The organism is Akkermansiaceae bacterium, assembly GCA_024233115.1.
Lineage (GTDB): Bacteria > Verrucomicrobiota > Verrucomicrobiia > Verrucomicrobiales > Akkermansiaceae > Oceaniferula.
Genome location: JACKQB010000002.1, coordinates 461373 through 576715 on the forward strand (window position 1 = coordinate 461373; position 115343 = coordinate 576715).

A 115343-nucleotide genomic window follows, 5' to 3' on the forward strand; every position below is an offset into this window, starting at 1 on the left:
GCGCTAAACACCTGAAATCAACAACTCAAAACCCTAACATTATCTGTTTTGGACAGTAGTGTCACGCCTCCGGAGAGGGGTCAGGCCGTGGATTGTGGATTTTACAATTGTTAGATTGGAATGTTAACCTCCCAAATATCAACCTTCCCAACTCTAGAGTAAGCGGTCGGTGAAGAGCCCATAGGATGGGCTGGATGTTGAAGATGAAAGTGTGGTATGTGTAACACTTTCAATTTTTGCCGACGGTCGCTGTCAGTGTTAACGGCCGAATTCTCATCGTACTAGATTTTCAAATTGTCATCGGGTGACTTGTGTCAAGTTATAGCCATGTTTCCACATTGTCATCGTAATTTATGGAGGCACGAACTGTGGAACATCTGGCCTGAGCGGTCGTAATTTTGTGACGGTGTGACACGGTTGGGGAGAGTTTTGTAATGGCGCGGTGTTTGGTAGGATTTTTTGAGGCATGCCGAGCCGCTCCGGATGTTGTGTCCGGTTTTTTGTTAGGACACAGCTGGAGGGTGGTGTTCAGGGCGGGCTGGCCGATGAGGATGAGGTTGTGATTCTTGCTCTCCCTTGCACCGTGCTACACCAGCGGTGTCACCACCTGGAGAACACAGCGACTGTTGTTTTTCCCGGCAGAGATTGTTTTTGGCGTGCGATCAGTTGGACGGCTGGCCACGACCTGCCCCCTGGCCCTGGCCGCGTCCCCTTCCCTGCCCCTTACCTGCGGCAGGTCCCTGGCCGTTTCCTGCGCCCGGGCCACATCCCTTGGGCATGGCAAACTCGGTTTTGGCAATGTAGCTGGCAATAGCCTGCAAATCGGCGTCAGGCAGCGGCAGCGGCGGCATCAGGCCAAAATTATTGATCGCACCGGGCATCCTCGAGTGCTTGGCATCGGGCTTTTTCGCCCATGCGACAATGGCAGCCACCATCTCGTCCTTCTTCAAGGTCTGGTAGCGCTGTTTAACCATCATCATCGGCGGCGCCAGACGTTTCTGTCCGGCCTGGGTGTCTCCATGGCATGCCATGCAGAGTGCTTTGGTCATTGTTTCCCCTTTGTCGGGTTCGGCCATGGACAGTCCTGTCAGGGTGCCGATGACACAGCATACCCCCATCAGGGGCGATGCGATACGGGTCGTTTTCATTGATTGAGTAAGTTTGATTTTGAACTCTGCACGGATGTTGACCATGCTCTGTTAAGTGAACGTTGTATCATGCTGCTTTTTTGTTAAGCTTGTGTAAAATTATCACCATTCCCTCCATTTATTGCTAAACTCGCGCACCCATGCAGGAAAACACATCCATCCCCGTTCTTGTTGTCGACGACGACCAGAAGTATTGCAGGCTACTCAAGGAGTATCTAACACCTTTCGGCTATGAGGTGGATGTCCGGCACAGCGGCCCGGCGGGGCTGGAAACCGCGATCGCCGGCAACTACCACGCCGTCATCCTCGATGTGATGCTCCCGGGTATGGACGGTTTTGAAATCCTGCGCCAGCTTCGCAAACATTCCCAGGTGCCCGTCCTCATGCTCACCGCGCGGGGAGAGGAAACGGACCGTATCGTCGGATTGGAAATAGGTGCCGACGACTACCTCCCCAAGACCTTCTCAACCCGCGAGCTGTTAGCCCGGCTGCGGGCCGTCACCCGCCGCACCCACAGCCCTGCTGCAAGTGATGGCACCGACATCACCCGGGACATTGTCGTCGGGGATCTCCGGCTCAACGAGTCGACCCATGTGGCGTTACAGAACGAATCCCCTCTCGATCTGACTGCGCTCGAATTCTCCATCCTCACCAGCCTGATGAGGGCCCGGGGCAGGGTAAAAAGCAGGGAACAGATCCTCGATGATATCTCTGATCGAAACTACGATGTCTTTGACCGCTCGATCGATGTGCACATTTCCTCACTGCGTAAAAAACTGAGTGATCCCGCCCAGTCGCCGCGCTATATCCGGACCATTCGAGCCGTCGGTTACCAATTGATCGACCCTGATGCATAAGCAAGGTCGCCCCCCTATGAGACTCCCTCTTCCATTGTATGCCCGGATCTCCGGCTGGTTCCTGCTCAACCTGCTGTTAGTGGGGGTGATTGTGTTCTTTTTTTCCCGACAATACTTCAGTTTGGAGAGCCTTGTTGCGGGGCCGGCGGGTGACAGGATCACCACCCTGGCGACACTCGCGGGTGAGAATCTGCGTAGCCACAGCGAGGATGAGTGGCCGGAATTACTTCAATCATTGGAAACACTGCACAAGCTGGAGTTCTATGCCCTGTATAACAATGGCAAACCCATTGCTGACCAGATCATCAAGCTGCCGGAAGAGCTTCTGGTCAGGCTTCACGAACTCAACGTGCCGCCTGGAAATGGAGAACCGGATGCCCCTAGGGGAGGCCGGGGTCCGGGGCTGGGTCCGGGGCCTGGAAGGGGCCCGGGAAGAGGTGACGGCCTAGGGCTTGGGCCGGGTCGAGGACCCGACAATGAAGGAGCACCTGACGACTTCGGCGATTTACTGGAATCTTCCACGCCAACCACCCAACCGGTCCGTTCCCACCTGCTCTTTGCCTTGCGGGACGAGCATGGCGATTACTGGTTTGCCAACCATGTTGGCCTGGGACCGCCCAGCGGCAATCTGCACCACCCCCACGCGATGGTGTTATTGATAAAGTCACCGTCCCTCGACGCCAATGGTCTCATTCTCGATACCCGCCCATGGTGGAAGATGGGGATCGCGATCATCGCCATTTCCATTTTACTCTGGATCCCGTTTGCCTGGAATCTCACACGCTACATCCAACGCCTCACCCGGCGTACCATCTCCATTGCCCGGGGTAATTTCGAAGCCAACGAAATCAACCATCGCGGTGATGAACTGGGACGGCTGGGCATGGCGATCGACCGGCTCCGGCAGCGACTCAGCGGTTACGTCGACGGACAAAAACGCTTCACCAGCGACATCGCCCACGAGCTATGCACCCCGCTGGCCCGCATGCAATTATCACTGGGTGTGTTAGAACAACAACCGAAAGCCAGCCCGGAAACCATCGCCGACCTCCGTGATGAAGTGAAACAAATGAGCAGCATGGTCGATGAGCTGCTCGATTTCTCCCGCGCACAGATCAGCCCGGACAAGGTGTCCCTGGAAACGGTCGACCTGGCAGAGCTCATCCAGGAGGTTGTGGAGCGCGAGGGTGCCAGTATGGTGACGGTCGATATCAGCGGCAAGACACGCGCCAAGGCCAGCCCCCACCTGTTGCGCAGGGCCGTGGGAAATGTCGTCCGCAATGCCATGCGCCACGCGCCGGGCAAAGCCATTCTCATCCATACCGCACATTCCGGCGATAACGTGGAGCTTTTCATCGATGACGGTGGCCCCGGCATCCCCGAACATCACCTGTCGCGTATATTCGAGCCATTTTACCGGGTTGACAGTGCCCGCACGCGTGAGCAAGGCGGCACCGGCCTTGGCCTCGCCATCGTCAGCACCTGCATGGAGGGATGTGGTGGCACTGCGAGTTGCGAAAACCTCTCCAAACAACATGGCGGTGGCCTCCGGGTGATCCTCACCCTTCCCGCAGCCTGATCGCGGCCACGTCGCAGGATGACATTTTTTCCTCTTTTTCCCTATCGCATCTGCACGCCATCCCCTCTAGTATGCCGACTATGGACGAGGCCCATACCACCGAGGAACGCCCCATGCGCAACATTGTGCTGGTTGGCTTCATGGGCTCTGGCAAATCCACCATCGGACGCGAATTGAACAAAAACCTCGGCTATGACCTCATCGACACCGATCATGTCATCGAGCGGCAAACGGGGAAAAGCATCCCTGAAATATTCGCCGAGCAAGGAGAGGACGCCTTCCGCTCGCTGGAAACCAGTTTGCTGGAACATCTGATTATCCAGGAAACCAACCACCACATCATTTCCACGGGCGGCGGGATGGTGTGCAGACCCGGCAACCTGCCACTGCTCAGACGCTTAGGCTTTGTCGTCTGGCTCTCGTGCTCGCCCGAGGACATTTTCGAAAGAACATCACGCCACTCCAACCGTCCGCTGCTCCAATGCGACGATCCGATGCAAGCCATCGTCGACCTCCTCGAACAACGCTCGCCATGTTACGCCCAGGCGTCGCATCTGAAAATCTGCACCAGCGGACTCAATTTCCATGAAATCTCCTGCGGTATCCTCGAAAGCGCACGCTACTATTTCGGATCGGCTTAACCTCGGGGCATATCAGCCCCCACAGAAACCGCCGGAGAGCTGCCGAGGATAACTATTGCCAAATCACCCCATCTATGACCAGTATTGCCACCCCCCGTTTTTCCAAGACATGTCACTGACAAAATCAAGCTCGAATCCTAAAATACCATTCAAACTGGTCAAAAAGGAACTCAAGGAGGTGGAAGCCCAGATCCGCGACCAGGTGCGTGCGTTTGACCCAACCGTGGAGCCATACGTCGACTACATCTGTAACACCAGCGGCAAACGTATCCGTCCCATCCTGGCCATTCTTGCAGGCGGAGCCACGGGCGAGGTCCATGCCAACCACATCAAGATCGGTGTCATCCTCGAGCTTATCCACATGTCCACGCTGGTGCATGACGATATCATCGACGGGGCGGACACCCGTCGCCAGGTGCCGACCGCCAACGCCAAGTGGGGCAATGGCATGGCGGTCCTGCTCGGCGACGCCCTGTTCTCGCACTCCCTGCTGCTCGCCACCGAGTTCGGCAGCATCGACATCTGCCGCAAGGTCGGCAAGGCATCCCGCGAGGTCTGCGAAGGTGAGGTCATGCAAACACAAAGACGTTTCGACCTTACCCTTACCAAAAAAGACTACTTCCACATCATCGAGATGAAAACGGGCGCCCTCTTCGCCGCAGCCACCGGTATTGCCGCATCACTTTCCGGCGCCCCCCAGGAAGTCGAGGACATGCTCTACGATTACGGCCTCAAGCTCGGCACCGCCTACCAGATTTACGACGACTGCCTGGACCTTGTGGGCAGCGAAGCCCAGGTTGGCAAAACGCTCCGCACCGATCTCGAAAAAGGGAAACTCACCCTGCCTCTGCTGAACTTGTTGGAAAAAGCCGATGATGCCCAGCGTGAGAAACTCAATAAACGCATCATTGAACAGCAGCCGCTCGACCTTCCCGTCCTCATTGGTATTGCCCAGTACGAAGGCTCGGTTGAATCATCGCTCGATACGGCGGCGCAGATGCTCGAGGAAGCCCGGGATAACCTCAGCCTGCTCAAGCCCAGCGATTGGCGCAACGGCCTTGAGCAAATCACCTACTTTCTGGACGACATGCTCAACAAGTGCCGTCGGTGATCACTACCAAGTTTCATCTCCCCCCCGCGCTGCGTAAGCCACGGCGACGGGGAAATACCACCGAAGCCGTCCGCAGTCCGCCCATCCCCGGCTGTTTTTTTACCTCGTGCCCCGCCATTCTGAAAAATGGGCGGCACCATCGACCGCTTTCTAAAAAAGTATCTTACCGTAAACTTAAAAATCATCACACCTGACTAAATATAGTATGATTTTGGCTTTGATGGTGCCATATATTGATCTACACTCTCGCGCATCCAGCCCCATCAGGCTTCCCCTCCTATGCGTTGTATACAGTGCGGATCACTTAAGGACAAAGTCATCGACTCCCGTATGTCGAAGGATGGCACCACCACGCGCCGTCGCCGCGTCTGCCTCGCCTGCGACTACCGCTACACCACCTACGAGCAGATAGAACGCACCGAGCTTCAGGTTGTCAAACGTGACGGCACCCGCGAATCACTGAACCGGGAAAAGATTTTTCGCGGCCTTGTCAAAGCGTGTGAAAAGCGGCCCGTACCAATGGACCGGCTGGACCGCGCCGTTGAGGAAATTCTAGCAGAACTGCACAAGGACCACCTCTCCGAGGTTCCCTCTAGCAGTATCGGCCCACGGGTCATGGCCAAGCTCCACGAGATCGATCCCGTTGCCTACGTCCGTTACGTATCCGTTTACCGCCAGTTCGAAGATGTCGGCGAGTTCATCCGTGAAATCCAGGCACTGGAACGTCGGACCGCCCGCGATCCCTACCAGCGTAAACTGTTCAAAGAATAACCCGTCCCCGTATCGACTCCTCCCTCTTTCACTCGCTGCATGATCTGCATTGTCGGAAATCGCCCTGTTCTTCAAATTGGCCGTCACCAAGTCACCGGTTATGGCACCCAGTGGCTGCGCGATGCCATCATGCGGGGAGCACAGGCCGCCGAGCGTGAAGACTTCCCGTTTATCGATGACCTGCTGGAAGGCATCCTCCACTACCTGGAAAACAAATGCCCGCTCCGGGTCCTCACCATCGAGGAACTCCACTCCCGTGTCCGTAGGATGCTCGAACGCATCGGCTGCGAGGCCATCGCCAGAACCCTCCCCCTGCTCGCGCCGCCGGTGACACTCTCGCTGATCCGGGCGGCAAAGGAAGCTGGCAACGGCTTCGAACTGGCCTTTTTCAACAAGATCCACAGCGAGATCGAGGACCTCCGCATGCACGGGGTCGAGGTCCTGCGCTTCACCGGAACCCGCGATTGTGTGAAGCTGCTCCGAGGCGTTGATCGCTGGACCACCCCCTGCGAACAACTCCACGAGGAAATCTTGACCTTCCTCAAGACCCACGGTAACTCCACCCTGCCTAACCAACGGGAAATCAGACTCGACCTCATCTAACAAACACAACCATGGCCGACAAAACCCTCTTCCAGAAAATAGCGGATCGTGAGATCCCCGCTGATATCGTCTACGAGGACAAGCTCTGTCTCTGCTTCCGGGACATCCACCCACAGGCACCGATCCACCTGCTTATCGTGCCCAAAAAACCGATCATCCGCATCGCAAAAGCCGCCCCGGAGGATCAAAACACCCTGGGCCATCTCCTACTAACAGCTCAAACCGTCGCGCACCAGGAAGGCTTCGCGGAAGCCGGATTCCGCACCGTCATCAACAACGGCCCCGACGGTGGCGAAGAAGTCCCCCACCTCCACCTCCACATCCTCGCCGGCCGCCAGATGAAATGGCCGCCAGGCTAACCCCGACTCCCGAAATGAAACTCATCTCCTGGAACGTCAACGGTATCCGTGCCGTCATCAACAAAAACTTCGCTGAATTCCTCACCGGGCACCAACCGGACATCCTCTGCCTGCAAGAAACCAAAGCCCGCGCCGAGCAGGTGGATCTGCCGCTGGAAATGTCCGGTTACCACACCTTCTGGAACTCCGCTGAAAAACCCGGTTACTCGGGCACGGCCATTTTTTCCAAACACGAGCCACTCGGTGTAACAAACGGCATGGGCATCGACGAACACGATACCGAAGGCCGGGTGATCACCGCTGAGTTTGACGACTTTTTTCTGGTCACGGTTTATACGCCCAACTCAAAAAACGAACTGCTGCGCCTCCCCTACCGCCAGCGCTGGGACGCCGACTTCCTCGCCTACTGCAAAAACCTGGAAAAAACAAAACCTGTCATATTCTGCGGGGATCTCAACGTCGCCCACCAGGAGATCGACCTCGCTCGTCCCCAACAAAACCGCCGCAGCGCGGGCTTCTCCGACGAGGAACGCGCCGGCTTCGATAACATCGTCGCGCATGGGTTCATCGATAGTTTCCGTCACTTCTACCCCGACACCACCGAGGCCTACTCCTGGTGGAGCTACCGGGCCGGCGCAAGGGGAAAGAACATCGGCTGGAGAATCGACTATTTTTGCGTCTCGGCGCCCTTCATGGACCGTGTCACCAAAGCTGAAATCCTCTCTGACGTGTTAGGATCCGACCACTGCCCGGTCTTGCTCGAAATCGTGTAACCCGCGTCACGACAGCTGAAAAATGATTACAAAAAAATCCCGGCTGCCGGACACTTTGGCAACCGGGATGCTCGGGGTTTGCCGGGGTTTTAATCGACTTTGGGCAGCGTAATCCTCAGCTTGCCATTAAGCACCTCGTAACGCATCGCGGCAGCGTTTACATCCGCTGGAATCGTGAACTTCCGGCTAAAGCTGCTCACCGAGCGCGAGCGGCCCACTACTTGCTCCATGTCATTGAGCTGTTCACTCATCTTATCCTGCCGACCGCTGACGCTGAGCACGCCATCCTCAAAACGGATATCAAGCGAGTCCTCGTCGATATCCGGCAAATCAAGGGTGACCACCACGGCGTGATCCTCATCCCGGATTTCACTACCGAGGGAAAACATATCCTTGCCACCGTTGTTGAGGGACCACGCATGGTTCAGTGACCACCAGTCATCAAGCTTGGGCAGTGCCGGAGATGGTGTTAGACCATTGTAACGGTGCTCAAACAGTTTGTTCATCCTTTCCTGCAAGTCGGACATTTCCTTGAACGGGTCCCATTGGTTGGAAAACAAGCTTTGCCAGGGCTTGTCCGGCTCTATCAGCCCTTCCCCGGCCTTGGGGATATCCTCGGTCTCCGCCGCGGCCTCACCTTTGGCCATGGGCTTCTCAGAGGGTTTGAGTAACTTCTCAGGAAGTGTGAGGCTTGCCACCTTCCTTTCAGCATCGCCAGTGTCCAGGTACATCGTCGTCAAAAAGAATCCCTGCACACCGACGGCAAGCGTCAGCAGGCATATCGCCGCCACGACAAAGGGGGATGTCTTTGCGCGCTCTTTTACATGGTTGGATTCCGGAGTTATAGCTCCCCCGGGGGTATTGTCAGGTTGGGTTTTCTGGTTCGTTGTTTTCATAGCAATATACGGGGTTGTTTCACACCGGCATGATCGCAACACAACTTTACCCACCCCTTTCCTGCGGATTACACCTTTGTAATGTTCAGGAAATAGACCTGTAACAACACCGTGGCATAGTGTCCCCGAACAAAGGATGAAGCGGACCGCCCCCCGGGCAGACCAACTCCTAAAGTTCACATCATTCATTCCAACCATAGAAAGGAAATACCACCATGCAACTCATCAGACATACAAACCCAAGAACCAGTATCCCGAATGATATCGACCATTGGTTCCTGAACTTTCTCCGCGACTTCGGAAGCCTTGGCAATGGGACCGGCACCACCAACCTGAGTGTGGACCTGCACGAGAGTAAGGACGCCTACCATGCCACCTTCGCCATGCCTGGCATCGCCAAGGATGACGTGGAGATTGAACTTGATAATTCCGTGCTCACGGTGAACGGCAAAGTCACCAGGAAATCGGACAACGAACACTACGAATCCACATTCAACCGCTCGATCACCGTGCCGGACGGCGTCAAGACAGACGGCATCTCCGCAAGCATGCAAGACGGCCTGCTCACCGTGACCATGCCGAAGTCAGAGGACAAGAAACCCGTCGCGATCAGCGTGAACTAACAACCCGACAAACCATCAGAAAGGAGACCAGCATACCATGAAACTCACAGAAAAAAACAACAAGGCAGCAGACAAGGAAAACCACATTTCCGACAAGCCAAAGAATCAAGTCACCCGGATGAACAACGAGATGGACCACCAGCAGAACCGCTCCAGTGAGCAGGTCTGGCTGCGTCCATACTATGAGACTGAGTCACTCGAATCCGGGGACTACACACTGAGAGTGTGGATGCCCGGGGTACCCAAGGAGGACGTCGCTGTCGCTCTCGATGACGATGTGCTGACCATCAGCGGCCATCGCAGGGAGCGGCACCCGGACGATTGGAAACCCGTCTTCACGGAGCTACCCTTCGGCGACTACCGCCTGAGGCTGAACCTCAACATCAAGGTGGATGAGGACCGGATCAAAGCCCGTGTCGAGAACGGCATCCTCACTCTGGATCTGCCGATTTCCGAGGCCGCCAAACCACGGAAAATCACGATCAAGTAATCATGGAGGTTGCCCCACACCGGGGCTTCGGCAGAATGGACCGCACCCGGCACGCCACCAGGTGCGGTCCTTGTTTCCCACCATTGCACTCTCCAAGGGATGTGCTATAAAAAATCCATCCAATGAGGGTTCTGATCATAGAAGATGATGTGAAGACAGCTTCCTTCATAGCCAAGGGCTTCAAGGAAGCGGGGATGGTCGTGGACACAGCCCACGACGGTATCGACGGACTCGACCTCCTCATGACAAGGAAGTATGACGCGGCCGTTCTCGATCTTATGCTGCCCGAGCTCGATGGCCTCTCCCTGCTCGGCAGGGCTCGCGCGGCGAGGGTGAAAACCCCCGTCATCATCCTCAGCGCCAAACGCAGTGTAAACGAGCGCATCGAGGGGCTGAAACGTGGTGGTGATGATTACCTGGTCAAGCCCTTCGCCTTCAGCGAGCTGCTTGCACGGGTGCAGGCGATCACCAGAAGATCCGGCGACACCCAGACAGATCACGCTGAAAAACTCCGCGTAGCGGATCTGGAGCTCGACCCGTGGAAACGGGAGGCATCCAGGGCCGGTGAAACCATCCCCCTTCATGCGCGGGAGTTCGTTTTGTTAGAACACCTCATGCGCAACCAGGGTCGGGTCGTCTCCAAGACATCGATTCTGGAAAACGTGTACGAGTATCACTTTGACCCGCAGACCAACGTCGTGGATGTGCTGATGTGCAGGCTGCGGGCCAAGATTGACAAGGATTACTCTCCCAAACTCATTCATACCGTCCGCGGCATGGGTTATGTCCTCAGACCAGAGTCATAAGGCAGCCGGAAACGGCTCGCAAGCCAGCAAGATCGGCTGGGCATCAGGTGTCAGCCTGGCCCTGGCTTACACGCTCTTTTTTTCCGCAATCACTGCGTTGATACTCGGGATCGCTTACCACTACATGGCGGAAACCATCCGCGACAACGAGCTGCAGATAGTCCGCAACCGCGCTGCCGAATACCGCGCATGGCTTCAACGCGGCAATATCAAGGAACTCGAGGCGCGGATGAATGAGCAGAGTATGCAGTCGGGTGACATTATCTTTGCCCGGGTCACCGGCCCCAACCATAACTACGTGAAGTCGCTCGCACCCGGCGGCGATCCGATCTACCCGCATGCACTCAACGACCTGGACTCCCGGATGGAAGGCTACGGCATCGAACTTGGCAACGACACCTGGGTGGTGGTTTCCATTCCCGTGGACGATTCGGGAACCATTCTCCAGGCAGGAAAAAACACCCGCTCCAGCAGTGCCACCCTCGGCAGACTACGGCGCATTTTCACTCTGGCGTTCATTCCCGCTATCGTGGTGGCCGCCACCGGTGGAGCCTTCCTCACTTACCGTAGGCTGGCACCGATACGCACGCTGATCGCCGTCATGCAGGACATCATCCGCAGCGGCGACATGAACCGCAGGGTGGATCCGGTTGGCCGCGGCAACGAACTCAACGCGCTGATCAAGCTGTTTAACAAACTGCTGAAAAAAAACACCTCGCTGGTCAGCTCGATGCGCCACTCGCTCGACAGCATTGCCCACGACTTCCGCACACCGCTGAGCCGTATCAATATCATTGTCCAAGAGGCGCTCGACAATGAACCCGATCCTGAAGCACTGCGCGACGCACTGGCGGATTGTATCGAGGAAAGCGAGCGTATGAACCACCTGCTCAACTCACTCATGGATGTTGCCGAGGCGGAGTCCGGTGTGCTCCAGCTCGACCTGGCTCCATGCTCGGTTTCCGATCTGATCGACTCCGTGGTTGATCTCTATGAGTTCGTGGCGGAAGACAAGGGCATCCAGCTCACTGTCGAGACACCCGAGGAAATCCGCTTACTGGTCGACCAAACCCGCATCAAGCAGGCATTGGCCAATCTCGTGGACAACGCCATCAAGTTCAGCCCGCCTAACACAACGGTAAGAATCGCATCCGCCAGCGAAAACAACATTTGCAAAATCACCGTGCAAGACGAGGGTCAGGGCATCAGTAAAAACGACCTTTCACGGATCTGGGAACGGCTCTACCGCGCCGAACGCAGCCGCAGCACCCGCGGTATCGGCATCGGTCTGAGCCTGGTCAAGGCCATCGTCGAGGCACACGGTGGTGATGTGTCTGTCTCAAGCCAGCCCGACCATGGGTCGCTCTTTACCATGCAATTGCCCCACCCTAACATCATTACGTAACCATCATGCAGAGTCCCGATTATTATGCCGCTTTGGAAGTCGACAAGGATGCATCACAGGATGACATCCGCAAGAGCTTCCGCAAACTCGCCAAGAAATACCACCCCGACGTCGCAAAAGACAAGGAGACGGCAGAAACGAAATTCAAAGAGATCAACGAGGCCTACGAGGTGCTCGGCGATCCGGAGAAACGGAAAAAATATGACCTCTACGGCAGCCAGCCGGAAGGGTTTGGCAGCGCTGGGGCAGCTCCGGCGGGCGCTGGCTGGAGCGGCTTCGGCGATCCGGAGGGCGGCACCTATCATTACACCTATGAGGGCACCGGATTCAGTGATTTTTTCGAACAGATGTTCGGGGCACGCTCACATCCGGGAACATCAGGCGCTGACTTCAGGCAAACCCGGGGGTTCGGTACCGGCAAGCGACGGGGCCAGGACACCCACGCCGACATCCTGGTGACCCTGCACGAGGTCCTGAAGGGCGCCGAACGCAGAATCCAGCTACAGCAAGTCAACCGCGAAACCGGAGCCGCGGAAACCAAGACCCACCGCATCCGTATCCCGAAAGGTATTTCCGAGGATCAGCTGATCCGCTGCGCCGGCCTTGGCCAGCCCGGCGTGCATGGAGGTGCCGACGGTGATCTCTTTCTCCATGTACGTTTTGAAAAACACCCGGACTTCCGTGTCATCGGCTCAGATCTCCACACCGAGCTGCGCGTGGCTCCATGGGAGGCGGTACTGGGCGCCGAGATCTCCGTGCACACGCTCGAAGGCCGGGTCCGGATCAAGATTCCGCCCCACACGGAGGACGGCACCGAACTCCGCATCAAGGGGCACGGTCTACCGACCGGAACCACCGGGGAAAAGGCCAACTTGTTCGCAAAAATCCGCGTCGTCACCCCGGACAGCACGACGGATGCCGAGAAAACACTCTGGCAGCAGCTCGCCGACTCATCCTCGTTCAACCCACGCAAATTCTAACAATTTCCCACCATGTCCAGTCATTACCCAATCACCCCCATCACAGGCATCGCAGACGATGATGACGCACTCATCGAGCTCACTGACGCCGCAGACATCTGCGGACTGCACCCGGAAATGGTCGAGGAGTTCCTGCGCGGAGGCCTGGTCAGCGCATTTCGCAGTGAGGAGGAAATCATCTACTTTGACCCCAGCGGCCTGACCAGGTTGCGGCAGATCTCCCACTTCCGCCACTACGAGCACGCCAACCTGCGCACCATCCGCTACATCCTCAACCTGCTCGACACCCTGGACTCCCGCGAACAGGAACTCCGCGAGCTGCGTGAACGGCTTCGGTGAATCAGCCCGACGGCTGCCCGGCACATCTAACAACCCATCACACTTGTCATATTGCGCTATACTCTTACCCTGTCGCGCTAGAATCACAATCTTGGGTTGACCATACCCATCCACTCCTGTCAGGGATGTCCCCTGTAAAGCAAAACCCCATTTGGTTGATCACCGCTTGGAGACATTGCGGAAACACACCCAATAACACCAACCAAATACACTATGAAACTAAAACAGCTAACACTTGGATTCGGCACACTCGCAGCTTCCACCTCTCTACTCAGTGCCGCCACAGTCTATCAGATCGACCTCGAGAAAGACACCAGCAGCACCACACAGTCCGGCTGGACATCCGTTACCGCACCAAACAGCTCTGGTCCCTCCTCACTCACCAGTGGAAGCGTCACGTTTACAGCCGGTGGCGCGGGCGGCTACTTTGCCGGACGTGCTGGCGGCACATGGGGGGCTGTCAACGTCACGGACGCTGACTGGAATGACCTTGTAGGCGACACCGTGGCAGCAAGAAGCGGCGATGGCACCATTAGCATCTCCTTTACCGGTCTTGCTCTCGGAGTAGAACACCAGTTCACAGCCTGGCACAACGTGTCGGCCACGGATAGCGCGAGTTTTTCCGCTGGCCTCTACACGATTACCCCCAGCATCACCACCGGAACCCTGGTCGGCTCCGCCACCAGCGGTGCGGCTTCCAACATCAATAAAAACGCCGTCGGAGTGGTAGCTGCTGATTTCAACAACTCAGTGATCAACTTCACTCCGGACGGATCGGGTAATGCCACCGTGTTGCTGACCAGTGCAGACGCCACCAACCACTTCCTTACCTTCAGCGGCATGCAGCTCGAATCTGTCCCTGAGCCATCCTCCGCAGCCCTGCTCGGCGTCGGCGGTCTAGCCCTGGTGTTCCGTCGCAGAAAATAACCACTTAACCAGAAATACGCCGATTTCACATCGGCTACCTCAAGGGTTGCAGACTCCGTTCTGCAGCCCTTTATTGGGGAAAAGCCCCCTGTTCAACATCCGAAATGCTGACCCGCTCCACCCCCCTCCTCCTTGCCTCGCTCGCGGCCGCGGCTGCGGGCGTGCGGGCTGACATTGTCATCAACGAGGTGCATTACGATGCCGAGCCGAAAACGGAATACGTCGAGTTCATCGAGCTTCTCAACACGGGGCCGGGGCCGGTCGATCTCAGCGGGTGGTCGTTTTCCGCCGGTATTACACGGGTTTTTCCCTCCGGCACCACGCTCAACGCCGGCGCCTATCTGCTGGTCGCGGAGAACCCCGGCGCGCTGACCGCCAAATACCCCGGCGTCACCGCCCAGGTGCTGGAATACTCCGGCTCCCTGTCCAACGACGGTGAGAAACTGGAATTGCGCGACTCGCTGGGCGTGGTGATCGACAGCGTCGATTACCGGGCGGAGTTCCCCTGGCCGGTCAGCCCGAACGGAGAGGGCGCCTCGATGCAGCTGCTCAACCCATCGCTCGACAACGACCTGGGCGGTGCCTGGCGCGGGGCGGCACCCACCCCGGGGGCGGCCAATGCGGTCCTGACCGGCAATGCGCCGCCGATCATCCGCCAGGTGGACCACAGCCCGCAGGTTCCCACCGCAGCCACCCCGACCACCGTCACCGCCAAGGTGAGTGATCCGGACGGCGTGGCGACCGTCAACCTGCTCTACCAGGTGGTGGCGCCCGGCGCCTACATCCCCGCCTACCTACCACACAACTACAGCACCCTCACAGGCTCGCCGAACTCCCCGCTGCAAGCGAACCCGGAATTTGAAAATCCGGCGAACTGGACCACCATCGCCATGACCGACGACGGCAGCGGTGCGGACCTGGTTGCCGCCGACGGAATCTACACCGCCCAAATCCCCGCCCAGACCCACCGCACGCTGGTGCGTTACCGGATCTCGGCCACCGACGCGCAGTCCGCGACCATCCGTGTGCCCTACGCCGATGACGCATCCCTGAACTTCGCCTTTTTCGTTTACAATGGAGTGCCCGACTGGACCGCCTCCAACTCGGTTTACCCCGGTGAACCCACCCACACCTACAGCTCCGCCGCGCTGAGCACGCTGCCGGTTTACACCATGATCACAAGAAACCAGGACCGTGCCTACGCCTATGCCTACAGCTCGACGGGTGACAGCGGACTGCAGATCCCGAAGGCCAACGTCGCCGCCAGCCAGGCCTTCAACTGGGAGTGCGCCTTCGTCTACGACGGTGTGGTTTACGACCACGTCAAATGGAGGCTGCGCCAAAGAAACGACCGCTACTCCGGTGACGGCAAACGCTCGATGCGCTTTCGTTTTAACCGGGGACACCATTTCCAGGCCCGTGACGAGGACGGCAACCTGCTCGCCGTGAAATGGAGGAGTCTCAACACGGGAAAAATGTCCCGGTTCGACGGCGTCAACAACTACGGCCTGCCCGAGACCATGAACTCCAAACTCTGGCGTATGGTCGGCGTGGAGTGCCCGCTGTTCTTCCCGGTGCACTTCCGCATGATCGACGGTGCCGATGAGTCGCCGGACCAGTACAATGGTGACTTTTTCGGACTCGCCACCGTGGTGCAGGACATCGACGGAAACTTGTTAGACGATCGCGGGCTGCCTAACGGAAATATGTACAAACTCAAGGACGGCGTCACCGACCCCCTCGAGTTACAGCGCAACCAGGCGCGCCAGAGCGTGAGCGACGGCAGTGATTTCCAAAACGTCCGCAACAACCTCAACTCCTCGCAAACCGACACCTGGCTGAGCCAGCACGTCGATTGGGACCAGTGGTCGCGCTACCACGCGGTGGTCGAGGCCGTCCGTCACTACGACTTCGGCACCACGTCCAGCCACCTGAAAAACCGGGCGTGGTACTTCCAACCCGCGACGGACGCCCCCTACGGACTGCTCCGGATCATCCCGCACGACCATGACGCCACCTGGCTGAAAGGCTATCACGACAGCTTTAACTCGCAGGGCATCGCCGTGGGAACCGGCTACCCGTGGGCGGCGATTTTCGATGACATCCGCCGGCCGCCGTCGGGCACGGAGAAATCCGCCTTCACCCGAGGCTATCGCAATTTCCTCCGCGAGTTCCGCGATCTCCTCTGGCAGGAGGAAACCGTCAACAACATGATCAACCAGCACGTGGCGCTGCTCGCGGAGTTCAGTATGGCCGACCGCGACCGCTGGACCGGTGGCCCCGCCGCCGCCGGAACGGAGACGATGCAGTCCCTGGAGGAGATCGCCGAGCCGATGCGCAATGTCGCCTTCGTCAGCGACACCATGTTCGGCGCTAATCTCGTCGGTGGACGGGGCGCCTACCTCGACCAGCTTGCGACTGACAACCTCATCCCCGACACCCCGAGCATCAGCTACGACGGCACGCCCGGATTTCCCACCGACAGCCTCGTTTTCACCTCGTCGGATTTCTCCAGCACAGCAGGTGGAGCCGGCTTTGGGAAAATGGAGTGGCGCATCGCCGAGGTCGCCGGGCTGACCATCAACGTGGCGCAGCAACTCATCAGCAGTGGTGACCCGTGGAAGTTCCTCGATGACGGCACCGACCCCGGCGCCACATGGAAACTAACAGGATACGACGACAGTACCTGGGGAGAGGGCGCCACCCAGATCGGCTACGGTGAATCCGACGAGGCGACCGTCATCAGCAGCGGCCATCCGGCCATCCTGTTCCGGAAAACGGTCAACATCACCGACATTAGCACGATCGAGAGCTTTGAGGCCGACATCATCCGGGACGACGGCGCGGTGGTCTATGTCAACGGTGTCGAGGTCTGGCGCAACCAGATGCCCGAGGGCGAGATCACCCACCAGACCCTCGCCAGCACCACCGCGTCGGGCAGCAACGAATCGAGCTTCCACGCATTCACCATCCCCGCCGACAAGTTTGTCACCGGCGTCAACACCATCGCCGTTTCCGTGCATCAGTATGCCGCCAATAGCGGCGATATGAGTTTTGATTTCAAACTCCGGACCGTCCCCGCGCTGGTACCGGCCTCGGTCGAAAGAATCTACGAGTGGAACAACCCGTGGGAATCGGGCGAACTGCCCACGTTCCAAGCCACGCTCACCCCTCCCGCGGTCGCCACCCGCGCCGGGCGCAGCTACCGCGCCCGGGTCAGGCACCAGGATGACACCGGCCGCTGGAGCCACTGGTCGGCTCCGCTTGAATTCACCGCCAGCACCTCCAACCTGGAGATTTTCAAAGCCTCCCTGGTCATCAGTGAAGTGATGTATCACCCAGCGTCGCCGACCGCCGCCGAACTGGCCGCCGGATATGATGACGACGACTATTTTGAATACATCGAAATACGCAACATCGGCACCCAGGTCATCGACCTCGCCAATGTGCGGTTGACCAAGGGGGTCGATTTTGATTTTGCGGGCAGCAGCGTCACCTCACTCGCGCCGGGGGGGTATGTGCTGGTGGTCAACAACCTCGCCGCGTTCACCATGCGCTACGGCGCCGGGCTTCCGGTGGCGGGCGCATGGAGTGGTAAACTCGACAACGGCGGCGAACGGCTCAAGCTCTCCTACGGCGCCGGCGAGGCGATCATCGATTTTGATTACGACGATGAGGCGGGCTGGCCGCTCAGCGCGGACGGTGACGGTTTCTCCCTGGTGCTCATCGACCCGCTCGGCACCCCGAATCCGGCTGAGCCGCTCAACTGGCGCGCCAGCACCGCCGTCCACGGCACGCCGGGTGGCACCGACGGCTCCATCTTCGCAGGCGGCAACGCGGATGATTTTCTGGCCTACGCCACGCGGGAACACAACACCCTGGTCCATCCGGACGGACACGTCGATTTCAGCATCGAGTTCAACCAGCTTGCGGAGGATGTCGATGGGGAGTTGCAGGTTTCCACCGACCTCGTCCACTGGCAGGCGGCGGACAGCCTGATGCAGAAAACATCGGTCCAGACAACAAGCGGACCCTACGCACGCGTGACATTCTCCACCCTGTCGCCCCCCGCGGCCCCCCGCTGGTTCCTGCGCTACCAGGTCAAACAGCGATAAAAATGGTACCGCATGTCGGATTTGAACCAGACAAACAGCTGTCCAATAATCCGTCAAATACTGAACCTTTGGTCCCCTCGCCATAATATGGCTCTTGAAGTTTTTTGTTGGACACCCTATCGAAGAAACCGCAAATTGTTAGGAAATTATTCTACTATCCCATGACCACCTTCATCCACACCGCCGACTGGCAAGTCGGCAAGCCCTTTCAGTCGATCAAAGACCACGCCAAACGCGAAGCCCTCCGGGCCCAGCGCATCACCACCGTGCAATCCTTGCAGCAGGCCGTCAAAACCCACAAGGCGGACTTCGTCGTCGTCGCCGGTGACCTCTTCGATTCCTTCACCCCGGACAAATCCACCGTCGCCGCGTTTTGCTCCGCGGTCGGCTCGCTCGGCGTCCCGGTGTACGCCATCCCCGGCAACCACGACTACGCAGGACCGGGCTGCATCTGGGACCAGGAGTTTTTTCTCCGCGAACAAAAAGCCAGCGCCCCGAACTTCCACCTGCTCCGCCTAGCAGAACCCGTCATCACAGACCATGCCGTCCTCCTCCCCTGCCCCTTGCTGCGCCGACACGAAACCGCCGATCCCTTCGCCTGGCTCTACCAGCTCGACACCGCCGACCTCCCGACCGACCGCCCCTGGCTCGTGCTCGCCCACGGCAGCACCCAGGGCTTCTCGTCTGCCTCCGAGGAGGACACGGATGCCGCCATCAACGATCTCAACATCGACCGCCTGCCCGACACCATCTACGACTACATCGCCCTCGGCGACTGGCACGGCATGAAGGAAATCACCGCAAAAGCGTGGTATTCCGGAACCCCCGAACAGGACCGCTTCGCAAAAGGCGACAACAACCAGCCCGGCCACGCCCTGGTGGTGGAAATCCCGTCCCGCCATGCCGCCCCGGCGGTGACCCCGCTGGACACCGGATGCATCCGATGGCACGAGCTCAGCTTTGACTTGCAGTCGGATGACGCCCTCGAGAGTTTCCAACAGAGCCTCGCCCAGCAGCTCGGCACCCGCGCCAACGAGGACCTGCTCAAGCTGCACCTCACCGGCAGCCTCAGCCTCGACGGCGAACGCCGCCTGGAGGATCTGTTGGAAAGCCTGGAAGCCCGCCTGCTCAACCTGAGGCTCAAGCGCTCCATCGCCGTGGAACCCTCGGAGGATGAGCTCAACGCCCTCACCGAGCGCGACGATCCACTCATCGCCGCCATCGCCGCGGAATTGAAATCCGCGTCGGACAACGCTCACGACCCCGAATCCGCCGCACAGGCACGCCTCGCCCTGCGCGAGCTGCACCTCCAGCTCCAGTCCATTTCCTGATTTCCCACCCACGTATTCTCCCCATGAAACTTCTCAAAGCCCGCGTCCAGAACTACCGCGTCCACCGTGATCTCGAAGCCCGCCTGGATGCTCCCCTGTCCCTGATCCAGGGCCCTAACGAATCCGGTAAAAGCACCCTCGTCGAGGCCATCCACCGCGCCCTTTTCCTCAATGCCAAGGGCACCAGTGAGTCGCACAAGGAAATGGTGTCCACCAGCCACGACGGCACACCCACCGTGGAGCTGGAATTTTCCAGCCATGGAAAATGCTACACCCTGCGCAAGGAGTTCGCCGGCACCAAGGGCAAGACCGAGCTGAGCGCCGAGGGCGAGGCCCCTCTGACCGGCGAAGCCGCGGAGTCGAAACTCGCCGAGCTGCTCGGTGTGGACGGCGGCCTCGGTGGCGGTGCCGCCAAAAAAGGCCTGCCCCAGCGCTGGGCCCACCTCTGGGTGCGCCAGGGCAGCAGCGAGCTGTCCCCACTTTCATCCGATGAAGTACACTCGCCCCTGCGCCGCGAATTGCAGAAGCACACCGGCATGGGTATTCTTGTTAGCCAGGCCGACGCCGCCCTGATCGAGCGGCTCCAGTCACTCGTCGATGAGTCGTTTACCTCGGGTGGCAAAGTCAAGGCGGGGTCAAAACTCAAGGAGCTGGAGGACGCCCTCGACCAGGCGAACAGCTCCCTTGCCGGCAAACAGCAGCAACTCGCCGAACTCGAGAACGCCGCCCGCCAATACACCCAGGGAAAGGAGGAGAGCGCCCGCCACTCGGAGACACTGCAGGCGGCAGACCATGCCCTCAAGCAAGTCGTGGAGAATCTCGAGAAGGCCACCCTGATCGCCAAACAACACGACGACGCCAGCACCAAACTGGGGCAATCACGCAGTGCCCTCACCCAGCTCAAACAAGTCGATCAGGACATCCGCGAAACCTCCCGCCGACTCGAGGAGGCACAGCAGAATCTCAAACCCCAACAGGACCAGGCCGATGCCACCGCGAAAGAGCTCGCTACACTCCGCAGCCAGCTCTCCGACGCCGAAAGCTCCCGGGTGTCTCTAACCACGGAGTCCCGCCTCGCATCCCAGAAACTCGATGCCTGGAAAACCCAGCAGTCGATCCTGCGCAGCCGCTCGGATCTCGGGCAGCGGCAGAAGGCGCTGAAAACCATCGCCAGCCTGCAATCCGACATCCAACAAAAAGCACGCGAGGCCGCCAAGATCGACGCTTTCGACAAGGCATGCCTCGCCAATCTGCAAAAGCTCAGCCGCGAGGCCGACTCCGCCCAGGCGCGCCTCGATGCCTACGCCCTGAAGGTCGAGCTGCTGGAGTCCAACACTCCGGTCAGCCTCGATGGCACCCCGCTCAAGGACGGCGAGGCGAGGACGCTGGCGCAAACCGCCGAACTCAGCATCGGCGGCAACAAAACACGCATCCGCCTCACCCCCGGCGGCCACCAGAACCTCGACCAGGCACGCCAGTGCGCCGGGGAGGCCGCCGCCGCGCTGGCAAAGGCATTCGACCAGCTCGGCATCACCCGGCTGGAACAAGCCGACGAACAGCACCTCAGGTTCCAACAGCTCAAGCAGGACCTCGACCGGTGCAAAAAAGATCTCGCCTCCCTCGACCCCGATGAGGTCGCCGGGGCATGCGACCAGCTCAGCGTCGAGCTGGAGCGCCAGCAGGCCACCTTGGAACGCCTCAACGAGCCCCTCCAGCTCAGCTTCTCCGACCAGCCTGACGCCATCCGCGACGCCTTGGAGGAGGCCGAGCAGGCATGCCGGAAATCGGACACCGCCCTCAAGGCCGCCGACGCCAGGGAAGGCGCGCTTCGCAAAAAACGCGACCAGCTCGAGGCCGACCTCGCCCAGGCCACGGAAGCGCTCGGCAGCCAGAAAACCGAGGTCACTCGCCTCGAATCCCGCATCAAGACGCTCACCGAGCAGGCGGGCGACCCCACCGACCGCGCCACGAAAATCAGCACCCTGGAACTCGGCGTCGAGCAAGCTGAACAAGAACTCAAAAAACTCCAGACTCGCCTCGACGAGCTCGGCCACACCCAGCTCAAGAGCGACCACGAACGCCTTACCGCCACCATCGAGAACTCCAAAAAGCTGCTCCGCGAGGCCGAAAACAAAATGCTCGTCGCCGGGCAATCCCTGCGCAGCGAAGGCTCGTCGGACCCCCAGCGCGAGGTGCTCGAGGCGCAGGCCAGGTGCACAGAAATCGCCGAGTCGCTCGACCGCGTCCGCCGGCAGGCGGAGGTGCGCCGGGAACTGCTGGACCGACTCCAATCCGCCCAGGCCGACAAAGCCCAGACGCTCGCCAAGCCGCTCGAGGAGGCCGCCGCGCCCTACCTCCAGGCGATCTTCGGCAGCCAGACCCGCGCCCGCCTCCAGTGGTCCGACGACGGCACCCGCCTCGAGGGCCTCGCCATCGACCGCACCCACCACCAGGCCGGCCTCTTCGACTTCGAGCACCTCAGCCACGGCGCCCGCGAACAAGCCGCCCTCGCCATTCGCCTCGCCATGGCCGAAGTCCTCGCCAGCGCCCACGACAACTGCCTGCCCATCGTCCTCGACGACGCCTTCACCCACGCCGACCGCTCCCGCGTCGAAAAACTCAAGCGCGTCCTCTACCAAGGCACTCAGAACGGCCTGCAAATCATCCTCCTCACCTGCCACCCCGAAAACTACTCCGGCCTCACCCCCAACGAAATCACCCTCGGCTAACACCCCCCAAAATGCCCCCGCCCACCCACGCGCTGCAAGCCCATAGCCGCCATAGCCGCCATCGCGTGTGGCAAAGCCACTATACGCGACCCACCCCCAACGGAATCACCCTCGGCTAATGCCTCCAGTGCAACATTTTCAGCCAGATAACATCACTCTTCGCTTGTAGCCTCTTTCAGTTTGCCTAACATTCAGCAAACTCAGCACCTCTCCCATGTCCTCTAGCCATCACCATTCCACATCCAATCTACGTGACAATCACTCAAAACGTGGGGCGGTCGGCGATTTTCTAAAACACACCATCCAGCCTGACAGCAAACTCTCCTTCGTATCCGCCTACTTCACCGTTCACGCCTACCAAGCTCTCTCCCAGCAGCTAGACTCTTGTGATTCACTTCGTTTTTTGTTCGGCGAACCTTCCTTCATCACCCAGATCAATTCCAAGGATCAGCAATCCGCCAACTTTACCCTCACGGATACTGGTCTCGCGCTCACCAAGTCACTCAACCAAAGCGCAGCGGCAAAAGCCTGCGCTACCTGGATCAAAGACAAAGCCGAAATCCGTTCCATTCGCCACAGAAATTTTCTCCACGGCAAAGCCTACCATGTGGAAAATGGCGGCGCATCAAGCGCCATCCTCGGCAGCTCGAACTTCACTGTCCCAGGCCTAGGCCTTGGCTCTCAGAATAACAATGTCGAGCTCAATCTCGTGGTCGATTCCGATCGCGACCGCCGCGACCTCAAGGCCTGGTTCGATGAGACTTGGAATGACGACTCTCTCACCAAAGACGTCAAAGACGAGGTCCTCACCTACCTTAACCGTCTGGCCCAGCCGAACTCTCCCGAGTTTATCTACTACCTCACCCTCTACCACCTCTTCTATGAACAACTGCTTCGTGACGAAGGTGAGGATGACAGCCTGCAACGCAGCTCCCTTTACGAGTCCACCATTTGGAAAAAACTCTTCTCATTCCAGAAGGACGGGGTCAAGGGTGCCATCAACAAAATCCGCGAACTCAACGGCTGCATCCTGGCCGATAGCGTCGGCCTCGGAAAAACTTTCTCAGCTCTCGCAGTCATCAAGTTCTTCGAGCTCCGCCACGAGCGCGTCCTGGTCCTCTGCCCCAAAAAACTCCGCCAGAACTGGGCCATCTATCGCCCTCAGAGCAAGCTCTGCCCGTTCCCCGAAGATAAATTTGGCTTCGACCTCCTCTCCCACACCGATCTCTCAAGGGACTCCGGCGAAGTCGATGGCCACCAGCTCAGAGACTTCCGCTGGGACGACTACGATCTCATCGTCATCGACGAATCCCACAACTTCCGTAACAATGCCGTAGGTAAAGCCGAGGACGACGACACACCCAGACGCACCCGCTACGAGCGACTCATCGAGGACATCATTCAGGCAGGCAGAAACACCAAAGTCCTCCTCCTCTCCGCCACCCCCGTCAACAACCAGATTTCCGACCTGCGCAATCAAATTTCCTTCATCGCAGGGGGCGACGTTGCCCGCTCAGCCGACCCCCGCTACGACGCTGCCTTTTCTAACAAACTAAAAATTCTCAGCATCAAGGAAACCTGCCGCAAAGCTCAGCAGAAGTTCACCACCTGGACCAAAAAATCACCCGATGAGCGCAGCACCAAAGATCTGATCAATCAACTGGGAAGCGATTTCTTCCAACTGCTCGACGGCCTCACCATCGCCCGCTCACGATCCCAAATCAAACGCCACTACGCCAAGGAACTTGCCATACTAGGTGGCTTCCCCACCCGCATGCCGCCACAGTCCGAATACCCGGACATCGACACCAAAGGCCAATTCTTTGACTTCAAACAGCTCGATGAGGAAATCAGCAAGCTCACCCTCAGCCTCTATCACCCGTCGCACCACCTTCAGGACAACTTGCCCGCCAAGACCCGCGCGCATTACGACCAAAAAATCGGCAACTTCAACCAGGAGGGCCGCGAGAAAATCCTCATCTCTATGATGAAGGTCAACTTCCTCAAGCGCCTGGAGAGTTCCGTCGACTCTTTCCGCTCCACCCTGGAACGGACCATTGATAAAATCGACACGCTGACAAAGAAAATCGACGCCTTCCAGCAACGGGAAATCGATAACCCGGACATCGACTTCGCCAACCTCTCCGAAGAAGATATCGATGATCTGGAGGTCGACATCGAGGACATCCAGATCGGTGCCAAACACAAGATCAACCTCGCCCACCTCAAGCTTCCCGAATGGCAGCGCGCGGTGGAGAACGACCGTACCCAGCTAAAATTCCTGCTCGATAAATCCGCACCCATCACCCCAGCCCGCGATGCCAAGCTCATCCGCCTGCGCCAGCTCATCGCGCAAAAGCACGCCCACCCGTCCACCAACCGCGACGGCCAGGCGATCCGCAAGGTCATCGTGTTCACCGCCTTCGCAGACACCGCCAGATACCTCTGGGAAAATGTCGCCAAGCCCTTCCACCAGGACACCGGCGTTCACGCTGCCCTCGTCGCCGGCGGCGGCAAATGCGAGACCACACTCGGTGGCTATGACTTCGAGCACATCCTCACCAATTTCGCTCCGCGCTCAAAAAACCGCAACGCCCAGCAGGATCTTCCGCAGGATGAAGAAATCGACCTCCTAATCGCTACCGACTGCATCTCCGAGGGCCAGAACCTTCAGGACGCCGACCTACTCATCAACTACGACATCCACTGGAACCCTGTGCGCATCATCCAGCGCTTCGGCCGGATCGATCGTATCGGCTCGCTCCACTCCCACATCTCACTGATCAACTTCTGGCCCACCCGTGACCTCGATGCCTACATCGGCGTCAAGCATCGCGTCGAGGCCCGCATGGCACTCGTCGATCTCACCGCCACCGGCGAAGACAACTTGCTCAACACAGAGCAAATCGAAGACCTCATCGACTCAGATCTCCACTACCGCAACAAGCAGCTGAAGAAACTGCAAAAGGAAATCCTCGACCTCGAAGACCTCGATACCGAAACCATCTCGCTGGCCGATTTCTCCCTCGCAGATTTCCGTATGGATCTGCTCAACTACCTCGATGCCAACCGCGCAGCACTCGAGTCCGCCGAGAACGGTCTCTTTGCCGTCGTGCCGACCAATCCGGACATTCCCATGGCACAGCCCGGCATCCTTTTCTGCCTGCGCCAGCGCAGCGATGTGCAGAGCACCGAGGTCAACCCACTCTCACCGCACTACCTCGTTTACGTGCACGATGATGGCAACGTTCGCCTCACTTTTGCCCAGCCGAAGCAGTGCCTTAACCTGTTCAAAGAACTTGCCGCCAAGGAGCCCAACGCCTTCACCAAGCTGCACGATCTCTTCGACCAGCGCACCCGCAACGGTCAAGACATGAAGCACGAGAGCAAGCTCATCGAAGCCGCCGCCAACTCCGTCAAGCGCACCTTCCAACGCCGCGCCGCCGCCGGGCTGTTCTCCGGCCGCGATGGCACCCTACCCACCAAAAGCGCCACCCCCACCACCACCGAAGACCTGGAACTCATCACCTGGCTCATTATTGCCGATCCAGCGTCATGAAATTTCTCCTTTCCATTCTCCCAGTCTCAACTAAATTAAATGCGTGATCGATGCACAGAAAATCAGGGAATCCCGCTCCCGTCACTTGTTGCGCAGCTCAGAGCAGGCTGCGAAACAGTTGCGCGCCTTCAGGGAGGTTCTGCCCATTACCACGAACAGTGCGCCATCTTCCGCGACTTTGCGCGAACCGAGGGCTTCTTACTCAGCCAAGCGCCCAGCGAACTAAGCACCGCGCCAGACGAAGAGGGCAATGAACACCAGGTATGGTTTCGCCCCGCCGATGCTTCATTTCTCAAAGCAACCTGGCCAGGCTTCTTTGGCCTGCTCGTCGTTCACCGCCACGATGAAGAGCCCGCGGCCTCACCAGCACAGGCTGGCACCCCTTCCGCATCGACGGAAATCTCGCCTACTTTGATCCGCAGAGGAAACTCGTCGCCTCAGATACCCATCGGGGCAATATCATCGTCATGCCGGATGGACTGCTCGCCCCCATCGATCTCCGCGTCCAACCCCTCACCGACACCCTCCTCGCCATCGTCAAAAATTTAATCTAAAACATCACCTACGCGCGTGACAAAGCCACAATCCGCGCCCCAATCCCTCCCCCCCCAGGCTCCCCAGAGCCGCCCCACCCAATTTCCCATTTCCCATTTCCCATTTCCCATTTCCCAATTTCAAATTTTCTCATCCACCATGCCAGAGCTACCAGCCGCATCACCCGACCATTTCTTCACCGCTGTCCGCGACATCCTGCAGCAGGCACGCGGTCAGGCTGCGCGTGCCGTCAACATCGCCATGGTGGAGGCTTACTGGCTGATTGGCAAACGCATCGTCGAAGAAGAACAAGGTGGCTCTGCTCAAGCAAAATATGGAGCCGGCCTGCTCAAGCAGCTCTCCAAAGAACTCAGCCAAGAATTTGGCAAAGGCTTCTCGCTCGCCAACCTCAAAAATTTCCGCAAATTCTACCTCACCTACCCTGAAAAAGGAAAAAGCTACACACTGTGTAGCCTTTTGAGCTGGAGCCATAATCGCTTGATCATGCGAGAGAAAAGCGAAGCAGCAAGGGACTACTACCTCACCGAATCTAAAAAACAAAACTGGAGCGTGCGCGTCCTCAAGCGTCAGCTCGAAACCCAAACCTACCAACGCCTGCTCTCTACCCAAAAGGACAGCAAATCACTGCCCGGCCAAAACCAACTCAGCACCCAAACCTCAGCACTCGGTATCCTCAAAGACCCCTACGTGCTCGAATTTCTCGGCCTCCCCGAAGACCCCAGCCTCCAAGAAAAAGAACTGGAAACCGCACTCATCAACGACCTCCAAAAATTCCTCCTCGAGCTCGGAGGCGGCTTCTCCTTCGTCGCCCGACAGATGCGCATCAGCACCGAGACCTCACACTTCTACCTCGACCTCGTCTTCTACAACTATCTGCTCAAGTGCTTCGTCGTCATCGACCTGAAAACCACCAAACTCACCCACCAGGACATCGGCCAGATGGACATGTATGTCCGCATGTTCGATGACCTCAAACGCGGCGACGACGACAACCCAACCATCGGCATCATCCTCTGTGCCGACAAGGACGAGACGATGGTCCAATACTCCGTCCTCAAGGGCAACGAACAACTCTTCGCCTCCAAATACCGCACCATCCTCCCCAGCGAGGAACAGCTCGCCGCAGAACTCGAGCGCGAACGCAGTTTACACGAATAACCAGCCCCCCCATTTCCCATTTCCCATTTCCCATTTCCCATTTCCCATTTCCCATTTCCCATTTCCCATTTCCCATTTCCTAATTCCCACCCACCATGCCCGACTTCCGCCACCAGATCTCCACCGCCATCCAGTCCCTCCCCGGCCAGCCGCTCAAGCAGGCCGCTACCTCCCTGCTGGACACCCTCGGCTACACCTCGGACAAGACGCTCGACCTCGGCGACTCCTCACCCCCGGCATTCCTCAACTTCATCCAGCAGCACAACCCAGACGCCTCCTTCGATCAGAAGAAAGCCCTCTTCTCTGACTGGGTCTCCGCCGATCTCCTGTTCCAGCTCACCGATGAAGACCTCTCGCCCGAGTCCACCCTGTTCCAGGAAACCGAGGTCAAGCCCGGCCTGCTGCGCTCCTACCTCTTCTTCGCTATCCAGCTCAATGGCGACTCCGCTGTCAATGGCTCCTACGCCCGTGGTAAGCTCACCGCCATCGCCCGCCAGATCAACCGCGCCTTCCCCATGCCCGTCATGCTCCTCATCCGCCACCCAGAGCAGGGCACCGATGTGCTCTCTATCGCCGTCATCAACCGCCGTGTCAACAGACGCGAAGCCCACATAGACGTGCTCGGAAAAGTCACCATCATCCGCGACATCTCACTCACCGAGCCCCACCGCGGCCACCTCGATATCCTCGATTCCTTCGCCCTGCAAAATCTCGTCCATCCGGAAAAAAAGCCGATTCACGACTTCGACACCCTGCACGCCGCCTGGGAGGAAATTTTCAACGTCGAGCTCCTCAACAAACGCTTCTACAAGGAACTCGCCAACTGGTATTTCTGGGCACTCCCCCAGGTCGACTTCCCCGCAGACTCAGAACCCGAGGACGAGAAACGCCGCGCCACCGGACTCATCCGCCTGCTCACCCGCCTCATCTTCTGCTGGTTCATCAAGGAAAAAGGCCTCGTCCCCGAGAAACTCTTCCACCCCATCGATCTGGAAAACATCCTCAAGGACTTCGACCCCACCAGCGACTCCGACTCCAGCTACTACCACGCCATCCTCCAGAATCTCTTCTTCGCCACCCTCAACCAGCGCATGGGAAAACCCAACGTCAAGGATGCCAAACCCTACCGCCAGTTCGCGCTCGATGAAGGATTCCTCAAAAACAAATCCACCTACGACGTCAACAACCTCTACCGCTACGAGTCCGCCTTCGCCGACGATCCCGACACCGCTCTCACCCACTTCGCCGACATCCCCTTCCTCAACGGTGGACTCTTCGAGTGCCTCGACCGCTCCGAGGAAGGCAGCAACAAGAAACTCTACATCGATGGCTTCTCCCGTAATGCCAACAAACGCCCCCACATCCCCAACTACCTCTTCTTCTCCGACGAGATCAAGGGCGTCGACCTCTCCGACACCTATGGCGACAAAAAACGCAAAAAGGAATCCGTCTCCGGCCTCATCCGCATCCTCAACCGCTACAAGTTCACCATCGTCGAGAACACCCCCATCGATCAGGAAATCGCCCTCGACCCCGAGCTCTTAGGCAAAGTCTTCGAGAACCTGCTCGCCTCCTATAACGAGGAAACCAAAACCACCGCCCGCAAGCAGACTGGCTCCTTCTACACCCCGCGCCCCATCGTCGACTACATGGTCGATGAATCCCTCAAGGCCCACCTCGCCCAGGCACTGGTCGAAAAAGCTGGCATGAAACGCGAAGATGCCGAGGTTGGGTTGGAGCTGCTGTTCCAATATCGCGACGCAGATGAGAAGCTCTTCTCTGACAGTCAGCTCGACACTCTCATCCACGCCATCGATGAAGTCAAAATCCTCGACCCCGCCTGTGGCTCCGGTGCCTTCCCCATGGGTGTCCTCCACAAGCTCGTCTTCATCCTCACCAAGCTCGACCCCGGCAACACCCGCTGGAAACAACGCCAGCTCGATGCCGCCGCCACCATCCCGGACTCTACCGCCCGCGAGGTCGCCACCGCCGCCATCGAGGACGCCTTCGACAACAACGAGGACGACTATGGCCGCAAGCTCTACCTCATCGAGAACTGCCTCTACGGAGTCGACATCCAGCCCATCGCCATCCAGATCTCCAAGCTCCGCTTCTTCATCTCCCTCATCTGCGACCAGAAAACCAACCGCAGCAAAAAAGACAACCACGGCGTCCGCCCCCTCCCCAACCTCGAAACCAAATTCGTCGCCGCCGACACCCTCATCGGCCTGCCGGAAATGGACGAGTCCCTGCTCATCGATCCCCGCGTCAACCGCATCGAGCGCGAAATTGAATCCCTCTACCATCGTCACTTCTCGGTCCAACGTCGCGACCAGAAACTCGCCATTCAGAACAAAGTCCGCAGCCTGCGCAAGGAACTCGGCGACATCCTCTCCGAGAGCCTCATGGCACCCGCCAAGGCCCAGCATGTCGCTCAGTGGGACCCCTTCGACCCCCAGGCCAGCTCCGACTTCTTCGATCCCTTCTGGATGTTCGGCATCTTCTCCGGCAAGAAAACCACCAGGGACTTCGGCACCGTCAATGACAACCTCAGCGGTATCATCGACGACGAACTCACTGCCTCCAAAGTCGAGAACGAAGGCTTCGACATCGTCATCGGCAATCCGCCCTACGTCCAGATCCAAAAATTCCCAGCCAAACAAAAAGCCATCTGGCAGGCTCAGGGATTCCAAACCTACGCCGCCACCGCAGACATCTACTGCCTCTTCTATGAACGCGGTGCCCAGCTTCTCAAACAAGGCGGTTCCCTCGTTTACATCACCTCGAACAAATGGATGCGCGCTGGCTACGGCGAAAAACTTCGCCGTTACCTTTCCACCACTGTCGATACCGAATCCGTTCTCGACTTCGGTATGGCACAAAACTTCGGTGCCGCCACTACCTACACCTGCATCACCCGCTTTTACAACCAGCAGCCCGACGACCGCATCCTCTCCTGCTACGCCAGTGACGACCGCGCTGCCATGGCTGACCCAGCCAGCTACTTCACGGAAAATGCCGTCGTTCAGCCGAATCTCAGCGCCGAACCTTGGGTCGTGCTCACCAAGCAGCGGCAGAAAATCAAATCCCTGGTCGAAGCCCAAGGCACCCCGCTCAAAGACTGGGACATTCAGATCAACTACGGCATCAAAACCGGATTCAACGATGCATTCTACCTCACCACCGAACAGCGCAATGCCCTCATCGACGAGGAACCCAATGCCCGTAAACTGCTTTTTCCAAGGTTACGTGGACGTAACATCAAGCGTTACGCTCCAGATTGGGACAATCAATGGTTATTATTTATTCCGTGGCACTTTCCGTTACACGAAGACTCAACTATTAGTGGAAACTCTCAAACTGCTGAGACCGAATTCAAAAAACAGTACCCCGTGACATACAAACATCTTGAGGGACACAAGAAAAAACTAACTATGAGGAATCGTGCAGAAACAAATATCCGATATGAGTGGTATGCATTGCAGCGCTGGGCATCAAGCTATTGGAGGGAATTCAATCAACCCAAAATTATATATCCAGAATCAACGCAACAGCTGCCATTTTTCTTCGATTCAAAAGGAAAATATTTCATTGATAAGACATGTTTTATAATTCGGGCAAAATTATATCTCATGCCGTTTTTGACAGGCACACTTAATTCAACAATATTTCGTTATTGCTTCAGAGATAACTTTCCTGAAATTTTGGGAAACAGTTGCGGTTTGGCTAAAATATTTCTGGAAAAAATCCACATCAAAAAACCCACTCCGCAACAAGCCGACCTCTTCGCCGCACTCGTCCCCCTCATCCAGTTCGCCAAGGCCGACGGGCAAAGCGCCGCCTACGCCTTCCTCGAAGACCTCATCGACGCCTGCGTGATGGAGTGTTACTTCCGCGACCACATGGCCGAGCACGACCTCCTCTTCCTCGACCAGCTCGCCCCCACCCTGCAAGCCTACGACCCCGACGCCGACGCAGCCACCCAACGCCAATTCCTAGAATCCTTCCTCACCACCCACAACGCCCCCACCGCCAAAATCCGCAACCAGCTCCTCCGCCTAACCGCCGACTCCCCCAACCTCCTCGCCATCATCAAACAGGAAGGGAAAGTATGAGTGAAGCCAACATACCACACAAACAGGGCTACGATGCCGTTTGCCATACTCGTGATGAAGACCACCTCAACCGTTGGCCATTGGCTAAGGAGATCTACCGTATTGCTGTCGATGGACCTGAAGACTGGTCAGTAAGGATTGGAATCTACGGCGAATGGGGATCTGGCAAATCCTCAGTTCTCTCCTTCATCGAATCAATGGCAAAAGCCGATGACCACATCGTCTTTCACTTCAACCCATGGCAATACCATTCCAAAGACGAACTATGGAAAGCTTTTGTTAGCGGACTCTTCAAGCAGATCGAGACAGAATTAGGAGAAACGGTAAAAGGCCAAACAAAGCGCTCAGCAAAAAAGATCGGCGCAGTTGCGGCAGGAGCCATCCCCTCGTTTATTGGAGCGTGGAACAAAGGGGCCGGCGATGCTACCAAAACAGGACTAGGACTACTCCAACATTATCTTGTATTTTCAGCAAAAGACCTCGCCGAATTGAAGTCTGCCCTCAATGGCAAACGTCTCCTAATCTCGATTGATGATCTTGACCGAACCGATGGGGTTCTCGTTCCCGAAATACTATACGCCCTCAAAGAGATCATGGATGTCCCTGGGTTAGCATTCATCTGCGCCTTCGATCCTGTAGTTGTGGGTAAAGTCTTGGGTAAAGCTCATCCTGGGCACGAAGACGGACTCAAATTTCTCGAAAAAATCATCGATTATCCCCGCTGGCTTCCAGCTCCAACCGATGCGCAACTGCTGAAGCTAGCTCAAGTAGAAGCATCGAAAGTCTGCCCATTCGTCCCGCCAGAGCAACTCGCCGAGAGCATACCCACACTGCCGAGGAACCCACGCTCTATCCGGCAATTCATCCGTATCCTTGCCCTACTCAAGCCACAAATTGAACGTCACCACCCATGGGAACTTCAGTGGCCAATCATCCTCGCCGCGAATGTCTTCAAAGTAAGATTCCCGCAACTCGCACAATCGACTTTTAGCAATCACGCATTCTGGGAAAGCATTTACCAAGCAACGCTCTTCACTGAGAAGGAGGAAGAGCAAACGAAGCAGGCACTCGCAGAGTTCATCGAAACCTTAGATGGAACGGTTAGGAAAGAACATGAAGACGACATCAGGAGATGCATCGAAGCCATCGTGAGTAAAGTGGATGCTTGGACAGGCATCTATGGTGAAAGCCTGCAATATCAATTTCACCTCGCTGAATCACCTCATGCAATTACTTGGAAGGAATTCGATGCTTTCTTCGAAGCCTGTTCAATTCCCGATGAGAACCAGATCAATCAATGGGGCGATCAGCACATTCAAGCCATTGAGGAGCAAAAACATCGCGTCATTAACGAACTGTTAGCATCTAGCATCTCTCGCCGCAAACAACACCTCGACAAAGCGGCCAACACCACGACCAAAAAGGAACTCAACGCCCAGATGATGGAGGCATCGAAATCGCTCAAGATAATCCAGGTGCTAATAGCCAAGACCAACGGCGCCTTTTTAAAGAATCATTTCGACGCTATTCTTGATCAAATCGCGGAATACTTCAGTTGGGAAAATGAACCCAAATACCGTGTGGCACGTCGTGAAGAGAAGAAATTCCTCTTCATTATCTTCGACATGAATTCGCCAGACTGGCAGATATGGATTGAGATCATCGGCTTACACCCCTGGCATAGAGACAGGGGGCTGGATCGGCCTGAATGGAAGAAGTTTGAAGCAGAGCTTCGTGAAGCCCTCCGCGATCGCACCTCACTCTGGTTGATCGAAAGCTTTTTCACCATACCCAACTTCCTCAGATCAATATTTTCTAGTGAAGAAAACGGCAACCAGCTCAAGAGTCTATTTCTCGATCCGAAAGCTCCAATCTGGACAACGCACAAAAAGAAATTTCTCAAGCAACTCAAAGGGAGAAATCCCGACCTTCAGCACAATTGCTACAGGCTACTCTCCAGCCTTCTTGGTATTGCTGATGGTGGGTTGGAAAGCAGCCAAGCAAAAGAACTTCTAGCAGACAAAGAACTCATCACCTCTCTTTGGAAACAATGCCTATCCAATCCTCTCAATCCACGAATGGTCGGCAGCCTACGCATCTCCCGAGACAAACTTACAACCGAATACAAAATCGAATGCCCAGTTCCCAAGTGGTGGGATCGCACATGTGCAGAACTGGATTGCAAATAATCGTCATGATTACCCTTCTCTTTCTGATTTAAAACAAAACACAAACACAATGACTCCAGATCCCGACACCGACGACGTCTCCACCGCTCTCTCACTACTCCGTGACTCGCTCTCGGAGGAAGAGCAGCGCATCCGTGCCGAGGGTGCCCAAGCGATGCAGAGCGGCGAATACGACACCGCAACCTCGGTGATCGACTTCGCCAAACGCCTGCTGTCCTTCCGCGATAAAGTCGAAGGACTCGTCAGCGAGTGGGACGAACTGGCAGACCTACGCGACAAAGCCAGCCCCGAGGTGCAGGAAATCGTCAGCAAACGCTTCTTCGGCAAAAGCAAAAAAGGCGAAATCACCCCGCACGAAGATTACTGCCGATACATTCTCGAAGTCTTAGTAGAGATGGGAGGACAAGGTAAAACCAGGCAAGTAATCGACGCCGTTGGAGAACAAATGAAACACGTTCTCAAACCGAAGGACTACGAGCATCACCAATCATCAGGCAACCAACTCCGCTGGCGCAATACCAGCCAGTGGGCCCGCAACATGATGGTCAATGAAGACGGCCGCATGAAATCAGACTCCCCCCGCGGCCTCTGGGAAATCTCCGCCAAAGGCCGCCACTGGTTAAAGGCCCGGTAAGGAGCGGAATCATCAAAGCGACTTCAAGCGTTTGATCATCTCCTGTTAAATACCTTCATTCAGCCTCTGTCATGTCCGACTACCAACATCTCGAAGACGCCCTCTCTGGTTTTACCGATGCCCGGGCGGTGATTAAGGCGGATGGGGATTCCTTGTTTTCGCTGCAGTACAAGGGCAGCAAGTTTGATTTCTATCGCTTTGTGAATCGCTACCGGATGGCGAGGCAGTTTCGCGGTGTGGTGTTGGAGGGGTTTGATACGCCTACCGAGGATGGCTACTCGGCCTTGACCCGGGTGTTCCTTGTCTGGTCGGTCTTCGAGCGTTACACCGAACTTGCCGGCGACTCACCACCCTACAAACAGCTTCTTTCCCTGGTTCCCAAACTGGAGTTCAACAAACTGGCTGATCACATCGAATGCCACGACCGCGAGCACAAACTTTACGATTTCCTCCACGGGCAGTCGCTCGAACATAATCATCACTACCTGGAGCGCTATCGCAATGGGGACAGGCGGGGTATTGTTTTCTATGCTGCGGCCATCCGCCACATCTACGTCCACGGCCACCTCACCGCCCACCCTAACGGCTGCCATGCCGATGACATCAAGTCCATCTGTGACAGCCTCTCGGATTTCCTCCTCATCCTGATGCAGCGCGACTTCTCACGCCGACTGGCAATTGCTTTGGCAAGGAAGTGACCGGCCACAAAAAAAGCCCTCCTGGTGGAGGGTTTTTTTGAAAATGGAGCCGCTTGTCGGATTCGAACCGACGACCTACTGATTACAAATCAGTTGCTCTACCAACTGAGCTAAAGCGGCGTCTACTGTTTATTCTATTGATGGGGGAACCCCCGCAAGGGCTTACCCCGAAAGCGGGGTCACTATTTCCATTTTAGACCCCGTTGCAAGGATTTTTTGACCTCCTTTGACAAATTAATTCACTTGGATTAAGTCTCCGGAAGTCCTAATGAGTAGCCATGATTATTGGCATACCTTCTGAAATCAAAGCCCAAGAGCACCGCGTGTCCATGATTCCTTCATCCGTCGGTGAGCTGACACGACGGGGGCACCGCGTATTGGTCCAAAAAGGGGCTGGAGTCGGCGCCAGCTACCCGGACGAACTCTACTCAGCGCTCGGAGCCGTCATGGTTGATCGTGCGGAAACCATTTTTGCGGACAGTGAGCTGATTGTCAAAGTCAAGGAGCCCCAGGCCCAGGAGGTGGCGATGCTGAATGAACAACACACGCTGTTTACCTACCTCCACCTTGCGGCAGACAAGCACCTGACAGAGACCCTCACCGCCACGGGCTGCACCGCCATTGCTTACGAAACAATCGAGGTCAACAAGCGGCTCCCCTTGCTCGAACCGATGAGTGAGATTGCTGGTCGTATGTCATCGATTGTGGGAGCTTACCAGCTGGCCAAGCACAATGGAGGTCGCGGCACGCTCCTAGGCGGTGTTCCCGGCGTGGCGCCTGGCAGGGTGGTGGTGATCGGCGGTGGCACTGCGGGGGTGAATGCGGCACGCGTCGCCACGGGAATTGGTGCCGATGTAAGTATTCTGGAAGTGGACTTCGAGCGGATGCGCTTTCTCGATATCACCATGGAGGGCACGCACACGATCTATTCCAACGAGGCGAATCTAGCAGAACTGTTACCACGTGTCGACCTGGTGATTGGTGCCGTCCTGGTTCCCGGTGCAGCTGCGCCTAAATTGATCACACGTGAGATGTTGAAAATCATGCAGCCGGGCTCGGTATTTGTCGACATCGCGGTCGACCAGGGTGGTTGTGCTGAAACGACCCGACCGACGACCCATGACGACCCGACATATTATGAGGAGGAGGTCCTGCACTACTGCGTGGCCAACATGCCGGGTGCCTATGCCCGCACATCCACCCAGGCACTCAACAACTGCACCCAGAAGTGGACGATGATGATTGCTGAAAACGGAGTGTCCAAGGCCTGCGAGATACAGAGAGACCTGATAGGCGGTATTAACTGCATGAAAGGCAAACTCACCTGTCGGCCTGTGGGTGAGGCACATGGCATTGAGGTTGTTGACCCGCTCAGCTTGCTGTAGGGGCCGATGGGCTGGCACGGTTTCCCAGGCACAGGGAGTGGCAGAGGAACACCGTGCCACCAAAAAGCACCAGTGCCCCGAACTGGTGCAAGACCCCGAGTAATACCGGCACGTGAAACAGCAGGGTAAACACCCCGAGGGTGAATTGGATCAAGACCGCCAGCAGGATAAAATCGAAGCCGTTCCGTTGTCTGGCCGACAGCACCGAGTTACGGGATTTCCACCAGAGCAGAACCACGGCTATCAGAACCAGATACGCCGTCATCCGGTGGCAAAACTGGATTGCCACGCCGTTCATCAAAAAGTGATACCCCATGCCCGGGGGAACCCAGTGCTCACCCATTTTAGGGAAGGTGTTAAACATATAGCCGGCTTTCAAACCGGCCACCATGGCACCCAGCGCGACTTGCAGCATCACCAGCGCCATCAAGGCCACGGAAATGCGCCATAGCTTCCCTCCCCCTTTGTCACCAGGTTGCGCTTTTGGAAACCGATCCGTTTTAAACTGCAACCCTTGCCATAAGGTTGCGCCGAAGAGCAGGAATGCCAGGGTAAGGTGGGCGGTTAGTCGGAAATGGCTCACCTCCGGATGTTTTACCAGACCGCTTTTGACCATGTACCACCCAAGTACACCCTGGGCACCTCCTAACAAAAACAAGAGAAGTAGTTTCATACCCTGTTTTTTTGTGATGCGCCGACGGACTACAAAATACAGACAAGGAAACAAAAAAACGAAGCCGACCGTGCGTCCTATCAAGCGGTGGACGTACTCCCACCAAAAAATCGACTTGAACTCAGACATGGTCATCCCCGCATTCACCAATTGGTACTCGGGCGACTTCTTATACTGGTCAAAAACCTCACCCCACTGGCCCTCGTTCAGTGGAGGGACGGTGCCCATGACCAGGTTCCACTCCGTGATCGACAAGCCTGAGCCTGTCAACCGGGTTGCTCCGCCGATGACCACCATCAGGGCGATCATGGCGGTGCAGACAAACAACCACGTTGCTACGGCCTGCTGGTTTTCTGTTTTGCCTCCTGACATGCGGATTCTCATACACCGATTTTCAGAAACGTTAAACCAAAACACCCGCAAATCTCGATCGGCCTGCCCTGCCCGGATGATCTGAGTTTCTACTTTAGTATTTCCCCAAACCTACTAGCGTGTCGTCCTCATGGCCTCCCAAGCATCCAACGTCCGCCGCGCCGCCGTCTCCGCCCTCAGGGCGTGGGCCAAGGGACACACGTATATGGACTCCCTGATCGAACGACATGCGGCAAAAAACGGCCTCAGCCGTCAGGACCGCGCCCTGCTGCAATCGATTGTTTCCTGCGTATTACGGAACCGTCGTCTGCTCGACCACTGGATCAACAAACTGCGCAAAGGAAAGCTCGACCATGAAACGCGCGATATCCTGCGTGTCGGTATCAGCCAGCTGCTGCTCCTGGGGGTCGCCGACCACGCTGCGGTGAATGAAACCGTCAACTGTGGCAAAGCATCGGTGCGCGGACTGATCAATGCCGTGTTACGCCAGGCCATCGACCGGCGCGGTCGGCTCGTTGGCACCATGGACGAACTCTCCCCCCCGATCCTCTATTCCCATCCCGACTGGCTTTGGAACCGGTGGCGAAAAGCCTTTGGCAAGAAAAACGCCCTCGCATTACTTGCCTGGAACAACCTGCCGGCAAGGACCTATGCCCGGATCAACCCGCTCAGGGAAGGGGCGCTCGCCACGGTTTGCCAGTATGAAAACGCCACAGCTGTCGATGGCCTCGACGGCTATTATGAAATCGAGGGGCCACCGCCGAGCGAGTGGATGCGGGACGGCCTGGTCTACATCCAGGACCCGGCGACGCGCCATTGCGTGGACCTGCTGGCGCCACAACCCGGCGAACAGGTTCTCGACGCCTGTGCCGCACCCGGTGGAAAAACCGCGCTGATCGCCGCGATGATGCATCACGATGGCGGGATCCTCTGCACGGACAGCAACGAAAAACGCCTGCCCCGGCTTGAGGAAAACCTAGCCAACCTCGGGATCACCAATGCCAGTGTGCAGGCACACGACTGGACCAAACCAGCCCCCGGAGCGTGGCACGGCAGGTTCGACGCCATCCTGCTGGACGTACCGTGCTCCAACACCGGGGTGATGCGCCGTCGGCTTGACTCCCGCTGGCGACTGCGGGCCGAGGACATCGAGGCACTCACCTCGATCCAGGCAAAAATCCTCATCAACGCCCTGCCCTGTATCAAACCAGGCGGGAGGATTGTTTATTCCACCTGCTCGATCGAGGCGGAAGAAAACCACGACCTGGTGACCAGCGTGATCGCCGGGCACAGCGGCTGGAAACTGGACGCCGAGCACCAGGCCCTGCCGTACCGTGACCAGACCGACGGTGCCTACGCCGCACGCCTGACCAGGGAAGAGAGACTTGAAGGATAATCTGGACGGCCGCGCAATTCCCCTCTATTTTTTCTCCAAGATGAAATCCTGTCTCAGCCTAATCATTGCCCTACTCATTGTCATAGTCTTCGTCGGGACGGCGGGTTTGCTGTGGTATGGCAGCAGCACAACCGAGTTCAAAAAAGGCCCGGAGGCCGATACGATGGGACGCTAGATCGAGTGGTTGACCATGGCTTCATCGGAACAACAAGCTGCCCGAACAACGGCCAATCCCCGGTCGGCAACGGGGGGGGAACCATCACGCGTCTGCCTTTTCGGGGGGACTTTCGACCCCATCCACCTCGGACATACCCACATTGCACAGGCCGCGGTGCAACAGCTGGGGCTCGACCGGGTGATCTTCCTGCCTTGCAAGCAATCGCCTCATAAACCCGGCCACCAACACGCCAGTGCTAGTGACCGGCTGGCCATGTGCCGACTCGCCACCGCCGGGCTCGGCTGGGCCGAAGTCGATGATTTTGATATCATCGCGCCTGCGCCGTCCTATTCCTGGCGCACCGCCGAAGCGATGGCAGAGCGGTTTCCGAATGCCAGGATGTTCTGGTTGATGGGAACCGACCAGTGGCATGCCTTGCCCAGGTGGGACCGACCCGACCACCTCGCCAGCCTGGTGGAGTTCATTGTTTTCAACCGTGGTGACACCCCCGGTGATTTGCCGGGATACCGGCTTCATGCCATCCCCGGTCACCATCCGGCATCCGCCACCGCCATCCGCGAGAGTGCCCCCGGTGATTTACCCACCGCTTGGCTGGCACCCGAAGTCGCAGACTACATCCGGGCCAACCAGCTCTATCACCAAAAAACCAAAACCATACCCGATTGATCACTCCGCAGCTGTGTGATTGACCTTTTTCAAAAATCACGCTTACATTGTCGCGCAATCATGATTATTGTCGTGTTTCGCTCCTGAGACGCACAGCTCTCCCCGACTTTGCCAACCACTTCGCCAACCACTTCGCCAACCACTTTGCCAACAACCATCCGCCCATCCATGAAACACAGCATCACCACCCTCCTTCTCGCCCTGGCTCTCCACTTCACGCTGGCACCCCAATCGTTCGCCCAGGATGAGACTGACAAAACAGATCCCGGCCAGGAACCCATCGTGGGGGTATGGCGGGACTTCATGAACCTGCCCAAGCAGCAGCGTGAGGACTATGGCCAGAAGCTCATCAAGGTGCAGAACCTGTTCAACCAAAAGCGGATTTTTGATGCCCTGGAAAAAATCGACGAACTCGACAAGATCTTTAAAGACCACCCGGCGGCGCTGAATATCAAAGGCGCCTGTTACGTTGAAATCCGCGCCTTCGACAAGGCCAACGCTATATTCGAGCAAGTGCTGGCCATTTCCCCTAACAATACCAACGTCCAGTTCAACCTGGCCGAGGTCGATTTTGTCACGAAAAACTGGGAGAAGGCCTATGAACGTTTCAGCAAGCTCATTCCGCTGCTTCCGGCCGAAAACAAAGCCATGATCCGCTTGTGCGAATTCAAACTCCTGCTCTGCCAGCTCAAAACCGACCGGGTCAAGGAGGCGCTCGTGCTCCAGGACAAATATGACGCCTGGGACGACTCCCCGTTTTACTACTACTCACGCGCGGCGATCCTCTATCATCACGACGACAAGTTAGAGGCTGAAAAAATGTTGCGCAATGCCCGCTTTGTCTGGCAAAACGACGCGGCCCTGGCTGCGTGGCAAGACACGCTGATTGAGTTCGGCTACATCCGTAGTTTCTACGGCGGCGATGCCGGCGAGGAGGAATAAAGGAGGAATAAGTTGCCAAAGGGCAACCACCACTGCCGCTGTGACCGCCGCCTAGCCTAACGGGTAATCGGTCACCTGCTCAAACTTGATGCCGTATGTCGCGGCGATTTCCGGTGCAGCCGACTCCCTATAGACGTCCCGGTAATAGATTTCCTGGATGCCGTAGGCGCAGAGCGTCTGCATGCAAGCCGTGCACGGCATGGTGGTGGAGGCGATGATCTTCACCTCACCGCGTTTAAAGAGACTGCACAGGTTCACCTCCGCGTGGAGCATGAACTTCTGCCGATCATCACGGTTGTCCCAGAAGCCCTCGGGGGCGTCGAAGCCCGGTGCCAGGCCATTGTAGGCCGTGCCCACCACCCGGTTGTCAAAGTCCAGGGCGGCGGCTCCCACTTTGCGGTATGGGTCCTCCGACCGCAGACTGGCGACGTGGGCCAGAGCCATCGCATACTCGGGAATACTGATGCGCGAGCCTGTCTTCATCGGCACGGGGTCCATGCGGTCATTGTCCATGGACAAAATCGAACACAGAGGGCATTGTCTTGTCGAGAGATAAGAACATGGAAAAAGGGAAACGTAAGCTGTTTAGCCGAAGAAACTTCATCGCCACAGGTGCCCTGGGTGCCGTTGGCTCCTACACATACGCCCGATATATCGAGCCGAACCGGCTGACGGTCACCCAAAAGGAGATTCGGGTCCCGCATCTTCCGGCTGCCCTGGACGGATTGATCGTCGCCCAGCTCACGGATTTTCATTATGAGCCCGACCGGCAACACGGGTTGATCCAAGAGGCGGTCGAGGCCACCAATGCCGCCGAACCCGACATCATCGCGCTGACAGGCGATTTCATCACGGGCTCGCAGACTGTTTTTGATCCGCTGATGGCAACACTCTCCGGACTCAAGGCCAAACACGGCATCTACACCATCCTCGGCAACCACGATGGCTGGCATGGGAGCATACACGGATTTCAAAGCGGTTTCAGGAAATCAGGTTTCGAGTTTCTCGTCAACCAAGGCACCCGGATTAACATCAAGGGCGAGAACCTCTATATCATCGGCACAGACTCCGTGTGGTCGGGTCATGTGGATGCCCCCGCCTGCTACCGGGGGTATCACAAGGCAGCCAATGAGCCTGTGCTCGCACTGGTGCACGAGCCGGATGTCTTCGACACGCTGACCGATTTGTTTCCCGTGAGTTTGCAACTATCGGGGCACACGCATGGCGGACAATGCCGCGTTCCACTCATCGGATACGCACCGGTGAAAGTCAGGTTCGGAAGGAACTACATCTACGGCGAATACGCCAAGGGGGACTCGAGAATTTTTGTCAGTCGGGGGCTGGGAACCGTCGGTATCCCGGTGCGTTTCGCCTGCCCTCCCGAGATTGCCATTCTCACCTTGAGGGCTTGAATCCGGGAGCTACCCAAAAGCGGTAAGGAAGGCCACCTCCAAGGCCAGTTGCTCCTGGACATTGGTTTCAAGGTTTGCCCGGAGGCTTTCCATACCATCCATCCGGCGTAACAGATCACTCAGCTCATGCGCTGCGGCGACCCGCGCGGTGGTATCTTTTTCAGAGGGAAAATCCAGTTGATCCACTGCGCACTTCTGGCGAACCACATCCCCCATCCAGGAGATCAGGACTTCGAGTAACTTTTCACGCTCGTTCAGATACTCGGACTCGGTGTGGGCGAGGTAGAATTTCTCCCTGTCCTTCAGCCACGCATCGCTGTCGGTGGTGTTTTTGTATTTTTTACTCTCCTCCTTCAGGGCCAGGTCATTGAGCTTGGCGATCTCGGCCCGGCGCTTGGCCAGAATACCACTGAATGCAGCTCTCAGCGTCAATGCCGCCGAAATATTCCCAATCCCCTGACGGGCCATCGATGCCAGTGCCGACAACAAGGCGTCCTGCCCCACGCTGGTAATACGCTGACCGGCTGACACCATCAGCGGCAGGCGCACACAGCGGGACAAAATCGTAGGCAGCAGCAATTCCGGGGCATCGCTGACAAGCAGCAGCAAACAATTGCCCGGCGGCTCTTCCAAGGTTTTCAGAAAAGCATTCTCAGCCCCCTCGCCCATGCGGTCGGCGTGTAACACCACACCGACCTTCCATTTTCCGGGAGCCGATGCGACATGGAATGATTTTTCCAGCGCCCGCATGTCGTCGACGAGGATCCGGCGTGATTTTGACCGGGGTCTGACGATCCGGACCAACGCGCCTTCGAGTTCATCCAGGGATTTCTCCTCTGGCGCCGCTGTCTCGCCAAACAGATTTGCCCCCGCCCCGGCATCAGCCGGTGGATTGACCAGGGAGATGATTCTGGCCGCCAGGGCCGATTTCCCACTGCCCGCTTCCCCGGTAATGAGAAAGGCATGCGCCAACCGTCCCTTCTGGTGGGCTGATTCAATTAAGTTGAAGGCTTTTTCCGCTGTATAGGCCATGCGCGCCCATCCTGCCAAGCCTGTCGATTTGGGCAATCTGAAAAACGTGTCAGTTGCCCGGAAAATGAAACAAGATCACCCATCTGCGACGATATTATTGGACAACGGGCGAATTAACGATAATTTCCCGATCCTAATTCTGCGTTAGCGCAGCCAAACCATTATGAAAAAGACACTACTCGCCGGCCTCGCCCTGGCTATGACAGCATCCCTTAGCTCCGCCAGCGGAGATGAGTGGATGACCGACTTCGAAGCCGCCAAGAAAAAGGCCGCTGCGGAAAACAAAGACCTCCTGGTTGACTTCACCGGTTCCGACTGGTGTGGCTGGTGTATCAAGCTCGTGGACGAGGTATTCAAGCACGATGCCTTCAAAACCGGCGTCGCCGACAAATTTGTACTCGTTGAACTCGATTTCCCGCGTGACAAATCCAAACTCAGTGAAGCTACACAGATGCAGAATGCCGAGCTTCAGAAGAAGTATGACGTAAAGGGTTTCCCTACCATCCTCTTGCTCGATTCAAAAGGCCTGCCATTTGCCCAGACCGGATATCAGGCAGGTGGACCGGAAAAATACCTGGCTCACCTCGACGAGCTTCGCGCAAAACGTATTAAGCGCGATGAGTCACTTGCAGCCGCCGAGAAACTTGAGGGTGTGGAAAAAGCCAAGGCTCTGGTTGCCGCGCTCAAGGAACTCCCCGAGACTCAGCTCAGCCACTACACGGATATCACTGGACAGATCGCCGCACTCGATCCTAACGACGAAACCGGGTTTGTTGCCGCTCAGAAGCGCAAGGAAGCCGAAGCCAACCTTGAAAAAGAAGTGATGGCCGCCATGCGCTCCGGCAATACCGACGATGCGATTGCTAAAATCGACAAATTCATCGCCGACTATAAAGTCGAGGGTGAAGAGAAACAAGGTCTGCTTGGTATGAAGATGAATCCACTGATGGCTGCCAAGAAATTTGACGAAGCGGCCAAGGTCATCGACGAGCTGATTGCCGCAGCCCCTGAAAGCAAGGCTGCCAAGTTTGCAGAAAGCTTCAAGCCACGCCTCCAGAAGATGAAGGAAGCGGCTTCCCAACCCAAGGAGGACAAGCCCAACCCACCCCATGGTGAGCCCGGCCACGTGCATGAGGAGGAGTAATCCCCGCCGTCCAAGCTTCACCAGCTAACCATTGCTTTCCTAGGCGCGTCGGATCTCCGGCGCGCCTATTTTTTTTGCGCCTGCACCAATTTCTCCAATGCCGCTCTCATCTCATCGACATCAAACCCCCAGGGACCTTTGCCGCCACGATAAACAATCGTACCGTTTGGAGATAAAATAAACAAGCGGTCAGGGTGTCCGTGAAAAGCCGTGGCAACAGAATTGTTCATATCGTCGAGTAGGACCGGGATTGTTAAATTCAATGAAGCCCCGCAGCTGGTTGCCGCCTTCTTCCGGTCTTCGATCGTTTTGTGTTGTGGGATTTCCACATGCCTCGCCGGCCTGGTGCCATCGCTGGCATGCGCTTCCTTGGTATACACCCACAGAAAATCAGCTTGTTTACCCCATGTTTCATACACTTTCTGCAAGCTCCCGGCTTGCCTCGAAAACGGGCCTCATGTGTGTGAGCCAAAGACAAGCACTGTTAGTTTTTTGGGTTTATTGAATGCAACCCATTTCCCATCGCTCTGCCCTTTGGCTGACACTTTCGGGATTGGGTCACCTATGGCAGGAGCACTATCGACCATCCCCCTCCCCCGTCGATCCTGGGCGGCTAGCATCATCGAGGAAATTAGCAGTAGTGTGGGGACGATTAACCGGATCATACCTGATCCAACCGTCATGCAGTAAAAAAGTTGCAGTCCAGCTACACCATTTGCACAATCGCCTCCGCAAAACGGGCCGAGGTTCCCAGTGCGGGAGCAACCCGAAGTTCATAATTGCCGAGCCTGTGGGTGCGTGTATGCACACCGTCGCCCTCAATCCCTAACATCCATGGGATATCCCATTCCCCGTGTTGCCCGTCGGACAGAAGAAATGGCACGACGACCACACGTGGCTGCGTGACTATGGTTTTCCAATCCACGACCAAGGGTGCCTCATCCAACCACAAGTCGGCAATCTGGGCATAGTCGGTCCGGGAAACAAGTGCATCCAGATGTCCTAAAAGGCTTTGTTTGGAATTTTTGTTTTTGGTGGATCCATGACCAATCACGAGCAAGGTCACCTCACGTTGATCCCAGCAGCCTAACACATCAGCGGCAGCATCTCGAATCAGCTCCTGCATCATCGGGTTGACACCAACCGGTTTGCAGTAGCGCATATTCCCTTGGCGCGAGTCGAGCCTGAGTAAATCCGGTATCACCTGTTGGGTAAAATACCCTTCAGCAAGAAAATCAGGAATGATCGTAATGTTTTCATCCTTGATCCCATCCAGGGCATCACGAATCAGCGGCTCCTCTTTAAGAAAGGCGCAATGCACTTCTGAAAACACCCCACGTTTCCGGATCAGGTCCGCGTGCATCCTGACGGATTGAGACGAGTGTGGATGCTTCGACGAGCCGTGACCCAGCAGTAGCAAGCTTGTGTTTTTTGCACTCACACCCCGAAGCTAGCATTAAATCTGGAAGTCACCAGCACCGGAGTCGAGGTGGAGGCCGCATTCGTATTTTTCACCACCGAAGCGTGAGCGCTCTGCGGACTCACCGTCGGCGACAGGTGAAGTGGAATGCCAGTCGCCCATGGTCTTGTATCCCTTAGCTTCCAGAGGGTGTTTGGGCAGATTGTTATCGTGGTAATATGCGGCAACCTGCGCATCGGCCCAGTCGAGGATGGGATATACCTTAAGCGTTTTTTTCTGCTGTTCTGCAAAGGCACGGTTGGCTCGGGTGCTTGAATGGGAGCGGCGTAGACCGCTGATCCAAATATCCGCACCCAGCTCTTGCAGGGCCCGATTCATCGGCTCGACTTTATTGATCAGACCGTAGCTGGCATTCCCCTTCTCACCTTGCTCCCAGAGTTTTCCGTAAAGCGCCTCTTGGCGTGCAGCGGACAGCTTGGGTTGGTAAACCTGAACATCGAGACCGAGTTGTTCGATCAACTGCTCGGCATACTGATAGGTCTCGGCAAAAAGGTAACCTGTATCAAGCCACACCACGGGGATTTTCGGTGCGTGTTGACTCACAAGATGCAGCATGACGGCCGCTTGCAGGCCAAAGCTACTGCTGAGGACGAGTCGTGAGCCAAATTGCTCATGTAGCCAGGCAATACGCTCGGGTGCGGTCATACCTTCGAAGGCGGCATTTACTTTATCGACGTCTGACATGGTTCGTGTTTCTAAAGCTACGGATTGAGACATGATTGATAGGTTATTGGTTATATCTACCGCTGATTACGCTGATTTTTGACTGAGCTAGGCTAGTGAATTCAGAGGATATGAAATCAGTATAGAATCCGTGTAATCCGCGGCTTCATTTTTTATTTCGTTCTAAACGTTGGCGTGGAAGTTATTTCCAGCGGTGGTCGCCTTGACATAACCTGCACGGATGACGAAGTCGCCGAAGTGCTCGCCCTCGTTGCGCCGTTTGGCATAGTCCTTGATGATGGGAGCCAGCAGCTCCTTGATATCGTCACCGCGAACCGATTCCCTATACAGCTTGCTGAGTCGCTGACCGTGGAAGCCGGCACCAAGGTAGACGTTGTATTTGCCCGGCCCTTTGCCAACGAATCCGATCTCACCGAGGTAAGGTCGACCGCACCCGTTCGGACAGCCGGTCATACGGATGGTGATCGCATCGTGGCGCAAACCAGCCTCTTCCAACACCTCTTCCAGCCCGGTAATCACATCGGGCAGGTAGCGCTCGGCTTCCGCGAGCGCGAGACCGCATGTCGGCAGTGCTACGCAGGCGATGGAATTCAGCCTCAGCGCACTGCGCTCATGGCTTTTGAGAATGTTATATTTTTCTAACAACGCCTCGATTTCCGGTTTGTTGGCATCGGAGATATTCGCGATAATCACGTTCTGGTTCGCGGTCATCCGGAACTCACCGTCGTGGATTTTGGCAATCTCGCGCAGTCCGGTTTTGGTCGGGAAAGCGGGACTATCCACCACCCTGCCGCCGGGGATAAACAGGTTGAGGTGGTGCATCCCTTTGTCGTCTGTGGTCCAGCCAAAGCGGTCGCCGTTTGTTTCAAACACAAACTCGCGGGCAGGCTCTAACGAGTATCCGAGGTATTCCTCCAGCTTCTTTTGGAAACCGTCAGCGCTCATACGTTCTACGGTGTATTTGAGCCGGGCAAATTTCCGGTCGCTCCGATCGCCGAAGTCGCGTTGGACGAGCATGACTTTTTCCGCGACATCCACGGCTTTCTCAGGCGAGATAAATCCGATCACATCGGCGAGCCGGGGGAAGGTTTCTGTCTGGCCGTGGGTCATGCCCATACCGCCACCGACGGCGACGTTGTAGCCGGCGATTTGATTGTCCTCGATGATAGCGATAAACGACAGGCAATGCGCGTAGAGGTCGACGTCGTTGGAGGGAGGGATGGCGACGGTGATTTTGAATTTACGCGGCAGGTAGGTCTTGCCGTAAAGCGGCTCGATCAACTCCTCGCTGGAGACGACTTTTTCCTCATCGAGGAAAATCTCATGGTAGGCGCGGGTGCGCGGCATGAGGTGATCGCTGAGCCGGTGTGAAAAATCGACCACTTCCGAGTGCAACGAACTCAGGTGCGGGTTTGCGTTGCAGATGACGTTGCGGTTGACATCACCACAGGCGGCGATGGTATCCAGAGCCGCGGCATTCATCTCCTGGATGGTCCGCTTCAGGTTGTTTTTGATCACACCGTGAAGCTGCCAGGTTTGGCGTGTGGTAATCTTCAGCGTGCCATTGGCATAGTCATCGGCCAGCGAATCCATGGCGAGCCACTGTGCGGGGGTGGAGACACCGCCGGGCAGGCGCACCCGGATGAGGAAGCTGTAGGCTTTCTCCAGCTTCTTTTTTCGACGGTCTTTACGGACGTCGCGGTCGTCCTGCAAATACATGCCATGGAACTTGCTCAGCTGTTGGCTGTCGGGGGAAATGGCACCGGTGCTGACATCGGCGATCTCCTCAGCGAGGGTGCCCCGGAGATAGTTGCTGTTCAGCTTCAACGGCTCGTTCGCCGATAGTTTCTTTTCTTTGCTCATGATCTTTATCTCGATTCTGGCTCACCAGAGCCACATTTTCTCCTATTGACTAATAACCGATAACTAATAACTACTAACTACTAATAAACATCCCGCTGGTAGCGTTTGTCCTTTTTCAGTTTAGCCACATAGGCTTCGGCATCTTCGGCCGACATAGCGCCCTCACTGGCAACAATGTCGAGAAGTGCCGCGTGCACCCCCTTCGCCATGTGCGAGGCGTTGCCACAGACGTAGAAGTGGGCGCCTTTTTCCAACCACTGCCAGAGTTCTGCCGCCCGCTCTTTCATCCTGTCCTGCACGTAGATCTTTTCCGGTTGATCACGGGAGAAGGCCAGGTCGATACGGGTCAGGTCGCCACTTTTCAAATACTCCTGCCACTCAAGCTGATAGAGGAAATCCTCGTTGTAATGCTGGTCACCAAAAAACAGCCAGCTGTCCCCCTTGGCACCGGTGGCTGCGCGATCCTGCACAAACGCACGGAACGGCGCTATACCGGTTCCAGGACCAACCATAATGATCGGGGTATCACCGTTTTCAGGAAGGCGGAAATTCTTGTTCTCATGGATGTAAACTGAAACCCTGGAACCCTTCGGCGCATTTTCAGCGAGGAAGGTCGAGGCAACACCCTTGCGTGCTTTGTCATGGGTTTCGTAGCGCACCACCGCTACTGTTAGATGCACGCTGTTGGGATGGGCGTTGAGACTGGATGCAATCGAATAGAGCCGCAATGGCAACTTCCTAAGGATATCCACCAACTGCTGTGCCTCCAGCTCCCTGGCGGGGTATTCCTCAAGCAGATCAATGATCTGACGACCATGTGTCCACTCCTTGTAAGCCTGCTTGGAATCGTCCGACAACAGATTGGCCAGCTCTTCAGAACCGCTGAGTTCCAGCCAGCCCGTGGCCACCTTGCGGGTCAGCCCGGTGATGTCGAGGTCGGAGGCCAGGGCCGTTGCAAGAGGGATGCGACCAATACCTTTCAGCTCTACTTCGCCAGCGCCATCAAGCCCGGTCGCCTTCAGAATGGAGGCGACGACATCATCCGCATTACGGGGAAGCACGGCAAGCACGTCGCCGGGTTGGTAATCGAATCCCGAGCCTTCAAGCGAGAGCTCGAGATGGTGGGTTTCTTTTCCCGAGCGATCACCGCTCAGCAGTTGGTTTTCGAGGACTTCCGAGGGGAACGGGTTCTTTTTGTCGTAGACCTGTTGGGCTGCGGGGGTAACGGCGGCAGGTGTCGACGATGGAGCTGCCGATGGAGTCGCCTTACCCAGCTTTGCCCAGACGTCCTTGTTCCAGGCTGCGAATGGTTCTTCAAAATCGACATCGCAGTCGACCCGCTCGGCGACGCGCACGGCACCCAGTTTTTCCAAGCGGGCATCGATATCCTTGCCTGTCTGGCAAAACTGGTCGTAGCTCGTATCCCCGAGGGCACAGACGGAGAACTCGACACCAGCCAGGGAAATATCCGTGGCCATGAGCTCGTTATAAAACCCCTCGGCGGCTTCAGGTGGTTCGCCATCACCCCATGTGCTGACCACAACCAGCAAGCTGCCGGCATCCTTCAGATCGGCCAGTTTGGCGTCGGCCATGTTGAGGACACTTGGCTTGAAACCGTTCTGCCTGGCGGTTTTGAAAACCTGCTCGGCGAGTTCCTCGCAATTACCTGACTCGGTGCCGTAAAGCACGGTGAGCTTCTTACTCGCAGCGGGTGCTGCCGCTTGGGTGTCACGGCTTGGGCCAGCAGCCAGGAATCCACTGATCCAGGCACGTTGTTCCGAGTTCAAGGTGCTGAGAACGGCTCCGAGCTGCTTTTTCTGCACATCGTCAAGCGGTGCGTGGTCGGGGAAATGGATCATCTTTATTCCTTAGTTTGTTTATAAGGTTACTATTTCTGCGGGCACAAAGATGACTTGGATTCGGGTAGTTGCAAGAGAAAACACAAGGGATGGGTGATTTTTTTAAGTGTCTGGTTGAAAACCTGCGCACACCTGTTAGTTTAAAACCATGTCAGATCAAAACAAACAAAATGTCGTGGAAGCCCTTCGTCAAGTAGTTGCAGACAGTTACGCCCTTATGGGGCAGACCCACCTCTGCCACTGGAACGTCCGCGGCCCGGGTTTTTTCGCCCTGCACACAGCCTTCGAGGAACAATACACCGAGCTCTTCAGTGCCATCGATGAAATTGCCGAGCGAATTCGTGCCCTGGGTGCCCTCGCCCCCGGCGGACTCGGCAATCTGGCCGGCATGTCAGGCATGGAGGAACTCGAGGAGGACGCCAGTGCCAACGACATGGTCAAGCACCTGGCCGACGCCAACCGGAAAGTGGTCAAGAGCCTTGCACGTTGTCGCGAGATCGCCGGCGACGCGGGTGACTCCCAAAGCGAGGATCTTTGCATCGCAAGAATGCAAGTCCACGAGAAAACCCTCTGGATGCTGAACAGCTACCTTGACTAGAAAACGCCTTTTTCCAGGTGGCATGCTGAAGAGCTGCTGGATACAACTTGCGTAACTTGATTTGCGCAAGTCGTCTCCTCGTGTTTCCTTGGGAATTGAGGACCCTGCGAGGCTGGGGGTTTTCGAGGCTGGGGTTTTTCCAATTTACTCGCCACGACGGCAATCATGGCGTGGACAGGGTGGGCCTCGCTCCCTAGCTCAGCGTCTCGACGATGGCTTTGACCAGGCCTTCGATGTTATGGTCTTTGGCTTCCACCACCTTATTGTAACCCAGCTCATTGAGCTTGGCGGTGGTGACGGGGCCGATGCTGGCCGCTTTACAGCCATCAGGCCAATCCAGGCCGAGGTCATTGAAGTACTTGGCTGTGGAGGAGCTGGTGAAGGTCACCAGGTCGGCACCGCCATCGGTTAGGCGTTCCGCGGCACCCGTGGGGTCGTCTTTTTCTGGCTCAATTCTGTAAGCGATACACTCGTCGACGATGGCATGCAGTTCGGTGAGTCCGTCGCTGAGGACTGGGCGGGCGTTTTCAGGTCGCACCCAGAGGATGGTCTGGCTATCGACATCGTAGTCGTTTTTAAACGCTTCCAACAAGCCTTCGGCAATATGGCGGTCTGGCACGAGATCGACGGCAAAGCGGTAGCTCTCGATGGCCTTTTGCGTGCCTGGTCCCACGGCAGCAATCCTGACGCCGCCGATGCTGCGGGCATCCTTGTAGGTGGCGAAAAAGGCGTCAAAAAAGCGGCGCACACCATTGGTGCTACTGAAGATCAACCAGTCGTAGGTGTGTGCGTTGGCCACTGCGCTGGCAAACTCCATCCTGTCCTCCGGGTCACAGATTTTCAGAACAGGCAGCTCGATGACGTCAGCGCCCAGGTCACTGAGTCGGTTGACGAGTTCGGGGGCTTGTTCCTGGCTGCGGGTGACCACAATGCGTTTCCCCTTGAGCGGGCGGTTTTCGTACCATTTGATATTTTCCATTTCTTTGATGATGTTGCCGATGACACCCACGGCGGGTGCCTTGAAGTGTTCTTTTTCGGCGATGTCGGCGATGGTTGCCAGAGTGCCGGTGATGGTTTTTTGCCGGCCCGTGGTTGCCCAGCGGGTAAGCGCGATCGGTGTGATGGGATCAGCCCCGTTTTCTATAAAATTGTTAGTAATCTCACGCAGACGGGATACCCCCATGAGAAACACCTTGGTTCCGGGTGCCTTGGCCAGCTGCGCGTAGTCGACGTCGTTCGCCTTCTTATTAATTGATTCGTGACCAGAAAAAACCGTGAGTTGTGAGCCGTAGTCGCGATGTGTTAGTGGGATACCCGCGTAGACCGGGCCGGCGAAGGCGGATGAAATCCCGGGAACGATTTCAAATTTCAGTCCGGCAGCCGCTAAAACCGCAGCCTCTTCGCCACCACGACCAAAAATCATTGGATCGCCGCCCTTGAGCCTGACCACAACCTTTCCTTCACTGACTTTTCCCACGAGCAGAGCATTGATTCCGTCCTGGGGGAGTTTGTGATTCGCGGCGCGTTTGCCGACATCGATTTTCTCGCAGTCGGGTTTTGCCCAAGTCAGCAACTCGGCACTGCTGAGGGCATCGTAGACCAGCACATCGGCGGCTTCAATCCACTTGCGCGCTTTCAGAGTGACCAGACCAGGGTCTCCGGGACCGGCTCCTACCAGATAACAAATTCCACTCATGCCAATGTCTTGAATAACTCACCAGCCACCTGCTCGGGTTCGGTCGCCTTGCCGCTCGCACATGCCTCGGTGGGTTCGGCATCGGAGGCCTCGTCGAAAACCCGGCCTGCCATGTGTAATGTATCGCCGTCGATCCAGGACCTCACGCCGACGGGAGTATGGCAGCCACCATCCAGCAAACGAAGGAACTCACGCTCGGCACGCAACAGCAGCATCGACTCCCGGTGGGTGATCGCTTCGATGCAGGCCAGTGCGTCCGCATCATCCTTCCTGATCTCAAAGCCAACAATCCCCTGCCCTGCTGCGGGCAGAAACACATCGGGGGCCAGGGCAACGGCGTGCAACCCACCGTCCAGTCCGGAGTCGAGGTCATAGCCAAGCCTAACAAGACCAGCCTCGGCCAACATGATGGCGTCGAGCCCGTCATTATCGCGGAGTTTTTGCAAACGGGTGGGGACGTTGCCACGGATATCTACCAGTTTGATGTCGGGCCTGAGCCACCGCAGTTGTCGTTGTCGCCGCACACTGCTGGTGGCGACAGTAGCACCTGCGGGTAGGGCTTCCAGGCTATCAGCATTCGAACAAACCAGCACGTCCGACGCAGGAGCCCGCTCGAGCGCGCCCGCAATTGCAAAGTGACTGGCGAGCACGGTCGGCACGTCCTTCATACTGTGGACAGCGAGATCGATTTCGCCGTTTTCCAATGCCGTCTCAAGTTCCTTGGTAAACACCCCCTTATCCAACACACCTTCGGATTTTGCCACCTGGGAAAGCGGCACATCGGTGCGCCGGTCACCGGTCGTGGTAATGACCTTGCGGACGATTTCCCGGTCTGGAAAAGCAAGACGCAGCGCGGCCTCCGTCATCTCCGCTTGGGCCAGTGCCAATGCACTGCCACGTGTTCCTACAATAAGTGGTTTCATGATATGATTAAATTTCCTCGGCAATCATTTGCTCACAGATCCGGACCTGTTGGGCGCGGGACTCCCTGGCTTCGTTTGCCAGTTGTTGTAGTTTATCAATATCGTAAAGATAAACTTCCTCGATTTTACCCGCCTCGGATTCAATGTCACGCGGCACGGCAATATCGATCAAAAACAGCGGTCGGTATTTCCTCTTTCGTCGGACCGATTCGATCTGAGCAGCCCGCAAAACAGGCTCGGGAGCACCGGTGGAGGAAACAACCACATCCGCCTTGATAAGAGCCTCTTCCCACGCATCAAATGGCACCGCACTGCCATTGAGTTCGGCGGCGAGAGCCTCGGCGCGCTCCAGCGACCGGTTGGTTACCGTTAGTTCGCTGGCTCCGCGCGACATCATACTCTGGGCGACCAAGCGGCTGGTTTCGCCCGCCCCGATCACCATCACGCGGCTGCCCTTGAGGTTGCCAAAAATTTTCTCTGCCAGATCGACAGCCACATTTCCCACAGACGTCGCGCCCATCTGGATACGCGTATGGGTCCGGATTTTCTTGCCAACGGCAAACGACTTCTGAAACAGCTTGTTAAGCACCCCTTTGGTCGCCCCGGATTCCAGTGCTTGTTTGTAGGCCTGTTTGACTTGTCCAAAAATTTCCGTCTCCCCTAACACCATGGAATCGAGACCACATACCAGGGAAAACAGATGCCGTTTCGCATCATCTCCACACTTCTGGTAGAGGTGCTTCATTTCCTCCTTGGCACGCCCCTCCGCAAGGTGGTTGCGCAGGATTTCTAGGCCCATCGTCCGGTCTTCAGCCGCGATGTAGATCTCCATCCGGTTACAGGTGGAAAGCACCACGCTTTCAGCAATCGTGCTCAACCCGGTCAGCTCTTTGGCACGAGCACCCAGCTTCTCGGCAGGCACAGCAAAATGCTCCCTCACCTCGACGGGTGCGGTATCGTGATTCAATCCCATGCATATCAACTCCATCTATTTTAACAGCGGAAAAATCATCAGTGAAATAACAAACAACGCGACGGCTGCCATGGCCAGCTTCCCCGGCGGCATACCTCGCTTCCACTCGATCCCTACAAGTATGCCATAAGCCACCCACAGCCCGAGTGCCAGATACAAGTGTTTACCCAGGCCCTCGGGTTTTTCCATAATCAAACCAAAAACCAGCCCCATGGTCAGCAAGCCAAGGCCCAGGATCAGGAGCCGCCGGACAATTGAGCTCAACTCACGCGCAGGAGGGAGGTTGCGGAACAAGCCCGTACTCATGGATGCCTCCTTGAGTTGTCGATTCAGTATCAGAAACATGACTCCCGAGACAGCAGCCAGACCCAAGGCCCCGTAAGCCAGGACGGAAAAGGCAGCGTGCCCCTCACGCCATCCATCAACGACATCGGCGTGCTCCGGGTTTCCTTCCAGCATGCCGGGCACCAGCGCCACCGTCAGTAAGAAACACACCAAAGGAGCGGTGAACACACCGAGTAATGACAAGCGGTACACCGATCCCACTGCCATGTAGAACAAGGTCAGCGACCACGCCGAAAAGATCAGGATCTCACCGGTGTCACCCAGTGGACAGCTGCCACGCATCTCGCTGCGCATACCAAGCACCGCCAGTTGGGCCAGAAACGAGAACAGCATCCACACCACCGTCCATCGCGATCTGATCCCGCGGTGCACATAAAGCCCCCCCTGCAGTGCCGCAACAACTGCAAGAATCAAGGCCACAATGAGAATTCCAATGTCCATGGCGGCCCGTCTCATGCACAGGTCAGTGGGGAATTTCAAGCCGATATGTCATCGATTGTCATGCACCTCCGCTTTCCCTGCCCGGACTCATCCATGGCGGCAAATGGGCGGCGTGCCTTATTTAGCATCAATTTTGCGTAATCATCCTCATATCCTATCCAAAGGTTGTTCATTTTCACCGAATCATGATAGCTGTTCTGCCTCACATCGATCGCTCCCGCGTGAAACCCACTCCACAATCTCATTGAAACTATGAAAATCGGCATCCCGAAGGAAATCCGCCCCGGTGAAAAACGCGTCGCGGGCTCACCACATCTCGTTGGCAAGCTCATCAAATTAGGTTTTGACGTCTGTGTTGAATCACAGGCAGGGGAAACAGCCAACGTATCCGACCAGGACTGGATCGATGCCGGGGCAACGATTATCGACTCAGCGGCAGCCCTCTGGGAGCAGTCCGATATCATCATCAAGGTCAACCCACCCGATGCGGCGGAATCAGAGTTACTCACCGAGGGCAAGACCCTGATCAGCTTCTTCTGGCCCGCCCAGGACGAGGAGATGCTGAAAACCATCGCGTCTCAAGGTGCCAACCTGCTTTCCATGAACTGCGTGCCGCGTATTTCACGCGCCCAGAAACTCGACGCCCTATCCTCCATGGCGAACATCGCCGGATACCGCGCGGTGATCGAGGCGGGAAACAACTTCGGCCATTTCTTCACCGGACAGATCACCGCCGCAGGAAAAGTGCCACCGGCCAAGGTGCTGGTCATCGGTGCCGGTGTGGCAGGCCTGTCAGCCATCGGTTGCGCCTCCAGCCTCGGGGCCATTGTTAGAGCATTTGATACCCGACCCGAAGTAGCCGACCAGGTGAAAAGCATGGGTGGCGAGTTCATCTACCCCGACATCGAGGAAGACGGCACCGGCGAAGGTGGCTATGCCAAGGTCATGAGCAAGGAGTTCATCGAAGCCGAGATGGCGCTCTTTGCCGAGCAGGCGAAGGAAATCGATATCATCATCACCACCGCCCTGATCCCCGGCAGACCAGCCCCCAAGCTGATTACCGAGGCAATGGTCAAGTCGATGAAGGCAGGCAGCGTCATAGTCGACCTCGCCGCCGAGCAGGGTGGCAACTGCGAGCTGACCGAGCCGGGAAAACGGGTCAAAAAACACGGCGTCACCCTGATTGGCTACACCGATCTGCCAAGCCGCATGTCCGGGCAGTCGAGCGAACTTTACGCCAACAACATCGGCCACCTGTTTGATGAACTTTGCCCGGAGAAAAACGGCACCATCAACCTCAATTTCGAGGATGAAGTCATCCGCGGCACCACCGTCATCAAGGCTGGTGAAATCACCTGGCCGCCGCCGGCCCCCAAGCTCAGTGCCGCTCCTGCCCCGAAAAAAGAGGCTGCCCCTGCCCCTGACACAGCCGGCCCCAAGCCTAAAAAAACCTGGGGCAACGTGCTTGGCCTCGCCATCGTCGTAGCGGCCATTCTCGGGGTTGGCAGCGTGGCTCCCAAGGAATTCATGGGCCACTTCACCGTCTTTGTACTCGCCTGCTTCGTCGGCTGGCAAGTGATCTGGAATGTGTCCGCCGCTCTCCACACCCCCCTGATGAGTGTCACCAACGCCATCAGCAGTATCATCGTGTTGGGAGCCGTCCTGCAAATCGGCAATGACTCCGGCATGATCGTCACCCTCTCGGCCATCGCCATCCTCATCACCACCATCAACATCGTCGGTGGTTTCATGGTCACCCACCGAATGCTGGACATGTTCCGCAAGGGCTAACACGCTTTCCCATTTATTCATTCTGCAATCATCCAATTATTCATTTCCAACATCATGTCCCTAGGAATCATCACCGCCTGTTACATCGTTGCCAGCATCCTCTTCATTCTCAGCCTCGGCGGCTTGAGCGACCAGGAGAAAGCCCGGCGCGGAAACCTCTACGGCATCATCGGTATGCTGCTCGCCGTTGGTGCCACTCTGTTTGCCGCCAAAGTGGGCAACTACGGTATCATCGTCACCGTGGTCATTATCGGTGCCATCATCGGTGCCGTTCTTGCAGCGCGTGTCAAGATGACCGCCATGCCCGAGCTGGTTGCCATGTTGCACAGCTTTGTGGGCCTCGCCGCCGTGCTGGTGGGATACGCCACCTTCCTCGACCACTCACAAGCCATCGAGGGAGCGGCAAAAACCATTCACGACGTTGAAATCTATCTCGGCATCCTGATTGGCGCGGTCACATTCACGGGATCGGTCGTCGCCTTTGGCAAACTCAACGGCATGATCGGTGGCAAACCACTCACCCTTCCGGGACGCCATTTCCTGAACCTGCTCATCCTCATCGCCTGCATCTACCTCGGCTACGACTTTATCCAGACGGGTTCGCAAACCTCCCTGATGATCATGACCGGCCTCGCGCTGGTCTTCGGCGTCCACATGGTCGCCGCCATCGGTGGCGCCGACATGCCCGTGGTGATCTCCATGCTCAACAGCTACTCAGGCTGGGCGGCTGCCGCCACCGGCTTTATGCTCTCCAACGACCTGCTGATCGTCACCGGTGCCCTGGTAGGCTCCAGCGGTGCCATCCTTTCCATCATCATGTGCCGCGCGATGAACCGGAAGTTTGTCAGCGTCATTCTCGGGGGATTCGGCTCGCCGAAAAAATCCTCTGCCGGTGGAGCCGCAGCCGACCAGGGTGAGGTCGTCGCCATCACCGGCAGCGAAACCGCCGAGCTGTTGAAAAACTCCAAGTCCCTCGTCATTGTCCCCGGATACGGCATGGCCGTCGCCCAGGCGCAGCAAGCTGTCGCAGCGATGACGCAGAAACTACGCGACCAGGGGGTCGATGTAAAATTCGCCATCCACCCCGTCGCCGGCCGGATGCCCGGCCACATGAACGTGCTGCTGGCCGAGGCCAAGCTCCCCTACGACATCGTCCTGGAGATGGACGAGATCAACGACGACTTCCCGGAGACGGATGTGGTGATGGTCATCGGGGCGAATGACATCGTCAACCCCTCCGCCGAAGACGAGCCCGACAGCCCGATCGCCGGTATGCCCGTGCTGCAAGTCTGGAACGCCAAGGAGGTCATCGTGCTCAAACGCAGCATGGCCACCGGCTACGCTGGCGTGGAAAACCCCCTCTTTTTCAAAGACAACACCCGCATGCTCTTCGGCGACGCCAAAGCCAGCATCGACGAAGTGGTAAAGGGGCTATGATGGCGACCGGGTGCCTGCACTTTGGGAGTGCGGCGATCTGATTCGCCGCTTTTCATCCCCCCTGGTGCGCAGCCTCGCAGAGCCGGGGCCGCCCACTGTAACACGGTGCTTTTTCTTTCGCCTGCATACGTTGATTGGCGGTTGGAAGGAGTATGGCGCAGGGGCACCGAACGAGTATCCAAAGCGCAGAGTCCTCCTGACGTCGGGGTCTGCGCACTCCAAAACCGTGCATGCCGCAGGGATGCATCAGCGCGATGGGCGGCCAGCCCCCACCTGGCCACGCCCTCCCCTATTTCCCCAGGATCTTCGCCCCCGTGGCGGCGTCGACATGGAAGATGACCGAGCCCTGGGCCTTGGGTTTCTCCCCTTTGGCGGTCTGGTACTGATACACCTTGACCGGTTTGACACCATTGATTTGGGAAAAGAGGTAGACGCGGACGGTGATGGGGTCATCTCCCTTGTAACCAGGAAGATCCTTGATCGAGTACCACAGCTGGTTGGCACCATCCTTGGCGCCACCGACAACCACCTCAGCCTGCTGGGTGTCCTGGAAACGGTGCTCGCTGACATTATTCACCCTGACCCTCACCTCGCGCCCCGGGCAGAAGGTGTAAACCTTGGCGATGTACTTGGCACGCGGTACCACGATCGGCCTGGGCGGCACTACCCCGGTGGGTAAAAAGTCCTCGCCATCCACGTAGGCGAGATTACCCGACTTGATTTGCGCGCGCACGTCCTTGAGGTTACTCAGGTTGACGAATTCCGCGGTATCGTATTTCCAGCCGCGTCCTTCGTATACAAAACTGAGGACCAGCAGATTCTCGGTTGGTTCGCCACCGACTCCGAAATCCACCTTGCCGAAGTAAACGGACTTGGCGGTCATCCCCTTGTTCCGGGCACGGAGCAACCTCAGTCCGTCGAGTGCCGGTGGGGCGGTGGGGAGCTTGAAGACATCGGCTGGCCATGCCCCCTTTTCCGAGAGCACCCGGTTCTGAATGGCCAGTTTGCGGTGGGTTGCCGTGATTTGTTGCCATGCGGTGTGGTTGTTGGCCACCATGGCATTGCGCCAGTAGACGTAGACATCCTGCAGGGCTTTACCCAATGCCGCCTGATTTCCTGCTGCGGCCTGGGCCTTTGCCGGGCCCGCAGCACCGAGATTGAGGACGGCCACAACGGTCAAGAGAATTAATTGCATCTGTTTCACGGTTTGCATTGGACAATAAATCCAGCTAAGGGCAATTCTTTTCTTAGCACCGGTGCGAGCCTGGCCTCACCTCCATGACATCGACCGTTGGGAAAATCCTCACTTATGAATGCACTTACCAAGGCCAAGCCGCTCAGCGAAGAGCGCGAACGCGAACTTCTCAAGGACGCCCAATCATATATCTACCAGTCCGAAGACGGTTTCGAGCTGGTCGCCCATTGTTTTTTTCCGGAAAACCACGATGCTTCCGAACTCAAACCTGCCATCGTTTTTTTCCACGGCGGACTTTGGGATGTGAGTATGACCACCCAGTTTGCCCCCCACTGCATGCACTTTGCCAGTCGTGGCATGCTCGCCGTGGTCGTTGAATACCGGGTCGCCTCAAAGCACCAGGCCACCCCCGAGGACGCACTCGAGGATGCCCAAATGGCCATGCTCTGGCTGAAACACAACCACGTCACACTCGGCGTCGACCCGAACCGTATCATCGCCGCCGGTGCCGCATCGGGTGCCCACATGGCCTTGTCGCTGGCCATGCTTCCGGAGGTCATCGAAGTCGACGGATATTCGCCACGCCCGCTTGGAGTGATCGCCCTCAGCTCGATTGTCGACACCACCAAAAAGGGGGGTGAACACAATCGCTTCGCCGACTCTAAAAAAGCCGCCCTTCACAGCCCGTCCAAACTGATCCGCAAAGGCCTCTGCCCCATGCTGATCGTCCATGGCAAATCGGACACCATCGTCCCATACGAACCGGTCGCCCGATTTGCCAAGGCCCTGAAACGGAAAAAAAACAAATGTGAGTTCATCGACTTTGAAGCCGTGAACCATAGCTTTTTCAACTTCAACGTCAGTGCCAAGCACTTCGAAATCACCCTTAATGCGATGGATGCCTTCCTCGTAAGTCTCGATTGCATCGAGCCGATGGAGTATATCTAGGCGAGGGAAGCTTCTTATTGGTGTAGCCCCTGTAAACAAATCACCCCAACTCTCAGAACGGAGAGCTGGGGTGAAATGGCAACCTGTACGGGATTGACTGCGCTCCACTCCGTCCATGCGGTCTGCCATTGGCTCCTCCGCCAATAGGCCATATAGATTCGCCGCTCACGCCCCCCCTTTGAGGTGGGGCTAATGCGGCTGGCGTTCGCCCCTACCGGTTCTCGTCCCGCTCGTGTTGTGAAGCGTTTAAAACAAATCACCCCAACTCTCAGAACGGAGAGCTGGGGTGAAATGGCAACCTGTACGGGACTCGAACCCGTGTTGCCGCCGTGAAAGGGCGGAGTCCTAACCACTAGACGAACAGGTCGCTTTCTGGTGGTGCGCTGGGCGCGGGCGGAAATTGCCAGAAGTTTCCCGTTTGACAAGAAAAAATGATACAAAAATTGTTTTCACGCCAAAACCACCGCCATCAGGCTTACTTTTGCACTTTTAGGATCGCCTTCATTTGTTTAGGGATACGGGCGTGAACCAAGTGAACTACGTGGAACGGGGCCGCCGGATATTCGAGATGGAGATTGAGGAGCTACAAAGGGTTTCGTCATCGCTGTCCGGATCGTTCGCCCAGGCTGTCGAATTACTCAAGGCAAGCCTCGAAAACAAAGGGAAGATCGTCGTTGTCGGCATCGGCAAATCAGGAAACATCGGCCATAAAATCGCAGCCACACTCAACTCCACCGGCTCGACAGCCGTTGTGTTAAACTCCCAGAATGCCCTCCACGGCGATTTGGGCCTCATTTCCGACGGAGATGTCATCGTCGCCCTCTCCTACTCGGGTGAAACCACCGAATTACTCGACCTGCTGCCGTTCATCAAACGATTCGATGTCAACATTGTGGGAATCACCGGTAAAAAAGGGTCTACGCTCGATCAACAAAGTGATGCCTGCCTGCTCACTGAAATCACCCGGGAGGCATGCCCTCTGAACCTCGCCCCCACCTCCTCCTCGACCGCCATGCTGGTGATGGGGGATGCTCTGGCCATGGTCCTGCTCGAGGCCCGGGGCTTTACCGAAGAAGATTTCTCCAAGTTCCACCCCGGCGGCTCACTGGGCCGAGCACTGCTGACCAAGGTCGACGACATCATGCGCAGTGGTGATGCCCTGGCGATCATCCAACCCGCCGCCACCGTCCAGGATGCGCTCTCGACCATGAGCAAGGCCCGCAGTGGTGCCTGCATTGTCACCCATGAGGATGGCACCATGGCCGGGATCTTCACCCATGGCGATTTTGCCCGCTCCTTCCAAGAGAATCCGGACATCGGCAACCTTCCTGTCAGTCAATTCATGACCTCCAACCCCATCACCCTGCAATCCGACTCGCTTGCGGTGGAGGCGGTAACTACAATCGGCACTCACCGGATCGACGACATTGTTGTGTTGGACTCTAACAATAAACCTGTGGGACTGATCGACACCCAGGACTTTGCCCGACTCAAACTCATCTAAAAAATGAAGCTACCAAAGCACCTCCTCAGTCTCCCCATGGCCTTGACTCTGGTATTCGCCTCCTGCGGTGGTCCCAATCCCGCCATGACCCCCGTGATCAACACGCCAGATGGTGGCAAAGTCGATCTGTCCAAGGTGTCCATGGTGGTGACCATGGCCCAAATCACGAAACTGAGTGACAACAAGTATTCACTCAGCTTCGACTACACCATCGACAACCAGGCTGGTGCCATCATTGCCTTCCCCTGTCTCTACAACGAGACGGATGACCTGGTCGAAGTGAACCTGAGCGACCGGGAAGGCCGGCCACTCCACCTCGGCAAACGGCCGCTCGAAGGGCTGACACTCACTGAGCCCAGGCCTCTTCAAATCCCCGTTGGAAAAACCACCCGGAGCTACAAGGTGCCGGTAATGCCTGAACTCCGCGAAAAGGGCGACCCCGTCAACATCCGGGTCCGGCTCCATGCACCCTCCCGCTATGATGAGCTCCGCAGCAGCGTGGAGGCCCCCCGTTTACAAATTCCCTGGCCGTAAAAACCAGGTCCGCAATCTTCAAACTTCAAACTTGCAACTTCAGACGCCTCAACCACACTGCGCCCCCACTGAATTCCAATTATTCATTATTCAATCATCCATCCATTCAACAACATGGCATCCATCGTCGCAACCAACGTCAAACGCGGTCAATGTATCAAATACGAAGGCGAGACCGGTATCGTTCTCCATCTTGACCACCGTACCCCCGGAAAAGGCAACGCGCTCATTGCAGCGACCATCCGCTCTTTTCAATCAGGCAAAACCAAGACCATCCGCTTCGCATCCAGCGACAAGGTGGATATCGTGGAAACTGATCGTCAGAAACTTGAGTTCTCATACTCTGACCCAACAGGTTTCCACTTCATGGATATGACCACCTACGAAACCGTCACACTTCAGCCCGAACTCATCGGTGACAACAAAGATTTCCTCGTGGAAGGAATGACCGCCGAAATCCTTTTCATCGAAGGCAATGCCGTCACCATCGATGTCCCGGCTGTTGTCGAACTCAGCGTCACGGACACTTCCGACGGGGTCAAGGGCGACACCGCCAATAATCCGACCAAACCAGCGACCCTGGAGACTGGCCTCGTGGTGCAAGTTCCCCTGTTTGTCAAAATTGGTGACAAACTGAAAATCAACACCGCCGAGTCATCCTACTCAGGACGCGCCAACTAAGCCCTAAGGGCCAGTTTTGAGTTTTCAATTTTGAGTGTTGAGTTAACTCTCGACACTTGCATTGATTGCTGTGCCTGTGCAGTAGCTCCAATCATTCATTTCTTTATTTATTAAATCATTCATTCTACTAGATTCCCTCCATCATGACTTGGAACGATCAATTTCTCAAACTCTTCCGCGCCTGCGTTGAAAAATACCGGGGTGGCAACGACGACTTTCACTCCTACTACGAGCCGGACGACCTCGCTTTCCTTGCATCCATCGGCTACAAACCACGCGAGCTATTTGATTTTGTCGAGGATCTCGTCGATGAAGATGTCCCCAGCGAGTCCACCGCGCTTCTGGTGGCCAGCGTTCGACGTGACTACTTTCTCGTCGAACAAAAGGGCATTCCCAGCCAGCATGAGATTACCACCGCCGACCTGCCGACCTTTGGAGACACCTTGGACGGAGAATCCTACTTTCCACGCATTCTCACCAAAGCCCGCGCCAAACTCCGTGGCGAACTTCACCCGAACATCATGTTTGGCTGCGGCGGCGACCGCAAATTCCTCCGCGAACACGGCGATATCCATCCCGCCGATTTCCTCCGCCACGTCTGGGCCAGTGGTGACGATGACAGCCACATCATCGAATACGTCCGATCTCACTAAAACTCCAGGTTTCAAAAACCAAATTCCAAATCAACAATCATGAAGGACTATAAGGGGGAACAGATCCTCGTCGTGCCCCGTGGACTTTTCGACCAGCTCGGGGATTTTCAAGGCATCAATACCAAGGTCGGGCACTATCTGCCGTCACTACTCAACCCCGAGAATAATTTCTTCATGGATCGTGGCACCGCCGAAGACGATCCATCGCACAAGCAACTGATCCCCTACTGCATTTTCCGGGTAAAGGACGGGCAAGGAACACGTTACCTTCACTACACCCGGGGCAAGTCCGGCGGCGAATCCCGCCTGCATGCCCAGGTATCCATCGGCATCGGTGGCCACATCAACCCGGTGGACCAACGCGAAGACCATCTCGGTATGGACACCTACATGGCTGGGGTCGAACGCGAGATCGATGAGGAACTCAACATCGGTGGCGGCCACAGCAATAAAATCGTCGCCCTGCTCAACGACGACTCGAACTCCGTCGGCCAGGTCCACCTCGGGGTCGTCCACATGATTGACCTGGAAAACGACGACGTCCGAGCCAACGAGGACGCCATCGCCAACCTCTCCTTCACCACCCTCGGAGAACTCCGGGGCGACCTCTATGATCGACTGGAAACCTGGACCCGCTGCTGCGTGGATGTGCTTGAGGAGTTGTAGGTCAAAGCCCATGATTGCATGGCAGAAAAGAAAACCCATGCTATACATGACGTAGCAGAGTTCCTCAGTGTCCGATGATTAAGCCAACCTACAAAGAACTTAAACCTATTCCCGAAAAGGATATGTCGGAAAACGCGCGCATGGCATTAAAAGCCGGACGACGCGCCATCCGCAAGGTTCGTGCTGAAAACAAGCGCTTGGGTCTGCCTCTCATCTCTTGGAAAGACGGCAAGGTGGTCGAGGTCGATCCATAGTGACGGCGGTTTGTAACCGCCTCGTCCAATCGATAAAACAGGCATAGGCGGTGACCAGACCGTCGCCACACGAGCAAAATACGGCTCGATTTACATGTCAGATGCGCAAGAGCAGGCCTTGCCACTGGTGCCACTCTGTGGTAAACGCGCCGCGTCATGCCAGTAGCAACACCTGAACAATACGCCGCCATGCTCGATGCCGCCCAGAAAGGTGGTTATGCATACCCCGCCATCAATATCACCTCCCTGACCACCATCAACGGTGCCCTCAAGGCCTTCGCAGAAGCGGGCTCCGACGGCATCATCCAGGTCTCCACCGGTGGTGGCAGCTTTGCCTCCGGCACCGCCGTGGGCGACGAAGCCTTCGGTGCCATCGTGCTCGCCGAGGCCACCCACCTGCTCGCTGAGAAATACAACATCCTCGTGGGCCTGCACACCGACCACTGCCATCCGCAGAAAGTCGAGAGTTTCCTCAAGCCCCTGCTGCAAGCCTCGCGCGAACGTATTGCCGCCGGTAAGGGACCACTTTTCAACTCCCACATGTTCGACGGCTCCGTCGTGGATCTCGATGAGAACCTGAAAATCTCCAAGGAGCTGCTCGCCGAGTGCGCCGAGCTCAACATCATTCTCGAAATCGAGGCCGGCTGCGTCGGTGGCGAGGAGGACGGCCACGACACCTCGGGCCTGCCCGCCGAGAAGCTCTACACCTCCACCGAGGACATGGTGAAGGTTTACGAGACCCTCAACGGCATCGGCCGCTTCATGTTCGCCGCCACCTTCGGCAACGTCCACGGTGCCTACAAACCGGGTTCCGTGAAACTCAAGCCCACCATCCTGCGCGATGGCCAGAATGCGGTGATGGAAAAATACGGTGCCGACGCCGAGATGGACCTCGTTTTCCACGGCGGCTCCGGCTCCGAACTCGAGGACATCCGCGAGACACTCGGATACGGGGTGGTCAAGATGAACATCGACACCGACACCCAGTACGCCTTCACCCGCCCCATCGTCACCCACATCTGTGAAAACATCGAGGGCGTGCTTAAAATCGACGGCGAGGTCGGCAATAAAAAAGCCTACGACCCGCGCGGCTACCTCAAGAAGGGCGAGCAGGGGCTCTGCGACCGGCTTAAAATCGCCTGTGACGACCTGCTCTCCACCGGCAAGTCGATCCACGGCACGGTCTAAAATATGAACCATTGAAGATTACAGAATGAATCATTACTGATTCTTCACACCCATCACTCATGCGGCGGTCTGTCATCAGGCCGCCGCAATTATTTGTTTCAGAAAAAGCAGCTCGCTAAAATCGGTGATTGCATCTTAATTATCAGCTCCTATTCCTCCCCTCTCCCATTTATATCATGGCTAAAAAACAACAGGACAACCCGCTCGCCAACATCATGTGGAATGTGCTCATTCCCATTGTGGCTCTCAGCTTCCTAGGAAAAAACGGCGACAAGTTCTGGCACGTGGGCCCCGTCATGGGAATGTGTATCGCCGTATCCCTGCCCGTGATTTACGGAATCCATCACCTGGTCAAAACCAGGAAACCCAACTTCTTTTCGATTCTCGGTGTGGTCAGTATTCTGCTGACCGGTGGCATTGCCATCATGGCCTACAAGGACAACGGCACGGTCGATGCCGAAGCTCCGGTCTGGTTTGCTCTCAAGGAGGCTGCCATCCCCTTTGTCTTCGGTGTCACCATCCTCATTTCCCACTGGACCAAAACACCGCTCGTGCGTGTCTTCCTCTACAATCCGGATTTTTTCAACATTCCTTCCATTGAAAAACGCGTGAAGGAAAACTCTAACATGGAGAGTTATAAAAAGCTCATCTTCTCCGGCACACTCCTGTTAGCCGGCTCCTTTTTTATCAGCATGGTGATGAACTACTTCCTCGCGATGTATTTCCTCAAGGATAACACCGGCTCCCAGGAAGACTTCAATGACGGCGTAGCCAAGCTAACAGGATGGGGCTTTGCCGTGATCGGCATCCCCATGATGATTGTGCTGATGGTGACGATGTGGCGTTTCGTCTCAGGATTGAAAAGGCTCACCGGTATGGAGAACGACGAGATCCTGCTGCCGCGGTAGTCGGTAGACAGTGATCGGTAGGCAGAAAAAGCGGCGTGCCAAGGCACACCGCTGAGAAACATTGCACTTTGTGTTCAGTGGCCGACTACCGTCCACCGCGCACAGCTTACCGGTCTTAATCGACCAATGTATCGATGCGTGTAGCAAGCTCTACATCGATATCGGTGACACCGCCTGCGTCGACGGTTTTCAATCGAATCGTCACTGTTAGATCGCGAATATCAATTTCTGGAAAGTGTTGAGCTTCATCAACAATCTCGGCGAGGTCGTTTACAAAATCAATCCCCTCCATGTATTCTTCAAATTCGATGGTACGGGTAATGGCATCGCCTTCCACTTCCCATTCGGGGCATCGCTTAAGGGCGTCGTCTAGTTCGTCGGCTGGAATCAGTTCTTCTGACATGGAGTATTTGGTGGTATCGCTGTTGGGCCAAACTGGCTTGCAACAAGATTGCTAATTTCTACAACCTTTTGGCAAGCATGTTTCTTCTTCTTTTTTATTTTTTTGCCACATTGGTCATTTGCAACGACCGGGAATATCGCTTATCATGGAAGCATCATGAAATCACTGCTGTTCTTATTCCTGCCCCTCGCCGTCTTGTTATCAAGCTGCAGCACCACTCCCGAGACGCGTATCCAGCGTAACCCCGGGATGTTTGCCAAACTTAGTCCCAAGCATCAGGACCTTGTGCGCGCTGGAAAAATCGATCGTGGCATGACCAAGCCTGCCGTTTTTCTTGCCCTCGGCAACCCCGATGACAAAACCATTGGCGAGCAAAATGGTAAAAGCTTTGAGCGTTGGAACTACAACGTGCTTGTGCCGGTCTACACCCACGGCTTCAGCCCCTACTACGGATATGGACACGGTCGTTACGGCTACGGTGGGGGCGGCTACTACGGCATGGGGATCCAACCATCCGTGCATTACATTCCTCGCCGCGGATCCACCATTCTGTTTAGTGGCGGCAAGGTAACCGGGTGGACCCAGGTGCAAAGGAATTTTTAACGCTCCCACCAACTGAGGAACTTCCTAGGAGCGGAACTTCATGAAACTAAATGGCCGGAGACAACAATTCCGGAAACAAAAGGCCGGCTGCATCGTGCAACCGGCCTGGGTGAAAATACTAGGTGCGAGACGATGAGAACTACTCGGCGTCGTTCTTCGGCTCTTCTGTTTTGGCTGCTTTCTTGGCTGCCTTCTTGGCCGTTTTTTTAGCGGCTGTTTTTTTGACCGCTTTTTTAGCTACTTTTTTGGCCGCCTTTTTAGCGGCTGTCTTCTTGGTTGCTTTTTTAGCGGTAACCTTCTTGGCGGTGGCGGCTGGCTTGCGTACGACACTGGCTTTCACCTGCTCTTTTTTGCGTTTGAGATACTGCTTACGGCGACTACGCTTGACGATTTTATTATGTTGCTTACCCATGGGAAGTGATTGATGTGCAGGGGGATTAACGTCTTGAGAGCTTGCTAGCAAGCCCTAAATTGAGGGAATGTGGGTGATGGTCCATGAATGCAACCTCGCGGATTGAAGAGTCTGAAGCTTCAAGTTAAAAGCTGGCTGCTTACTTTTTACTTCTTTTTTTGCCGGTCAGGCGGAAGAAGGTTTCGTCACTCACCTCCCGGGCAGCGCGGATACAGCCGTCATGGTCCCTTTGCATCGCCATGATGCGTTGCAGGCAGGACCGCTGGTCGCTTTCGCTATCGAATTCCATCCCCACCAAGGCCCGGCCCACCCGCTCACCTGAGTAGGCGTAGTTGAAGTAGCAGAGGCTGGCGAGATCCTTCACTTCGGTCATAAAATGGAGAAAGGCACCAGCGCGCTCGGGAAACTCGATATTGACAAACAACGGATGCTGGAAAATCCCGGGGGCGTAGTTGATGATCCGGTAATCAACGTCCTCGTCCGTGGATACATCATCGGCCGAGACACCCCGCATGACCAAAACCTCGTCCAGTACGGTGAAGTCGTGTTCAGAACCGATCAGGCCGAGCACAGGATACTGGACACTGGACTCGATCCTCCCGTATTGGAGGTCGATGATACTGATGTTTTCTGGAAGCTGGCTCAAAAACTCGACCAGGGAGCCCTTGCCCTCGGGAATGGGAACACGTAAAAAACGGCGGTGTTTCGACCCTATACCGGCCCTATGGGCAATGCCGCTGAGTTGGGCAAAATCCATATTGGCACCGCTGACGATGGCGAGGACCTTTTCCCCCGGTTGCACCTCGCCCGACGCATAGTGTTTCTGGAAGCCCGCCAGAGCCATGGCACCGCTGGGTTCGGGAATGACGCGGATACTCTCCCACAGGGTCCGTATCGAATGGCAAACCTCGTCATTGGTGACGGTGATCATACCATCGAGCAGATCGCGGCAATAAGCGAAGGTCACCTCACCGGCTTTCCTAACGGCGGTGCCGTCACAGAATACGTCCAGGTAATCCAATTCCACCGGATGACCGGCCTCCATAGCGGCGGTCATGGATGCTTGTTCGACACCCTCAACGCCAAACACCTTGACTTCGGGCCAATAGCGTTTCAGCCAGCAGGCAACGGCCGCGGCAAGCCCGCCGCCACCGATGGCGACGTAGACGCGATCGAACGGCCCGTTGCCGCTCATGACCACCTCATCGGCCAGTGTGCCCTGCCCACCCATGACCACGACATCATCGTAGGGATGGATATAAACACCACGGGATTGCTCACAGAACTTCAGGGCGGCATGTCCAGCGACATCATAGGAATCTCCTAACAGCCGTATCTCCACGGCATCACCACCAAGGCGCATGACCTCACGCTGTTTCACCTCCGGGGTCGACCGGGGCATATAGATCACCGCCTGACAGCCCAGCGCCTTCGCCGCCAAAGCCACCCCCTGCGCATGGTTACCAGCGGATGCCGCCACGATCCCCTGGGCCCGTTGGTCTGGTGTCAGGGCCGCCATGGCATTGTAGGAGCCACGCCACTTGTAGGCCTTGATAGGCCCGAGGTCCTCCCGTTTGACCCAGACTTCGGCGTCCAGGTCAGGCAGCTCCAGTTTCTCGAGTGGAGTCACATCCCCCATCGAATACACCCGCTCACGGGCGGCAAGGATTTGTTCAAAAAGCAAGCCTGTATCAGAAGTTGTCATCTGTGTGGCTGGTATAACCATTTTCATCGAATAGTCGACGGCGAAAAGCGGGCCGTCAAAAAAGCCCGGGCATCTTGTTAGACTGCCCGGGCTTTTGAAAAGTTGCGGGCAGGATGCCCATGCTCCCCTAGCCGCCTTGGTAAATCCAGTAGGAAACACCGACGACAATCAACACGGCGATAAAGACCCAGAGGTAGATAATCGTGCCGCTGGATGCGCGCTGGCCGGTGTTCTGAAGCCGGTCGTAACGACCCTTGATCTTGCCCTTGCGCAGGAAACCATCGTAATGGCGCTGCAGCAAGTGGGTTTCAATCTGGCGCATCATGTCGAGCAGCACCCCCACTAGAATGAGCAGACTGGTTCCCCCGAAGAAGGAGGTGACCAGGAAAGGAAGCTCCTTGCCAATGATACCACGCGGCATTTGCGACACAATCCATGGGAGGATGAAAATGATGGTCAGGAAGATCGCACCGGCAAAGGTGAGTCGGGTCATGGTGAAGTCGAGGAAGTCCGCTGTCGGCTTTCCTGGACGCACACCGGGGATATATCCCCCGCTACGCTTCAGGTTTTCTGAAATCTCACTGGGCTGGAACATGGTGGCGACCCAGAAGTAGGAGAAGAAGAAGATCATCACACCGGCCACGAGGTAGTAGGTAAGACCACCACCCGCAAGAGCGTTCTGGATGTTCTGTGACCACTGCTGGGTCGGGAAGGCTGACTGCAGGATGAAGGTCGGCAGCGACAGGATGGCTGTCGCAAAAATGATCGGCATCACACCGGCATAGTTCACCTTGAGGGGAAGGTACTGGGTCTGTCCTCCGAGCTGCTTGCGTCCCATGACACGCTTGGCATACTGGACTGCGATCCGGCGCTGGGCCTGGGTAATGGCGATGACTGCCGCGATAACGAAGATCAGGAAGGCCACGAGGAAGACGAGGAAGGCAGCGGCTCCCGGGCCGGCTTCAGCACCAGAGACCAGTGTCTGCCAGGTGATCACCAGAGCACCGGGAAGGGAGGAGATGATGTTGACGGTAATGATCAGGGAGATACCGTTACCCAGACCACGCTCGGTAATCTGGTCGCCCAGCCACATCAGCAGCAGGGTGCCGGTGACGATGGTAAGCACCGTCATCGCGATGAAGACAAAGCCGTGCTCGGGGACGACCTCACCAAATTTTGAAATACCTTGAAGTCCCGGGATATTGCCCGGGTTTTTCAGACTGATGGCAAGCAGGTAACCCTGCACCAAGGCAATCACGATGGTGATGAAGCGGGTGTAGGAATTGATCTTCTGGCGGCCACCGTCCTCACGGGCCAGCTTGGAGAGCTTGGGCACCACTGCGGTCATCAGCTGCATCATGATCGATGCCGAGATGTAAGGCATGATACCGAGGGCAAAAACCCCCATTTTCTGGAGACCACCACCTGAGAAGAAACCAAGCATGGCACCAACAGCCGCGCCCGGTCCGCTTGCGCCGCCGGATTTTTGTTTATCGGCCAGATATTCAGCGATGACGCTGGCATCAACTCCGGGAAGAGTGACGTGAACACCAAGGCGGATGATGACAATCATCGCCAAAGTAAAGAGGATGCGTTCCCGTAGTTCAGGGACTTTCCATGTGCTCGCAAATGCGGAGATCATTAGGGTAGAGTTATCAGTTATTTGTTATCAGTTATTAGGCTGCCTGCGGCAGGACTAATGGCCGGGTGGCCAGACGCGCATGGTTTATACGCATGGAGAGGAAGTGCGCAAGCACTTCCCCTCCTGAATGAGTTTTTTCATGGTGTGACGCGTTAGCATCACGGGGAAGTGTTTATTAGGCTTCTTTGTTAGCCTCTACTACACTGCCACCGGCTTTCTCGATTTTCTCTTTGGCAGTGGTGCTGACCTTGCAGCCTTCCACCGTGAGTTTTTTAGCGAGATCGCCGTTACCGAGGACTTTGACGGTCACATAGGTTCCCTTGACCAGACGGGCTGTCTTGAGGGTTTCCATATTGACGGTATCACCGTCTTCGAAGCGCTCGTTCAGCGAGGCCACGTTGACAACGGCGATCTTGTCCTGGAAGCGGGTGTTATTGAAACCGCGCTTGGGAAGACGACGGTGCAACGGCATCTGGCCACCTTCGAAGCCAGGGCGGACGCCACCGCCAGAGCGGGCTTTCTGACCCTTGTGGCCGCGACCGGAGGTCTTGCCCAGACCGGAGCTTTCGCCACAGCCGAGACGTTTGACACGGTGTTTGGCACCGCGGTTTGGTTTGAGAGTATGCAAATTCATTGTATTAAAATTTGGTTTTTGGTTTTTGAAACTTGGAGTTTACTCCTAGAGGTTTTCCTTGACCTTCTTGCCGCGGCTCGCGAGGACTTCCTCACGGGTGCGGAGTTGGGATAGAGCCTTCATCGTGGCTTTGACAACGTTGGCGTGGTTGTTGGAGCCGAGGCTCTTGCCGAGAACGTCAGTGATACCAACGGCTTCACAGACGGCACGGACACCACCACCGGCGATGATACCGGTTCCGGGGCATGCCGGTTTAAGAAGGACCACACCGCCACCGTGCTCAGCCTGAACCTCGTGCGGGATAGTTCCATCCACGATCTTCATGCGAACGAGTGAACGCTTGGCGTCGTCTGCCCCCTTGCGGATGCATTCGGCAACCTCCTTGGCTTTTCCGAATCCAACGCCTACGCGGCCTTCCTTGTCACCCGATACCATCAGGGCGGAGAAACTGAAGCGACGTCCACCTTTGGTAGCTGTGGCACAACGGTTGATGAAGACAACTTTTTCTGTGATCTCCTTACCGTCGTCGGTCATTGGCTTGGGAGGTGCCTGGCGTGGTGGGCGGCCACCACGTCCACGGCCACCACCAGGACCACCGCGTCCACCGCGACGGTCGTCGTTATTAGAAGCGTCGGCAGCTGGAGCATCGGCTACAGGAGCATCAGCTGGTGCTGGGGTATCGGCAGCGGCGGGAGCCGGGGTGCTATTTTCGTTTTGATTATCAGCCATGATTTTTATGGTTTAGAATTTAAGGCCGGCTTCACGGGCGGCGTCGGCGAGGGCTTTGATTTTTCCGTGGTAGAGGTGCCCACCACGGTCGAATACGACCTTTTCGATATTGGCTTCCTTGGCGCGGGAGGCGACAAGTTCACCGACCTTCTGGGCCGTGGCTTGGTTGGAGCCAGCTTTTTCGATCGACTTGTCGAGACTTGAGGCGGCACAAAGCGTGTTACCTGTTATATCGTCGATGACTTGTGCGTAGATGTGCTGGTTGGAATAGTTGACGGCAAGACGGGGGCAAGCGGCGGTGCCGGACACCTTTTTACGGATGCGGCGGTGGATGCGCTGGCGGACTTGTTTGCGATTGAGAGTGCTCATGATGATTAGTAATTTGTCATTAATAATTGGTGATTACTGGACGCTCTTACCAGCTTTACGGCGGATGCGTTCGCCAACATAACGGACACCTTTGCCTTTGAAGGGCTCTGGTGGGTAATAACGGCGGACCTCAGCGGCAAACTGACCGACGGCCTGCTTATCGATCCCCTCCACCTTGATATTGGTGTTGGCGTCAACAGTGACGGTAATCCCTTCTGGAATCGGGTGCAGGATCGGGTGGCTCTTACCGAGGCTCAGGTCGAGTTGCTGGCCATTGACGGCAGCACGGAAACCGACACCCTGAATCTCAAGTTGTTTGACAAAGCCGTTGCTGACACCTTCGATCATGTTGCTGATGAGACTGCGGGAGGTTCCGTGCAGTGACTTGTGTCGGCGTTGCTCGGAGGCGCGCTTGACGGTGACGGTGCCGTCGGCCTCTTCAAGAGAGATGCCTTCGGGCATGGTCCACTCGAGTTTTCCCTTAGGTCCTTCGACGGTGACTTTACCGGCGGCATCTGACTTGATGCTGACTTTCTCAGGGAGTGTGATTTCTTTTAATCCAATACGTGACATGGTATTATCCTTCTAGGTTAAATGGGTTGATGAATGATTGCCAGGGTCTGGATTACCAGACGAAAGCGAGGAGTTCACCGCCGAGTTTTTCCCTGCGTGCAGCTGTTCCGGTCTTCAACCCTTTGGAGGTGGAGACGATGGAGATGCCGAGGCCATTGAGGACACGCGGGATTTCCCCCGCACCAACATAGCGGCGAATCCCTGGTTTGGAAACGCGCTTGAGATCTGTGAGAACGGCTGTGCCGTTGTCGGAGTATTTGACCTTCACCTTGAGCTCAGGAAACTTGCCGGTGGTATCCACCTCGTAGTTCCAGATGTAGCCTTCATCCTGGAGGATCTTGGCGATGGACTCCTTCATTTTGGAATGAGGGGCGGTGAAGCTTTCGTTGCCTGCGCGTGATGCGTTTTTCAGACGGGTAAGAAAGTCAGAGATTGGGTCGCTTAAAACTGCCATAGTGCTTGTAATTCTTTAAATGGTTTAATGGATGCTCCGATGGTTAGGCAGCGTCGTCGGCTTTCTTGTTGTCACGGAAAGGCATGCCGAGTGCCTTGAGAAGGGCACGGCCTTCGTCATTCGTGTTTGCCGAGGTGACAAAGATGAGGTCGAATCCAAGCTGGCGCTTGATTTTATCGAGCTCAATCTCAGGGAAAATCGCTTGATCGTTGATTCCGAGGGCGTAGTTGCCGCGGCCATCAAAGCTCTTTGGAGTAATTCCACGGAAGTCGCGGATGTTGGGAGCGGTGATGTTGATGAAGCGGTCGAGAAATTCCCACATGTGGTTGCCACGGAGAGTGACGCGGGCACCGACGGCCTCGCCTTCACGGACTTTGAAGTTGGCTACACTCTTGCGGGCATAGGAGATGCTTGGTCTCTGGCCGGTGATCTTGCTGATATCCTCGATGGCGTCCTCCACCGCTTGCTTGCGGTCTGAGGCAGAGCCAACGTGGGTGGTGACAACGATTTTTTCCAGGCGTGGAACCTGATGCGGATTAGCGTATCCCAGCTCCTTCTTGAGGGCGGGAACGACCTTGTCTTGGTAGTAGGTCTGTAATGTTGGTTTCATAATTGCGGGTCAGCTTGTTGGTTTGTAGTCGCTTAAGCGCGGGTTGGATTGGAGAGAATAAGAGTTAAATCTTTTTAACGTTGGAGATGGCGATCGGGCCGTCTTGTTCGAGGATACCGCCGTCGGGGTGTTGCTCGGACTTGCGGATGGCCTTTTTCATGACGCGGGCACCTTCAACGATGACCTGGCCTTTGGTGGCGTTCACTTCGAGAACAGTGCCGCGCTTTCCTTTATGGTTGCCGGCAATCACTTCGACTTCGTCGCCTTTGGTTACGTGTGTTTTAGAACGCATGGTAAAATTCGGTTGATGGGTTGATTAGAGAACCTCGGGTGCGAGGGAAACGATTTTCATATACTTCTTGTCACGCAACTCGCGGGCAACGGGTCCGAAAATACGGGTGCCTTTGGGGTTGCCATCTTTATCGATGATAACGATTGCGTTGGTGTCGAAGCGAAGCACGGAGCCGTCTGCACGGCGAACCGGGTAGGCGGAACGCACGACCACGGCCTTGACGACCTCGCCTTTTTTAATGCTAGCGGTCGGGATCGCCTCACGGATGTGAGCGGTGATGACATCGCCGACGCGAGCCACCTTGGTGCGCTTGCCGATGACGCCAATCATCTTGGCGACGCGGGCGCCGGTGTTGTCGGCGATCTGAACTTTGGATTCCATCTGGATCATGGCGGAGAGTAGTTATAAGTTGTGAGTTATTAGTTGAGTAGCCAGTGCCGCCTGGTGACGGCATTGGATAAGAATTAGTGGGTCAGCACCTCTTGGAGCTTCCAGCACTTTTTCTTGGAAATGGGCCTGGTTTCGATGATGCTGACTTTGTCGCCTACTGCGGCATCGCCATTTTCATCGTGTGCGTAGAATTTCTTGGAACGCTTGATGATCTTCTTGAAGCGTGGGTGTGGCACACGGTTGGTGTATTCCACAACGATGGTTTTATCCATCGAGGTAGAGATAACGATGCCTACGCGGGTCTTGCGGAGACCGCTTGTTTTGGTTTCGGATTCGCTCATGATAAAATGATGTTAGATGGTTGTTATTACGAGCTTAGCCCTTGAGGCGACGCTGCGAGAGGATGGTTTGCACGCGGGCGATTTCCTTACGGACGAGGTTACGGCGTGAGGTATTCTCCAGCTGTCCGGTAGCCTGCTGGAGACGCAGGTTGAGTGACTCCTGTTTAAGGTCACGCAGACGGCTGGTGAGCTCCTCAGTGGTGAGCTCGCGGATTTCTGTGATTTTGGTCTGGGCCATGGCTTGGAAATGTTGAATTTTGAATGGTGAATGGTGAATTCTTTTAGCCGTGGTTTCCACGGACAATGAAGCGGGTTGGCACACCGAGCTTGTAGGAAGCGAGACGCAGTGCTTGTTTCGCGGCTGTTTCTGAAACGCCTGCGACTTCGAAAAGCATCGTACCGGGGCGGATCACGGCGACCCATGCCTCGACAGCACCTTTACCTTTACCCATGCGGGTTTCCGGTGGACGTCCAGTGATGGACTTATGAGGAAAGACGCGGATCCAGACTTTTCCTTTACGCTTAAGTTGACGGTTGATGGCAACACGGCAGGCTTCAATCTGACGGTTGGTCATCCATCCGCGACCGAGGCACTGAAGGCCGAAGTCGCCGAAGCTCACGGTATTTCCGCGCTGGGCGTTTCCTCCTCGGTTTCCGCGCATTGACTTGCGGAACTTCACTCTTTTGGGCATTAATGGCATGGTATTATCCTCCTATTTAAATTGATGATGATTCTGGGAAACAATCGCTGTATCAGGTTCTAGCGATTGTTGTTATTGCGATCGTTGCGGTCGCGGCGTTGGCCTCCACGTGGACGGCCGCCTCCACCACCTTGCTGTTCTTTTTCTTCCTTCTTGTTGATCCAGCACTTCACGCCGATGATACCATAGACGGTGGATGCTTCTGCAAAACCGTAGTCGATGGGAACACGGAGCGTCTGAAGGGGCACTGTTCCCTCGCTGTACCACTCGGCACGGGCGATGTCAGCACCACCCAGGCGACCACCGCAACGGACGCGGATACCTTCGGCACCGAACTCCATCGCTGTCGCAACGGCACGTTTCATGGCGCGGCGGAAAGCAATACGGCGCTCAAGCTGCACGCAGATGTTTTCTGCGACCAACTGGGCGTCCAGCTCGGGCTTGCGGATCTCGAGAATGTCGATCTTGACCTGGCAACCACCGCAGAGGGCTGAAATCTCGTTGGTCATTCTCTCGATCTCAGAGCCTTTACGACCGATGACAAGGCCGGGGCGGGCTGTCGAGAGGGTAACGCGAACGCTGTTCCAAGCCCGTTCAATGATCACCTTGGCAATGCCTGACATGTGCAGGTGCTTCTTGATGTATTTACGGATCTTGAGGTCCTCGTGAAGGTTGTCGGTGTATTCTTTTCCAGTGGCATACCACTTGGAGCGCCAGTCCTTGGAGACGGCGAGACGGAATGAGATAGGATTGATTTTCTGGCCCATGATTTAGAAGTTTGAGTTTTGAGTGTGTATTGTTGAGTGGTTTAGTCGGCGGCTTTGTCTTCAGCCGGGGCTGCGTCCTCGACGACTGCCTCCGCCGTCACCTCTTCGACTTGCTCGGGAGCGGCCTCTTCTTTTTTCTCCTGTTTAGGAGCGGCCTTCTTTGGCTTGGAAGTGTTGCTACGCTTCTTTGGCTTGGTGGAGCGCTCGCGCGGCTCGGGGATCTCGACTTCGTCGGTCAGGACGATGTAAAGGTGGCTGGTGCGTTTACGGATGGCACCTGCTGAACCCCGGGCGCGTGGCTTGAAGCGTTTGAAGGTGGGGCCGTCACCGACGGTTGCCTCCTTAACCGTAAGGTCATCAGCGATGAGCTCGTGGTTGTTCTCGGCATTAGCGACAGCACTTTTCAGTGTCTTGCCGACAAGCTGGGCAGCTTTGCGGGGGGTATAAGCGAGCGCATCAAGGGCGTCTGAAACAGGCATGCCTTGAATGGCTCGGGCAACATCACGGGCCTTCTTAGGCGAGATGCGGGCGTATTTGTAAGTGGATTTAACTTCCATCGGTCTAGTTGTTTAAAAAGTGAATGTTTATCGTTGGGTGGTCTTAACGGATGCGATGTCGCCTGCGCGAATTGAATCCTCGGGGTCGTCGAGTTGCGTTGGCAGCACACCGCTGAAGTCCTTGCGGACATCGGCGACGATGGCTTCCGCCACCTTTCGGTTGCCACGCATGATGGCGAAAGTCATACCGCGACGAACGGATTGATTCTCACCTGCATTGATCACAAGCATGCCGCTTTCGGCGTCGATGCTAACAATTTTTGCGTGTTGCAGACTGCCTTGGGCAATGTGCGGGCGCGGGTTCTGCCTTAATCCGAGCGCTACGTCAAGCTCTCGTATTGAAGTTTCTAAACGAACACGTGCATCGGGGTCGGCGACGATGGCGGTACGGAGGTATTCGCGCAGGTCTGCCATGAGTCTTAACGACGCATTTTCCGTGGCACGGTAACGTTTATCGAGGACTTCAGCATTTTTAACCGCTTCCAGAATGGAATCCTGGCCGCCATTGAGCAGATTGTCGCCAAGGGCCGCAAAGCGTAGACGTAGATCATTGAGGCTCTTGTTAAGTTCGGCCTCGCGCTTTTTGGAAGCGGCGAGGTCGCGTGCAAGCACCTGTGATTGGCCCTGGGATTTTCTAAGCTGGAGTTCGAGCTGGCGGATCCGGCGATCCTTGTCCCCCTCCCCGGCGTTCTCAGCCACACAAGCACCACCGGCACCGAGGAGAAAAACTCCGGCGAGGGCTGAGGTGATATGTGCGTTGAGTTGCATGAGGATGCGGGCTGTCAGATGCCGGTTATCGCAGGTTATCGTTTACCGATACCGCCGTGTGCCTTGAAGATACGTGTCGGTGAGAATTCACCAAGCTTGTGGCCGACCATGTTCTCGTTCACGTAGACGGTCACGAATGACTTGCCGTTATGGACGTGGAATGTATGGCCAACGAAGTCGGGAGTAATCACGGATTTGCGACTCCAGGTCTTGATGGGCTTTTTATCTTTGCTGGCTTCGGCTGCATCGATTTTGGCAAGCAGTTTCTGGTCAACGAAGGGGCCTTTTTTGAGTGATCTTGGCATGATGGATTAGTAATTGGTGATTAGTAATTGATGATAGTGTCCAGCTTACTTCTTCTTGCGACCGGAAACGATGAACTTGTTGCTCGGCTTGTATTTCTTACGGGTTTTCTGACCCTTGGTGTGGCCCCATGGGGAAGTGAGGTGCTGACGACCACCACCTGACTTGGACTTACCCTCACCACCGCCGTTGGGGTGGTCAACCGGGTTCATACACATTCCGCGCACTGTCGGGCGGATGCCCTTCCAGCGGCTGCGGCCTGCTTTTCCGGAGACCTCGTTCATGTGGTCGCGGTTGCCGACCTGGCCGATGGTGCAGTAACAGTCCTGGTTAAACTTGCGGATTTCACCGGAAGGCATCTTGACCAGGGCGAAGCCACCGTCCTCACGGTTGGAGAGAATGGCTTGCTGACCTGCGGAACGGGCGATCTTACCGCCTGTGCCTGGAGTCATCTCGATATTGTGGATGGCCGTTCCAAGGGGAACGTTCTTGAGTTTCATGGCGTTACCGACTTTGGGAGCGGCGGTTTCGCTTGAAATCACGGTATCTCCGACAGCCAGGCCAACTGGGGCGAGGATGTAGCTTTTTACACCGTCCTGATAATTGAGCAGTGCAATGCGGCAGGTGCGGTTAGGATCGTATTCGATACTTTCGACAGTGGCCGGCACGTCCACCTTGGTGCGTTTGAAGTCGACAAGACGATACTTGCGCTTGTGGCCACCACCTTTATGGCGGCAGGTGATCCGGCCCTGGTTGTTACGTCCACCGCTCTTTTTAAGTGGGCGGGTGAGGCTTTTTTCAGGGGATGTCTTGGTAATCTCCTCGTAGCTTGGCCACTCTTTGTAGCGGTTGGAAGGAGTTACAGGTTTGAATTTTTTAAGAGGCATGATTCGCTATTGGGTTCGATGTTATCGTTTTTCAGCGGGAATGGTTACGCTATCCGGGATTAGACGAGATCGAGGTTCTCGCCGTCCTTGAGACGGACAATGGCTTTTTTCCAGTGTGCGGTGCGGCCAGCGTCAGCGCGGCGGTTGCGCTTCTTCTTGCCCTGGCAGTTCAAGGTGCGCACGGTGGCAACTTTCTTGCCGAAGAGTTGTTCGATGGCACGCTTGACGTCGAGTTTGTTCGCATTGCGATCAACCTTGAACACGTATTCGTTGTTCTCCTCCTGAAGGAGGGTGGCTTTCTCACTGATGAGAACGGTGTCGATGACTTGGTAGATGTCTTTCATGGTGATGAAATAGTTAGTGGTTTAGGCAGTACGGCGTGCGAGGGTTTCGTAGGCGTCCTCCACGAGGATGACGGTGTCGGCGCGGAGAAGCTGCTCGATGTTCATTTCTGAAGCGGTGATGAGCAGAACGTTCTGAACGTTACGACCGGCCAGGTAGGTTTTATCGTCGAAGCTTTCAGCGACAACGAGGACGTTACGGGCCTCGGTGAGAGCCTTGACAGCGGCAACGAATGACTTGGTCTTGCCGTCTTCGACGGAGAAGCTTGGGACAGAGATGACGCACTCGGCACTGATCATGTCACCAAGGACTTTGCGAAGCGCAAGCTTGCGTGTTCCCTTGTTGACAGTTTTAGCGTATGAGCGGGGACGGGGACCGAAAACGATTCCACCACCACGCCACACGGGGTTTTTGGTAGTGCCTGCACGGGCGCGGCCTGTGCCTTTTTGTTTCCAGAGCTTTTTGTTCGAGCCCTTGACTTCACCACGGGTCTTTGTGCAAGCGGTTCCGCTACGGCGGTTGGCACGGTAAGCCGTGATGAGATCGTGAACAGCCTGGTCACCTTTGTGACCTTCGATCACCTGGATGTTAGCTGCTTTCGCGTCTGCGATTGAGAGTGTTTTAGACATGATATTGAGTTATCAGTTATTGGTTATCAGTTAATGGGGAAAGCTTGAGGCGACGGGTGTCACCAGTCAGATTACTTGGCTGTCTTTTTAACTGCGGGGCGGATGACGACGTAGGCACCTTTGTGACCGGGAACGGCTCCGGAGACGAGGATCACATTGTCTTCAGGGCGAACCTGAACGATTTTGAGGTTTTGAATCGTGCGGTTGTAAACACCGTGACGACCTGGCATCTTCTTGTTTTTCCAGATACGGCCGGGCCATGTGCCTGCACCGACACCACCGGGACGACGGTGCATCATGTGGCCGTGGGAGTCAGGCTGTCCGGAGAAATTGTAACGCTTAACAACGCCCTGGAAACCTTTACCCTTGGTGGTTCCGATTGCATCCACCCACTGGCCGGCTTCGAAAAGCTCAGCACCCGGGTGGGCTGCTTTTGTGTCAGGGAGATCGGCGTCGCTCTCGAAACGGAATTCTTTAACGAGCTTCTTCGGTGATGCGCCAAACTTGTTGAAGTGACCGCGCTTAGGGAGGTTGAGGCGGAATTCCTTCTGGTCGTCATAGCCAACCTGGACGGCGGAGTAGCCGTCCGTCTCGGTGGTTTTGACCTGGAGAAACTCGTTACCAGCAACGTCGATGACGGTGACGGGGATGGAGGTGCCGGCCTCTACGTCGAAGACGCGAGTCATGCCGACTTTCTTTCCTAGTAGTCCTAGTGCCATGGTATTTTGGGATTAGTGATTAGTAAATTTGTGATTGGTGGGTATCTGGGTCGGCTCAGATGCGGATGGCGATGTCGACACCGGCAGGAAGGTTGAGCTTTTTGAGCTCGTCCACGGTGCGTGCTGTTGGATCGACGATATCCAGCATACGCTTGTGCGTACGGATCTCGAACTGCTCAGCAGACTTTTTGTTCTGGTTGACGGAACGGTTCACGCTGAACTTCTCAATGCGGGTAGGCAATGGAATGGGGCCAGCGACTTTGGCTCCTGTGCGTTTAGCGGTCTCGACGATCTCCATAGCGGACTTGTCGATGGCGCGGTGATCATAGGCGCGGAGGCGGATTCTGATTTTCTGCTGTTGCATATCGGATTAGTGTTAGAGTTGTTTAGAGGATGGTTGGTTTGGGTTCGCCAGCCGTATTAGCTAGCGTATGCGTAGTCATTGGTGAGGGCGTCCACAACGGCTTGTGGGACTTGCTCAAAGCTGGATGGTTTCATGGTGTAGTCGGCACGACCACTGGAAAGGGTTCTGACGGCTGTGGAGTAGCCGAACATCTGCGCAAGGGGCACCACGGCCCTGAGCACCGCGTGGGTGGGTTTGTTCTCGATTTCCTGGATCTGGCCACGGCGGCGGTTCAAGTCGCCCATGATGTCGCCTTGGCATTCTTCAGGAGTGGTGACTTCGACCTCCATGACGGGTTCGAGAAGAATGGGACCGGCTTTCTGGAAGGCATCCCTCATACCCAGGATGGCTGCCATTTTGAATGCATTCTCGTTAGAATCGACATCGTGGTATGAGCCATCGGTGATATTGACGTGGACATCGACCACGGGGTATCCCGCGATGACGCCGTTGGTCATGGATGTGCGCACCCCGGCCAGCACAGCGTTGATAAATTCTTTGGGAATGGCACCCCCGACGACCAGGTTGTCGATGGTGAGGCCCTTGCCTTTTTCGCCGGGAGCGACATCGAGGATGACGTGTCCGTATTGGCCGCGGCCGCCGGACTGCTTGACGAGTTTACCCTCGCCGCTAGCGGCTTTTGTGATGGTTTCGCGGTAGGCAATCTGGGGTTTGCCCACACCGCACTCGACCTTGAACTCGCGCTTCATGCGGTCGACGATGACTTCGAGGTGAAGTTCTCCCATGCCGGAAATAATGGTCTGGCCGGTTTCCTCGTCGGTTTTCACAACAAAAGTGGGGTCTTCTTCGGAGAGGCGGGCAAGGGCAACGGCCATCTTATCCTGATCCACCACAGTCCTGGGCTCCACAGCCATGGAGATGACGGGTTCGGGGAAAATTGGCGGCTCGAGCATGATGTCGAACTTTTCCTGGCAAAGTGTATCACCGGTCTGGACATTCTTGAGGCCGACGATGGCGGCGATGTCGCCGGAGTAGCAGGTCTCGATGTCCTCGTGTTTGTCGGCGTGCATCTTGATCAGGCGACCGATGCGCTCTTTTTTACGGGTGCGTGGGTTGTAGACCATATCCCCCTTGGAGATGGTGCCTGAGTAGACGCGGAAAAAGATCAGCTTGCCGACATATTTGTCTGCCCACAATTTGAAGGCCAGTGAGCAGAAGGCGGCGTTGTCGTTGGTCTCAGCGTGGACCACCGCCTCGTGGTCATCAGCCTGCTGGCCTTGGGCAGCGGGAATATCGAGAGGGCTTGGCAGGTAATCGGCTACGGAATCCACCAGGAACTGGACACCTTTGTTCTTGAAAGCAGAACCTCCGGCGACCGGCACAACCTTGTTGGAAATGGTGGCCCGGCGGAGAGCGTTTTTGATATCTTGTGTGGTGATTTCCTCTTCCATGAGGAATTTCTCCCCCAGCAAATCGTCGCAATCACAGAGAATCGACACCAGTTCCTCACGAGCTGATTCAGCTGTCGCGAGGAGATCGCCTTCAAGGTCTTTAATATCAAAGGTGGACCCCATGGCATCGTCATCCTTATAAATGACGGCTTTCATGTTCACCACGTCGATCTGACCGGTCAGGTTTTCCTCGGCACCGATCGGGATGAGTATGCGGACTGCCTGGACACCGAACTTTTTCTTAACTTCACGAAAGACGTTATCAAAGTTGGCGCCGGTGCGATCCATCTTGTTGACAAACACGATACGTGGAACACGGTATTTATCGGCTTGACGCCAAACGGTTTCGGTTTGCGGTTGTACTCCGGCGACACCGCAAAAGACAACGATGGCTCCGTCGAGAACGCGCAGGGAGCGCTCGACTTCGGCGGTGAAGTCCACGTGGCCGGGAGTGTCGATGATGTTGATACGCTGTTTCTGGCCTTCGAAGAGTTTGAATACCCCCTCGTTAGGATGCTGGACCCACTCGCAGGTAACGGCAGCAGAGGTGATGGTGATACCACGCTCGCGCTCTTGCTCCATGTGGTCGGTGACCGTGGCTCCGTCATGCACCTCCCCGATCCGGTGGATCATGCCGGTGTAAAACAGAATCCGCTCGGTGAGCGTGGTCTTGCCGGCGTCAATGTGCGCAGCAATCCCAATATTCCGCGTACGCTCCAGAGGATATGGGCGTTTGGGATGATTGGGATTCGTGCTCATGACGGAAGGAATTGGGGCGATCTAGAAAAAAGAAAAACCGCTGGCGGTTTGAAATTACCAGCGGAAGTGTGCGAAGGCGCGGTTGGCTTGGGCCATCTTGTGCATATCGTCGCGTTTGCGAACGGCATTGCCCTGGTTGTTGGCAGCGTCTTTGATCTCGTTGGAGAGCGCAACGTGCATAGGGGTGCCTTTTTTGCTGCGGGCAAAATTGACGAGCCAGCGCATGGCGAGGGATTCCGAGCGACCGGCATCCACTTCGAGAGGGACCTGGTAGGTAGCACCACCGACGCGGCGGCTTTTCACCTCGACGCGTGGTTTGGCATTCTCAAGGGCGCGGGTCACCACCTCGAGAGGATCGACAGTGTCGGTTCCTTCGTTGGCTTTATCGATGGCGGCGTAGACAATGCGCTCCGAGAGAGAACGCTTTCCGTCACGCATGACCTTGCTGATGAGCTTTCCGACTACGGGGCTATCGTAGCGGGGGTCCCGGGTTTCGGGGCGGTTATAGACTTTTTTACGGCGAGCCATGGTATTTTAAATGATTGGTTAGTTAAAATGAACGAATGAATACTTGATTACTTCTTCGGACGCTTGGTTCCGTACTTGGAACGTGCCTGGGCACGCTTATCAACGCCGAGGGTATCGAGGGCGCCACGGACGATGTGATAACGAACACCTGGAAGGTCCTTCACCCTACCACCGCGAACGAGCACGATGGAGTGTTCCTGAAGGTTGTGTCCCTCACCACCAATATAGGCGATGACCTCCTGGCCATTGGTAAGACGAACCTTGGCCACCTTACGGAGAGCGGAGTTAGGCTTCTTGGGCGTGCGGGTCATGACCTGAAGACAGACGCCACGGCGTTGCGGGCAGCTGTTTAGGGCACGTGACTTGGACTTGGTCACTGGCGTTTTGCGTCCTTTGCGGACGAGCTGGTTAATTGTAGGCATATTCCTGCGTGGTTTTAGTTGAGATTTCTAATTGTTCTGATTTGAAAATTGGAGAGTCGTGGCTGATGAACCCCCTTTTGACGGGAGGATTGTAATTTGTCAGCTGGTGGGAAAACTAGAAAACCACCGAGGTGCGCCCAAGAGGCACGAGGTATATTAAGTGACCTCGAAAACCGCCTCTTATCCGGAGCTACCCGATAGTTTAACTGCTTTCCTGCAGCTTTCTTCTTTGTATTCCAGCCCTTTGTTTTCTCGCAAGGCTGCGGCGAGGGGCGGCGAATATACAAATCAAACCCCCTCTGGCAAGCCGTATTTGGATTTTTTTTGATTTATTTTCAAAACCACGGGAAATCCTGCCAAAAACAGGTAGTCATTCTCACACATAAGCCGATTTTCAAGAGCGGCAGACCATCAGGCTGAGTCAACTCTCTCTAAAATACCCTTGAATACCCACCCATACCAGAGCCAACACAACGCAACGGCGAAATCCCCCCCGGCATTACGCAACGGCAAACTGCGGATTGCCGATGGAAATGGTAGCAGGAGGGAGATTTGAACTCCCGACCTAAGGCTTATGAATCCTCCGCTCTACCCCTGAGCTATCCTGCCATTTCCAATTCTGCCGAAAACTGATATTGCGGCGCGGGGCGGAATTAAATCCCCCGCCCCGAATTGTCGAATAAAAAATAGCACAAAAATCACATATTTCTCAATCAAAGGTTGCCAAATGCTCACAATCCGCTAGTTACACGCCGCCGCATTAATAATCCGGCGGCCATCAAACCAGAAAACAAAGCAATGTCAGACCTCTCTCTCTATAGAAACATCGGTATCTTCGCCCACGTGGACGCCGGTAAAACCACCACCACAGAACGCATTCTCAAACTCACGGGGAAAATCCACAAACTCGGTGAAGTCCATGAAGGTGAATCCACCACCGACTTCATGGAGCAGGAGGCAGAGCGAGGCATCACCATCCAGTCCGCTGCGGTCAGTTGTTTCTGGCCAGGCAGTTCGAACCAGTGGGGCAAAACCCCCTACCGCTTCAATGTCATTGACACTCCCGGCCACGTTGATTTCACCGTGGAAGTGTACCGTTCCCTCAAAGTCCTTGACGGCGGCATCGGCGTTTTCTGTGGCTCCGGCGGTGTCGAGCCCCAGTCCGAGACAAACTGGCGCTACGCAAACGACTCCAAGGTCGCACGTGTCATCTTCGTCAACAAGCTCGACCGCACAGGAGCCGATTTCTACCGCGTGGTTGGCCAAATCAAAAACATACTCGCCGCCAAACCCCTGGTGATGGTTCTCCCTATCGGCATCGAGGACAACATGGTCGGGGTGGTCGACCTGCTCACCCGCAAGGCCTGGGTCTGGGATGAAACCGGCCAGCCAGAAAACTACAGCATCCAGGACATCCCCGCCGACATGGTGGACAAGGTCGAGGAATACCGCGCCCAGCTCATCGAGACCGCGGTGGAACAGGATGACGAAATAATGATGGAATACCTCGAAGGCAACGAGCCAAGCATCGAGGACCTCAAGAAGTGCATCCGCAAGGGCACCATCGCCCTGGATTTCTTCCCCACCTACTGCGGCTCCGCCTTCAAAAACAAGGGCGTCCAAGTCCTGCTCGACGCCGTGGTCGACTACCTCCCCTCACCGACCGAAGTCCCGCCTCAGCCCGAGGTCGACCCGGAAGGCAACGACACGGGTAAATTCGCCATCGTCGACCCCAACGGCCCGCTCCGTGCCCTTGCATTCAAGATCATGGACGACCAGTATGGCGCGCTTACATTCACCCGTGTTTACTCCGGCAAACTCGAAAAAGGCGCCACCATCCTCAACTCCTTCACCGGCAAGACCGAGCGTATCGGCCGTATCGTTGAAATGAGTGCCGATGACCGTATCGAACTTGATGGTGCCCAGGCTGGCGACATTGTAGCCCTCGTAGGCCTCAAAAACGTGCAGACCGGTCACACTCTCTGCGACAAGGACAATCCCGCGACCCTCGAGCCCATGGTGTTCCCGGACCCTGTGATCTCCATCGCCGTTGCACCGGTTGACAAAGCCAACGCTGAAAAACTCGGCACCGCCATCGGCAAGATGGTCAAGGAGGACCCGACATTCGTTGTGGAAACCGACCAGGACTCCGGCGAGACCATCCTCAAGGGCATGGGCGAGCTTCACCTCGATATCAAGGTGGACATCCTGAAACGCACCCACAAGGTCGAGGTCATCGTCGGGAAACCGCAGGTTGCCTACCGTGAAACCATCACCAAGCGCGTTGAAGACTCCTACACCCACAAGAAACAGTCCGGTGGCTCCGGTCAGTATGGTAAGATCGACTACATCATTGAGCCGCTCGATCCGGAAGCAGGCGTCGATTTTGAATTCGAATCCAAAGTGGTTGGTGGTAACGTTCCCAAGGAATACTGGCCTGCCATTGAAAAAGGCTTCAAGACGTCCAAGGACGTTGGTGTTCTCGCCGGCTTCCCCTGCCTGAACTTCAAGGTGACCCTGGTCGACGGTGCCCAGCACGCAGTGGACTCCTCCGCAATCGCGTTCGAGATCGCCGCCAAGGCCGCTTATCGCCAGACCATTCCCAAGGCCGGCCCCCAGATCCTTGAGCCGATCATGAAACTCGACGTCTTCACTCCCGAGGACAACGTCGGTGACGTCATCGGTGACCTGAACCGCCGTCGCGGTATGATCAAGGAGCAGGAGGTCACGCCCACCGGTATCCGCGTGAAGGCGGACGCCCCGCTGAGCGACATGTTCGGCTACATCGGCGACCTGCGCACCATGACCTCCGGTCGTGGCCAGTTCTCCATGGAGTTCTCCCACTACGCGCCTTGTCCGAAGAACGTGTCCGACGAGGTCATCGCCGAGGTCAAGAAACGCGAGGAGGAAAAGAGGAAGTAAGCTTCCCCGAATCCAACCCATTTACCAAGCACCGGCTCGAACGAGCCGGTGCTTTTTTGTGAATGGTAGGACAGCTTTTTAAGCTGTCGGCAAACTAAGCACACATCCTGCCGACAGCTTAAAAAGCTGTCCTACTTGAGGAGCTTCCCAAACACCCGTGAGTCGCGGCCACTGGCGAGTAGTTGCTGGTGACGGCTTGGCGGGATCTGATCGGCGGATTGTTCGCTGTAGCCCAGCTGCTGGAAAAAGCCGGCGGCCCGGTTGGTGAGGGCGAATACCCGGGGGATGTTTTCCCGGCTGGCTTGTTGCTCTGCGTAATGCACCAACTCGCGGGCATAGCCGAGCCCTTCGTGTGCCTGTTTGACATAGAGGCAGGCGACCTCCGCCGTATTCTCACCGGGATAGCGGTAGAGGGCTACCGAGCCAACCACGTTGCCATCGATGTCCATCACCGAGTAGTCGTTGATTCTTTTTGCCACAGCGGCAAAATCCCGGGGTACGAGATGGGCGTTCCTGACGGACCGGCCGATCATTCCCAACAGTTCGACGATATCCTCCTCGCGCAGCGGGCGGATGGTGCGATAGCTATCGGCGTACACCATGGTGCCCACACCTTCGTTGGAAAACAGCTCGCTGAGCAGGACCCCGGGGACACTGCCATCGAGTACATGCACACGCGGTATTCCCGACAGGCAGGCCGCTGCGGCTGAGCGCAGCACCTGGGGCTGGGCGTCCGAGACATCAGCGGCGCGAATCGCCCCCGTGGGTAGCGAGTCCCCCGCCCCGCGGAGCAGGATGAGCTTTTTAGCACCGATGGAATGGGCAAACCCGGCCACCGTGTCAGACAAGGGATTTTCCCCGGTAAGATCGGCTATGGCAACCTGGCCCCGCTTGATGGTTGCCGTAATCGGTCCGGGTGAACAGAGGTCGGAAACCTCTTCCACACTCAGCTCCACCTCGGCGGCCCGGTCCAACAGGTCGTCCGTACTATGGACCGTACTGCCGATCACGAGTTGCACACCGATGTTCTGAAGGGTGACGAGATCGAGCATCGTTTCCGCGAGCGCGGGCACGGGAGCATCCACCACCATGACAAATACCTTGCCACGGAATTGTGGCACATATTGCAAAAGACCTCTGACATCTCCCCAGGACATGATTGAATGGTGAATTTAGAATAGTGGATGGTGGATGGTGGATGGACTCCTGCTAGTGGAGGTGGAGGGCCGAGCGGTGGGCTTGTTCGGGGACGAGGGATTTCCATGTTTCGTCGCCTTCGGCAATCATTCTCTGGATATCGCGTCCGGTGTACTTGAGCAGCCCTTTGTCGCCACACGGAATCGGATGGATCTTGCCGTTCTCGCGGAAGTGCTGGTAGAGGTGGTCGAGATTTTCAGGGGTCTTGAAATTGTCCGCCGTGACAAGCTCCCCGGATTTTCTGTTTCCCCATGGATAAACGTAGAGTGAGAGCTCGTGTTTGAACAGCCGGCCGAAGGATTCGAGGATGCCGCCAGCCAGATTCTTCGACCACTTGGCCTTGAAGAGCTCATTGAGCAGACCGATGCTGAGGACGATGCCGATGGGGCTGGTGGTGTACCGGCTCAGGTAGGTGGCGATGCGGTGGAACTCGGGGCAACGGGAAACGAGCACGGTTTTGCCAAGCGCTTGCAAGGCATCGGCCCGGTCCAGGAATGCCAGGTGGTCGATTTCACCGCCCTCCCCTTTTGCTCCTTTGCGCAGCAGGTTGTTCATCGATATCTCGCAGAGTTCCACGGTATTGGCCTGCCTGTCTGCGGGTAGGAATTTGTTAAACTCCTCGCGCGTCTGGCTGAGCATATCAAGGTGCAGGTTGGTGACCGGGTCAAAACTACCACGGAGCAGCACGATGGATTTTTTATAAAGTGCCTCGGCAGGCTGGACCACCTCGCCGTTAGGAAGGAACATCGCCGCATCTGTTAGTCCGCTGGTAACCAGTTGCAAGTGACAGAGACGGTTATCTATCATCTTGAATCCCTCGCCACTGAACTTGAGCATATCGACTTCGACACGGTCATGGGTCAGGCCATCCATCAGGGACTCGACAAAAAGCGACAAGTGCTCACGGTGATAGAATGCCGCGTAGATGAGATTCACCCCGATGATGCCGAGCGCCTCCATTTGATCAACGTTTTCCTGATCGAGCAGGCGGATATGGATGAGTATCTGGCACGGGGCCTCCCCCGGCTTGAGCTGGAGACGAACGCCTAACCATCCATGGCACTCGCCGGTATCCTTGTAGCCGCGTGCACGCACGGTGTTACTGAAACTGAAAAAACAGGATGTACCACCACGCTTTGTATGTAAGCGTTCCACCAGCAGGTCATACTCATACTCGAGCATGGCGTTGAGGCGGTCACGTGACACATAACGCTCGGCCTTGCCATAAATGGCATCACTCATGGTCATATCATAGGCGGAGATGGTTTTTGCCATGGTACCCGCTGTTCCGGAAGCCCGGAAAAACCAGTTCGCCACCTCCTGACCCGCCCCGATTTCCGCAAAGGTTCCGTATTTCTCTTCGTCGAGGTTGATCCGGAGTGCTTTATCGTACGTTGAGGGGATTTCTCGTGTATTCATCAGGAAAATCAGGAAAGTCTATTTACCGTCCTTCGACTTGTCTTCGGCGGGCGTGGACTCACTTTCTTCATCTGCACTAGGGCGCACCCAACCGCTTTGGAGGTATTCGTTGATATACACCTGGTTTTTGGCGACACTGTCCTCGGGATAACTAATCTTAATGGTAGCCGCTACTGAACCGCGGTTGCGCAGGTCACCTAACATCCTCATCAATGCAGGTGATTCCTTGTCGATATATCCATAAATCGCCCTATCTGAATCCGGGTGCTCGAGACGGACGGCAACCCACTTGTTATCGTCATCAAAGAGTCTGTTATAATAACTATCCAACGAGCAGTGGACGCGCACCTCTACCGGATCGATGGGTCGTTTCTTAAAAAGATCCTCCCATGGCATGGCGGACCAGGCCACCCAGCTTTCCCAGTCGACCTTATACCCGTCCGGAGTGTTTTCGAGCGCGATTTGCTTGATTGAGTAGTCATTGAGCCTGACGGCCATGGAAGCCATCACACCTTTGACCGTAACCCGTCCGCCGTAACCCACGTCTTTTGCTCCGGGAGTCTCCCATTTTTCCTGGGCATACCACGCGCGCATGCGCGGGACCGTAACCTCCGGAGTACGCACGAGGGCTTCCAGTTCGGCTGGAGTCTTGGCATTCAGATATTGGCGCACAACAGCCTCGGCATCGGTAAGGACGCTCATACCGGTCTTCACCGAATCGGCTATTTCCTGTTGCCGCCTTTTCTCCTCATCGGTCATTTGATCCTCATCGATGGTAAGAGGCTCGGTGGATGCGTCACTGGGCAGGCTGGCCACCGGATCTGCCGGCGGGTCGTCTTTGTCAATGGAGTCGATCACAAGCCATGCACCGATACCGACCACAGTAAGACCTAACAGAGAACCTGCCACGATCCACATCATGGGGTTATCAGGTGCCTCCGGCTTGGTGCTGGGTTTCCGCTCCCATTCCAATCCCGCTTGCGGAAGTTGTTTCTTTCTGCGCACCCTCTTCTGGCCGTCCGGACCAGACAAGGCGGGTTGTGCTGCCGGCAGGGTATCCTCCTTGGAAAGAGGTCTGGAAACGATTGGCTTGTTTGACTTTTTATCCCTGGGTTGGGGAACCAGCGTCTTCGGTGCATCATCATTGGTGACCCTGACAGGCACCCTTTTACTTTCGGCTCCCGGAAGGTTCAGCAGATAGTGGCAGGCAGGGCAGATGACACCGGCACCATCGTGGTCTTTAGGCACGCGAAACACAAATCGACAGACCGGGCAAACCAGTCCGGCCCATGTTCGTTTTTTTGTTGTAGCAGGAGGCACGGCAAAACGATGTTCCAGCAGCTGGAAAAGTGCAAGCAAGCAGTTTGACTGATTTTACCGAACCGCCCACTGGCTACTGGCCACCGGCCACCGGCTACCGCCCACCGCCCACTGGTCTCCGTTCGAGCCTACTCTTCGTGTATCTCGATACGCCGTGGCATGTCGAGCAGGATGGCCGCATCTTCATCAGCCTTATCCAGCTGATCGAAGTTCATGCCGCCGTCGCTCCGGGCCGACTGCATGTCCTTGGGCGCAAAATCGGGTTGTTCAGTCCCGTAGGGGTCCTGCCCGAGAAGGAGGGGCTCCCTGGGCTGGATGGGGATGGCATGAGACCGGGCAACCTTGGTCGCTTGCGCCCCATAGATGTGGTTGTCTCCTAGATTGGGGGATGCCATACCGTGGACATCACAATAACCGGTTGGCTCGGTTCCTTTGATAAAGTATTCGCTGATCGTGGTTGCATTATAGGACTCCGCACCGCTGAGGGCATCACGTTTATATTCCTGGCAGTAGCGTGTCTTGCGCAAGCCGGAGCTGGTGCACACGTCAAGCTGCACAATCCCTTCGGGAGGAGTGATTGGGGTGCCTGCAAAATCAACGGAGGCCACTTTCATCGCCTTTACCCAGGCGGGCATGACTGTTTCACGACTAAATGCGCCAGGATAAATATCGCTCCGGTCTCCGCTGAGAAAACCCATCCAGACGCCGCATGTGACCCGGCTGTTATAACCGATAAACCAATTATCGGCAAAGTCATAGGTGGTTCCAGTTTTACCGGCGAGCGAGTCATCGCTGGGCAGGGCCGCAATCCCGTCCTCCCCCGTGCCGTTACGTAGTGAGCTCTTGAGCATACTGTGCATGAGGAAAGCCGTTTGTTCACTCACAATACGCTTGGTAGCCGTTGTGGAATGTGTGTTGCTGTTAGCCGTGTAACGTGCCGTTCCCGATGAATCGATGATACGGTCGATAAAGAAGGCCGGCTTTAGCGCAACCCCTTTGTTGGCAAACACGGAATAGGCGCGGACAATCTCAGGGAGGGATACGTCATCGGTTCCCACCAACATACGGGCAAGCAGTTTGGTTTCAGGAAATGACAGGCCAAACTTGCGTGCTGTCTCCATCACCGTTCCGAGGCCCAGTTTTTTACCCAATCTAACGGAAGCTGCGATTTTGGAAACCTCCAGGGCTCTTCGCAGGCTGATATCCCCCTCATATTGGGGACTCAGGGTTTCCATCCCCCACTCACCGAGAATACCTTCCCGGCCATCCACCATGACCACCCGGTTATCCATCGGCCGGTCTATGGCCCTGGAAACAGTCGACATTTGATTTTCCAATGCCGCGGTGTAGATGAAGGGGAAAAAGGCCGTCCCTATCGGTTTGCGTCCCGACTGCACAAAATCATATTGGCTGTGGCTGAAATCACGCCCGCCGACATAAGCGAGGACGGATCCGTTCGAGTTATCGACCATCAACCCCGCTCCTTGGAGGTATTCAGGGCTGCCATCCTCCTTGCGATACGACTCGTAGAGAGGGTGCTTGTACCCTTGCCTGGCTTCGGCGGCGGCGAGCTGCTTGAGCATCCCCTGCTCCATCGCTTGTTGAATATCCAGATCGATGGTGGTGTGAATCTGGAAACCACCTTGTGTTAGAGCGTCTTCACCGAGACGTTGGCGGACCGCGCTGGCAATGCGCTCGTAGAGGTGCGAGGTCCCGCGGCGAATGGGTTGGGGGTTTACCACTACCGGTGCGTCTCGTAGTTTTTCTCCTTCGGCCGCAGAAATGAACTCCTCCTCCACCATCCTCCGCAACACCTGGTCGCGGGCCTTTTTATTTTCCTCAAGGCTGTTGAGCGGGGAAATCCTGGTCGGGTTTTTGATACAGCCGACCAATGAAGCGCACTCACTTGTTGTCAGGTCACGCGGCTCCTTGCCAAAATACCCGAGCGAGGCAGACCTGATGCCATAGTAACCGCTACCAAATGGAATACGGTTCAGATAGAACTCGAGAATTTCGTATTTGCCGTATGCCTCCTCGATACGCAGGGCAAGGAAAGCCTCCACCGCTTTCCGCTCGAGGCCACCCTCACCCCGCTTGTCCGCCTCCTCTTTGAGGTGGAAGGCGTTACGAGCCAATTGCTGGGTGAGTGTACTGGCACCCTGGGTCTGTCGGCCTGCCTTGAAGTTAAGCCACACTGCACGCACCACACCAATGCGATCAACCCCGTCGTGTTCGAAAAACCGCTGGTCTTCACCTGCGACCAGAGCATCGATCAGCGTCTGGGGCACATCCTTGATGCTGATCTTGTCGCGGTTCTCGACAAATATACGACCAATCTCCCGGCCTTTCCGATCAAGGATCAGGCTTTTCACCTCGACGTCGTCAATTTTAGTCAGGTCGTATGTCGCGGCACGCTCCTTGAATGGTTTGGTTTTTATTTCAAAAACGAGATAGCCTGCACCGCAAGCCAGCAGTCCTAAAATGAAGAGATAAACCAGCCATTTGAGCTTGAAGAATCTTCTTTTGCGGCGCTTGTTGCCAGTGCCAACGCGCTGACTGCTTGTATTGGAACGCTTATTACCCATTATCTCATTTTTTCAATGGTGGAGGAATCATCACAAGGACCTGCCCCCCCTCACCCCGGCGGGGATCACTCTTCATACCCTCAGATGGGGTCGAAGGCAACACCCGCTTTTGTGGAAACGAAGAGCCCGTTGTCAGAGAAAATACGGTCCCGTATTTCGGCAAACGGACCAATACGCTTCCGCGACTACATGGCGATGGCATTGTATGATCCGGAGTTTGGCTATTACGCATCGCCAACCCAGCGCGTTGGCAGGCAGGGCGACTTTATCACCAGCGTCAGCGTAGGGCGTTGTTTTGGACTCATTCTAGCGAGAAGACTCATGGCATTCTGGGAGGAAAGCGGAAAACCAGAGGCATTTCACATCATCGAACCTGGGGCGCACGACGGTGCCCTGGGGGCCGATATTCTCGAGGAAATCAAACGCTGCTCGCCCGACTGCTACAACGCGGTGCACTATCACCTGGTCGAGGTTAGCCGGTCATTGAGGGAAGCCCAACAGGCGACGCTCGGCCCGCGGTTTGATGGGAAATTCTCCTGTCGGACCACCCTGTCTGAAATGGGCGGCTTGCATGGAGCTGTCATTTCCAATGAGCTGATTGACGCCTTCCCGGTAGACCTCATCCGTTTTGAAAATGGCGGCTGGGTGCAGCTGTTGGTTCACCACGAGGGAGATGCCGGCAGGCCACTTCGGTTCATCAGTGCCGAACTCCAGGATCGCGGGCTGCAATCGTTCTGTGCTTCGCTGGGCAACCAGTTTCCCGATGGCTACACCACCGAATACAGTGCAGGTATTGGAAAGTTTGTTAGTGAGGCTGCGGCGGCACTTGAGTCGGGTCTGTTCATCACCATCGACTACGGCCATGGCTCGGATGATTATTACCATCCTGACCGAAGCGAAGGTACGCTCCAGACCTATCACCAGCACCGGAAATCGGACAACCCTCTCGAATTTCCAGGGGAAATTGATATCACCTGCCACGTTGATTTCACCCGACTCGAAAAGGCGGCCGTATCGGCGGGCTTCAAGAACCCGCGGCTTCAAACCCAGGCAAGCTACCTAACAAACCATGCCAGAGACTGGTTGATCGGCCTTGAATCAGCTCCTGGCGCCGATGATGCTGCGCTGCTCCGCCAATTCCAGACCCTGACCCATCCAGCCATGCTGGGTACCCGATTCCTGGTGCTGGAAATGACCAGGGGATAAAAAAGATACGTTATGACGATAATTGTCACTGCTATGTTTTGACAAGTTAAGCGACTCCCTCTAAATGCCCGCCATGGCGAAGCAACGTATTCTCGTATCAGATCCCATTTCGGACAAAGGTGTCGAACTGCTCAGCAGTCATCCGGACCTTGAAGTTGATGTCAACACGGGCCTTAGCCCTGAGGAGCTCATCAAGATCATTCCTTCCTATCATGGCCTGATCATCCGCTCCCAGACCAAGGTGACCGCTGAGGTGCTCGCCGCGGCCACCGAACTGAAGGCGGTTGGCCGCGCCGGTGTGGGCGTCGACAACGTCGATCGTGACGCCGCCACCAATCACGGCGTGATCGTCATGAACACACCTACCGGCAACACCATTTCCACCGCCGAGCTGGCCTTCACCCTGATGCTTTCCGCCGCCCGCAACATCGGCCCAGCCCACGCTGAAGTGCTGAAGGGGAACTTCGCCGCTGCCCGCAAAGCATTCGGAGGCATCGAGTTGAACGGAAAACGCCTCGCCGTCATCGGTATGGGACGTATCGGCGCCGAGTTCGCCAAACGTGCGCAGGCATTCGGGATGCACGTGGTCGCCTACGATCCGTTTCTCACCCAAGCCCGTGCCGACCAGCTCAAAATCGAGCTCGCCAGCAGCCCCGACGAGGCTCTCACGGGTGCCGACGTCGTCACACTTCACGTCCCGCTCACAGACAGCACACGGCACATTATCAATGCCGGGCGCCTCGCGCTGATGAATAAAAATGCCTTGGTCATCAACTGTGCCCGGGGTGGCCTGATCGACGAACCTGCGCTGAAAGCGGCCATCGATTCCGGCCACATCGCCGGTTGTGGACTGGACGTCTACGAGGATGAGCCGCCTGCCGCGGACCACCTTCTTTTTGACCGGCCCAAACACGTCTCCTTCACCCCCCACCTCGGCGCATCCACCATCGAAGCCCAGGAAAATGTGGGTATTCAAGTGGCTGAACAAATCCGCGACTTCCTCGCAACCGGCGAGATCCGCAACGCGATCAACATGCCCTCACTCGACGCCGCCGCACTGGCGGAGATCGGTGGCTACCTTGACCTTGCCAAATCCCTGGGAAAATTCATCGCCAAACTGGGGCCGGTGAATCCAGACTCCCTGCGGGTCTCCTACCACGGGGATATCGCGGAAAAAGACACCTCTCTGATTTCCCGCACGGTGCTCACCGGATACCTCGAAGCCGCCCGTCCTGACGGCCAGGTCAATATTGTCAACTCCCCTGCCGTCGCCCACGATATGGGGCTGGAGCTGATCGATTCCGTCATCAATGCCAAAACCGAGTACAGCGAGCTTATCGTTGTCGAACTCAGCAAGGATGGTGAAAAATTCCGCGTCGCCGGCACAATCATCGGTCAAACACCCCGGATCGTGGAAATCGACCGCCTTTTCGTCGATACCAACATCAGCGGGCATTTCCTGATCGTCCGCAACGACGACCGCCCAGGCATCGTAGGCCTCGTCGGAACCGCGCTCGGAGACGCCGGACTGAACATCGCCAACCTCTCCCTGGCCCGCAACCAGTCACTCGGTGTGGCACTCAACGTGATCGAGCTGGATACGGCTCCAGACGCCGCTTTCATCACAAATCTGGCCTCCAAGCCGGGTGTGTTGTCGGTAATCGCCGTCGAAATCTAGAAAATTGAGGGTATTTTCCCAGAAATAGGCTTTACACAATATCCAATCTGGGTATTTTCCGCGTCCCGACATCCGTCCAAACCATTTTCCCAACACACTTCAACTTCACTTCAAACCATGAAAGTTCTTTCCTCACTCCTCTCCATGAAGCGCCGCCACGAAGACTGCCAAGTCGTCAAGCGCAAGGGCACCCTCTACGTCATCTGTAAGAGCAACCCCAAGTTCAAGGCCCGCCAAGGTGCCACCAAAGGAACCCGCCTCAGTAAAAAAGGCGTGAAGTAATTCGCTTCCCCTGGAAACAATCTCCAACCCTTCTCCGTTCACTCGGGGAAGGGTTTTTTACGTGGCATGTGATCCGCGTGCCCCGCCGTAGCTTCACGCGCAGGAGGGTCCCGGTCATGACCCGATGATAGGAAGCGAAGCTTCACTGGCTCATCCGCGACTTCAAGCCCACCCATTTCCACCCCCCCCAGACCAGCAGCAGTAACCCGGTCATACCAGCGGCATAGACCCACCACGGCAGCGGGATACTCGCCACCATATTCAGACGGATCGGCTTTTTGTGGCACTCACTGAGTTTGTAATACCATTTCAGCGTCCGGCCATCGTTTTCCACCACGTGGGCATTGCTTTGTTTCGCCGGTTCCGGCAGGTGGACAATATAGCGGAATTCCGAGTCACCAAGGATCGTCGCGCTTTTATTCCCCAGGCTCTCGTCAAGCAGCGGCCCCAGGTCCACCTTGCGACTGAGCTCGGCACTCAGACCATCCAGGTTGACCGTGATGCTGCCGATGATCGCGTGCAGCATCTTGTCCGCCTTGCTCGGATTGATGCCAGGGGTGTGCTCGGCCAGTGTTCCCTCCAAGGCGATGATGTCATCGGTTGCCAACTCGATGGTAATCACCCGGCTACCATTTTCCTTGTCGATCCGATTGGTGATCAGCTTGAGGTTCTTCTGCCGCGCGACCTCCTCGGTGATGTTGGTCCTCAGCTCCTCGGCATCCTCAGCAGAAAAAAGAATCCCCGGCACCCGGTACACCGCCGTCACCCGGGCCGAGCCATCGGCATTGATAAAAACCTCCTCCTCACCATCGATACAACTATTCAAAAGAGCGGCAACCAGGGCAAGCAAACAGAAAAGAGCACGTTTCATCGGCCACGGACTCTGCACCATCCCCAGCTAACTGCAATCATGAAAGCAACCCAACCTCGCCTCTTCCGTTTCAAATTTGCCGATGCGGGAGGCAGTCACACATCCTCCCCCCGCATCGGCGCTTACTTACACACAAACTACAAAAACCAGGCTGTAAGTCAGAATCCACTTCCCCGTGCATACGCATGAAGGAAACAAAGCCCGACTCCAGTCAGGTAGAACCCACATCGATTCCACCCTCTATTCGCGATCGTTCCTCGCTGGTTACAGGAAAAATACATTTTTTACCGAAAAAAGAAGCGGGTCATCATAATCGTTGGGGCTAGGGGGCTAGTAAAACAGGAGGTATCCAGTATCAGTGGCTTGTGTCATTCTCTTTGAGTGACCGGCGGTTTGTGTCCGCCAGCAGAGAAAACGCGGTGTGTCTTTGGGGTATTATCCCGCTCCTGCGGCGGATCATTTGACCTTCATGCAGGAGCGGGTTCGCTAATCGACAGCGAGGATTTTTTTATGGGTTAAAAGTTTGAAGGGGGTATGGCAGGTGACGGTGCTGTAGCTCATCGGATCAATGCTTATCGAACATCACCGGAGACTATCAGAAATCCATGCTGCTCGTCTTGAACGTTCATGCTGTTATTTGTTAGTTTTTCTTAATTACACAGATTGCTGTTTTCCCGATTCCACCAGCTTTAGATACGCGCTTGGAGTCATGCCGGTGTATTGTTTGAACACCCTGCTAAGATGGGGCTGGTCGCTGAAGCCACAGTCGAGCGCCAGGTCTGCCAAACGGGGCTGAGGCTGCCGGGTACTGAGTAAATGCCTCGCCTTGAAGACCCGTAACTTGCGCAAAAAAGCGGCGGGGCTAGCGCCCGTGAGTGACCGGTAGCAGCGGGAAAAGTGGTACTTGCTCAGATGCGTGATGACGGACAGGTCATCCACGGAAATAGCCTGATCAAGGTTCTGCCACATATACTGATGGATCTTCTCCTCAGCAATGCGGGATGATTCCGGACCGGCGGGTTTTTCCGCCAGGCACTCCTTGATTACCGCAGTTACAGCGCTGTATTGACCTGCCGGGCTGGAGACGGTGGCGGCGGGGCCAGTTGATTCCACGGCTGTGAACAGTCCCTCCACCGAGGCGCCAGAGAGTGACTGGATCACACGACAACAAAATGTGACCCTCTTCTCCGTATAGGGCATTTGCTCCGCTAGTTTCCTATGATAAAGACAGTCGAGCACCTGCAACAGGATGTATTGCCCGGATGCACTCACGGTGATGGCAGCCTGCTGGAAGGGTGGCACATAAACAGCGGCGCTTCTCGCCTGCCCGAGTGTGAGCATCCGCTCCTCGTGCCCACAAACAACGGTGACCGGCCAGACTAACAAATCCCGGGGTATCAAAAAGACATGGTATGCCGATGCTGGAAGGACAATACTACGGTCCGGGTCCGACTCGAAAAGGGTGGCGGAGTAGCCAGAGCCTGTGAGTTTCCGGATATTTCGCTGGGGTGCTACTGTGGAGGGGGAATACATGTTGGAACCGAAGCCATTGTTCGACCCTTTCCATTCGCGATAATTTCCCTCTGGTTACAGGAAAAACAGGAAAAATGATTTTTCCCACCCCTCCTTACGATCATGTTAGAGCCTGGCGATCCAAGGTTTGTTTTTGGACGAAGGGTTGCAGGTGTCGATGTGGCTCGCGCGAATTTAACGACTGCCTGATACGCATATCCGCATAGGGCCGTGACAAGCTGAGCAGCATCAGATCCGAGCCAGCCGTGGCCATCCCCAACGTCGAGCGGAATGTGCAGTAATGGTCGATGACCTTTAATTTCCAGAGGCCAATCAGCCAAGTGCCTGAGGATGAACGGACCTCGAAAAATCGATGCTTTTCCACGTCTCCCACTATCAAATCTGCACAAGCCCCTATGTGGAATGGTGGCCCTTCACACCTGTGAGTGTACACGACAATGCTTTTTCTGGAAATGAAACGGTAGTGCCGCTGCTCCGTACTCCTGATTACAATCTGTTGTCGCGCGATTGGTTATATTTCAAGTGTTAAGCTAACTAAAACTAACAATAACCAACAATCGCGCGACTCTTTTTATGAAATACACGGGATAGAGTTATTCGGGCAAGACTACTTCGACTCTCCCGAAGTAGCGCGGTTGGGTGCTCAGGTCTACGTCTTCAAAATACACCACCCGTTCCCATTCTGAATCGATGGACTGCATGACATCCGGCACCGGTGAAGACAGCCCCACCCATGACCCGGCATTCAATTCCGTTCCCTTTAATGGCGTGTAAATCAGGCCGCTGTTTTTCCGGCGCAGGAATTCGAAACGTAAGCGAGGTGTCGCCTGACTACGGTCCAGCGTAATCAAAGGTAGCCCCGCCGTTCCGGTGGAGGGAATAAGTTCACGCACATCCGCTGCGCTCAGATTCATGTTAAAGGCATACTTGAGGAGGTTTTCAACACCATCGTGGTATGGGATAGCAGAGGGAAGAGCGTTGTTTCCAAATTGATTCGCAGCGAGCATGGCACTGTCGAAGAGTTCTCTTGGAGTAGGCTCCGCCGTGACTTCAAGGTGGAAGAAGTAGGCTGTTCCGGAATTTTGGGCGGGAATTCCCGTGTAGGGATTAACGGCCTCCGTGCTAGATGCTCCAACCAGCGCGGTATACCCTGTGAGAGCGATAGCGCTACCAAACGATTGGCTGGGGGTGCTGATATCCGAAACGATACTTGTTTCCTGGCTCCAGGTCGACCCGCTACGACGATAGATGAACACTTCTCCGAGATTGCTTTCTGCTCCCCGGTCGCGGAGAGGGGATCCTACCATAGCTATTGGTCCGTCAAGGGCGACCGAGCTACCGAAGTAATCGTTGAACTCTTCGACTGCTGGAAGCAGCTTCGCCTGTTGCGTCCAGGTTGCTCCACTGCGAGCGAAGATGTAGGCGCTTCCATATCCTGTCCCTCTGAAAACCGGTGGATTGTAATAAGTATTCTTGGCGCCGATCAGTATGGTTTCCCCTGAGATGGCAAGTTCGCCCCCGAATTCGTGGTAAGCAGTAGCGTCGGTCGCGGTCAGCTTCTGTTGCTGGGACCAGACACCATTGCTCGTCGTGAAAATGTAAACGCATCCAGCAGCGACAGCCGAGTCGATGGTTTTTTGATCGCTTCCAATAGCTGCCGTATCACCTGACATATCCACCGCGACACCGAATGATGAATAGGCTGTCTCATCAGCGGCGATCAGTTTTGTCTGCTGAGTCCAATTAGTTCCGCTGCGCTCAAAAACATAGGCTGCACCACGAGCATTTCTCTCTAAAGGCGCGCCCACCAACGCCCGGTCATTCTCTACCGCAACGGAAATGCCAAAGTGCGCCAAACCGGTCGATGCACTCAAGATAGCCTGCTGCTGCCAGCTTCCTCCATTGTTTGTGAATACATATGCCCTCCCCTCGCCGCCTCTCACATTCCACGCACCCACGAGTATGGTATTGCCGGAAATTGAGATAGAGGATCCGAACATGGGATTGGGGTCGTGAGGACTAAAGTAATCGTCAGCGATCAGACGGGCTGCATAGTTCCAGGTGTCCCCGGATTTGGTGAAGACGTAGGCTGCTCCTGCGCCGGTCGCAGAAGGGGTGTCCTCTCCTGGGGTTCCTACGACAGCAGTGTTTTCTTCGATTTCTACTTCAGAACCGAAGCCATTGCTGATGGCGCCATTGCCACCGTTGAGCTCCTGTTGGAGACTCCAGGTCGAGCCACTGCGGGAGAATACGAAGGCACTGCCCGCATCACTATCATTTTGAAATTCATGGGGAATGACTCCGCGCGCGAATGGAGCACCAACGATCACCGTGTCCGCAGAAACTGCCACAGAGTATCCAAACTGATCTTCTGCTCGCGCTAGCGTGGATTCGAGTTTCGCCTGTTGACTCCAGCTGCTACCGTTTCTGAAAAACACATAGGCACTGCCCGTATTGTCTCCGCGAGTCGAATCGTTCAAGTCCGATCCCACGACCGCCGTATTGCCCGAAAGTGCGACTGAAGTACCAAAATAATCGGAGCTCGTCGAGTCAGCAGGAACAAGCATTGACTGTCGCGTCCATGTCGTGCCAGAGCGGGTGAATACGTGAGCTCGTCCGCTTGAACTCTCTCCCTCGGCCCCGATGAGCGCGGTGTTTCCGGATAGCGCGACGGATACACCAAAGGCACCATCGAAGTAAATAACGTCGTCACGCGGTGTCAGAATCGCCTGCTGGCTCCAAGAGGTTCCCGTGCGAAGATAGACATAGGCACTTCCGGTATTGGTGTATCCTGAATAATCCGCTCCCTCGGCGCCAACAAGGATGGTAGTTCCTGAGATCGAAACCGAGTTACCAAAATTGTCCACACCTTCACCATTGCTGGCGGTCAGTTGCGCCTGCTGTGTCCATGTCGTGCCGCTTCGGACAAAAACGTATGCGCTTCCAACATCACCATAAGTTAGGCTATCGTGTCTTGGAGACCCGACGACCAAAGTCTCTCCATCAATCGACACGGATGCTCCGAACCAGTCATCGTAGGCCGGGTCATTGGGAATCAACTTAGCCTGTTGGGAGCATACGTCGCCATTCCTTACAAAAACATAGGCGCTTCCCGTATCGCTTTCGTTGATCGAATCACCAAAGCGGGCACCGACGATGATGGTCGTGCCGGAGATTGAAACAGCTCCACCAAGCTCATCGCCAGCATTCGCATCATCGGCCATTAAAATATATTGAAGCGACCAACTCGATGCAGTGCGGATGAAGACATAGGCACTACCCGTACCTTCACCAGCAGCTGTGTCATCGCCTGGCACTCCGACGACCGCCGTGTCGCCCGCAATTGCTACCGAGCTGCCGAGGAAGTCTTTTGGTGAGCCGTCGCCAGTGAAAATAGGTTCCAGCTTGCTTTCGAGGGAAGTGATGAGCGGGTCGATCGTAAGCGGGTATACGGCTCCGGCATCTGACACCACGAGAGTGAAACCGGAAGGGCTTGCTTCCATTCTTGAGACGAGCGCTTTTCCGTGGGCATCCCATGCCTTCAATCCGTCATACCGGACGCAGGAGGCTCTGCTTTCCGGATCGATGAATTCGAGAGCTTTGCCGTCCTCGTCCACAGCCTTGGCGAGCAAGCCTTCGAGCCGCATGTCCAGGCGCAGCTCTCCTGTGGTATCTTGACCCACCGGACGTTTCGATACCGTGAAACCATGCTCGATGCCTTCGGAACAGTTTACAAACCATTCCTTCAATCCACTCCCGTGCGCATACTCGACCCGATTACCGCTCGCCCTCGGTACTGCGTGCTGGCTGCCCTCCAACCCCAGAGTAGCGGTCCATATCCCGCCTTGTCCGGAACCAAGGCGGATAGCTCCATCAAGGAAACGCGCTGTCAACTGCTGTTGTGGGTTCGAGATAAAATATTGTGCACCGTTATTTTTCTCCATCGCCGCTTCTCTCAGGGTGATACGGCAAGCTGTCAAACGAGCTTCTTCCAGTGCTTGCATCAAAGATGTGTTATCGGATGTAGGAATCGGGGTTCCGGTCAATTTACTATCCGCCGGAGGGGGAGGGAACACCCGTGGCGCACGGGAATGATGCGAAATCCATGTCAGAAAGATAAGCGTAGCGAAAAAGGGGACGGTGAATATAAGTTTACGTCTCGTTCTGATTGCTTTAGATTTGTTTATTCTCGGGTTATTCGGAAGAGCTTTCATGGAGTGATATGGGAGGTAACGGGTTTGAACTATTGAACTACATAAAGGAGCCTGTTATTGAGCTGGCTGGATTCCTTGGACAGGTTCCGTGATGCGTTAAAAGTTTGAAGGGGGTATGGCAGGTGACGGTGTTGTAGGTCACCGGATCAATGCTTATCGAGCTTCATCGGAAGCTATCAGAAATCCACCCTCATCGTCTTGAATATTCGTGCTATTATTTTTTCCACCCCTCCTTACGATCATGTTAGAGCCTGGCGATCCAAGGTTTGTTTTTGGCAAGGTTGACGGCGTGCGCGCATGACCTCTACTCTTGTTTCATGCGGTAAAAGAGCCTCTGTGCAGCACCAGGGAGCGTGTAGTATCTTTCCAGGATCTGACCTGAGCCGGTGATACCGGACTCCACGGTCTGCCAGGAGCCTGCGCTCAGGTCGTTGGACTGTTCAATACGATAGGTCGACCCCAGTTTGCAACTGAAGCTCAGCTTCAGATCCGTCGCGGAAACCATGGTGATCAGCGCTTTTTTCTCCGGTGTTTCCTGACTGGATTTGGGGTTTGTTCTAAACGTGATTTCCGCCCCGTCGAAATAGCCGTCGTGGTCGGTATCGGGATCGTTCGGCAATGTTCCATACACCAGTGTCTCATGGTGATCGAGAAGGCCGTCGCCATCACTATCAACCAGCGGAACGACCGTCACCGTATGGGTGGCGTGAGCCGCCCGGCCTTGGGTGTCCCAGGCAACGAGCGCCACGGTGTAATCCCCCGGTGTTTGGTAAACGTGACCTGCACTCGTAGCAGTCACCGGCACACCGTCGCCCAGATCCCATAACACGGCGTCAGGTGTAGGCGCCCCATCATCGGTATAGTCCAGAGTAAAGCTGATCGTCTCGCCAACACCAACCAGCATTGGCCCCGATATCTGCACTGTGGGTTTGGCGTTGGCGAACCCTTTGCTTACCGGGACGTTATTGTTGCCATTACCACTGACCGTGTTGCCGGACCACTCGAGGTTAGCCACATTTCCATTCTCGATTGCATTCGAGCCGTTGTTAGAGATGGTGTTATTGACAAAACTCAGCTCATCGACGCCCTGTGTATGTGTGTGGCCGTAGATGGCAAAGCCGGAATGGTCATTGGCGAGAATTTGGTTACCATCAAATACAAGTTGCCGTATACCGGCACCACCTGCCACCGCATTAAAGCGGAACCCCACGGTAGGTGCACCATAAAGGTTGGGAAGATCGCTGTTCGCCTTTTCAAAGGTATTGTTAAAAAAATAGAGCTGCCGTATCACCCCGCCATTGTCTTGAATCTGGGCTCCCCAGCTGTCTAACTCTGAAAATATGTTGTTTGAAAAATACGACCTGGTTTTAGAGGTGTTTCCCGACAGTGACAGCCCGATGTGATTCCCCTTCCCGATGTGATTTTCCGTAAACACATTATCGGAGCCCCCCGCCATTTCCATACCGATGTATTGAATGGAGCCATCGTTAGCCACCACGGTATTCCTCCTTACCGCACACATGTTAGAGCTGTCGATACTCAGCCAATGATCGAGGTTATTGTCCTCGACGACACCCCGATGCGAGCCTCCCCACAATTCAACTCCGAGGCCAGGTCCCGTCTGGCCGCTCTGGCTAACAGTGTTGTAAGTGATGATGCAGTCGGTGGAAGCACTCAGCAGGACACCGCCACGACCCACGTTTTGAATCAAATTTTGCCGCACAACCGTATGGTTTGATCCCCCGTTCAGCCGGATGCCGGAACCCCATGTCGAGGCTACACCAATATTCAGAAATTCGTTACCCTCAATGACCGAGCCGGTAACCGCCCCTGAGAAATAGATTCCATGGGGGCCAAAACCCGAGGCATCCACCAGATTCCGCACCCGGATTCCATGAATATGATGATCCTTTGTTCCCGATACCTCAAGCCCCTGGGTCGCTTTGGACGAGCCCAGCCCGTCAAGGGTAAAGCCGGTAAGCTCCACGCGGTCGATACCAGCTGCCTGGATTCGGACCATGGGTGCTGAAGAGGCCCCGATGTATTCAAGAATGGATGCGTCCATCCCAGCTCCCGCCAGAGTGACATCCGCCTTGGGCACGATGGGACCCGATATTTGAAAAGTGCCGGCCGGAATCAGCACCCTGTCGCCTGGTGAGGCCGCCGCGATCGCCGCATGGATGGCGGCCAAGTCATCAGCACCACCATCGGTGGCGCCAAAATCCAAGATCGAATAGTCCACGGCTCCGGCATTACCCGCAACATAGACACCCAGGAAAAACGCACCCGCTCGCATTGAAAGAAACTTTCCCATCTCCCCCCCGTATTCGCATTTTCCGGTCCCGGGTTACAGGAAAACGGAACGAGCAAGTCCGCCGGGTCCTATTTTTCAATCTCAAGCACCACCCGGAAGCCATACCAAGAGCACCGCCCTTCCGGCTCGCCTGGCTGACGATAAGATGACAGCAGTTCTGTTTGCGGCGAAATGGCATACTGCATCACGTAATCCACAGCGTGCCCTGTTGCCGCTTTTATCTCGTCGACCAGCGGCCCACGGCCCCGTAATCGCATTGCCCCCCCGCGTAGTGTGCGCCGATTGTCATCGCCACCGTTATAACGGTCCTCCACCCACTCTTTTGCCCCACCGACCAGGCCTCTCACACCTAACGGGTTCTCATACAATCCTGTCACTGGACGGCACTTGCGCAACCACACGTTTTCGTATTCAGGCAACACCTCCAGACAGATCCTATCGGCCATGCGATACCAGATGGCTTGCAGCTTCCGGTAAGCCTCCTCCGCCTGGTGACGCAATTCCTGCCGACTCAGCCTGCCATCAAATACCAGAACCGGATGCCCTTCGAAGGTGATCAGGTTTGTGACAAACGTCAACTTCCCGTCTCTGATACGCCCCTGCAACTGGCGGCTTTGCAGTCCTTGCGGGGGCGGCTCCATCAATTCGGCAGGAAAGGGATGGCCGTCTTGCCACCAGCTCCCTTCATCGTCATTCCAAACCGCCTGGGTCCACACCCGATACGACCCCATGCCCCCCACTTTTCTTTCAAAAAAAAGTCACGGAACCCGGCATCAGCCCAATTGGCCGACTGCCAACCGACCCGGGAAAAGGCCCATTGCGCATGATACCCCATCCACGTTCCGAGAAACACGACGGTTTTATCATTCCAATATCGCATCACTACCCGGTCGTCCGCCAACTCCAACACCTGCCCGGCCAACTGGGGCAGCACCACAAAGTCTTCTCCGTCAGCCACCACCTTTTTCCACGGTTGATGGTATAAATCAGACGTCACCTGCTTGTAATCCCCAATGCGGTCCGGTGCCATCGCGCCCGCCACGAGGCGGTATGCCTTCGCCAGCCCCTGCACCATGTTGAACGCCATGCCCTGGTCCAATACCGCCGCCACTTCCGGTGGTGGTGGCCACTGATTCCCCCAAGGGTAAACCCCCAACACTTTACCTGACCTGAGCTGTGGGGTGGCACCCCATTCCTGGGACAAACCCGCCGCTATACTCCACTCCTGGTCGGTGGGTAGCCGGTATCTCATGCCCTTGCTTATCCTACCCTCGGCCCGTTCCTTTTCCGTTAGCCACTGGCAAAACGCCTTGGCATCGAGCCATGAAATATTGAGCGCCGAATGCGTGGGGACCCGACTACTCAAGGGAGCATCCCATGCATATCCGGTATCGGACAAAAAAGTATCCCAATCAGCCCAACAAGTCTCGTCCCTGGAAACCAGCACCCTGGTTCCCGGGAGCGGCACCAAGCTCATACCCAGGCTGTTTTCGTGCTGTTTTGCCAAAACAGGCCATGGCAGCGGCGTCTGAGCGGCGCTATGCATGCCCACCTGCTGATGAACGAGGTATCCTGTCACCAGCAGCACCAGCCCTATGGCCACCAGCGTTTTCCAGCCGAGGCGTTTGCTTGCGCCCGTGTGACATTCCCTGGCTTCAATCGCGGATTTCAGCTGCCCCACACTCTGGTAACGATGCGCCGGGTTCTGCTTCAAACAGGTCATCACCACCACGTCCCAGCCGGAGGAGACTCCCGGCGTTGCGCCCGGCGGCTCAAATGCCCCTTGCGGCAACGACCCGGTAAGCATCTCATACATCATCACACCCAGTGCATAAATGTCGGTCCGATGATCAACCTCTCCTCCCGATGATTGCTCCGGGGACATATAACCGGGGGTCCCTATCACATCGCCAAGCAGGGTCACCCCGTGGTCAAGTTCACAGGCGTCGTTCTGGTCAAACATTTTGGCGATACCAAAGTCGACCACCTTGACCTGCCCATCCCCGTCCAGCAGTACATTGCCCGGTTTAATATCCCGGTGGACGTAGCCTTTATCATGGGAATGCTCCAAGGCATCACACACCTGCATAATAATCGACGAGACGGTGTTCTGATCGAGCCCCCCCTCCCCCATCAAAGCAGTCAGGGTTTTGCCATCGACATATTCCATCACGTAATAAAGCTGTCCATGCACGCTGCTTCCCGAATCATAGACACAGGCGATGTGCGGGTGATTCAGGCTGGCCATCGCCCTGGCCTCACGTAGGAAGCGCTCTTCGAAGTCAGGTCTCCGGCTAATGGACAAGGGCAGGAGCTTCAAGCAGCACAGCCGTTGCAAACCCTTGTGAAAAACCTTGTAAACCGCTCCCATGCCACCCCGCCCAATCAAGGATCTCACCTCGTACCCGGAAATCCACTCCTCCAGCTTGTGTGGCTCAGGCATCTCCCACTCCCGGTCACCTTGTGCGGTCACATCGGTGTAAACCACACGCGCCAGAAGCTTGAAGGGTTCCACTCCCTGCAAGGAATCATTTGCTTTGTTCGCTGGCTCCATCTTACTCATTCACGCTTTCCCGTTGTCATTCCCTTGCCCGCCGGGTCTCGACCGTCCCCATCACCCGCATCAGATACATCAGCTCGTCATTGACTTCGTCCTCCCTGCCGTCATCCAGCGTTTGCCTCACTTTGCTGACAAGGATTTCCCGAAACTGGCTGCGCAAGCGGAAAACAGCCACTTTCACAGCCCCTTCGGTCATTTTCAAACGACGGGCCGTATCACTGTATTCTTCACGTCCCGACCCAGCGCCGCTCCACTCCAGATAACGCTTCAAGACTTCAAAACGATCCGGCTTGCCCCTGACCATATAGCTGGCACGCAGTTCATCCATACTCCGGTTCAAAATCGTGACCGTCCACTCGTAATCAAACAGGACATCGGAGGAATCCGGTCCTTCGACCAGAGAATACCAGCTCTCGGTATCCATACTATCAAGGGATATCAAGGCTGCCCCACCACCCCGCTTTTGCGCATAGAATTTTCGCCACTCAGTCGACATATGGCGATTGAGCATCGTCAACAGGAACGTGCGCAGTCTGCCCCTATCCACACTGGCCATGGCAAAACTGTCGTTTTCAAGAAGCCTCATAAAAAAACTCTGCACAACATCCTCGGCATCATCAGGCGAATACCCTTTTCTCCGGACATAAGCATACAATGGCGGCCAATATTGCTTGCAGACAACTTCCAAGGCCTTGGTCGATTCCTCATCCGAGCCTTCAGAAATCCGTTTCAATAAAGTCCACTGTGTCGTATGGAACTGAGCTTCCTCCATCAAGCTACGTTAGACTAATCGCATGATGATACCAAGCGTATTTCTTCCAAAAGCAACGCTGCAATTTCAGGCCGCCCACAAGAAATCCGCGTTGCATTCTCCTTGCTCCCAGGTGCTTGGTATGGCACGGAAACGCCGTGAACACGTGGCACGACAAACTCTCAGGGTGGTTTTTCCAGCAAGACCACCACGAAATTGACTGGCATGACAGTCTGGTCGTCGACGCCGTGCTCCTGCTTGTCGTCTTGGCCAGCGCCTTTCTCGCCTACTTTATCGTGCGCAATGTCGTGGTCGGGATTGTCAGTCGGGTTGTCAAAAAAACCAGCTCCACCTGGGACGATGAACTGCTCAGCAGCAGGCTTTTCAAATGGCTGTCACTGCTAGTCCCTGCCGTCATCATCCTGAACGCCGCACCGCACGCAATCGTCACCCAACACGACGGCGCACCCGTTTTCTCCGGATGCATCCAGACCACCGCCAGGGTCTGTATCATTGTCCTGTCCTTCCTCGCCGCCAACTCGCTCCTCAATATCATCGAGCGTATTTATAGCCGGTATGATGTATCCAAAGAACTCCCGATCAAGGTATTCTTCCAGGTCATCAAGATCATCCTGGTCCTGGCGGCCATCATCTTTATCATTGCTACCCTGATTGGAAAATCCCCCGTGCTCATCTTCTCCGGTCTCGGGGCGATGACGGCGGTCATGATGCTGATTTTCAAGGATTCCATCCTCGGCCTTGTCGCCGGCATCCAACTCTCGGCCAACCGGATGGTCGCGAGGGGGGATTGGATCGAAATGCCTAAATTCGGCGCCGATGGCGAGATTCTCGAAGTCGCCCTCACCACGGTCAAGGTCCGCAACTGGGATAAAACCATCACCACCATCCCGACCTACGCCCTCATTTCCGACAGCTTTAAAAACTGGCGCGGGATGAGTAACAGCGGTGTCCGTCGTATCAAACGCTCGGTGAACATCGATATGTCGACCGTCCAGTTTCTCGACGAGGCCAAGCTCTCTCAAATGAAGCAAATCAGCCTGCTCAGGGACTACCTGACGGCAAAAGAACAAGAGATCAGCAAGTGGAATTCGGAGAATGCCACCAAGGCCACCGATAACAAAGTCAACGCACGTGCCCTCACCAATCTCGGCACATTCAGGGCTTATCTGAAAGCATACCTCAACAACCATCCCCAAATCGCATCACACGAAACCCTGCTCGTGCGGCAGCTCCAGCCCACCGAACACGGTATCCCCATCGAGATTTATGTCTTCACCACCGACAACCGCTGGTCATACTACGAGGACATCCAAAGCGACATCTTTGACCACCTGCTCTCCATCCTGCCAGAATTCAACCTGCGAGCCTTCCAATCACCCAGCGATCACTCCTTCCTTCCAACTTCAAACTGAACACTTCAAACCAAAGTGAAACTTTACGACACCCTGACACGCGAGAATCGCGAACTCACCCCCCTCGACGGCGAAACCTACCGCTTCTACTGCTGCGGCCCCACCGTTTACGGCCCGGCCCACATCGGCAACTTCCGTACCTTCGTCATGCACGATGTCTTCCGCCGCGTGCTCGAAACCGGCGGCATGAAAACCCTGCATGTGAGAAACATCACCGATGTCGACGACAAAACCATCCGCGACTCCCAGGCCGCTGGAACGACACTGCAAGAGTTCACCGCCGGATGGACCGACAAATTCCACGCCGATTGCACCGCGCTCGGCTGCCTGCCGCCGCACATCGAGCCCAGTGCCATCGAGCACATCCCCCAGCAGATCGCCATGATCGAGCAGTTGATCGAAAAAGGCCACGCCTACGCGTCCGACGACGGCTCGGTTTATTTCAAGGTCGCCTCGTTCCCCGACTACGGCAAACTCTCCCACCTCGACACCCGCGAGCTCGATCTCGGCAAGACCCAGAACCAGCGCGCCGACGCCGATGAGTATGAAAAGGACTCCATCGCCGACTTCGTGCTGTGGAAGTCTAGGAAAGCGGAAGACGGCGAGAACTTCTGGACCTCCCCCTGGGGCGACGGCCGACCCGGCTGGCACCTCGAGTGCTCCGCCATGATCAAGGAATACCTCGGCACCGACTTCGACCTCCACTCCGGTGGCGTCGACCTCGTTTTCCCGCACCACGAAAATGAAATCGCCCAGAGCCAGTGCTCCTGCGGTGGCAACTTCGCCGCCCACTGGTTCCACATCACCCACCTGATGGTCGATGGCGGCAAGATGTCGAAGTCCCTCGGCAACCTCTACACCATCGACGACCTCGCGGAAAAAGGCCACACCGCCATGGAAGTGCGCTACGTGCTCATCTCCGGCCACTACCGTAAACAGCTCAACTTCACCCTCGACTCCCTACACGCCGCCAAAGAGGCCCTAACGAAGCTGGCCAAAGGCCGCGAAGTCCTCGCCCTCGCCGCAGGCGACATCTCAAATTCAACATTCACTATTCAACATTCACTATTCGCCGCCGCATGGGAATCCTTGAACAAAGATCTAAATACCCCGGCGGCGTTAGGCCACCTCTTCTCCGGCCTCAAAGCGGCACAGAAACTCGAAGGTGAAGAAGCCGCCGCCAACCTCGCCGCCTTCGATGCCATTGTCCACGCCCTAGGTCTGGAACTCCCGACCGAAGAGGAAGCCTCCGACATCCCCGCCGAGATCCAGGACCTCGCCGAACGCCGTTGGCAAGCCAAACAAAACAAAGACTGGGCCGCCTCCGACCAACTCCGCAACGAACTCTCCGCCCAAGGCTGGACCATCAAGGACAACCCCGATGGGTATGAAATCAGTCAGCTGTAGGCAGTAGTCGGTTGGCAGTAAAAAATTCGCGTGTATTCGCGTCCATTCGCGGTTAAAAAAAACGCATGATCCGACCCCGCCGCAACCGCAAGTCCCCCGCCGTCCGTGCCCTCGTCCGTGAGACCACGCTGTCGGCCTCCGATTTCATCTACCCGCTTTTTGTCCACGACAAGGAATCGGACGAGGCCATCGACTCGATGCCGGGCTGCACCCGCTGGTCGCTTGATGGTCTTGTCAAAGAGGCCGGCGAAGCCCACGCGCTCGGCGTCCCGGCCGTCGTCCTTTTTCCCGCCATCGCTGAAAACCTGAAAACCTCCGGCGCCGAGGAATGCCATAACGACGGCGGCCTGGTGCCCCGCGCCATCAAGGCACTGAAGGCGGCGCACCCGACGCTTTGCGTGGTCACCGACGTGGCCCTCGATCCTTATAATACCGATGGCCACGATGGCTTGGTGCGCAAAAACGACAAAGGTGAGATGGAAATCATCAACGACGAGACGGTGGAGGTCCTCTGCCGCCAAGCCCTCTGTCACGCCCGTGCGGGCGCCGATATCGTTTCCCCCAGCGACATGATGGACGGCCGGGTCGAAGCCATCCGCACCACGCTCGACTCCGAGGGTTTCCAAAACGTTTCCATCCTCGCCTACACCGCCAAATACGCCTCCGCCTACTACGGCCCCTTCCGTGGCGCGCTGGAATCCGCACCCAAGGCGGGCGACAAAAAAACCTACCAGATGGACCCCGCTAACGCCCGCGAGGCCATCCGCGAGACATTGCTGGACGAGGACGAGGGCGCCGACATGATCATGGTCAAACCCGCCGGCCCCTACCTCGACATCATCTCCCGCGTCCGCGAAACCACCACCCTGCCCGTCGCCGCCTACCAGGTCAGCGGTGAATACCTCATGATCAAGGCCGCCGCCAAAGACGGCTGGGTGGACGAAAAAGCCATCGTGCTGGAATCCCTAACAGGCATTAAACGCGCCGGCGCCGACATCATCCTGACCTACTTCGCCAAACAGGCGGCCCAATGGATTTAACTTACCGGCGACGTCATGATTAAAACATTCAACCGACAGCAGGTCCTCTACGGCTGCCTGCGTGCAGCCTTGTCGTTGTTTCTTTTTGCCATCACCTATACGTTTTTTCACTTCATCGCATCTTTATTTGTCGAGGAGTTCGAGTTCGACGTTGCTCCGAAAGTAATCATATCCATCGCTTCCGCCTGCGTCTTGGGAGTTGCCGCGACAGGATTCTTCCGCTGGAAAAACGGGCAAGGTCACTTCACCATGGCCGAAGCAAATATTCCGGACAACACGGACACCAGTTTACTCAACTGGCACGTCTATCAAAAAGACCTGACCAGCAACGCCACTTCGGTTTATCTTCTCACCACACTCTTTCTAGCAGCCCCAATCCAACTTCTCAAGGCCTACGACCACTTTCAATCACTCATCCCACAGGACAGTGCACTGGAGACACGAATGTTAGAATTCCTAAACCAACTTCAAGCCATCAATCAATGGCAGGACTTCAACGCTCATCCAGGCTGGGAACGCGAACTTATCTTCCTAATCAAAATGGGTAGGATTCAGTATTCCGCTCAAAAAGGAAGAATCAAAGCGGGCTAACAAAGTAGGGCAGGTTTGCAACCTGCCGACAGGATATGCCGGGCAGGATATGCAAAACAAGAGTGCTTGGGTTGTCGACAGCTTGCAAAGCTGTCCTACCTTACCTCGCCGTCGACGAGGGTCTTCCAGACGCTGAAGTCCTTGTCGAGGATGGCGATGTCAGCACAAAAACCGGGTTCGAGTTTTCCGACACCTTCGAGTCCTAACGATTCCGCCTGATTCCATGAGGTCGCTTTGATGAGCTGGTGCAGCGGCATACCGGTGAGCTCGGCCACGTTGCGCAATCCTTCGTTATAGAGAAGAACGCTACCGGCAAGTGCCCCGCCCTCCTTTAAACGAGCCTGACCGTCTTTAACGATGACCGGCAAGCCCCCTAACTGAACCTCCCCCTCACCGATCCATGAGCCGCACATCGAGTCGGTGATCATGATCAACTGCTCGATCGGCTTCACCT

At 56.1% G+C, this 115343-nt stretch carries 108 protein-coding genes, 3 tRNA genes and 1 pseudogene (2 of these 112 cut by a window edge); 54 read left to right on the forward strand and 58 right to left on the reverse strand.

Annotated elements, in window-relative coordinates; translation table 11 throughout:
* A pseudogene (locus H7A51_06100) lies at positions 1-7 on the forward strand (IS4 family transposase) (it extends 1225 nt beyond the left edge of the window).
* 655 nt (positions 8-662) lie between these two features.
* Here the strand turns inward: H7A51_06100 and H7A51_06105 are convergent.
* Positions 663-1148 carry a cytochrome c gene (locus H7A51_06105; GenBank protein MCP5535793.1) on the reverse strand — a complete coding sequence of 162 codons (486 nt, stop codon included), beginning with the start codon at positions 1146-1148 and terminating at the stop codon, positions 663-665.
* A 140-nt stretch (positions 1149-1288) separates the two neighbouring features.
* On the opposite strand from H7A51_06105, the gene H7A51_06110 reads away from it, so the two are divergent.
* The 8 genes from H7A51_06110 to xth all read left to right on the forward strand — a co-directional run bounded on the left by H7A51_06110 (position 1289) and on the right by xth (position 7842).
* Positions 1289-2005, forward strand: coding sequence for a response regulator transcription factor (locus H7A51_06110; GenBank protein ID MCP5535794.1), 717 nt, complete (start codon positions 1289-1291; stop codon positions 2003-2005).
* 16 nt (positions 2006-2021) lie between these two features.
* The gene (locus H7A51_06115; protein ID MCP5535795.1) at positions 2022-3584 is read left to right on the forward strand and encodes a HAMP domain-containing histidine kinase; all 1563 of its coding nucleotides are present in this window, start codon (positions 2022-2024) and stop codon (positions 3582-3584) included.
* Positions 3585-3664: 80 nt separating this feature from the next.
* On the forward strand, positions 3665-4225 hold the full coding sequence (locus tag H7A51_06120; protein MCP5535796.1) for a shikimate kinase: 561 nt from the start codon (positions 3665-3667) through the stop codon (positions 4223-4225).
* 109 nt (positions 4226-4334) lie between these two features.
* Positions 4335-5336, forward strand: coding sequence for a polyprenyl synthetase family protein (locus tag H7A51_06125; GenBank protein ID MCP5535797.1), 1002 nt, complete (start codon positions 4335-4337; stop codon positions 5334-5336).
* 279 nt (positions 5337-5615) lie between these two features.
* Positions 5616-6107 (forward strand): transcriptional repressor NrdR, encoded by a 492-nt coding sequence (gene nrdR, locus H7A51_06130; protein ID MCP5535798.1) that lies wholly within the window; start codon positions 5616-5618, stop codon positions 6105-6107.
* A 39-nt stretch (positions 6108-6146) separates the two neighbouring features.
* A complete protein-coding gene (locus H7A51_06135; GenBank protein ID MCP5535799.1) occupies positions 6147-6710 on the forward strand; it encodes a hypothetical protein in 564 nt (187 codons plus the stop codon).
* Positions 6711-6721: 11 nt separating this feature from the next.
* The gene (locus H7A51_06140; protein MCP5535800.1) at positions 6722-7069 is read left to right on the forward strand and encodes a histidine triad nucleotide-binding protein; all 348 of its coding nucleotides are present in this window, start codon (positions 6722-6724) and stop codon (positions 7067-7069) included.
* Between the two features lie 14 nt (positions 7070-7083).
* Complete coding sequence (gene xth, locus H7A51_06145) at positions 7084-7842, forward strand: exodeoxyribonuclease III (protein MCP5535801.1); 759 nt, start codon at positions 7084-7086, stop codon at positions 7840-7842.
* 89 nt (positions 7843-7931) lie between these two features.
* Here the strand turns inward: xth and H7A51_06150 are convergent, their stop codons facing one another.
* On the reverse strand, positions 7932-8738 hold the full coding sequence (locus tag H7A51_06150) for an Hsp20/alpha crystallin family protein (GenBank protein ID MCP5535802.1): 807 nt from the start codon (positions 8736-8738) through the stop codon (positions 7932-7934).
* Positions 8739-8953: 215 nt separating this feature from the next.
* Between H7A51_06150 and H7A51_06155 the strand changes: the two genes are divergently transcribed.
* From H7A51_06155 to H7A51_06235, 17 genes are all read left to right on the forward strand, one after another.
* Positions 8954-9361 carry an Hsp20/alpha crystallin family protein gene (locus H7A51_06155; GenBank protein ID MCP5535803.1) on the forward strand — a complete coding sequence of 136 codons (408 nt, stop codon included), beginning with the start codon at positions 8954-8956 and terminating at the stop codon, positions 9359-9361.
* A gap of 37 nt (positions 9362-9398) precedes the next feature.
* On the forward strand, positions 9399-9851 hold the full coding sequence (locus tag H7A51_06160; protein MCP5535804.1) for an Hsp20/alpha crystallin family protein: 453 nt from the start codon (positions 9399-9401) through the stop codon (positions 9849-9851).
* A 122-nt stretch (positions 9852-9973) separates the two neighbouring features.
* A complete protein-coding gene (locus tag H7A51_06165) occupies positions 9974-10657 on the forward strand; it encodes a response regulator transcription factor (GenBank protein ID MCP5535805.1) in 684 nt (227 codons plus the stop codon).
* Entirely contained in the window at positions 10635-12062 is a 1428-nt protein-coding gene (locus tag H7A51_06170; GenBank protein MCP5535806.1) for a HAMP domain-containing histidine kinase, read from the forward strand. The genes H7A51_06165 and H7A51_06170 overlap by 23 nt, the downstream gene beginning before the upstream one ends.
* A 5-nt stretch (positions 12063-12067) precedes the next feature.
* Positions 12068-13042 carry a J domain-containing protein gene (locus H7A51_06175; protein MCP5535807.1) on the forward strand — a complete coding sequence of 325 codons (975 nt, stop codon included), beginning with the start codon at positions 12068-12070 and terminating at the stop codon, positions 13040-13042.
* 12 nt (positions 13043-13054) lie between these two features.
* Positions 13055-13381 (forward strand): MerR family transcriptional regulator, encoded by a 327-nt coding sequence (locus H7A51_06180; GenBank protein ID MCP5535808.1) that lies wholly within the window; start codon positions 13055-13057, stop codon positions 13379-13381.
* Between the two features lie 213 nt (positions 13382-13594).
* Entirely contained in the window at positions 13595-14308 is a 714-nt protein-coding gene (locus H7A51_06185; protein MCP5535809.1) for a PEP-CTERM sorting domain-containing protein, read from the forward strand.
* A gap of 104 nt (positions 14309-14412) precedes the next feature.
* Positions 14413-18423: a lamin tail domain-containing protein gene (locus tag H7A51_06190; GenBank protein MCP5535810.1), complete on the forward strand. Its 4011-nt coding sequence runs from the start codon at positions 14413-14415 to the stop codon at positions 18421-18423.
* 161 nt (positions 18424-18584) lie between these two features.
* Complete coding sequence (locus H7A51_06195) at positions 18585-19754, forward strand: metallophosphoesterase (GenBank protein MCP5535811.1); 1170 nt, start codon at positions 18585-18587, stop codon at positions 19752-19754.
* Positions 19755-19777: 23 nt separating this feature from the next.
* Positions 19778-22483 (forward strand): AAA family ATPase, encoded by a 2706-nt coding sequence (locus tag H7A51_06200; GenBank protein ID MCP5535812.1) that lies wholly within the window; start codon positions 19778-19780, stop codon positions 22481-22483.
* Between the two features lie 214 nt (positions 22484-22697).
* On the forward strand, positions 22698-26042 hold the full coding sequence (locus tag H7A51_06205; protein ID MCP5535813.1) for an ATP-dependent helicase: 3345 nt from the start codon (positions 22698-22700) through the stop codon (positions 26040-26042).
* Positions 26043-26081: 39 nt separating this feature from the next.
* The gene (locus tag H7A51_06210) at positions 26082-26591 is read left to right on the forward strand and encodes a hypothetical protein (GenBank protein ID MCP5535814.1); all 510 of its coding nucleotides are present in this window, start codon (positions 26082-26084) and stop codon (positions 26589-26591) included.
* A gap of 144 nt (positions 26592-26735) precedes the next feature.
* A complete protein-coding gene (locus H7A51_06215; GenBank protein MCP5535815.1) occupies positions 26736-27755 on the forward strand; it encodes a DUF1016 domain-containing protein in 1020 nt (339 codons plus the stop codon).
* Positions 27756-27850: 95 nt separating this feature from the next.
* Positions 27851-31870: an Eco57I restriction-modification methylase domain-containing protein gene (locus tag H7A51_06220; GenBank protein MCP5535816.1), complete on the forward strand. Its 4020-nt coding sequence runs from the start codon at positions 27851-27853 to the stop codon at positions 31868-31870.
* A complete protein-coding gene (locus tag H7A51_06225) occupies positions 31867-34059 on the forward strand; it encodes a hypothetical protein (protein MCP5535817.1) in 2193 nt (730 codons plus the stop codon). Before H7A51_06220 ends, H7A51_06225 begins: the two co-directional genes overlap by 4 nt.
* A gap of 49 nt (positions 34060-34108) precedes the next feature.
* Positions 34109-34693, forward strand: a complete 585-nt coding sequence (locus H7A51_06230; protein MCP5535818.1) for a winged helix-turn-helix domain-containing protein — start codon at positions 34109-34111, stop codon at positions 34691-34693.
* A gap of 71 nt (positions 34694-34764) precedes the next feature.
* Positions 34765-35391: a hypothetical protein gene (locus H7A51_06235; GenBank protein MCP5535819.1), complete on the forward strand. Its 627-nt coding sequence runs from the start codon at positions 34765-34767 to the stop codon at positions 35389-35391.
* Positions 35392-35435: 44 nt separating this feature from the next.
* Here H7A51_06235 and H7A51_06240 read toward each other — a convergent pair.
* A tRNA-Thr gene (locus H7A51_06240) sits at positions 35436-35511 on the reverse strand.
* A 158-nt stretch (positions 35512-35669) separates the two neighbouring features.
* Between H7A51_06240 and ald the strand changes: the two genes are divergently transcribed.
* Positions 35670-36776, forward strand: a complete 1107-nt coding sequence (gene ald, locus H7A51_06245) for an alanine dehydrogenase (GenBank protein MCP5535820.1) — start codon at positions 35670-35672, stop codon at positions 36774-36776.
* Here ald and H7A51_06250 read toward each other — a convergent pair.
* Positions 36763-37833, reverse strand: a complete 1071-nt coding sequence (locus tag H7A51_06250; protein MCP5535821.1) for a COX15/CtaA family protein — start codon at positions 37831-37833, stop codon at positions 36763-36765. The two genes, ald and H7A51_06250, sit on opposite strands and share 14 nt — an antisense overlap.
* Positions 37834-37951: 118 nt before the next feature.
* Between H7A51_06250 and H7A51_06255 the strand changes: the two genes are divergently transcribed.
* From H7A51_06255 to H7A51_06265, 3 genes are all read left to right on the forward strand, one after another.
* A complete protein-coding gene (locus H7A51_06255; protein MCP5535822.1) occupies positions 37952-39217 on the forward strand; it encodes a methyltransferase domain-containing protein in 1266 nt (421 codons plus the stop codon).
* A 190-nt stretch (positions 39218-39407) separates the two neighbouring features.
* Positions 39408-40061 carry a nicotinate (nicotinamide) nucleotide adenylyltransferase gene (gene nadD / locus H7A51_06260; GenBank protein ID MCP5535823.1) on the forward strand — a complete coding sequence of 218 codons (654 nt, stop codon included), beginning with the start codon at positions 39408-39410 and terminating at the stop codon, positions 40059-40061.
* A 168-nt stretch (positions 40062-40229) separates the two neighbouring features.
* Positions 40230-41003: a tetratricopeptide repeat protein gene (locus tag H7A51_06265; GenBank protein ID MCP5535824.1), complete on the forward strand. Its 774-nt coding sequence runs from the start codon at positions 40230-40232 to the stop codon at positions 41001-41003.
* A gap of 51 nt (positions 41004-41054) precedes the next feature.
* Here H7A51_06265 and H7A51_06270 read toward each other — a convergent pair whose 3' ends face one another.
* The gene (locus H7A51_06270; GenBank protein MCP5535825.1) at positions 41055-41447 is read right to left on the reverse strand and encodes a deoxycytidylate deaminase; all 393 of its coding nucleotides are present in this window, start codon (positions 41445-41447) and stop codon (positions 41055-41057) included.
* A 116-nt stretch (positions 41448-41563) separates the two neighbouring features.
* On the opposite strand from H7A51_06270, the gene H7A51_06275 reads away from it, so the two are divergent.
* On the forward strand, positions 41564-42415 hold the full coding sequence (locus H7A51_06275; protein MCP5535826.1) for a metallophosphoesterase: 852 nt from the start codon (positions 41564-41566) through the stop codon (positions 42413-42415).
* Between the two features lie 9 nt (positions 42416-42424).
* On the opposite strand, the gene H7A51_06280 is transcribed toward H7A51_06275, so the two are convergent.
* Positions 42425-43483: a hypothetical protein gene (locus tag H7A51_06280; GenBank protein MCP5535827.1), complete on the reverse strand. Its 1059-nt coding sequence runs from the start codon at positions 43481-43483 to the stop codon at positions 42425-42427.
* Positions 43484-43610: 127 nt separating this feature from the next.
* On the opposite strand from H7A51_06280, the gene H7A51_06285 reads away from it, so the two are divergent.
* Positions 43611-44591 (forward strand): thioredoxin family protein, encoded by a 981-nt coding sequence (locus H7A51_06285; protein ID MCP5535828.1) that lies wholly within the window; start codon positions 43611-43613, stop codon positions 44589-44591.
* A gap of 65 nt (positions 44592-44656) precedes the next feature.
* On the opposite strand, the gene H7A51_06290 is transcribed toward H7A51_06285, so the two are convergent.
* From H7A51_06290 to H7A51_06310, 5 genes are all read right to left on the reverse strand, one after another.
* Positions 44657-45019, reverse strand: a complete 363-nt coding sequence (locus tag H7A51_06290; protein ID MCP5535829.1) for a hypothetical protein — start codon at positions 45017-45019, stop codon at positions 44657-44659.
* A gap of 278 nt (positions 45020-45297) precedes the next feature.
* Entirely contained in the window at positions 45298-46032 is a 735-nt protein-coding gene (locus H7A51_06295) for a hypothetical protein (GenBank protein ID MCP5535830.1), read from the reverse strand.
* A gap of 15 nt (positions 46033-46047) precedes the next feature.
* The gene (locus H7A51_06300) at positions 46048-46788 is read right to left on the reverse strand and encodes a phosphoadenylyl-sulfate reductase (protein MCP5535831.1); all 741 of its coding nucleotides are present in this window, start codon (positions 46786-46788) and stop codon (positions 46048-46050) included.
* 129 nt (positions 46789-46917) lie between these two features.
* Positions 46918-48618 carry an NADPH-dependent assimilatory sulfite reductase hemoprotein subunit gene (locus H7A51_06305; GenBank protein ID MCP5535832.1) on the reverse strand — a complete coding sequence of 567 codons (1701 nt, stop codon included), beginning with the start codon at positions 48616-48618 and terminating at the stop codon, positions 46918-46920.
* Positions 48619-48698: 80 nt separating this feature from the next.
* Complete coding sequence (locus H7A51_06310; GenBank protein MCP5535833.1) at positions 48699-50477, reverse strand: assimilatory sulfite reductase (NADPH) flavoprotein subunit; 1779 nt, start codon at positions 50475-50477, stop codon at positions 48699-48701.
* 148 nt (positions 50478-50625) lie between these two features.
* Here H7A51_06310 and H7A51_06315 point away from each other — a divergent pair, with 148 nt between their 5' ends.
* Complete coding sequence (locus tag H7A51_06315; protein MCP5535834.1) at positions 50626-51075, forward strand: DNA starvation/stationary phase protection protein; 450 nt, start codon at positions 50626-50628, stop codon at positions 51073-51075.
* A 193-nt stretch (positions 51076-51268) separates the two neighbouring features.
* On the opposite strand, the gene cobA is transcribed toward H7A51_06315, so the two are convergent.
* From cobA to ccsA, 4 genes are read right to left on the reverse strand one after another with little or no spacing between them, the layout of a single operon-like run.
* Positions 51269-52771, reverse strand: coding sequence for a uroporphyrinogen-III C-methyltransferase (gene cobA, locus H7A51_06320; protein MCP5535835.1), 1503 nt, complete (start codon positions 52769-52771; stop codon positions 51269-51271).
* Entirely contained in the window at positions 52768-53694 is a 927-nt protein-coding gene (hemC, locus tag H7A51_06325) for a hydroxymethylbilane synthase (protein MCP5535836.1), read from the reverse strand. Before hemC ends, cobA begins: the two co-directional genes overlap by 4 nt.
* Positions 53695-53701: 7 nt before the next feature.
* Positions 53702-54682 (reverse strand): glutamyl-tRNA reductase, encoded by a 981-nt coding sequence (locus H7A51_06330; GenBank protein ID MCP5535837.1) that lies wholly within the window; start codon positions 54680-54682, stop codon positions 53702-53704.
* On the reverse strand, positions 54683-55492 hold the full coding sequence (gene ccsA, locus H7A51_06335) for a cytochrome c biogenesis protein CcsA (protein MCP5535838.1): 810 nt from the start codon (positions 55490-55492) through the stop codon (positions 54683-54685).
* 213 nt (positions 55493-55705) lie between these two features.
* On the opposite strand from ccsA, the gene H7A51_06340 reads away from it, so the two are divergent.
* Positions 55706-57244, forward strand: coding sequence for a Re/Si-specific NAD(P)(+) transhydrogenase subunit alpha (locus H7A51_06340; GenBank protein MCP5535839.1), 1539 nt, complete (start codon positions 55706-55708; stop codon positions 57242-57244).
* 54 nt (positions 57245-57298) lie between these two features.
* Positions 57299-58681: a Re/Si-specific NAD(P)(+) transhydrogenase subunit beta gene (gene pntB, locus H7A51_06345; GenBank protein ID MCP5535840.1), complete on the forward strand. Its 1383-nt coding sequence runs from the start codon at positions 57299-57301 to the stop codon at positions 58679-58681.
* A gap of 289 nt (positions 58682-58970) precedes the next feature.
* On the opposite strand, the gene H7A51_06350 is transcribed toward pntB, so the two are convergent.
* A complete protein-coding gene (locus tag H7A51_06350; protein ID MCP5535841.1) occupies positions 58971-59876 on the reverse strand; it encodes a hypothetical protein in 906 nt (301 codons plus the stop codon).
* Positions 59877-59990: 114 nt separating this feature from the next.
* Between H7A51_06350 and H7A51_06355 the strand changes: the two genes are divergently transcribed.
* Positions 59991-60824, forward strand: a complete 834-nt coding sequence (locus H7A51_06355) for an alpha/beta hydrolase (protein MCP5535842.1) — start codon at positions 59991-59993, stop codon at positions 60822-60824.
* A gap of 292 nt (positions 60825-61116) precedes the next feature.
* On the opposite strand, the gene H7A51_06360 is transcribed toward H7A51_06355, so the two are convergent.
* A tRNA-Glu gene (locus H7A51_06360) sits at positions 61117-61191 on the reverse strand.
* A gap of 201 nt (positions 61192-61392) precedes the next feature.
* Here H7A51_06360 and H7A51_06365 point away from each other — a divergent pair.
* The 8 genes from H7A51_06365 to H7A51_06400 all read left to right on the forward strand — a co-directional run bounded on the left by H7A51_06365 (position 61393) and on the right by H7A51_06400 (position 67212).
* On the forward strand, positions 61393-62328 hold the full coding sequence (locus tag H7A51_06365; GenBank protein ID MCP5535843.1) for a KpsF/GutQ family sugar-phosphate isomerase: 936 nt from the start codon (positions 61393-61395) through the stop codon (positions 62326-62328).
* Positions 62329-62331: 3 nt separating this feature from the next.
* Positions 62332-62862, forward strand: coding sequence for a hypothetical protein (locus H7A51_06370; protein MCP5535844.1), 531 nt, complete (start codon positions 62332-62334; stop codon positions 62860-62862).
* A 114-nt stretch (positions 62863-62976) separates the two neighbouring features.
* The gene (gene efp, locus H7A51_06375) at positions 62977-63543 is read left to right on the forward strand and encodes an elongation factor P (protein MCP5535845.1); all 567 of its coding nucleotides are present in this window, start codon (positions 62977-62979) and stop codon (positions 63541-63543) included.
* A gap of 143 nt (positions 63544-63686) precedes the next feature.
* A complete protein-coding gene (locus tag H7A51_06380) occupies positions 63687-64196 on the forward strand; it encodes a hypothetical protein (protein MCP5535846.1) in 510 nt (169 codons plus the stop codon).
* A gap of 39 nt (positions 64197-64235) precedes the next feature.
* A complete protein-coding gene (locus H7A51_06385) occupies positions 64236-64862 on the forward strand; it encodes a hypothetical protein (protein MCP5535847.1) in 627 nt (208 codons plus the stop codon).
* Between the two features lie 74 nt (positions 64863-64936).
* Complete coding sequence (locus tag H7A51_06390) at positions 64937-65116, forward strand: hypothetical protein (GenBank protein ID MCP5535848.1); 180 nt, start codon at positions 64937-64939, stop codon at positions 65114-65116.
* 156 nt (positions 65117-65272) lie between these two features.
* On the forward strand, positions 65273-66304 hold the full coding sequence (gene fbaA / locus H7A51_06395) for a class II fructose-bisphosphate aldolase (protein MCP5535849.1): 1032 nt from the start codon (positions 65273-65275) through the stop codon (positions 66302-66304).
* Positions 66305-66480: 176 nt separating this feature from the next.
* Positions 66481-67212 carry a hypothetical protein gene (locus tag H7A51_06400; protein ID MCP5535850.1) on the forward strand — a complete coding sequence of 244 codons (732 nt, stop codon included), beginning with the start codon at positions 66481-66483 and terminating at the stop codon, positions 67210-67212.
* A 115-nt stretch (positions 67213-67327) separates the two neighbouring features.
* Here the strand turns inward: H7A51_06400 and H7A51_06405 are convergent, their stop codons facing one another.
* Positions 67328-67615, reverse strand: a complete 288-nt coding sequence (locus tag H7A51_06405; protein ID MCP5535851.1) for a 4a-hydroxytetrahydrobiopterin dehydratase — start codon at positions 67613-67615, stop codon at positions 67328-67330.
* A gap of 156 nt (positions 67616-67771) precedes the next feature.
* Here H7A51_06405 and H7A51_06410 point away from each other — a divergent pair, with 156 nt between their 5' ends.
* On the forward strand, positions 67772-68218 hold the full coding sequence (locus tag H7A51_06410) for a hypothetical protein (protein ID MCP5535852.1): 447 nt from the start codon (positions 67772-67774) through the stop codon (positions 68216-68218).
* A 139-nt stretch (positions 68219-68357) separates the two neighbouring features.
* Here the strand turns inward: H7A51_06410 and H7A51_06415 are convergent, their stop codons facing one another.
* The 27 genes from H7A51_06415 to H7A51_06545 form a co-directional block, all read right to left on the reverse strand.
* Positions 68358-68630 carry a hypothetical protein gene (locus tag H7A51_06415; GenBank protein MCP5535853.1) on the reverse strand — a complete coding sequence of 91 codons (273 nt, stop codon included), beginning with the start codon at positions 68628-68630 and terminating at the stop codon, positions 68358-68360.
* A gap of 139 nt (positions 68631-68769) precedes the next feature.
* The gene (locus H7A51_06420; GenBank protein MCP5535854.1) at positions 68770-70335 is read right to left on the reverse strand and encodes a pyridoxal-phosphate dependent enzyme; all 1566 of its coding nucleotides are present in this window, start codon (positions 70333-70335) and stop codon (positions 68770-68772) included.
* A 127-nt stretch (positions 70336-70462) separates the two neighbouring features.
* A complete protein-coding gene (secY, locus tag H7A51_06425) occupies positions 70463-71977 on the reverse strand; it encodes a preprotein translocase subunit SecY (protein MCP5535855.1) in 1515 nt (504 codons plus the stop codon).
* A gap of 175 nt (positions 71978-72152) precedes the next feature.
* Positions 72153-72611, reverse strand: a complete 459-nt coding sequence (gene rplO, locus H7A51_06430; protein ID MCP5535856.1) for a 50S ribosomal protein L15 — start codon at positions 72609-72611, stop codon at positions 72153-72155.
* 45 nt (positions 72612-72656) lie between these two features.
* Positions 72657-73340, reverse strand: coding sequence for a 30S ribosomal protein S5 (rpsE, locus tag H7A51_06435; protein ID MCP5535857.1), 684 nt, complete (start codon positions 73338-73340; stop codon positions 72657-72659).
* A 12-nt stretch (positions 73341-73352) separates the two neighbouring features.
* Positions 73353-73712, reverse strand: a complete 360-nt coding sequence (gene rplR, locus H7A51_06440) for a 50S ribosomal protein L18 (protein MCP5535858.1) — start codon at positions 73710-73712, stop codon at positions 73353-73355.
* A gap of 30 nt (positions 73713-73742) precedes the next feature.
* The gene (rplF, locus tag H7A51_06445; protein MCP5535859.1) at positions 73743-74282 is read right to left on the reverse strand and encodes a 50S ribosomal protein L6; all 540 of its coding nucleotides are present in this window, start codon (positions 74280-74282) and stop codon (positions 73743-73745) included.
* A gap of 52 nt (positions 74283-74334) precedes the next feature.
* A complete protein-coding gene (gene rpsH, locus H7A51_06450) occupies positions 74335-74736 on the reverse strand; it encodes a 30S ribosomal protein S8 (protein ID MCP5535860.1) in 402 nt (133 codons plus the stop codon).
* A 43-nt stretch (positions 74737-74779) separates the two neighbouring features.
* The gene (rplE, locus tag H7A51_06455) at positions 74780-75346 is read right to left on the reverse strand and encodes a 50S ribosomal protein L5 (GenBank protein MCP5535861.1); all 567 of its coding nucleotides are present in this window, start codon (positions 75344-75346) and stop codon (positions 74780-74782) included.
* A gap of 64 nt (positions 75347-75410) precedes the next feature.
* Positions 75411-75638, reverse strand: coding sequence for a 50S ribosomal protein L24 (locus H7A51_06460; protein ID MCP5535862.1), 228 nt, complete (start codon positions 75636-75638; stop codon positions 75411-75413).
* Positions 75639-75662: 24 nt separating this feature from the next.
* Entirely contained in the window at positions 75663-76028 is a 366-nt protein-coding gene (rplN, locus tag H7A51_06465) for a 50S ribosomal protein L14 (protein ID MCP5535863.1), read from the reverse strand.
* A 74-nt stretch (positions 76029-76102) separates the two neighbouring features.
* Complete coding sequence (gene rpsQ, locus H7A51_06470; GenBank protein MCP5535864.1) at positions 76103-76369, reverse strand: 30S ribosomal protein S17; 267 nt, start codon at positions 76367-76369, stop codon at positions 76103-76105.
* Positions 76370-76403: 34 nt separating this feature from the next.
* Positions 76404-76607, reverse strand: a complete 204-nt coding sequence (gene rpmC, locus H7A51_06475) for a 50S ribosomal protein L29 (protein MCP5535865.1) — start codon at positions 76605-76607, stop codon at positions 76404-76406.
* A gap of 43 nt (positions 76608-76650) precedes the next feature.
* Positions 76651-77070: a 50S ribosomal protein L16 gene (gene rplP / locus H7A51_06480; GenBank protein MCP5535866.1), complete on the reverse strand. Its 420-nt coding sequence runs from the start codon at positions 77068-77070 to the stop codon at positions 76651-76653.
* 59 nt (positions 77071-77129) lie between these two features.
* Complete coding sequence (rpsC, locus tag H7A51_06485; protein ID MCP5535867.1) at positions 77130-77837, reverse strand: 30S ribosomal protein S3; 708 nt, start codon at positions 77835-77837, stop codon at positions 77130-77132.
* 41 nt (positions 77838-77878) lie between these two features.
* Complete coding sequence (rplV, locus tag H7A51_06490) at positions 77879-78394, reverse strand: 50S ribosomal protein L22 (protein ID MCP5535868.1); 516 nt, start codon at positions 78392-78394, stop codon at positions 77879-77881.
* A 27-nt stretch (positions 78395-78421) separates the two neighbouring features.
* A complete protein-coding gene (locus H7A51_06495) occupies positions 78422-79162 on the reverse strand; it encodes a hypothetical protein (GenBank protein ID MCP5535869.1) in 741 nt (246 codons plus the stop codon).
* A 35-nt stretch (positions 79163-79197) separates the two neighbouring features.
* Positions 79198-79467: a 30S ribosomal protein S19 gene (rpsS, locus tag H7A51_06500; protein MCP5535870.1), complete on the reverse strand. Its 270-nt coding sequence runs from the start codon at positions 79465-79467 to the stop codon at positions 79198-79200.
* A 45-nt stretch (positions 79468-79512) separates the two neighbouring features.
* The gene (gene rplB, locus H7A51_06505; GenBank protein ID MCP5535871.1) at positions 79513-80352 is read right to left on the reverse strand and encodes a 50S ribosomal protein L2; all 840 of its coding nucleotides are present in this window, start codon (positions 80350-80352) and stop codon (positions 79513-79515) included.
* Between the two features lie 59 nt (positions 80353-80411).
* A complete protein-coding gene (rplW, locus tag H7A51_06510; GenBank protein ID MCP5535872.1) occupies positions 80412-80696 on the reverse strand; it encodes a 50S ribosomal protein L23 in 285 nt (94 codons plus the stop codon).
* A 21-nt stretch (positions 80697-80717) separates the two neighbouring features.
* Positions 80718-81326, reverse strand: a complete 609-nt coding sequence (gene rplD, locus H7A51_06515; GenBank protein MCP5535873.1) for a 50S ribosomal protein L4 — start codon at positions 81324-81326, stop codon at positions 80718-80720.
* 68 nt (positions 81327-81394) lie between these two features.
* A complete protein-coding gene (rplC, locus tag H7A51_06520; protein ID MCP5535874.1) occupies positions 81395-82042 on the reverse strand; it encodes a 50S ribosomal protein L3 in 648 nt (215 codons plus the stop codon).
* 55 nt (positions 82043-82097) lie between these two features.
* The gene (gene rpsJ, locus H7A51_06525) at positions 82098-82406 is read right to left on the reverse strand and encodes a 30S ribosomal protein S10 (GenBank protein MCP5535875.1); all 309 of its coding nucleotides are present in this window, start codon (positions 82404-82406) and stop codon (positions 82098-82100) included.
* A gap of 56 nt (positions 82407-82462) precedes the next feature.
* Positions 82463-84616: an elongation factor G gene (fusA, locus tag H7A51_06530; protein MCP5535876.1), complete on the reverse strand. Its 2154-nt coding sequence runs from the start codon at positions 84614-84616 to the stop codon at positions 82463-82465.
* 54 nt (positions 84617-84670) lie between these two features.
* Entirely contained in the window at positions 84671-85144 is a 474-nt protein-coding gene (gene rpsG, locus H7A51_06535; GenBank protein ID MCP5535877.1) for a 30S ribosomal protein S7, read from the reverse strand.
* 47 nt (positions 85145-85191) lie between these two features.
* Positions 85192-85566, reverse strand: coding sequence for a 30S ribosomal protein S12 (locus H7A51_06540; protein ID MCP5535878.1), 375 nt, complete (start codon positions 85564-85566; stop codon positions 85192-85194).
* Positions 85567-86100: 534 nt separating this feature from the next.
* Positions 86101-86175 (reverse strand) — tRNA-Met (locus H7A51_06545).
* 189 nt (positions 86176-86364) lie between these two features.
* Here H7A51_06545 and H7A51_06550 point away from each other — a divergent pair.
* Positions 86365-88488 carry an elongation factor G gene (locus H7A51_06550; protein ID MCP5535879.1) on the forward strand — a complete coding sequence of 708 codons (2124 nt, stop codon included), beginning with the start codon at positions 86365-86367 and terminating at the stop codon, positions 88486-88488.
* Positions 88489-88619: 131 nt separating this feature from the next.
* On the opposite strand, the gene H7A51_06555 is transcribed toward H7A51_06550, so the two are convergent.
* From H7A51_06555 to H7A51_06570, 4 genes are all read right to left on the reverse strand, one after another.
* Complete coding sequence (locus tag H7A51_06555) at positions 88620-89645, reverse strand: GNAT family N-acetyltransferase (GenBank protein ID MCP5535880.1); 1026 nt, start codon at positions 89643-89645, stop codon at positions 88620-88622.
* A gap of 52 nt (positions 89646-89697) precedes the next feature.
* Entirely contained in the window at positions 89698-91104 is a 1407-nt protein-coding gene (locus H7A51_06560; GenBank protein MCP5535881.1) for a TonB-dependent receptor, read from the reverse strand.
* An 18-nt stretch (positions 91105-91122) separates the two neighbouring features.
* Positions 91123-92352, reverse strand: coding sequence for a hypothetical protein (locus tag H7A51_06565; GenBank protein ID MCP5535882.1), 1230 nt, complete (start codon positions 92350-92352; stop codon positions 91123-91125).
* Between the two features lie 200 nt (positions 92353-92552).
* Positions 92553-95009, reverse strand: a complete 2457-nt coding sequence (locus H7A51_06570; protein ID MCP5535883.1) for a transglycosylase domain-containing protein — start codon at positions 95007-95009, stop codon at positions 92553-92555.
* A 111-nt stretch (positions 95010-95120) separates the two neighbouring features.
* Between H7A51_06570 and H7A51_06575 the strand changes: the two genes are divergently transcribed.
* From H7A51_06575 to rpmJ, 3 genes are all read left to right on the forward strand, one after another.
* Positions 95121-96215, forward strand: coding sequence for an SAM-dependent methyltransferase (locus H7A51_06575; protein ID MCP5535884.1), 1095 nt, complete (start codon positions 95121-95123; stop codon positions 96213-96215).
* A 73-nt stretch (positions 96216-96288) separates the two neighbouring features.
* On the forward strand, positions 96289-97893 hold the full coding sequence (locus tag H7A51_06580; GenBank protein ID MCP5535885.1) for a phosphoglycerate dehydrogenase: 1605 nt from the start codon (positions 96289-96291) through the stop codon (positions 97891-97893).
* Between the two features lie 117 nt (positions 97894-98010).
* On the forward strand, positions 98011-98175 hold the full coding sequence (gene rpmJ / locus H7A51_06585; GenBank protein MCP5535886.1) for a 50S ribosomal protein L36: 165 nt from the start codon (positions 98011-98013) through the stop codon (positions 98173-98175).
* A 142-nt stretch (positions 98176-98317) separates the two neighbouring features.
* Here the strand turns inward: rpmJ and H7A51_06590 are convergent, their stop codons facing one another.
* Positions 98318-99046 carry a hypothetical protein gene (locus H7A51_06590; GenBank protein ID MCP5535887.1) on the reverse strand — a complete coding sequence of 243 codons (729 nt, stop codon included), beginning with the start codon at positions 99044-99046 and terminating at the stop codon, positions 98318-98320.
* 39 nt (positions 99047-99085) lie between these two features.
* On the opposite strand from H7A51_06590, the gene H7A51_06595 reads away from it, so the two are divergent.
* Positions 99086-99235, forward strand: a complete 150-nt coding sequence (locus tag H7A51_06595) for a hypothetical protein (protein MCP5535888.1) — start codon at positions 99086-99088, stop codon at positions 99233-99235.
* A 465-nt stretch (positions 99236-99700) separates the two neighbouring features.
* On the opposite strand, the gene H7A51_06600 is transcribed toward H7A51_06595, so the two are convergent.
* The 7 genes from H7A51_06600 to H7A51_06630 form a co-directional block, all read right to left on the reverse strand.
* Entirely contained in the window at positions 99701-100579 is an 879-nt protein-coding gene (locus H7A51_06600; GenBank protein ID MCP5535889.1) for a helix-turn-helix transcriptional regulator, read from the reverse strand.
* Between the two features lie 100 nt (positions 100580-100679).
* A complete protein-coding gene (locus H7A51_06605) occupies positions 100680-100943 on the reverse strand; it encodes a hypothetical protein (GenBank protein MCP5535890.1) in 264 nt (87 codons plus the stop codon).
* 229 nt (positions 100944-101172) lie between these two features.
* Positions 101173-104583, reverse strand: coding sequence for an FG-GAP repeat protein (locus H7A51_06610; GenBank protein ID MCP5535891.1), 3411 nt, complete (start codon positions 104581-104583; stop codon positions 101173-101175).
* A 514-nt stretch (positions 104584-105097) separates the two neighbouring features.
* The gene (locus H7A51_06615) at positions 105098-107107 is read right to left on the reverse strand and encodes a right-handed parallel beta-helix repeat-containing protein (GenBank protein MCP5535892.1); all 2010 of its coding nucleotides are present in this window, start codon (positions 107105-107107) and stop codon (positions 105098-105100) included.
* A gap of 68 nt (positions 107108-107175) precedes the next feature.
* Positions 107176-107748: a hypothetical protein gene (locus tag H7A51_06620; protein MCP5535893.1), complete on the reverse strand. Its 573-nt coding sequence runs from the start codon at positions 107746-107748 to the stop codon at positions 107176-107178.
* Positions 107748-109631, reverse strand: a complete 1884-nt coding sequence (locus H7A51_06625) for a protein kinase (GenBank protein MCP5535894.1) — start codon at positions 109629-109631, stop codon at positions 107748-107750. Before H7A51_06625 ends, H7A51_06620 begins: the two co-directional genes overlap by 1 nt.
* A 55-nt stretch (positions 109632-109686) precedes the next feature.
* Complete coding sequence (locus H7A51_06630; protein ID MCP5535895.1) at positions 109687-110439, reverse strand: sigma-70 family RNA polymerase sigma factor; 753 nt, start codon at positions 110437-110439, stop codon at positions 109687-109689.
* Between the two features lie 137 nt (positions 110440-110576).
* On the opposite strand from H7A51_06630, the gene H7A51_06635 reads away from it, so the two are divergent.
* From H7A51_06635 to H7A51_06650, 4 genes are all read left to right on the forward strand, one after another.
* Positions 110577-111851 carry a mechanosensitive ion channel family protein gene (locus tag H7A51_06635; protein MCP5535896.1) on the forward strand — a complete coding sequence of 425 codons (1275 nt, stop codon included), beginning with the start codon at positions 110577-110579 and terminating at the stop codon, positions 111849-111851.
* Between the two features lie 15 nt (positions 111852-111866).
* On the forward strand, positions 111867-113258 hold the full coding sequence (locus H7A51_06640; protein ID MCP5535897.1) for a cysteine--tRNA ligase: 1392 nt from the start codon (positions 111867-111869) through the stop codon (positions 113256-113258).
* A 65-nt stretch (positions 113259-113323) separates the two neighbouring features.
* On the forward strand, positions 113324-114298 hold the full coding sequence (gene hemB / locus H7A51_06645) for a porphobilinogen synthase (GenBank protein ID MCP5535898.1): 975 nt from the start codon (positions 113324-113326) through the stop codon (positions 114296-114298).
* 15 nt (positions 114299-114313) lie between these two features.
* The gene (locus H7A51_06650; protein MCP5535899.1) at positions 114314-114889 is read left to right on the forward strand and encodes a hypothetical protein; all 576 of its coding nucleotides are present in this window, start codon (positions 114314-114316) and stop codon (positions 114887-114889) included.
* A 95-nt stretch (positions 114890-114984) separates the two neighbouring features.
* Here the strand turns inward: H7A51_06650 and nagA are convergent, their stop codons facing one another.
* Positions 114985-115343, reverse strand: partial view of an N-acetylglucosamine-6-phosphate deacetylase gene (gene nagA / locus H7A51_06655; GenBank protein MCP5535900.1) — the 3' end only. Its footprint extends 781 nt past the window's final position; only the last 359 of its 1140 coding nucleotides appear in the window; its start codon lies off the right edge, out of view; the stop codon is at positions 114985-114987.

Excerpts from the sequence above, each read along its gene's own strand:
- H7A51_06105 (MCP5535793.1), bottom strand. The coding sequence starts at position 1,148 with ATGAAAACGACCCGTATCGCATCGCCCCTGATGGGGGTATGCTGTGTC.
- H7A51_06110 (MCP5535794.1), top strand. The coding sequence starts at position 1,289 with ATGCAGGAAAACACATCCATCCCCGTTCTTGTTGTCGACGACGACCAG.
- H7A51_06115 (MCP5535795.1), top strand. The coding sequence starts at position 2,022 with ATGAGACTCCCTCTTCCATTGTATGCCCGGATCTCCGGCTGGTTCCTG.
- H7A51_06120 (MCP5535796.1), top strand. The coding sequence starts at position 3,665 with ATGGACGAGGCCCATACCACCGAGGAACGCCCCATGCGCAACATTGTG.
- H7A51_06125 (MCP5535797.1), top strand. The coding sequence starts at position 4,335 with ATGTCACTGACAAAATCAAGCTCGAATCCTAAAATACCATTCAAACTG.
- nrdR (MCP5535798.1), top strand. The coding sequence starts at position 5,616 with ATGCGTTGTATACAGTGCGGATCACTTAAGGACAAAGTCATCGACTCC.
- H7A51_06135 (MCP5535799.1), top strand. The coding sequence starts at position 6,147 with ATGATCTGCATTGTCGGAAATCGCCCTGTTCTTCAAATTGGCCGTCAC.
- H7A51_06140 (MCP5535800.1), top strand. The coding sequence starts at position 6,722 with ATGGCCGACAAAACCCTCTTCCAGAAAATAGCGGATCGTGAGATCCCC.
- xth (MCP5535801.1), top strand. The coding sequence starts at position 7,084 with ATGAAACTCATCTCCTGGAACGTCAACGGTATCCGTGCCGTCATCAAC.
- H7A51_06150 (MCP5535802.1), bottom strand. The coding sequence starts at position 8,738 with ATGAAAACAACGAACCAGAAAACCCAACCTGACAATACCCCCGGGGGA.
- H7A51_06155 (MCP5535803.1), top strand. The coding sequence starts at position 8,954 with ATGCAACTCATCAGACATACAAACCCAAGAACCAGTATCCCGAATGAT.
- H7A51_06160 (MCP5535804.1), top strand. The coding sequence starts at position 9,399 with ATGAAACTCACAGAAAAAAACAACAAGGCAGCAGACAAGGAAAACCAC.
- H7A51_06165 (MCP5535805.1), top strand. The coding sequence starts at position 9,974 with ATGAGGGTTCTGATCATAGAAGATGATGTGAAGACAGCTTCCTTCATA.
- H7A51_06170 (MCP5535806.1), top strand. The coding sequence starts at position 10,635 with ATGTCCTCAGACCAGAGTCATAAGGCAGCCGGAAACGGCTCGCAAGCC.
- H7A51_06175 (MCP5535807.1), top strand. The coding sequence starts at position 12,068 with ATGCAGAGTCCCGATTATTATGCCGCTTTGGAAGTCGACAAGGATGCA.
- H7A51_06180 (MCP5535808.1), top strand. The coding sequence starts at position 13,055 with ATGTCCAGTCATTACCCAATCACCCCCATCACAGGCATCGCAGACGAT.
- H7A51_06185 (MCP5535809.1), top strand. The coding sequence starts at position 13,595 with ATGAAACTAAAACAGCTAACACTTGGATTCGGCACACTCGCAGCTTCC.
- H7A51_06190 (MCP5535810.1), top strand. The coding sequence starts at position 14,413 with ATGCTGACCCGCTCCACCCCCCTCCTCCTTGCCTCGCTCGCGGCCGCG.
- H7A51_06195 (MCP5535811.1), top strand. The coding sequence starts at position 18,585 with ATGACCACCTTCATCCACACCGCCGACTGGCAAGTCGGCAAGCCCTTT.
- H7A51_06200 (MCP5535812.1), top strand. The coding sequence starts at position 19,778 with ATGAAACTTCTCAAAGCCCGCGTCCAGAACTACCGCGTCCACCGTGAT.
- H7A51_06205 (MCP5535813.1), top strand. The coding sequence starts at position 22,698 with ATGTCCTCTAGCCATCACCATTCCACATCCAATCTACGTGACAATCAC.
- H7A51_06210 (MCP5535814.1), top strand. The coding sequence starts at position 26,082 with ATGCGTGATCGATGCACAGAAAATCAGGGAATCCCGCTCCCGTCACTT.
- H7A51_06215 (MCP5535815.1), top strand. The coding sequence starts at position 26,736 with ATGCCAGAGCTACCAGCCGCATCACCCGACCATTTCTTCACCGCTGTC.
- H7A51_06220 (MCP5535816.1), top strand. The coding sequence starts at position 27,851 with ATGCCCGACTTCCGCCACCAGATCTCCACCGCCATCCAGTCCCTCCCC.
- H7A51_06225 (MCP5535817.1), top strand. The coding sequence starts at position 31,867 with ATGAGTGAAGCCAACATACCACACAAACAGGGCTACGATGCCGTTTGC.
- H7A51_06230 (MCP5535818.1), top strand. The coding sequence starts at position 34,109 with ATGACTCCAGATCCCGACACCGACGACGTCTCCACCGCTCTCTCACTA.
- H7A51_06235 (MCP5535819.1), top strand. The coding sequence starts at position 34,765 with ATGTCCGACTACCAACATCTCGAAGACGCCCTCTCTGGTTTTACCGAT.
- ald (MCP5535820.1), top strand. The coding sequence starts at position 35,670 with ATGATTATTGGCATACCTTCTGAAATCAAAGCCCAAGAGCACCGCGTG.
- H7A51_06250 (MCP5535821.1), bottom strand. The coding sequence starts at position 37,833 with ATGAGAATCCGCATGTCAGGAGGCAAAACAGAAAACCAGCAGGCCGTA.
- H7A51_06255 (MCP5535822.1), top strand. The coding sequence starts at position 37,952 with ATGGCCTCCCAAGCATCCAACGTCCGCCGCGCCGCCGTCTCCGCCCTC.
- nadD (MCP5535823.1), top strand. The coding sequence starts at position 39,408 with ATGGCTTCATCGGAACAACAAGCTGCCCGAACAACGGCCAATCCCCGG.
- H7A51_06265 (MCP5535824.1), top strand. The coding sequence starts at position 40,230 with ATGAAACACAGCATCACCACCCTCCTTCTCGCCCTGGCTCTCCACTTC.
- H7A51_06270 (MCP5535825.1), bottom strand. The coding sequence starts at position 41,447 with ATGGCTCTGGCCCACGTCGCCAGTCTGCGGTCGGAGGACCCATACCGC.
- H7A51_06275 (MCP5535826.1), top strand. The coding sequence starts at position 41,564 with ATGGAAAAAGGGAAACGTAAGCTGTTTAGCCGAAGAAACTTCATCGCC.
- H7A51_06285 (MCP5535828.1), top strand. The coding sequence starts at position 43,611 with ATGAAAAAGACACTACTCGCCGGCCTCGCCCTGGCTATGACAGCATCC.
- H7A51_06300 (MCP5535831.1), bottom strand. The coding sequence starts at position 46,788 with ATGTCTCAATCCGTAGCTTTAGAAACACGAACCATGTCAGACGTCGAT.
- H7A51_06305 (MCP5535832.1), bottom strand. The coding sequence starts at position 48,618 with ATGAGCAAAGAAAAGAAACTATCGGCGAACGAGCCGTTGAAGCTGAAC.
- H7A51_06310 (MCP5535833.1), bottom strand. The coding sequence starts at position 50,477 with ATGATCCATTTCCCCGACCACGCACCGCTTGACGATGTGCAGAAAAAG.
- H7A51_06315 (MCP5535834.1), top strand. The coding sequence starts at position 50,626 with ATGTCAGATCAAAACAAACAAAATGTCGTGGAAGCCCTTCGTCAAGTA.
- cobA (MCP5535835.1), bottom strand. The coding sequence starts at position 52,771 with ATGAGTGGAATTTGTTATCTGGTAGGAGCCGGTCCCGGAGACCCTGGT.
- hemC (MCP5535836.1), bottom strand. The coding sequence starts at position 53,694 with ATGAAACCACTTATTGTAGGAACACGTGGCAGTGCATTGGCACTGGCC.
- H7A51_06330 (MCP5535837.1), bottom strand. The coding sequence starts at position 54,682 with ATGGAGTTGATATGCATGGGATTGAATCACGATACCGCACCCGTCGAG.
- H7A51_06340 (MCP5535839.1), top strand. The coding sequence starts at position 55,706 with ATGAAAATCGGCATCCCGAAGGAAATCCGCCCCGGTGAAAAACGCGTC.
- pntB (MCP5535840.1), top strand. The coding sequence starts at position 57,299 with ATGTCCCTAGGAATCATCACCGCCTGTTACATCGTTGCCAGCATCCTC.
- H7A51_06350 (MCP5535841.1), bottom strand. The coding sequence starts at position 59,876 with ATGCAATTAATTCTCTTGACCGTTGTGGCCGTCCTCAATCTCGGTGCT.
- H7A51_06355 (MCP5535842.1), top strand. The coding sequence starts at position 59,991 with ATGAATGCACTTACCAAGGCCAAGCCGCTCAGCGAAGAGCGCGAACGC.
- H7A51_06365 (MCP5535843.1), top strand. The coding sequence starts at position 61,393 with ATGGAGATTGAGGAGCTACAAAGGGTTTCGTCATCGCTGTCCGGATCG.
- H7A51_06370 (MCP5535844.1), top strand. The coding sequence starts at position 62,332 with ATGAAGCTACCAAAGCACCTCCTCAGTCTCCCCATGGCCTTGACTCTG.
- efp (MCP5535845.1), top strand. The coding sequence starts at position 62,977 with ATGGCATCCATCGTCGCAACCAACGTCAAACGCGGTCAATGTATCAAA.
- H7A51_06380 (MCP5535846.1), top strand. The coding sequence starts at position 63,687 with ATGACTTGGAACGATCAATTTCTCAAACTCTTCCGCGCCTGCGTTGAA.
- H7A51_06385 (MCP5535847.1), top strand. The coding sequence starts at position 64,236 with ATGAAGGACTATAAGGGGGAACAGATCCTCGTCGTGCCCCGTGGACTT.
- H7A51_06390 (MCP5535848.1), top strand. The coding sequence starts at position 64,937 with ATGATTAAGCCAACCTACAAAGAACTTAAACCTATTCCCGAAAAGGAT.
- fbaA (MCP5535849.1), top strand. The coding sequence starts at position 65,273 with ATGCCAGTAGCAACACCTGAACAATACGCCGCCATGCTCGATGCCGCC.
- H7A51_06400 (MCP5535850.1), top strand. The coding sequence starts at position 66,481 with ATGGCTAAAAAACAACAGGACAACCCGCTCGCCAACATCATGTGGAAT.
- H7A51_06405 (MCP5535851.1), bottom strand. The coding sequence starts at position 67,615 with ATGTCAGAAGAACTGATTCCAGCCGACGAACTAGACGACGCCCTTAAG.
- H7A51_06410 (MCP5535852.1), top strand. The coding sequence starts at position 67,772 with ATGAAATCACTGCTGTTCTTATTCCTGCCCCTCGCCGTCTTGTTATCA.
- H7A51_06415 (MCP5535853.1), bottom strand. The coding sequence starts at position 68,630 with ATGGGTAAGCAACATAATAAAATCGTCAAGCGTAGTCGCCGTAAGCAG.
- H7A51_06420 (MCP5535854.1), bottom strand. The coding sequence starts at position 70,335 with ATGACAACTTCTGATACAGGCTTGCTTTTTGAACAAATCCTTGCCGCC.
- secY (MCP5535855.1), bottom strand. The coding sequence starts at position 71,977 with ATGATCTCCGCATTTGCGAGCACATGGAAAGTCCCTGAACTACGGGAA.
- rplO (MCP5535856.1), bottom strand. The coding sequence starts at position 72,611 with ATGAATTTGCATACTCTCAAACCAAACCGCGGTGCCAAACACCGTGTC.
- rpsE (MCP5535857.1), bottom strand. The coding sequence starts at position 73,340 with ATGGCTGATAATCAAAACGAAAATAGCACCCCGGCTCCCGCCGCTGCC.
- rplF (MCP5535859.1), bottom strand. The coding sequence starts at position 74,282 with ATGTCACGTATTGGATTAAAAGAAATCACACTCCCTGAGAAAGTCAGC.
- rpsH (MCP5535860.1), bottom strand. The coding sequence starts at position 74,736 with ATGGCAGTTTTAAGCGACCCAATCTCTGACTTTCTTACCCGTCTGAAA.
- rplE (MCP5535861.1), bottom strand. The coding sequence starts at position 75,346 with ATGAAACCAACATTACAGACCTACTACCAAGACAAGGTCGTTCCCGCC.
- H7A51_06460 (MCP5535862.1), bottom strand. The coding sequence starts at position 75,638 with ATGCGTTCTAAAACACACGTAACCAAAGGCGACGAAGTCGAAGTGATT.
- rplN (MCP5535863.1), bottom strand. The coding sequence starts at position 76,028 with ATGATCCAGATGGAATCCAAAGTTCAGATCGCCGACAACACCGGCGCC.
- rpsQ (MCP5535864.1), bottom strand. The coding sequence starts at position 76,369 with ATGAGCGAATCCGAAACCAAAACAAGCGGTCTCCGCAAGACCCGCGTA.
- rpmC (MCP5535865.1), bottom strand. The coding sequence starts at position 76,607 with ATGGCCCAGACCAAAATCACAGAAATCCGCGAGCTCACCACTGAGGAG.
- rplP (MCP5535866.1), bottom strand. The coding sequence starts at position 77,070 with ATGCCATTAATGCCCAAAAGAGTGAAGTTCCGCAAGTCAATGCGCGGA.
- rpsC (MCP5535867.1), bottom strand. The coding sequence starts at position 77,837 with ATGGGCCAGAAAATCAATCCTATCTCATTCCGTCTCGCCGTCTCCAAG.
- rplV (MCP5535868.1), bottom strand. The coding sequence starts at position 78,394 with ATGGAAGTTAAATCCACTTACAAATACGCCCGCATCTCGCCTAAGAAG.
- H7A51_06495 (MCP5535869.1), bottom strand. The coding sequence starts at position 79,162 with ATGCAACTCAACGCACATATCACCTCAGCCCTCGCCGGAGTTTTTCTC.
- rpsS (MCP5535870.1), bottom strand. The coding sequence starts at position 79,467 with ATGCCAAGATCACTCAAAAAAGGCCCCTTCGTTGACCAGAAACTGCTT.
- rplB (MCP5535871.1), bottom strand. The coding sequence starts at position 80,352 with ATGCCTCTTAAAAAATTCAAACCTGTAACTCCTTCCAACCGCTACAAA.
- rplW (MCP5535872.1), bottom strand. The coding sequence starts at position 80,696 with ATGAAAGACATCTACCAAGTCATCGACACCGTTCTCATCAGTGAGAAA.
- rplC (MCP5535874.1), bottom strand. The coding sequence starts at position 82,042 with ATGGCACTAGGACTACTAGGAAAGAAAGTCGGCATGACTCGCGTCTTC.
- rpsJ (MCP5535875.1), bottom strand. The coding sequence starts at position 82,406 with ATGCAACAGCAGAAAATCAGAATCCGCCTCCGCGCCTATGATCACCGC.
- fusA (MCP5535876.1), bottom strand. The coding sequence starts at position 84,616 with ATGAGCACGAATCCCAATCATCCCAAACGCCCATATCCTCTGGAGCGT.
- rpsG (MCP5535877.1), bottom strand. The coding sequence starts at position 85,144 with ATGGCTCGCCGTAAAAAAGTCTATAACCGCCCCGAAACCCGGGACCCC.
- H7A51_06540 (MCP5535878.1), bottom strand. The coding sequence starts at position 85,566 with ATGCCTACAATTAACCAGCTCGTCCGCAAAGGACGCAAAACGCCAGTG.
- H7A51_06550 (MCP5535879.1), top strand. The coding sequence starts at position 86,365 with ATGTCAGACCTCTCTCTCTATAGAAACATCGGTATCTTCGCCCACGTG.
- H7A51_06555 (MCP5535880.1), bottom strand. The coding sequence starts at position 89,645 with ATGTCCTGGGGAGATGTCAGAGGTCTTTTGCAATATGTGCCACAATTC.
- H7A51_06560 (MCP5535881.1), bottom strand. The coding sequence starts at position 91,104 with ATGAATACACGAGAAATCCCCTCAACGTACGATAAAGCACTCCGGATC.
- H7A51_06570 (MCP5535883.1), bottom strand. The coding sequence starts at position 95,009 with ATGGGTAATAAGCGTTCCAATACAAGCAGTCAGCGCGTTGGCACTGGC.
- H7A51_06580 (MCP5535885.1), top strand. The coding sequence starts at position 96,289 with ATGGCGAAGCAACGTATTCTCGTATCAGATCCCATTTCGGACAAAGGT.
- rpmJ (MCP5535886.1), top strand. The coding sequence starts at position 98,011 with ATGAAAGTTCTTTCCTCACTCCTCTCCATGAAGCGCCGCCACGAAGAC.
- H7A51_06590 (MCP5535887.1), bottom strand. The coding sequence starts at position 99,046 with ATGAAACGTGCTCTTTTCTGTTTGCTTGCCCTGGTTGCCGCTCTTTTG.
- H7A51_06595 (MCP5535888.1), top strand. The coding sequence starts at position 99,086 with ATGAAAGCAACCCAACCTCGCCTCTTCCGTTTCAAATTTGCCGATGCG.
- H7A51_06600 (MCP5535889.1), bottom strand. The coding sequence starts at position 100,579 with ATGTATTCCCCCTCCACAGTAGCACCCCAGCGAAATATCCGGAAACTC.
- H7A51_06610 (MCP5535891.1), bottom strand. The coding sequence starts at position 104,583 with ATGCAAGCACTGGAAGAAGCTCGTTTGACAGCTTGCCGTATCACCCTG.
- H7A51_06615 (MCP5535892.1), bottom strand. The coding sequence starts at position 107,107 with ATGGGAAAGTTTCTTTCAATGCGAGCGGGTGCGTTTTTCCTGGGTGTC.
- H7A51_06620 (MCP5535893.1), bottom strand. The coding sequence starts at position 107,748 with ATGGAGCCGCCCCCGCAAGGACTGCAAAGCCGCCAGTTGCAGGGGCGT.
- H7A51_06630 (MCP5535895.1), bottom strand. The coding sequence starts at position 110,439 with ATGGAGGAAGCTCAGTTCCATACGACACAGTGGACTTTATTGAAACGG.
- hemB (MCP5535898.1), top strand. The coding sequence starts at position 113,324 with ATGATCCGACCCCGCCGCAACCGCAAGTCCCCCGCCGTCCGTGCCCTC.
- H7A51_06650 (MCP5535899.1), top strand. The coding sequence starts at position 114,314 with ATGATTAAAACATTCAACCGACAGCAGGTCCTCTACGGCTGCCTGCGT.